General features: G+C 54.7%; 104 protein-coding genes (1 of these 104 running past the window's edge). 51 read left to right on the top strand and 53 right to left on the bottom strand.

Annotated elements, in window-relative coordinates:
- The 11 genes from AVO41_RS00530 to AVO41_RS00480 all read left to right on the top strand — a co-directional run.
- Positions 1-1,123: the 3' portion of a TolC family protein gene (locus tag AVO41_RS00530; RefSeq protein WP_068581022.1), read on the top strand. Its footprint begins 110 nt before the window's first position; 1,123 of the gene's 1,233 nt are visible here — the last part of the coding sequence; its start codon lies beyond the left edge, outside the window; its stop codon occupies positions 1,121-1,123.
- Positions 1,120-2,322 (top strand): efflux RND transporter periplasmic adaptor subunit, encoded by a 1,203-nt coding sequence (locus AVO41_RS00525; RefSeq protein WP_068581018.1) that lies wholly within the window; start codon positions 1,120-1,122, stop codon positions 2,320-2,322. Before AVO41_RS00530 ends, AVO41_RS00525 begins: the two co-directional genes overlap by 4 nt.
- A complete protein-coding gene (locus tag AVO41_RS00520) occupies positions 2,319-5,399 on the top strand; it encodes an efflux RND transporter permease subunit (protein WP_068581016.1) in 3,081 nt (1,026 codons plus the stop codon). Before AVO41_RS00525 ends, AVO41_RS00520 begins: the two co-directional genes overlap by 4 nt.
- Positions 5,400-5,428: 29 nt before the next feature.
- A complete protein-coding gene (locus tag AVO41_RS00515) occupies positions 5,429-5,764 on the top strand; it encodes a DUF3240 family protein (protein ID WP_068581012.1) in 336 nt (111 codons plus the stop codon).
- A 16-nt stretch (positions 5,765-5,780) separates the two neighbouring features.
- Positions 5,781-6,029 (top strand): hypothetical protein, encoded by a 249-nt coding sequence (locus AVO41_RS00510; protein WP_068581009.1) that lies wholly within the window; start codon positions 5,781-5,783, stop codon positions 6,027-6,029.
- 124 nt (positions 6,030-6,153) lie between these two features.
- Positions 6,154-6,813: a YSC84-related protein gene (locus tag AVO41_RS00505; RefSeq protein WP_068581006.1), complete on the top strand. Its 660-nt coding sequence runs from the start codon at positions 6,154-6,156 to the stop codon at positions 6,811-6,813.
- Positions 6,803-7,840, top strand: coding sequence for a ChaN family lipoprotein (locus tag AVO41_RS00500; protein WP_082676372.1), 1,038 nt, complete (start codon positions 6,803-6,805; stop codon positions 7,838-7,840). Before AVO41_RS00505 ends, AVO41_RS00500 begins: the two co-directional genes overlap by 11 nt.
- 188 nt (positions 7,841-8,028) lie before the next feature.
- Positions 8,029-10,485 carry a DNA topoisomerase (ATP-hydrolyzing) subunit B gene (gyrB, locus tag AVO41_RS00495; protein WP_153003439.1) on the top strand — a complete coding sequence of 819 codons (2,457 nt, stop codon included), beginning with the start codon at positions 8,029-8,031 and terminating at the stop codon, positions 10,483-10,485.
- Between the two features lie 212 nt (positions 10,486-10,697).
- Entirely contained in the window at positions 10,698-11,633 is a 936-nt protein-coding gene (locus tag AVO41_RS00490) for a phosphoribulokinase (RefSeq protein WP_068581003.1), read from the top strand.
- Positions 11,634-11,795: 162 nt separating this feature from the next.
- Complete coding sequence (locus tag AVO41_RS00485) at positions 11,796-12,053, top strand: type II toxin-antitoxin system Phd/YefM family antitoxin (protein WP_068581000.1); 258 nt, start codon at positions 11,796-11,798, stop codon at positions 12,051-12,053.
- Complete coding sequence (locus AVO41_RS00480; RefSeq protein WP_068580998.1) at positions 12,043-12,306, top strand: Txe/YoeB family addiction module toxin; 264 nt, start codon at positions 12,043-12,045, stop codon at positions 12,304-12,306. The genes AVO41_RS00485 and AVO41_RS00480 overlap by 11 nt, the downstream gene beginning before the upstream one ends.
- A 5-nt stretch (positions 12,307-12,311) precedes the next feature.
- Here AVO41_RS00480 and AVO41_RS00475 read toward each other — a convergent pair whose 3' ends face one another.
- From AVO41_RS00475 to hemF, 3 genes are all read right to left on the bottom strand, one after another.
- Positions 12,312-14,204 (bottom strand): TIGR00341 family protein, encoded by a 1,893-nt coding sequence (locus tag AVO41_RS00475; RefSeq protein WP_068580995.1) that lies wholly within the window; start codon positions 14,202-14,204, stop codon positions 12,312-12,314.
- 208 nt (positions 14,205-14,412) lie between these two features.
- The gene (locus AVO41_RS00470; RefSeq protein WP_068580990.1) at positions 14,413-14,784 is read right to left on the bottom strand and encodes an RNA-binding S4 domain-containing protein; all 372 of its coding nucleotides are present in this window, start codon (positions 14,782-14,784) and stop codon (positions 14,413-14,415) included.
- A complete protein-coding gene (gene hemF, locus AVO41_RS00465) occupies positions 14,781-15,725 on the bottom strand; it encodes an oxygen-dependent coproporphyrinogen oxidase (RefSeq protein WP_068580987.1) in 945 nt (314 codons plus the stop codon). The genes AVO41_RS00470 and hemF overlap by 4 nt, the downstream gene beginning before the upstream one ends.
- Before the next feature lie 335 nt (positions 15,726-16,060).
- On the opposite strand from hemF, the gene AVO41_RS00460 reads away from it, so the two are divergent.
- The gene (locus tag AVO41_RS00460; RefSeq protein ID WP_068580983.1) at positions 16,061-16,888 is read left to right on the top strand and encodes a M48 family metallopeptidase; all 828 of its coding nucleotides are present in this window, start codon (positions 16,061-16,063) and stop codon (positions 16,886-16,888) included.
- A 13-nt stretch (positions 16,889-16,901) separates the two neighbouring features.
- Here AVO41_RS00460 and AVO41_RS00455 read toward each other — a convergent pair whose 3' ends face one another.
- The gene (locus tag AVO41_RS00455; RefSeq protein ID WP_068580981.1) at positions 16,902-17,468 is read right to left on the bottom strand and encodes a Sua5/YciO/YrdC/YwlC family protein; all 567 of its coding nucleotides are present in this window, start codon (positions 17,466-17,468) and stop codon (positions 16,902-16,904) included.
- A complete protein-coding gene (locus AVO41_RS00450; RefSeq protein WP_068580978.1) occupies positions 17,465-18,373 on the bottom strand; it encodes a DNA-3-methyladenine glycosylase in 909 nt (302 codons plus the stop codon). The genes AVO41_RS00455 and AVO41_RS00450 overlap by 4 nt, the downstream gene beginning before the upstream one ends.
- Positions 18,374-18,531: 158 nt before the next feature.
- Between AVO41_RS00450 and AVO41_RS00445 the strand changes: the two genes are divergently transcribed.
- Genes AVO41_RS00445 through AVO41_RS10815 form a run of 3 tightly spaced genes read left to right on the top strand, consistent with a single transcriptional unit; the run spans position 18,532 to position 20,305 of the window.
- Complete coding sequence (locus tag AVO41_RS00445) at positions 18,532-19,692, top strand: polysaccharide deacetylase family protein (protein ID WP_068580975.1); 1,161 nt, start codon at positions 18,532-18,534, stop codon at positions 19,690-19,692.
- Between the two features lie 53 nt (positions 19,693-19,745).
- On the top strand, positions 19,746-19,988 hold the full coding sequence (locus AVO41_RS10820) for a hypothetical protein (RefSeq protein ID WP_068580970.1): 243 nt from the start codon (positions 19,746-19,748) through the stop codon (positions 19,986-19,988).
- Positions 19,985-20,305 (top strand): hypothetical protein, encoded by a 321-nt coding sequence (locus AVO41_RS10815; protein WP_068580967.1) that lies wholly within the window; start codon positions 19,985-19,987, stop codon positions 20,303-20,305. The genes AVO41_RS10820 and AVO41_RS10815 overlap by 4 nt, the downstream gene beginning before the upstream one ends.
- On the opposite strand, the gene AVO41_RS00430 is transcribed toward AVO41_RS10815, so the two are convergent.
- From AVO41_RS00430 to AVO41_RS10675, 3 genes are read right to left on the bottom strand one after another with little or no spacing between them, the layout of a single operon-like run.
- Entirely contained in the window at positions 20,292-20,807 is a 516-nt protein-coding gene (locus AVO41_RS00430) for a YaiI/YqxD family protein (RefSeq protein WP_068580964.1), read from the bottom strand. The two genes, AVO41_RS10815 and AVO41_RS00430, sit on opposite strands and share 14 nt — an antisense overlap.
- A gap of 1 nt (position 20,808) precedes the next feature.
- Positions 20,809-21,984 (bottom strand): DUF3095 family protein, encoded by a 1,176-nt coding sequence (locus AVO41_RS00425; protein ID WP_082676510.1) that lies wholly within the window; start codon positions 21,982-21,984, stop codon positions 20,809-20,811.
- Positions 21,968-22,531, bottom strand: coding sequence for a hypothetical protein (locus tag AVO41_RS10675; protein ID WP_068580961.1), 564 nt, complete (start codon positions 22,529-22,531; stop codon positions 21,968-21,970). Before AVO41_RS10675 ends, AVO41_RS00425 begins: the two co-directional genes overlap by 17 nt.
- A 148-nt stretch (positions 22,532-22,679) precedes the next feature.
- Between AVO41_RS10675 and gluQRS the strand changes: the two genes are divergently transcribed.
- Positions 22,680-23,600 carry a tRNA glutamyl-Q(34) synthetase GluQRS gene (gene gluQRS, locus AVO41_RS00415; protein ID WP_068580958.1) on the top strand — a complete coding sequence of 307 codons (921 nt, stop codon included), beginning with the start codon at positions 22,680-22,682 and terminating at the stop codon, positions 23,598-23,600.
- Between the two features lie 184 nt (positions 23,601-23,784).
- Here gluQRS and AVO41_RS00410 read toward each other — a convergent pair whose 3' ends face one another.
- The 3 genes from AVO41_RS00410 to AVO41_RS00400 all read right to left on the bottom strand — a co-directional run bounded on the left by AVO41_RS00410 (position 23,785) and on the right by AVO41_RS00400 (position 28,319).
- On the bottom strand, positions 23,785-24,543 hold the full coding sequence (locus tag AVO41_RS00410) for an EAL domain-containing protein (RefSeq protein WP_068580955.1): 759 nt from the start codon (positions 24,541-24,543) through the stop codon (positions 23,785-23,787).
- 81 nt (positions 24,544-24,624) lie between these two features.
- A complete protein-coding gene (locus tag AVO41_RS00405; protein ID WP_235584618.1) occupies positions 24,625-25,866 on the bottom strand; it encodes a diguanylate cyclase in 1,242 nt (413 codons plus the stop codon).
- Complete coding sequence (locus AVO41_RS00400) at positions 25,863-28,319, bottom strand: bifunctional diguanylate cyclase/phosphodiesterase (RefSeq protein WP_068580952.1); 2,457 nt, start codon at positions 28,317-28,319, stop codon at positions 25,863-25,865. The genes AVO41_RS00405 and AVO41_RS00400 overlap by 4 nt, the downstream gene beginning before the upstream one ends.
- A 199-nt stretch (positions 28,320-28,518) precedes the next feature.
- Between AVO41_RS00400 and AVO41_RS00395 the strand changes: the two genes are divergently transcribed.
- Together AVO41_RS00395 and AVO41_RS00390 are read left to right on the top strand one after the other, a co-directional pair.
- Positions 28,519-29,505 carry an SLAC1 anion channel family protein gene (locus tag AVO41_RS00395; protein ID WP_068580950.1) on the top strand — a complete coding sequence of 329 codons (987 nt, stop codon included), beginning with the start codon at positions 28,519-28,521 and terminating at the stop codon, positions 29,503-29,505.
- The gene (locus AVO41_RS00390; protein ID WP_068580947.1) at positions 29,498-30,868 is read left to right on the top strand and encodes an SLC13 family permease; all 1,371 of its coding nucleotides are present in this window, start codon (positions 29,498-29,500) and stop codon (positions 30,866-30,868) included. The genes AVO41_RS00395 and AVO41_RS00390 overlap by 8 nt, the downstream gene beginning before the upstream one ends.
- Positions 30,869-30,925: 57 nt before the next feature.
- On the opposite strand, the gene AVO41_RS10900 is transcribed toward AVO41_RS00390, so the two are convergent.
- Positions 30,926-31,048 (bottom strand): hypothetical protein, encoded by a 123-nt coding sequence (locus AVO41_RS10900; RefSeq protein ID WP_255357678.1) that lies wholly within the window; start codon positions 31,046-31,048, stop codon positions 30,926-30,928.
- Here AVO41_RS10900 and AVO41_RS00385 point away from each other — a divergent pair.
- The 4 genes from AVO41_RS00385 (at position 31,047) to AVO41_RS00370 (ending at position 35,479) form a co-directional block, all read left to right on the top strand.
- Positions 31,047-32,288: a hypothetical protein gene (locus AVO41_RS00385; RefSeq protein ID WP_068580944.1), complete on the top strand. Its 1,242-nt coding sequence runs from the start codon at positions 31,047-31,049 to the stop codon at positions 32,286-32,288. The genes AVO41_RS10900 and AVO41_RS00385 overlap by 2 nt on opposite strands.
- Positions 32,289-32,576: 288 nt before the next feature.
- Positions 32,577-33,371: an ABC transporter ATP-binding protein gene (locus AVO41_RS00380; protein WP_068580941.1), complete on the top strand. Its 795-nt coding sequence runs from the start codon at positions 32,577-32,579 to the stop codon at positions 33,369-33,371.
- 33 nt (positions 33,372-33,404) lie between these two features.
- Positions 33,405-34,649: an ABC transporter substrate-binding protein gene (locus AVO41_RS00375; RefSeq protein ID WP_068580938.1), complete on the top strand. Its 1,245-nt coding sequence runs from the start codon at positions 33,405-33,407 to the stop codon at positions 34,647-34,649.
- Positions 34,646-35,479 carry an ABC transporter permease gene (locus AVO41_RS00370; RefSeq protein WP_068580935.1) on the top strand — a complete coding sequence of 278 codons (834 nt, stop codon included), beginning with the start codon at positions 34,646-34,648 and terminating at the stop codon, positions 35,477-35,479. The genes AVO41_RS00375 and AVO41_RS00370 overlap by 4 nt, the downstream gene beginning before the upstream one ends.
- 33 nt (positions 35,480-35,512) lie before the next feature.
- Here the strand turns inward: AVO41_RS00370 and AVO41_RS00365 are convergent, their stop codons facing one another.
- Positions 35,513-35,752, bottom strand: coding sequence for a Rho-binding antiterminator (locus AVO41_RS00365; RefSeq protein WP_068580933.1), 240 nt, complete (start codon positions 35,750-35,752; stop codon positions 35,513-35,515).
- Between the two features lie 107 nt (positions 35,753-35,859).
- Here AVO41_RS00365 and AVO41_RS00360 point away from each other — a divergent pair, with 107 nt between their 5' ends.
- A complete protein-coding gene (locus tag AVO41_RS00360; RefSeq protein WP_068580930.1) occupies positions 35,860-37,518 on the top strand; it encodes a sigma-54-dependent Fis family transcriptional regulator in 1,659 nt (552 codons plus the stop codon).
- Between the two features lie 176 nt (positions 37,519-37,694).
- Here the strand turns inward: AVO41_RS00360 and AVO41_RS00355 are convergent, their stop codons facing one another.
- The 3 genes from AVO41_RS00355 to AVO41_RS00345 are packed head-to-tail and all read right to left on the bottom strand — an operon-like array spanning position 37,695 to position 40,774.
- Entirely contained in the window at positions 37,695-39,071 is a 1,377-nt protein-coding gene (locus AVO41_RS00355) for an FAD-dependent oxidoreductase (protein WP_068583134.1), read from the bottom strand.
- A 21-nt stretch (positions 39,072-39,092) separates the two neighbouring features.
- Positions 39,093-40,175: an acyl-CoA dehydrogenase family protein gene (locus tag AVO41_RS00350; protein ID WP_068580928.1), complete on the bottom strand. Its 1,083-nt coding sequence runs from the start codon at positions 40,173-40,175 to the stop codon at positions 39,093-39,095.
- Between the two features lie 56 nt (positions 40,176-40,231).
- Positions 40,232-40,774 (bottom strand): OsmC family protein, encoded by a 543-nt coding sequence (locus tag AVO41_RS00345; protein ID WP_068580925.1) that lies wholly within the window; start codon positions 40,772-40,774, stop codon positions 40,232-40,234.
- A gap of 373 nt (positions 40,775-41,147) precedes the next feature.
- On the opposite strand from AVO41_RS00345, the gene cynS reads away from it, so the two are divergent.
- Entirely contained in the window at positions 41,148-41,591 is a 444-nt protein-coding gene (cynS, locus tag AVO41_RS00340) for a cyanase (RefSeq protein WP_068580922.1), read from the top strand.
- A gap of 77 nt (positions 41,592-41,668) precedes the next feature.
- Here cynS and AVO41_RS00335 read toward each other — a convergent pair whose 3' ends face one another.
- A complete protein-coding gene (locus AVO41_RS00335) occupies positions 41,669-42,136 on the bottom strand; it encodes a Dps family protein (protein ID WP_068580920.1) in 468 nt (155 codons plus the stop codon).
- A gap of 208 nt (positions 42,137-42,344) precedes the next feature.
- On the opposite strand from AVO41_RS00335, the gene AVO41_RS00330 reads away from it, so the two are divergent.
- Both AVO41_RS00330 and AVO41_RS00325 read left to right on the top strand, forming a co-directional pair.
- Positions 42,345-43,052, top strand: a complete 708-nt coding sequence (locus tag AVO41_RS00330) for a 2OG-Fe(II) oxygenase (protein WP_068580916.1) — start codon at positions 42,345-42,347, stop codon at positions 43,050-43,052.
- 135 nt (positions 43,053-43,187) lie between these two features.
- Entirely contained in the window at positions 43,188-43,946 is a 759-nt protein-coding gene (locus AVO41_RS00325) for a DUF4395 domain-containing protein (RefSeq protein ID WP_068580912.1), read from the top strand.
- Here AVO41_RS00325 and AVO41_RS00320 read toward each other — a convergent pair.
- Positions 43,943-44,626 carry a hypothetical protein gene (locus AVO41_RS00320; protein ID WP_068583132.1) on the bottom strand — a complete coding sequence of 228 codons (684 nt, stop codon included), beginning with the start codon at positions 44,624-44,626 and terminating at the stop codon, positions 43,943-43,945. The genes AVO41_RS00325 and AVO41_RS00320 overlap by 4 nt on opposite strands.
- A gap of 64 nt (positions 44,627-44,690) precedes the next feature.
- The gene (locus AVO41_RS00315) at positions 44,691-45,611 is read right to left on the bottom strand and encodes a homoserine kinase (protein WP_068580910.1); all 921 of its coding nucleotides are present in this window, start codon (positions 45,609-45,611) and stop codon (positions 44,691-44,693) included.
- A gap of 161 nt (positions 45,612-45,772) precedes the next feature.
- Here AVO41_RS00315 and polA point away from each other — a divergent pair, with 161 nt between their 5' ends.
- A complete protein-coding gene (gene polA / locus AVO41_RS00310; protein ID WP_068580907.1) occupies positions 45,773-48,604 on the top strand; it encodes a DNA polymerase I in 2,832 nt (943 codons plus the stop codon).
- A gap of 115 nt (positions 48,605-48,719) precedes the next feature.
- Positions 48,720-49,994 (top strand): conjugal transfer protein TraF, encoded by a 1,275-nt coding sequence (gene traF, locus AVO41_RS00305; protein ID WP_068580903.1) that lies wholly within the window; start codon positions 48,720-48,722, stop codon positions 49,992-49,994.
- Between the two features lie 95 nt (positions 49,995-50,089).
- On the opposite strand, the gene AVO41_RS00300 is transcribed toward traF, so the two are convergent.
- From AVO41_RS00300 to yihA, 6 genes are all read right to left on the bottom strand, one after another.
- On the bottom strand, positions 50,090-50,836 hold the full coding sequence (locus tag AVO41_RS00300; RefSeq protein ID WP_068580901.1) for an alpha-ketoglutarate-dependent dioxygenase AlkB: 747 nt from the start codon (positions 50,834-50,836) through the stop codon (positions 50,090-50,092).
- A 21-nt stretch (positions 50,837-50,857) separates the two neighbouring features.
- Positions 50,858-51,103, bottom strand: coding sequence for a DUF6868 family protein (locus AVO41_RS00295; protein ID WP_082676364.1), 246 nt, complete (start codon positions 51,101-51,103; stop codon positions 50,858-50,860).
- A gap of 258 nt (positions 51,104-51,361) precedes the next feature.
- The gene (locus tag AVO41_RS00290) at positions 51,362-53,260 is read right to left on the bottom strand and encodes an AAA family ATPase (protein WP_068580896.1); all 1,899 of its coding nucleotides are present in this window, start codon (positions 53,258-53,260) and stop codon (positions 51,362-51,364) included.
- Between the two features lie 3 nt (positions 53,261-53,263).
- Positions 53,264-53,767, bottom strand: a complete 504-nt coding sequence (locus AVO41_RS00285; RefSeq protein ID WP_153003438.1) for an ABC-three component system middle component 5 — start codon at positions 53,765-53,767, stop codon at positions 53,264-53,266.
- Positions 53,767-54,957, bottom strand: coding sequence for an ABC-three component system protein (locus tag AVO41_RS00280; RefSeq protein ID WP_068580889.1), 1,191 nt, complete (start codon positions 54,955-54,957; stop codon positions 53,767-53,769). The genes AVO41_RS00285 and AVO41_RS00280 overlap by 1 nt, the downstream gene beginning before the upstream one ends.
- Before the next feature lie 341 nt (positions 54,958-55,298).
- Entirely contained in the window at positions 55,299-55,907 is a 609-nt protein-coding gene (gene yihA / locus AVO41_RS00275; RefSeq protein WP_068580886.1) for a ribosome biogenesis GTP-binding protein YihA/YsxC, read from the bottom strand.
- 85 nt (positions 55,908-55,992) lie between these two features.
- Between yihA and AVO41_RS00270 the strand changes: the two genes are divergently transcribed.
- The 9 genes from AVO41_RS00270 to AVO41_RS00230 all read left to right on the top strand — a co-directional run bounded on the left by AVO41_RS00270 (position 55,993) and on the right by AVO41_RS00230 (position 67,244).
- Positions 55,993-57,996, top strand: a complete 2,004-nt coding sequence (locus AVO41_RS00270; protein ID WP_068580883.1) for a cytochrome c biogenesis protein ResB — start codon at positions 55,993-55,995, stop codon at positions 57,994-57,996.
- A gap of 9 nt (positions 57,997-58,005) precedes the next feature.
- Positions 58,006-59,181, top strand: coding sequence for a c-type cytochrome biogenesis protein CcsB (ccsB, locus tag AVO41_RS00265; protein WP_068580881.1), 1,176 nt, complete (start codon positions 58,006-58,008; stop codon positions 59,179-59,181).
- A 13-nt stretch (positions 59,182-59,194) separates the two neighbouring features.
- Positions 59,195-59,812 (top strand): thiol:disulfide interchange protein DsbA/DsbL, encoded by a 618-nt coding sequence (locus AVO41_RS00260; protein ID WP_068580878.1) that lies wholly within the window; start codon positions 59,195-59,197, stop codon positions 59,810-59,812.
- Positions 59,813-60,141: 329 nt separating this feature from the next.
- Positions 60,142-61,785 carry an acetolactate synthase large subunit gene (locus AVO41_RS00255; RefSeq protein WP_068580876.1) on the top strand — a complete coding sequence of 548 codons (1,644 nt, stop codon included), beginning with the start codon at positions 60,142-60,144 and terminating at the stop codon, positions 61,783-61,785.
- 21 nt (positions 61,786-61,806) lie between these two features.
- The gene (locus tag AVO41_RS00250) at positions 61,807-62,145 is read left to right on the top strand and encodes a hypothetical protein (RefSeq protein WP_068580874.1); all 339 of its coding nucleotides are present in this window, start codon (positions 61,807-61,809) and stop codon (positions 62,143-62,145) included.
- Between the two features lie 16 nt (positions 62,146-62,161).
- Positions 62,162-63,109: a phosphate/phosphite/phosphonate ABC transporter substrate-binding protein gene (locus AVO41_RS00245; protein ID WP_068580871.1), complete on the top strand. Its 948-nt coding sequence runs from the start codon at positions 62,162-62,164 to the stop codon at positions 63,107-63,109.
- Positions 63,109-65,154, top strand: a complete 2,046-nt coding sequence (locus tag AVO41_RS00240) for a bifunctional diguanylate cyclase/phosphodiesterase (RefSeq protein ID WP_068580867.1) — start codon at positions 63,109-63,111, stop codon at positions 65,152-65,154. The genes AVO41_RS00245 and AVO41_RS00240 overlap by 1 nt, the downstream gene beginning before the upstream one ends.
- 348 nt (positions 65,155-65,502) lie before the next feature.
- Positions 65,503-66,423, top strand: a complete 921-nt coding sequence (locus AVO41_RS00235; RefSeq protein WP_068580864.1) for a hydrogen peroxide-inducible genes activator — start codon at positions 65,503-65,505, stop codon at positions 66,421-66,423.
- A 38-nt stretch (positions 66,424-66,461) separates the two neighbouring features.
- Entirely contained in the window at positions 66,462-67,244 is a 783-nt protein-coding gene (locus AVO41_RS00230) for a VacJ family lipoprotein (protein WP_068580861.1), read from the top strand.
- A gap of 46 nt (positions 67,245-67,290) precedes the next feature.
- Here AVO41_RS00230 and AVO41_RS00225 read toward each other — a convergent pair whose 3' ends face one another.
- From AVO41_RS00225 to AVO41_RS00200, 6 genes are read right to left on the bottom strand one after another with little or no spacing between them, the layout of a single operon-like run.
- The gene (locus AVO41_RS00225; RefSeq protein WP_068580858.1) at positions 67,291-67,620 is read right to left on the bottom strand and encodes a Na+/H+ antiporter subunit G; all 330 of its coding nucleotides are present in this window, start codon (positions 67,618-67,620) and stop codon (positions 67,291-67,293) included.
- A gap of 4 nt (positions 67,621-67,624) precedes the next feature.
- Positions 67,625-67,894: a K+/H+ antiporter subunit F gene (locus tag AVO41_RS00220; protein ID WP_068580856.1), complete on the bottom strand. Its 270-nt coding sequence runs from the start codon at positions 67,892-67,894 to the stop codon at positions 67,625-67,627.
- Positions 67,888-68,397 (bottom strand): Na+/H+ antiporter subunit E, encoded by a 510-nt coding sequence (locus AVO41_RS00215; protein ID WP_082676362.1) that lies wholly within the window; start codon positions 68,395-68,397, stop codon positions 67,888-67,890. Before AVO41_RS00215 ends, AVO41_RS00220 begins: the two co-directional genes overlap by 7 nt.
- Positions 68,398-69,942 (bottom strand): monovalent cation/H+ antiporter subunit D, encoded by a 1,545-nt coding sequence (locus tag AVO41_RS00210; RefSeq protein WP_068580854.1) that lies wholly within the window; start codon positions 69,940-69,942, stop codon positions 68,398-68,400.
- Positions 69,939-70,361, bottom strand: coding sequence for a Na+/H+ antiporter subunit C (locus AVO41_RS00205; RefSeq protein WP_068580853.1), 423 nt, complete (start codon positions 70,359-70,361; stop codon positions 69,939-69,941). Before AVO41_RS00205 ends, AVO41_RS00210 begins: the two co-directional genes overlap by 4 nt.
- A complete protein-coding gene (locus AVO41_RS00200) occupies positions 70,349-73,162 on the bottom strand; it encodes a monovalent cation/H+ antiporter subunit A (protein ID WP_068580850.1) in 2,814 nt (937 codons plus the stop codon). Before AVO41_RS00200 ends, AVO41_RS00205 begins: the two co-directional genes overlap by 13 nt.
- A 244-nt stretch (positions 73,163-73,406) precedes the next feature.
- Between AVO41_RS00200 and AVO41_RS00195 the strand changes: the two genes are divergently transcribed.
- Both AVO41_RS00195 and AVO41_RS00190 read left to right on the top strand, forming a co-directional pair.
- Positions 73,407-75,212, top strand: coding sequence for a Na/Pi cotransporter family protein (locus AVO41_RS00195; RefSeq protein WP_068583123.1), 1,806 nt, complete (start codon positions 73,407-73,409; stop codon positions 75,210-75,212).
- Between the two features lie 16 nt (positions 75,213-75,228).
- Complete coding sequence (locus AVO41_RS00190) at positions 75,229-75,507, top strand: hypothetical protein (protein ID WP_068580848.1); 279 nt, start codon at positions 75,229-75,231, stop codon at positions 75,505-75,507.
- 33 nt (positions 75,508-75,540) lie between these two features.
- Here the strand turns inward: AVO41_RS00190 and AVO41_RS00185 are convergent, their stop codons facing one another.
- The gene (locus tag AVO41_RS00185) at positions 75,541-75,963 is read right to left on the bottom strand and encodes a secondary thiamine-phosphate synthase enzyme YjbQ (protein WP_068580847.1); all 423 of its coding nucleotides are present in this window, start codon (positions 75,961-75,963) and stop codon (positions 75,541-75,543) included.
- Positions 75,964-76,115: 152 nt separating this feature from the next.
- Here AVO41_RS00185 and prlC point away from each other — a divergent pair, with 152 nt between their 5' ends.
- The 4 genes from prlC to AVO41_RS00165 all read left to right on the top strand — a co-directional run bounded on the left by prlC (position 76,116) and on the right by AVO41_RS00165 (position 83,242).
- Entirely contained in the window at positions 76,116-78,185 is a 2,070-nt protein-coding gene (prlC, locus tag AVO41_RS00180) for an oligopeptidase A (RefSeq protein WP_068580844.1), read from the top strand.
- Between the two features lie 183 nt (positions 78,186-78,368).
- Positions 78,369-79,679 carry an OmpP1/FadL family transporter gene (locus AVO41_RS00175; protein WP_068580841.1) on the top strand — a complete coding sequence of 437 codons (1,311 nt, stop codon included), beginning with the start codon at positions 78,369-78,371 and terminating at the stop codon, positions 79,677-79,679.
- Positions 79,680-80,984, top strand: coding sequence for an MFS transporter (locus AVO41_RS00170; RefSeq protein WP_068580838.1), 1,305 nt, complete (start codon positions 79,680-79,682; stop codon positions 80,982-80,984).
- A complete protein-coding gene (locus AVO41_RS00165) occupies positions 80,981-83,242 on the top strand; it encodes an AMP-binding protein (protein ID WP_235584617.1) in 2,262 nt (753 codons plus the stop codon). Before AVO41_RS00170 ends, AVO41_RS00165 begins: the two co-directional genes overlap by 4 nt.
- On the opposite strand, the gene AVO41_RS00160 is transcribed toward AVO41_RS00165, so the two are convergent.
- From AVO41_RS00160 to AVO41_RS00100, 13 genes are all read right to left on the bottom strand, one after another.
- The gene (locus tag AVO41_RS00160; protein WP_068580835.1) at positions 83,239-84,357 is read right to left on the bottom strand and encodes a GGDEF domain-containing protein; all 1,119 of its coding nucleotides are present in this window, start codon (positions 84,355-84,357) and stop codon (positions 83,239-83,241) included. The two genes, AVO41_RS00165 and AVO41_RS00160, sit on opposite strands and share 4 nt — an antisense overlap.
- 108 nt (positions 84,358-84,465) lie before the next feature.
- Positions 84,466-86,166, bottom strand: coding sequence for a BatD family protein (locus AVO41_RS00155; RefSeq protein WP_160326758.1), 1,701 nt, complete (start codon positions 86,164-86,166; stop codon positions 84,466-84,468).
- Between the two features lie 5 nt (positions 86,167-86,171).
- Positions 86,172-88,130, bottom strand: coding sequence for a tetratricopeptide repeat protein (locus tag AVO41_RS00150; protein ID WP_068580827.1), 1,959 nt, complete (start codon positions 88,128-88,130; stop codon positions 86,172-86,174).
- Positions 88,127-89,158: a VWA domain-containing protein gene (locus tag AVO41_RS00145; RefSeq protein ID WP_068580823.1), complete on the bottom strand. Its 1,032-nt coding sequence runs from the start codon at positions 89,156-89,158 to the stop codon at positions 88,127-88,129. Before AVO41_RS00145 ends, AVO41_RS00150 begins: the two co-directional genes overlap by 4 nt.
- Positions 89,155-89,658 (bottom strand): DUF4381 domain-containing protein, encoded by a 504-nt coding sequence (locus tag AVO41_RS00140; RefSeq protein ID WP_068580821.1) that lies wholly within the window; start codon positions 89,656-89,658, stop codon positions 89,155-89,157. Before AVO41_RS00140 ends, AVO41_RS00145 begins: the two co-directional genes overlap by 4 nt.
- Complete coding sequence (locus AVO41_RS00135; protein ID WP_068580818.1) at positions 89,658-90,563, bottom strand: DUF58 domain-containing protein; 906 nt, start codon at positions 90,561-90,563, stop codon at positions 89,658-89,660. Before AVO41_RS00135 ends, AVO41_RS00140 begins: the two co-directional genes overlap by 1 nt.
- Positions 90,564-90,567: 4 nt before the next feature.
- Positions 90,568-91,536 (bottom strand): MoxR family ATPase, encoded by a 969-nt coding sequence (locus AVO41_RS00130; RefSeq protein WP_068580813.1) that lies wholly within the window; start codon positions 91,534-91,536, stop codon positions 90,568-90,570.
- Positions 91,537-91,660: 124 nt separating this feature from the next.
- The gene (locus AVO41_RS00125) at positions 91,661-93,985 is read right to left on the bottom strand and encodes an ATP-binding protein (RefSeq protein ID WP_068580811.1); all 2,325 of its coding nucleotides are present in this window, start codon (positions 93,983-93,985) and stop codon (positions 91,661-91,663) included.
- On the bottom strand, positions 93,982-94,872 hold the full coding sequence (locus AVO41_RS00120) for a substrate-binding domain-containing protein (RefSeq protein ID WP_068580808.1): 891 nt from the start codon (positions 94,870-94,872) through the stop codon (positions 93,982-93,984). The genes AVO41_RS00125 and AVO41_RS00120 overlap by 4 nt, the downstream gene beginning before the upstream one ends.
- Before the next feature lie 66 nt (positions 94,873-94,938).
- Complete coding sequence (gene cmoB, locus AVO41_RS00115) at positions 94,939-95,934, bottom strand: tRNA 5-methoxyuridine(34)/uridine 5-oxyacetic acid(34) synthase CmoB (RefSeq protein WP_068580806.1); 996 nt, start codon at positions 95,932-95,934, stop codon at positions 94,939-94,941.
- A gap of 19 nt (positions 95,935-95,953) precedes the next feature.
- Entirely contained in the window at positions 95,954-96,679 is a 726-nt protein-coding gene (gene cmoA, locus AVO41_RS00110; RefSeq protein ID WP_068580804.1) for a carboxy-S-adenosyl-L-methionine synthase CmoA, read from the bottom strand.
- Between the two features lie 444 nt (positions 96,680-97,123).
- Positions 97,124-98,266 carry a murein transglycosylase domain-containing protein gene (locus AVO41_RS00105; RefSeq protein ID WP_068580801.1) on the bottom strand — a complete coding sequence of 381 codons (1,143 nt, stop codon included), beginning with the start codon at positions 98,264-98,266 and terminating at the stop codon, positions 97,124-97,126.
- A 3-nt stretch (positions 98,267-98,269) separates the two neighbouring features.
- Positions 98,270-99,166: a DNA/RNA non-specific endonuclease gene (locus AVO41_RS00100; RefSeq protein WP_235584616.1), complete on the bottom strand. Its 897-nt coding sequence runs from the start codon at positions 99,164-99,166 to the stop codon at positions 98,270-98,272.
- A gap of 134 nt (positions 99,167-99,300) precedes the next feature.
- Between AVO41_RS00100 and AVO41_RS00095 the strand changes: the two genes are divergently transcribed.
- Positions 99,301-100,563, top strand: coding sequence for a sensor domain-containing diguanylate cyclase (locus tag AVO41_RS00095; RefSeq protein WP_068580798.1), 1,263 nt, complete (start codon positions 99,301-99,303; stop codon positions 100,561-100,563).
- 3 nt (positions 100,564-100,566) lie between these two features.
- On the opposite strand, the gene AVO41_RS10915 is transcribed toward AVO41_RS00095, so the two are convergent.
- From AVO41_RS10915 to AVO41_RS00080, 3 genes are all read right to left on the bottom strand, one after another.
- Positions 100,567-101,712 (bottom strand): methyl-accepting chemotaxis protein, encoded by a 1,146-nt coding sequence (locus tag AVO41_RS10915; RefSeq protein ID WP_068580796.1) that lies wholly within the window; start codon positions 101,710-101,712, stop codon positions 100,567-100,569.
- Positions 101,713-101,803: 91 nt separating this feature from the next.
- On the bottom strand, positions 101,804-102,457 hold the full coding sequence (locus AVO41_RS00085) for a metalloregulator ArsR/SmtB family transcription factor (protein WP_068583114.1): 654 nt from the start codon (positions 102,455-102,457) through the stop codon (positions 101,804-101,806).
- A 110-nt stretch (positions 102,458-102,567) separates the two neighbouring features.
- Positions 102,568-103,281: a DUF3581 family protein gene (locus AVO41_RS00080; protein ID WP_068580793.1), complete on the bottom strand. Its 714-nt coding sequence runs from the start codon at positions 103,279-103,281 to the stop codon at positions 102,568-102,570.
- Positions 103,282-103,547: 266 nt separating this feature from the next.
- Between AVO41_RS00080 and AVO41_RS00070 the strand changes: the two genes are divergently transcribed.
- The 6 genes from AVO41_RS00070 to AVO41_RS00045 are packed head-to-tail and all read left to right on the top strand — an operon-like array spanning position 103,548 to position 110,690.
- The gene (locus AVO41_RS00070; protein WP_068580788.1) at positions 103,548-104,522 is read left to right on the top strand and encodes a MoxR family ATPase; all 975 of its coding nucleotides are present in this window, start codon (positions 103,548-103,550) and stop codon (positions 104,520-104,522) included.
- The gene (locus AVO41_RS00065) at positions 104,476-105,534 is read left to right on the top strand and encodes a DUF58 domain-containing protein (RefSeq protein WP_235584615.1); all 1,059 of its coding nucleotides are present in this window, start codon (positions 104,476-104,478) and stop codon (positions 105,532-105,534) included. Before AVO41_RS00070 ends, AVO41_RS00065 begins: the two co-directional genes overlap by 47 nt.
- Positions 105,531-106,040 (top strand): hypothetical protein, encoded by a 510-nt coding sequence (locus tag AVO41_RS00060; RefSeq protein ID WP_153003437.1) that lies wholly within the window; start codon positions 105,531-105,533, stop codon positions 106,038-106,040. Before AVO41_RS00065 ends, AVO41_RS00060 begins: the two co-directional genes overlap by 4 nt.
- The gene (locus AVO41_RS00055; RefSeq protein WP_068580781.1) at positions 106,037-107,173 is read left to right on the top strand and encodes a VWA domain-containing protein; all 1,137 of its coding nucleotides are present in this window, start codon (positions 106,037-106,039) and stop codon (positions 107,171-107,173) included. The genes AVO41_RS00060 and AVO41_RS00055 overlap by 4 nt, the downstream gene beginning before the upstream one ends.
- Before the next feature lie 2 nt (positions 107,174-107,175).
- Positions 107,176-109,146, top strand: a complete 1,971-nt coding sequence (locus AVO41_RS00050; RefSeq protein ID WP_068580777.1) for a VWA domain-containing protein — start codon at positions 107,176-107,178, stop codon at positions 109,144-109,146.
- Positions 109,147-109,160: 14 nt separating this feature from the next.
- Entirely contained in the window at positions 109,161-110,690 is a 1,530-nt protein-coding gene (locus AVO41_RS00045; protein WP_153003436.1) for a hypothetical protein, read from the top strand.
- 18 nt (positions 110,691-110,708) lie between these two features.
- On the opposite strand, the gene AVO41_RS00040 is transcribed toward AVO41_RS00045, so the two are convergent.
- The 5 genes from AVO41_RS00040 to AVO41_RS00020 all read right to left on the bottom strand — a co-directional run bounded on the left by AVO41_RS00040 (position 110,709) and on the right by AVO41_RS00020 (position 113,461).
- The gene (locus AVO41_RS00040) at positions 110,709-110,948 is read right to left on the bottom strand and encodes a hypothetical protein (protein WP_068580771.1); all 240 of its coding nucleotides are present in this window, start codon (positions 110,946-110,948) and stop codon (positions 110,709-110,711) included.
- A 17-nt stretch (positions 110,949-110,965) separates the two neighbouring features.
- The gene (locus AVO41_RS00035; protein WP_068580767.1) at positions 110,966-111,553 is read right to left on the bottom strand and encodes a tetratricopeptide repeat protein; all 588 of its coding nucleotides are present in this window, start codon (positions 111,551-111,553) and stop codon (positions 110,966-110,968) included.
- Positions 111,554-111,612: 59 nt separating this feature from the next.
- Positions 111,613-112,038: a thioredoxin TrxC gene (trxC, locus tag AVO41_RS00030; protein ID WP_068580763.1), complete on the bottom strand. Its 426-nt coding sequence runs from the start codon at positions 112,036-112,038 to the stop codon at positions 111,613-111,615.
- Positions 112,039-112,183: 145 nt separating this feature from the next.
- On the bottom strand, positions 112,184-112,633 hold the full coding sequence (locus AVO41_RS00025) for a hypothetical protein (RefSeq protein WP_068580759.1): 450 nt from the start codon (positions 112,631-112,633) through the stop codon (positions 112,184-112,186).
- A gap of 387 nt (positions 112,634-113,020) precedes the next feature.
- A complete protein-coding gene (locus tag AVO41_RS00020) occupies positions 113,021-113,461 on the bottom strand; it encodes a hypothetical protein (RefSeq protein WP_235584614.1) in 441 nt (146 codons plus the stop codon).
- A gap of 397 nt (positions 113,462-113,858) precedes the next feature.
- Between AVO41_RS00020 and AVO41_RS10670 the strand changes: the two genes are divergently transcribed.
- Positions 113,859-115,343: retention module-containing protein (locus tag AVO41_RS10670; RefSeq protein ID WP_153003435.1), on the top strand; the 1,485-nt coding region annotated here is incomplete at its 3' end.

The raw sequence follows: 115,343 nt of genomic DNA, 5'->3' as shown, positions 1-115,343 counted from the left end.
GGCAACTCAGGTGATGAACAAACTTCCCCAGACCGAGGGGCAGGCCAGTCTGCGAGCCTTGGCTCAGGGGCAGGTTGACGCCGCAGAGAGCTGGCGTGCCGGGGACATCATCATGCATGTGACCCACGAAAACGATCAGTGGACAGGGGATCAGGATTTGCGTACCTGGGAAGCCGGCGTTGAAACCGGCCTGGCCTTACCCCAACAACGCCAGGCTCAACAGGCTTTGGCACAAAGCACCAAAGCGCAAGCGCAAGCACTGCGCCCCTATCTGCAATGGCAAGCTGAAAAACGCGTGCGGAAACTGGTCTGGTCCCTGAAAAAAGCCAAGACGCAGCTTAAATTCCAGAAAAAAACCGTCAAGCAGGCACAGTCACTGCTGGACACCCTGTCCCAACGCTACCAATCCGGCGATGCGCCCAAAATTGACTTCCTGCTTGCGCGGACCGCTTGGCTCGAGCAAAAAAAACGACTGGCGCAGACGCAGGCGCAACATGACAAAGCGCTCACAACCTATCAGTACTGGACCGGTCTGACCCAGCTGCCACCTTCCTTGACAGAACCCCTTGCCGACAGTCCCTGGCAAGTGAACACGCAACACCCGGCCATGCAATACCTGAAGCACCAGTCCGACACCGCACTGGCCGAAAAAGGCGTGGTTGAAGCCAATCAGCGGGGCAACCCCAGTGTGATGATCGGCAGCAAGCACGAACGCAACCGCGACCAAAATGGCAACACCTTATTACTGGCCCAGATCTCGATTCCGTTTGGGGTTCAGGCCAATCGTACGCAACAACTGGCTCAGGTCAACCAAACTCTGACCGAGCGAAACATTGCCCTGAACCGGATGCAGCAAACCCTGACCGAACAACTGGCCCAGGCCCAAACCGACTTGCAGACGGCACGCGCTTTACAAGCCCAGGCGAAGGAAAAAAGCGAACTGTCCAAGCAAGCCATGACGCTGGCTATGAGCGCTTACCAGGCTGGCCAGACCAGCATTCAAGACCTTCTGCGTCTACGCGAAACGTATTTTCAAGACCAGTTGCAAGCGCGACTGGCTGAACTCAACGTTGGCCAGGCCATTGCTCATCTGAACCAAATACTGGGAGTACCTTTATCATGATTTCTGCCGGAATCCACACAGACCACCTGCCCCATTCGTCACCCTCGCTCTGGCGCCGTACACTGCGCTCTGCCGGTCTGATGCTGACCGCCCTGATGGCCTCCAATGCCTGGGCCCAACTGCCAGGTGTGTCCATTCAGGCGGACAAGCGCCAGACATTGGGTCTGCAGACTCAGACCGTTTCCCCGATCAAAACGTATCGATCCCTGGGCTATTATGGACATTTGATGACCCCGAGCACGCATCAATGGCAAGTGGCGACGCCTTTGGCAGGACGGGTTGTGCAAGTGCATCAGCTGCACGGCCCCGTCAAAGCAGGGGACCCCATTGTGACACTGGAAAGCGCACAATGGCTGGACCTGCAGAAGCAATATGTCAATCTGCTTGCTGACGCGGAGCCGTTGAATGCCGCCTATGAGCGCGCCCGACGTCTGAGCAAAACCGGCGCGGTTTCCGACAAACAATACCAGGAGGCACGCGCGGCGCTGAACAAAAATCGTCAGCAGCGGCAACAGCTCAGCCAGACCTTGAAACTGGCTGGCATGACCGAGGCGGCGCTTCAACAGCTGCGCCAGACCCAACGCATTGAGGACAGTAAAATGAACCTCCGCGCCCCGGTCGATGGCCTGCTGGAGACGCTGCACATTCATTCCGGGCAACGTCTGCCCGCTCAAGCGGCCATCTCTCGAATCCGCCAGGCGCAGACCCTCGCCCTGGAACTGTCACTGCCCAAAACGAAGGCGCAGGCGCTGAGCTTGAACCAACCGGTCGAGATTGAAGGCACAAATCAACCAGGCCTGGTAAATTACATTGCCAGCGAACTGGACCCGCTCACTCAGACGGTGACTGTACACGTGCGTCATCCCAATGCCGACAATCAGCTGATGGCCGGCGAAATGGTTCAGGCGCATCTTCTCTGGCAAGCCCCCTTCAACACACCCGCACCGGTTTATCGTGCCCCCTCCCGTGCCCTGAGTCAGTTTGACCATCAGACGGTCATCTATCAGCTGGATCAGGATCGGTTACAACCGATACGGGTTGAGGTGCTGAGTTATGAAGGGGACCAGGTCATCTTTACACTGGCTGACCCCTCAGTTGTCACCCGTACCTTCACGCTGATCAGCGGCGGCACCTCCACTGTGAAGTCCCTCTTACAGACCGTGGCGGAATCCAGCACCGAACAAGGAGGTCAGGAATGAGCCGCCTGATTGCGTTTTTTCTGACCCAGCGTACTCTGGTATTGCTGTTGATTTTCGCTCTGGTATCCGGTGGCTGGATGGCGTTCCAAAAAACCCCGATTGACGCCTTTCCCGATGTGTCCCCCGTACAAGTCAAGCTGATTTACAAAGCGCCGGGCATGACGCCCAGCGAAGTGGAACAACGGGTGATCGCCCCATTGGAGCAGGAACTGCTGGGCTTGCCCAAGCAAACCAGTTTGCGCTCCATGGGCAAATACGCCATCGCGGACATCACCCTGGATTTTGCCGAGGGCACTGACGTTTACTGGGCTCGTCAACAAGTCTCCGAACGCCTGAGCAGCATGGACCTGCCTGTTGGGGTCTATGGGGGCATGGCCCCTTTATCGACCCCGCTGAGTGATGTGTTCATGTTCACCATTGAAGGGGACACCTTAACCCGAATGGAGAAACGCAGCCTGCTGGACTGGGTGATCCGTCCCGCCTTGCGCTCGGTGGACGGCGTGGCCGATGTCAACGCACTGGGGGGCAAGGTGAAAGTATTTCAAGTCCAACCCGATCCGGCTCGTCTCCAGGCGCATGGACTGGGCTTGAAACAACTCCAAGACGCCCTGGAAAACAACAACCGAAATGACGGCGCCGGGCGGTTGCAACAGGGTGAGGATGCCCTTCTGGTCAGAACACAAGGTAACCTCACCTCCATCCGGGACATTGAACAAACCGTGGTCACGGTGCAAAAACAGGTGCCGATACGGGTCAAGGACGTCGCGGATGTGCGCATGGATGCCCTGTATCGCAATGGCGCGGTCACCCAGAACGGCCAATCCGAGGCCGTGCAAGGGTTGGTGATTGCATTGCGCGGGGCCAACGCCAAAAAAGTGGTCAGCGGCGTCGAAGCCAAGCTCGATGAATTACAGCCGGCACTGCCCCAAGGCATCAGCTTGAGCACCTTCTACAACCGGGCTGACCTGGTGGAAAAAGCGATCAATACCGTTTCCAAAGCCTTGGTTGAAGCCATTGTACTGGTGGTGCTGGTCTTATTGCTGTTTCTGGGTAATATTCGAGCCGCCGTCACGGTCGCCCTGATTCTGCCGCTGGCCGCGTTGATGACCTTCATTCTGATGAACGCGTATGGCATGTCGGCCAACCTGATGTCGTTGGGAGGGTTGGCCATTGCCGTGGGGATGTTGGTCGATGCCGCAGTGGTGGTGGTGGAAAACATTGTCACCACTCAGGAAAAAGACCGTGCCAATCTGCCACGCCTGCACTTGATTTATCGCGCCCTGCAGGAAGTCTCCGTGCCAGTGATTTCGGGCATCCTGATTATTATGACCGTGTTTTTGCCTCTCCTCACACTGGAAGGGCTGGAAGGCAAGCTGTTCATTCCGGTGGCCATTACCATCATTTTTGCCCTGGGTAGCTCGCTGCTGCTGTCCCTGACCGTGATTCCGACGTTGGCTTCTTTTATCCTGGGCAAACCATCACACCAGGAACCCTGGCTGGTGCGCAAACTGCATGGCGCTTACGAGCCTTTGCTGCGCTGGAGCCTCAACCACGATCGAATGATCATTGCCGCTGCCTTGTTCGGCTTTGCCACCGCCGTGGGCGTCTATACCCAGGTCGGCAAAACGTTTATGCCCACCATGGACGAAGGCAACATCATCCTGCAGATTGAAAAAGACCCGGCGATCAATCTTGACCAAACGGTGCGCATGGATTTGCGCATTCAGGAACGCCTGCTCGAACGCGTGCCCGAAATCAAACGTTTGGTGGCGCGTGTGGGCTCGGATGAACTGGGACTGGACCCGATGAGCCTTAATGACACCGACACTTTCATGGTGCTCAAACCCCAATCACAATGGCGCATGGATTCAAAAAACGCTTTGATTCAGGCGATACGCGATGTGATGGAAACCGACTTTCCGGGGATGAATTTTGCGTTTACCCAGCCCATTCAAATGCGGGTGGATGAAATGTTGACCGGCGCCCGCGGCGACATTGCGATCAAACTTTTTGGGGAAGACCCGGATCGCCTCAATACCCTGGCCAATCAATTGGTGAGCAAAGTGGAAACGTTACCGGGCGCGGTGGACGTCTACACGCCTAAAAACACGGGGTCACGTTATCTGCAGTTGCGCGTCAACGCCGAACAGGCGGCGAAACTCGGTTTGAGCGTCACCGAGGTCGAAGACCTGCTCCGCAGCCAGATCGATGGCTTGCCAGTGGGCACCATCTATGAAGGCATCCGTCGCATTCCCATCTTGCTGCGCGGCAGCGAACAAGCCAAAGCCTCCATTCTGCAGATGTTGCAACAGCCGATGACGGTGACCGGTGGCGACACCGTGTACCTCTCTCAACTGGTGCAGGCACAGGAAACCACCGGACCGGTGGCGATCAACCGCGAACAGGGCAAACGCTACGCCACCGTGATTGCGAACGTTCAGGGACGGGACCTAGTCGGCTTTGTGGACGATGCCAAAGCCGCGGCCAAGACCCTGTCGATCCCCACCGGTTATTACTTTGAATGGGGCGGACAGTTCGAAAACCAACAACGAGCCGCAAAGAAATTGAGCATTGTGGTGCCCATCGCGCTGGTGCTGATCTTTATCATTCTGTTCAGCACCTTCCGTTCGATCAGCCAGGCCATCATGGTTCTGGTCAACATTCCGTTTGCATTGATCGGCGGCATCTGGGCCTTATGGCTCACTGGCGAACATCTATCGGTGCCTGCCTCGGTCGGTTTCATTGCCCTGCTGGGCATCGCCGTCTTAAACGGGGTCGTCATGGTGTCGTATTTCAATCAATTGATGCACCAGGGCCTGTCGATGAGCGACGTCGTGATTCAAGGTGCCATGCGTCGTCTGAGACCGGTCTTAATGACGGCCTCCATTGCGGCACTGGGGCTGGTACCGCTGGTCTTTGCCAGCGGCGCCGGTTCAGAAATTCAACGCCCCTTGGCCATTGTGGTGATTGGCGGCTTGTTTACGTCCACTCTGTTGACGCTGTTGATTCTTCCCATCATCTATCGCCGTTTTGGCGCCTGGTCGCTGGGACGATCCCAGTCAGCGGGTACCGCTTGATTTCAACCCAACAAAGGATCTAAAACATCATGCCTCAAGAAACGCCCCCAGTTAGACTGACATTACGGGCCGATCAGACACTGGAACACCCATTGGTGGACGCCTTGCTGACCTACGCACCGCCCGTGGCGTTTCAGGTGCAGGCCGTCAAAAGCTTTCACGCTCACCAGAACTTAAAAAGCATACGCGATCAGGTGGCTGGCCATCAGCCGCAAATTCTGGTGAACGTCGAAACCACCGAATCGGATTGGTCTGCCTTGTTGCAACACCTAAAACATGCGGTTTCGCACGCCGACATTGCCTATGCGGTGACGCCCATCATCGCACAGGGCAGCCTGTCCACTCTCTCACCTCATGACCATTAACACTTAGGAGTCACAGATGAAAACACACACTTCTTCCTTTTTTTTACCAGGCCTGGTCGCTTTGACACTGACCGCCTGCAGTACTCAGGGCTTTCAACCCAAGCCCGGACAGACAGAGGCCGATTTTCAACAAGACCACCAACACTGCCAGCGCCTGTCGATGCAAAAATGGGAAAATAACAACCGAGTCAAGCCAGAAGCAGGCACGACCCAAAAATCGGTGCCCCCCAGTTATGAACGCTGCATGAAAACCCTCGGGTATTAAGTGCAGACAGACCATTCCATGCCAGCCTTGTCCTGAAATGTCAGACACCTGACGATTTACGATTCATTCCCGTTTTGCGGTAGAATGATGTTTATCAGGTTTCAATGCGAATAAAGGACACTGCATGACTTTCTGGAAAGGCTCGTTGGTTCAAAAATGGTTACTGGCTCTGGTGCTTCTGTCACCGCTGGCCACGCCCATGGCGCAAGCGGATGAGTATCGCGACACCATTAAGATGTTTCTCGATGCCAAAGCCGCCAAACCTTATTTTGAAACCGCCTATGGCTATGCGGTCTTTCCCACCATTGGCAAAGCCGGGGTGGTGTTTGTTGGCGGCGCTTACGGCGAGGGCCGCGTTTACAAAGATCACAAATACACCGGTGACGTTACGGTGGCGCAGACCTCTCTCGGCTTTCAGCTGGGGGGACAGGCCTACAGTCAGGTCATCTTCTTTGAAGACAAGGATGATTACGAGCGTTTCACTCAGGGTACGTTTGAATTTGGGGCCCAGGCCAGTGCCACCGTGATCACCGCTTCGGCTTCGGCCGAAGCCACTACCCGCGGCCCCAATGCCAGTGCCAGTGGTGGCTCCAACAATGCCATCAACAAAGGGGGCTATTACAAAGGCATGGCCACCTTTATCATCGCCAAAGGGGGCTTGATGTATGAAGTCGCCGTCAGCGGGCAGAAATTCAAATTCATCCCCAAAGAGGTGGTGGATCAACGCCCGCCTGCCTACCGAGAAGCCAACCCAACCGGTTCCGACTTCCCGGATGAAAATTAAAGCCAGCGCGCTGCTGCTTTCACTGACAACCCTTGTCGGCTGCGCGTCCATTACCAACAAACCGCAGCCCGGCGTGGCGTCGCTTACCCATGCCTATGATTATCGGCTGATCGACAGCCAAACCCACACGATCATTCAGTTACCCGAACTGGTCCGAAAACTGGCTCAAGCCGATGTCATTTTTGTGGGCGAATTTCATGGCAACCATGCCTCTCACCTGCTGCAGGCGAAGCTGCAAACGGCCCTGTTTGCACAGAATCCCAACCAGGTTCTAAGCATGGAGCAGTTCGAGCGTGACGATCAGACACCCGTCGAACGCTATCTGGAAAGTCAGATCGGTGAAAAAACCTTCATTGACCAGGCCGATGCCTGGCCCAACTATGCCGGAAGCTACCGCCCACTGATGGAGTTTGCCAAACGGCATTTTTTACCCGTCATCGCCGCCAATGCGCCCGGGGACATTGTTCGATGCGTCAGCCGCCATGGCCCCGATTATCTGGCACGCCTCCCTGACAATCAACGCCACTGGGTGGCGACCGATGCCTTTTACAATCCGCCGGCCTACCAACAGAAGTTCATCGACTTTATGCAGGCGCAACGCCACGGGAAGGCCGACAAAACGCCCCTGAACGAACGCCAGCAACGCAGCTACCAGGCCCAACTATTGCGTGACAACACCATGGCTGAAAGCATCCTCAACGCCAAGCGCGCCCACCCGGAGGCTCAGATCCTGCATCTGAACGGGGCGTTCCACAGCGACCAACATCTGGGTACAGTGGCGGCGCTGAAACACCGTGCGCCCTCCCTGTCCATCGCCGTGATCAGCCCGGTGCGCCTTGAGCCCGAGCGGACAACCGACTGGCTGGCCCAAGCAACAGTCGATGACTTCAAACAGGGTGATTTTCTTTATCTGATTCCGCCGCAACCGGCCGAATACGTTCAGGCACACAAACGCCGCGAAGCCATGCGCCGACAGTTTGAGCAGGCCGACCAAAAGCCCTGCTTGCCAGCCCAAAAGGCCTCTTAACCGCGCTTCAAACCACTTTCACGTATGCGAATCTCCCTACAAATTCACCCGGTTTATGGTAAAATCGCGCGATTGGAAGGTGGTTGCGTGAGGCCCATCGGTGGCAGCCGGTCGCCCAGATCGGTCTGAGACCCTAAAACCTGACGCACCCGTCTTAGCCTGACTTGTTCACTAACACAGAGACGCCCATGACAGATTCACAGCTTCCGGATTCCGAAAACGCCCTGAACGAAGAATACGGCTCGTCCTCCATCAAGGTGCTCAAAGGCCTGGACGCGGTTCGAAAACGTCCCGGCATGTACATCGGCGACACGGATGACGGCACCGGTCTGCACCACATGGTGTTCGAGGTGGTGGACAACGGCATCGATGAAGCCCTGGCCGGACACTGTGACAAAGTCGTGGTCACCATCCACACCGATGGCTCTGTCTCAATCAGTGATAACGGCCGTGGGATTCCGGTGGACCTGCACGAAGAAGAAGGCGTCTCGGCGGCCGAGGTCATCATGACCGTGCTCCATGCGGGGGGTAAGTTTGATGATAACTCCTACAAAGTCTCCGGCGGCCTGCACGGGGTCGGCGTGTCCGTGGTCAATGCCCTGTCCGAAGAGCTGCATCTGACCATCAAACGTCAGGGCAAGATCTGGAAGCAAACCTACCGTCACGGTGAACCCGACGCCCCGCTCGAAGCCGTGGCCGACACAACCGAGACCGGCACCGAAATCCGCTTTCTGCCGAGCAAGGAAACCTTTACCAATCAGACCGAATTCAGCTACGACTATTTGCTCAAGCGCTTGCGCGAACTGTCCTTCCTTAACTCCGGCGTGCACATTGAGCTGGTGGATAAGCGCGATGACCGCCATGAAACCTTCAAATTTGATGGCGGCATCCAGGCGTTTGTTGAGTACATCAATACCAACAAAACGCCGATCAACGAACAGATTTTTTATTTTTCCGCCGAACGCGATGACATCACCGTGGAAGTGGCGATGCAGTGGTCGGAAGCCTATCAGGAATCGATTTTCTGTTACACCAACAACATTCCCCAGCGCGACGGCGGCACCCATATGTCCGGTTTCCGCGCCTCCCTGACGCGGACCCTCAACCAGTATGCTGACAAGGAAGGGCTTAATAAAAAATACAAAATGACCGTCTCCGGTGACGACGCCCGGGAAGGCCTGGCAGCCGTGATCTCGGTCAAAGTACCCGACCCCAAATTCTCCTCCCAAACCAAAGACAAACTGGTGTCGTCCGAGGTCAAAACCGCCGTCGAGACGGCCATGAACGAAAAGCTCTCCGAATTTTTGCTGGAAAACCCCAAAGACGCCCAGGCGGTCTTTGCCAAAATCGTCGATGCGGCGCGTGCACGGGAAGCCGCACGCAAAGCCCGGGAAATGACCCGACGCAAGGGCGCGCTCGACATTGCCGGGCTGCCCGGCAAACTGGCCGATTGCCAGGAAAAAGACCCGGCCCTGTCTGAACTCTATCTGGTGGAGGGTGACTCCGCCGGCGGTTCCGCCAAACAGGGTCGAGACCGCAAAACGCAGGCGATTTTGCCCCTGAAAGGTAAGATCCTGAACGTGGAAAAGGCACGCTTTGACAAAATGCTGGCCTCGGTCGAAGTCGGCACCTTGATCACCGCGCTGGGCTGCGGCATCGGGGTGGAAGAATACAACCCCGACAAACTGCGCTATCACCGCATCATCATCATGACCGATGCCGACGTGGATGGCTCGCACATCCGCACCCTGCTGTTGACGTTTTTCTATCGTCAAATGCCCGAACTGATCGAACGTGGCTATGTGTACATCGCCCAGCCGCCTTTGTACAAAGTCAAAAAAGGCAAGCAGGAAGCCTATCTCAAAGACGACGCTGAGCTGGAAAACTACCTGCTGCAGACCGCATTGAACAAGGCCGCGCTTTACCCCGGTCCGGACACCCCGGCAATTCGGGAAATGGCGCTCGAAGGCCTGGCGAAAAAATACCTGCAGACCCAGCGCATCATCGATCGTCTGTCGCGTCGTTTCAGCCCGACGTTCCTGACCCTGATGACCGACCTGTCGCCGTTTTATGCGCGCGATCTCAATGATTACGATCGTTGTCAGGCCTGGATCAATGAAGCTCTGCCGCGTCTGAAAGCCATTGGCGAACGCCAGAAAGTGTCTTATCAATTGCAGGTCGAACCCGCTTTGGAAGGCGAACTACAACACCAGATCCGCCTGCAATACCGCGAACACGGCACCATGAGTTCACAGGTGTACGACGAAGACTTTTTTGCCAGCCCGGAATTCGAGCAGATCAGTCAGTTGGCCGCTCAGCTCAAAGACCTCTTAGGTGAAAAGGCCTGGGTCGAACGTGGCGAAAAAACCCAGCGCGTTGACAGCTTCAAAGACGCCATGGACTGGCTGATGGAAGAAGCCAAACGCGGTCAGAACATTCAGCGCTACAAAGGTCTGGGGGAAATGAACCCCGCACAGCTTTGGGAAACCACCATGAATGCCGAAACCCGGCGCCTGCTGCAAGTCTCGATCAAGGATGCGGTCAAAGCCGACCAGATCTTTACCACCCTCATGGGCGATGAAGTGGAACCGCGTCGTGACTTCATCGAAAGCAATGCGTTGCAGGCCGAAAACATTGATGTGTAAACAAGCCCGATAAGTCTTTGTCATAAAAATGAAAATTGCGATCTGAACAAAAATCCGATTAAATAGACGCCATTTTCACCAGGCCTGGTCAAAACATAAGGTGATCCGGCCCGAATGACCCGATTTTAAACCGAATTTTTAAAACTAAAGCAGGGTGACAACACCCCCAAGTATCTTCACTGATGCTTGTGATAATGAGAAGGAGACAGTCTATGTCAGTAGAACATCCAATTGTCACCGTCACCGGTTCATCCGGTGCCGGCACATCGTTCGTCAAACGCGCGGTTGAAAAAATCTTTGAGCGTGAACAGCTGAAAGTCGCGATTGTGGAAGGCGACAGCTATCACAAGTACCCGCGCATGGAAATGAAAAAGCGCGTGGCCGAATCCAAAGAAAACGGTGGACCGGTTCTGACCCACTTTTCCGAGCATGCCAACCTGTTCAATGAACTGGAAGCGCTGTTTAAGGAATACAAAGAAACCGCCACGGGCAAACGTCGTTACTACATTCACAGTGAAGACGAAGCCAAAGAGCACAACGCACGTCTGGGCACCGACCTGAACCCTGGTGAGTTCACACCCTGGGAACCGATCCCGGAAGGCACCGACGTGCTGTTTTATGAAGGCTTGCACGGCATGGTGAAACGCAAGGACCACGGCCCGGAAGAAGGCATGCACGATGTGGCTCAGTATGTCGATTTGGGCATTGGGGTCGCGCCGTCCATCAACATTGAATGGATGCAGAAAATCTACCGTGATACCTCCGAGCGTCCTTATTCGGTTGAACAGGTACGTGATGTGATCCTGGAGCGCATGCCCGACTACATCGAAACCATTGTGCCTCAGTTCCACCGCACGCACATCAACTTCCACCGTGTGCCGCTGATCGATACCTCCGATCCGTTCTCCACCATCTCCGAGGACGCACCTGAGGGTCCAAAACCGGAAGATTCCCTGATCATTTGTCATGTTCGCCATCAGGACATTGACCTGGAAGCCGTCAAAAACGAAATCCCAGGCGCTTTCCTGCAGAATGATGAAACATTGGTTTGTGGTGGTCAGCACATGATTCAGGCCATGGACCTGATGATGTCCCCCATCATTCACAACCTGGTCGAGCGCAAACGCGCCGCCATGGCACAACAATAAAGCCAATCAAAAAGCACCAGGCCTGGTGCTTTTGACAGCTTTCAAACCCGCGCAAGCGGGTTTTTTATTGTCTGGAAAGGGTCAAAACAGGCCAACATGGACAGCTAAATGTACATGTATTAAAATGATGGTTAATGGTTACTTTTACATTGGAGATGCAAAATGCAAGTGGTCAGTTACACCGACGCAAGAAACAGCTTGAAAGCCGTATTGGACGGCGTGGTTGACAATGCCGACTACACCCTGATTACCCGCCGTGATGCCGACAATGCCATCGTGATGTCGCAAGAGTACTTTGACAGCTTGATGGAAACGGTTCACTTATTAAGTTCGCCCGGGAATGCCGCACACCTGAAAACATCGATTGAACAATACCGCTCAGGCAAGACGGAACAAAAAGGCTTGATCGATGTCGATTGAGATACTGTCCTGGACAGAGCGTGCCTGGCGTGATTATGAATATTGGCAAAGTCAGGACAGGAAAACGTTAAAACGCATCAACAAACTCATTCGTGCCACCCTGCGCACACCATTTGAAGGCATTGGCAAACCCGAACCTCTCAAGGAGAGCTTAAGCGGTTTCTGGTCCAGACGCATCGACGCCAGCCACCGTCTGGTCTATGCGGTCGATGACCGTCAAATCACCATCATCGCCTGCCGCTATCATTATTAAAACTCTTAGCGGATCACTGCGGTGGTCGCCTCCAGCTGGACTGGTTGATGCAAGCGCTGCTCAATCGCGGCCTTGACCGCATCCACATCCTGCACAGTCATGGCCTGATCCGACAACAGGCGCGAGGAAATCACCAGAGGATTATTGCTGCGAATACGCACATCCCGCAGTTCAACGCCCTCGAGCCGGGCACCCTCCAGGGTGTACACCACCTTCTGCTCCTGAACCAGGGACCCGAAGGCAAACACCAATGGAATACTGATCACCGCCGCCACCGCCAAAGAGAGAATCAAGCCTTTTTTCGCCACGTGAAATGCGCTGAAACCCAAAAACAAAAACGTCGCCGAAGCGGCCAGAATGATCCCGACCAAGTTGGTCAAAAACAACAGAAACGCCCCCCAGAACACCTGCCAGTCCCACCAGCCAATGCCGATCGCTGCCACCGACAAAGGCGGCACCAACGCCACCGCGATCGCGACACCAGCCAGACTTTTCGCCACTTCATGCCGGGCACTGGCATAGGCACCGGCAATGCCCGAGAGAATTGCCACCCCCAGGTCCAGCAGGTTGGGACTCAAACGCGCGCCGATTTCGCTGTTAATGATCTGTAATGGAATCATTAACGTCAACAAGGTACCAAAGAGCAGACTCACGCCCACCCCAGCCATCAGCGTTTTGCCACTGGCCACAATCAATTCACTGCTTTGGCGCAGCACCCCCATGGAAAACGAAATGATCGGCGACATCAGCGGGGCCAGGATCATCGCACCAATAATCACCGGAGCGGAGTTGGCAAACAACCCCACCGTCGACAACAGTGCCGCCAGAATCATCAGCACCAGATAGGATTCACTGGTCTGGGCGTTCTCTTTCAGGGTGACGAAGGTTTCGCGCAACTCTTCCTGATCGGCGTGATGAATCCAGGGCAACCGTCGATTGATCAGTTCTTTCACCGCCTGCCCTTTTGGCAGCCGCTGGATTTTGACGGTTTCTTTGAGCTCCTTGCTGGTGTCTTTTTCCGGAAGTCTGGCGTTTCGTACCGCCAGCACATCGGCTTCCACTCGCACCGACACTTTATCAGCCTGCAAGGTTTCGCCATCCACACTGAATTGAAGGGCATCCCCACCATGAATGTCAATGTGTTCCGTTTTGACATAGCCCACATAGTCGGGCAGCGTCTTTCGGGCTCTCACATCGCGTGGCAGAACCTTGGTAAACAGAAAATGCAGCACCTGCACAATGCTGGTCGGGGCCAGAATCACCGCATGCAACATGGGCTCGTCTTTTTCAGTCTCGCCCACCACCCGCTTGGTGAATTCGCTGTTGCCGGGCCGATACACCAACGTCACCCCCAGCGCCGCGGTATGAATATCGGTTTCCTTGGCCGTTTGACACTCAAAAGGCAACAAACAGTTCTTGCTGATATTGGCCGTCATCAGCCACAGGTTCTTGAATTTGCACCAAACGCTTTCGTCCACCAGAGAGGCCGGTTTCATCAAGCTGGGGTGGCCCATCATCACCGATCCCAGTACCAACTGCTCGTTGCAATAAAGCAGATCCGCCGACTGAGCCGTTTCGGCCTCGGTCAAAGCTTCAAGGGCTGACGTCAATTGTTCTGGAATACGAAAGGCGCGCAAGGACCGAGCCATCTCCGGGTGCGGTAAAAATCCAACGGTCCAGCCTTCCTTAGCCGCCCAGGGCAACAATTCATATAATGCGTCATCGCCGAGCCACAACCAGACTTCTCCCTCAGGGGACCAGTCTGCGAGCGACTGCCCCTCGTAGGCAAGTGGCGTCAGCGCAAAGGATTCACCCAGAAACGCGGTCAACTTGGGCAAAATGTCGGTGTCGAACACGTTTTTTTGTGTGGCGTCGTAAATTAATGTGGTCGATGACACACCGAACCTCCTTCGATGAATGTGATCATATTATGCCATTTCCAGCCGGAGATGCGTAAAACACAGAAGGTTTCAACACAGTTTTCCAAATACAGAAAAGCCTAGACGTGTGCCACAAGAGACCTTAATTGATTCACCCAAGAATCAATCCACAAAGGCGGTTTTTAAAACAGAAAAGAGAATTGCTATGGCCTTAACGCCAGGATAACTATGCTTTGAAACGTTCCAGCTCCCGACGCTCTTTTTTGGTGGGGCGGCCTTTGCCTTTTTCACGGTGGCCGGCCAGTGCCATGCCCGGTGGCGGAGCTTTCTGGTTGAGCTGTTCATCTTTGAGAGAGTAAAGCGTCTGGGCCATCTCGGCATTGCCGCGTTTGTCGCTCAATGCCTGAACGCTCACCGTCACTTTGCGATGAGCCTGAGTGATGATCAGTTCATCGCCCTGTGCGACGGTTTTGCTGGGTTTGGGTTTACGTTGGCCGTTGAGCACGACCTTTCCGCCTTTGACCGCCGCCTGAGCCAGGCTTCGGGTTTTAAAAAAACGCGCGGCCCACAGCCATTTGTCCAGCCGAACCTCGTTCATGCCAGCTCGGCCAACCAGTCACGTGGCACCAGATAGTCATACACCTGCGCCTCTTCCGTATCGGGCTCAGGTTGATAATCATAACGCCAGGTCGCCATCGGTGGCATCGACATCAGAATCGACTCGGTGCGCCCCCCGCTTTGCAGTCCGAAAATCGTGCCCCGGTCAAAGGCCAGGTTGAATTCGGCGTAACGCCCGCGACGATACAGCTGAAAATCACGCTGACGCTGACCGTAATCCACATCCTTGCGCCGGCCGACAATGGGACGATAGGCTTTGATGTAATGGTTGCCCACCGACTGCATGAACGCAAAACAGGTTTCAAAATCCCAATCAAAAGGGGCCTGGTTCAAATCGTCATAGAACAGCCCCCCCACACCGCGGGTTTCATCGCGGTGTTTCAGATAAAAATATTCGTCACACCATTGCTTGTATTTGGGGTACACCGCTTCGCCAAACGGGTCACAGGCTTCTTTGGCCTGCAAGTGCCAATGCATCACATCCTGATCAAACGGATAATATGGTGTCAGGTCAAACCCGCCGCCAAACCACCACACGGGTTCTTCGCCCTCTTTTTCAGCCACAAACAACCGCACATTGGCATGACTGGTGGGCACGTAAGGGTTACGCGGATGAATCACCAGCGACACCCCAAGTGCCTGAAACGAGCGACCGGCCAGTTCCGGGCGGTGCGCCGTGGCCGAAGCCGGCAGGGCTTCGCCCTTGACGTGCGAAAAATTGACGCCGCCTTTTTCGATCACCGGCCCCTCTTCCAACACCCGGCTGCGCCCGCCGCCGGTCAGGCCTTTGCTGTTGGCCGGTTTTTCCCACTCATCCACAATGAATTCGGTGCCGTCTTCTTCGGTCAATTGCGCACAGATGTCATCCTGCAAACCGAGCAGATAGGCTTTGACGTCAGCGATGGGGAGGGTGTCAGACATAATCATTTCCTGTGTTAAAGCTCTCTGAACCCGAAAAATTCACAAATGATGCGCCATCTCGCTTGCCCCTTGATTCCACAAGAAATATTGCTCGACTTACCCCTTCGGGCGTCGAGTTCTTCGTTTCTTCAATCGGTCGTAATCGTTGATACGACACTTCTTCAGAAATTTCCTTGTGAAAACAAGTTCCTGCGCGATTTTGGCGAAAACTTATAAAATTTTCGGGTGAAAAACGCAACCGCTTTCAACGATCTTAATGGGCGTTCATTTTAATAGAAAACGCCCTAGTTCTGCCTTAAAATAAGGGAAATCTTAACGACTCTGCGGGAATTCTGATGCAACAGCCTTTTTCAATTCGAGTGTGGCTCGCGGCCCTGCTGACCGCCCTGATGCTGAGCGGTTGCTCCTCCACCACCCAAAAGGGTGCGGTGGGCATTGAGCGAGAGCAGATGCTGCTGGTGTCGCAAAACGAAATGACCGAAGGCGCCAAACAGGCCTACAGCGATGTGCTCAAAAAGGCGGAAAAGGAAGGCCAGCTCAACACCGACCCCAAACGGGTCAAGCAATTGCGTGCCATTGCCGATCGACTGATTCCTCATACCCGCATTTTTCGGGAGGACGCGCCCGAATGGAACTGGGAAGTCAACTACATCGATTCCGATCAGCTCAATGCCTGGTGCATGCCCGGGGGCAAAATTGCCTTTTACAGCGGCATCATTGACACGCTTGAACTCACGGAAGACGAAATCGCCGCCATCATGGGCCACGAAATGGCGCATGCCTTGCGCGAGCACGGTCGGGAACGCGCGTCACAAGCCATGCTCGGCCAGGTCGGTCTGGCCGCATTGCAGATTTTGGGAGGCGTCAGAGGCGCGGCACTGGATGCCTCCAACATGGTGGTGCAGACCACGTTTATTTTGCCCAACAGCCGCACTCATGAGACTGAGGCCGATCGCATGGGCGTGGAGCTGGCCGCACGGAGCGGTTTTGACCCTTATGGCGCGGTCCGGGTCTGGGAAAAAATGCTCAAGTTGTCCAAAGATGCTCCGCCGGAATTTCTCAGCACCCATCCGGCCCATGAAACCCGGATCAATGACCTGAAAAAATACGCCAAACGGGTCATGCCACTCTACCAAAAAGCCAAGCCAGCCCCGACCCCCTGAGGACGGAGCCCGATCAGCGCAATTGTTTTCCGGTCTGGGCGCACAAGATCTGCGACGGTTGCTCGGACTGACCCAACGCCCCTTCAACCACATCCACCTCTGGAAACGTCTGTGTCAGCTCGGACCGCTCACGAATCGGGGGCTGACCGCTAAGATTGGCACTGGTGGAAACCAATGCGCCACCATACGCCTCACACAGCGCTTTGACCACCGGGTGCTGGCTGACCCGAACCGCCAGTGTATCACGCCCACCCGTCACCCAATCCGGCACGCTGTCTCGGGCCGGTAAAATCCAGGTGGTGGCACTTTCACCCGGTTCCAACCGGCGTTCCCAGCTTTGCAACACCGTTTTTGACCAGGCCTGGTCAAAAAGGCAGGTCAAGCCTTCGACCTGATCAGCATTGGCGGCAATCAGAATCACCCCTTTTTCCAGCGGACGTTGTTTCAGCGCCAGCAAGCGATCAAAGGCGTTGCGGTCAAACGGGTCACAGCCCAGACCATAGACCGACTCCGTGGGACAGGCAACCACCTTGGACGCACGAAGCTGCGCCACCGCTTCAGAAATGGAAAGCATTGTCATTGCTGGGCCTCCGCTGCCAGCCACCATAAAAACGCCGCGGCCTGGGTTCGATAAGGTTGCATCGCCGCCAGCCATTGACGCGCCGAGGCAATGCTCGGCAACTCAGCCGGTTTCTGGGATTGCAAAGACTGCCATCGTTGCAGTCCCACACGCACGCCCTGATCACCGGACAGATCCGCATCGGCATAGCCAAAGCCTCTGACCAGTGCGTATTGCGCCGTCCAGGGCCCAATGCCCGGTAACCGAATTAAATTTTCCGTCAATGACTGCGCTTCGGCCGCATTCAATGCGTCAGGCAACCAGTCGCACGGTAGCAAATCACTCTCGGCCAGTGCCTGCATAGCACGGGCTTTTGTCGCCGACAGCCCACAGGCCCGGTAAGCCGATTCCGGCATCTGACGCAGCGTCTGCGGGTGCAGCACCTGGTAGCCATCACGTTGCGGCATCGCCGCCAGCAAACGCGCTCGAATCGCCCGGGCGGCTTTGATACTGATCTGCTGGCTCAAGATGGCACGCACCCCCGCTTCAAATGGCGTCAGTACCGGCCACAGACGCAGCGCTTCCAAATCGGGATCGGGCACATGGGTCAGACACCCCTGCTCTGCCAACTTTGCCCAGGCCGCTTCCACCGGCTGATCGACCCCGAGCAGACGCCTCACCCCCTGCGATGCCTGGGCCTGCAGGGCCGAGGGGGTCGTCCGGGCATGACAATGGCCTTCTTCCACCGCCAGCCGACACTCAGCGCTCACAATCCCCGACCCGTTGCCGGGGGCCTGCAAGTGCTGGGCCCAGATCAACTTTAACGGCCTCGAGTCGCTGGTCGAACCATGAAAGCGCCAGAAACGTTGCCAGGCCACCTTGCCGAGACAATCGATCGGTTCAAGAGGCTCAGCAAGCATGGGCATTGAGCGCTTTGACCTCGCCTGCAGGGTGGTGTGTCATGGTATCGTCCCCTTGCATAGGGTCTCCTCTACTGAAAAAAGGTCGCTAAAGGCGACGTTTATCGGTGATTTATGATACAAATATGCTATCAGACTGTCATGCTCAACACGGGGAATCGGTTATGCAATGTATTCGCCCATCGTTTAATGCACCCAAAATTTGGCGAACCAGCCGACCGCTGGCCGATGCCCGTCGTTGGGCTCAGTTGGGACTGGCCCTGCTGTTGGGATGCGTGCACGCTACCTCATTCGCCATGTCCGCCCCCAAAGCCGAAAGCCCGTCGCCGGCTGACACCCACCCGGCGGTGGTATTGGTGTATCATCATTTTTCTGACGACACACCGGCCAGCACCAGTATCCGCCCACAACAGTTTGAACGCCAGCTCGACTATCTGGCGCAAGAAGGGTTTGAACTGATGACCCTGGGCGACGTGCTTGAGGCCTTTGAGCAGGGCACCTCCCTGCCGGAAAAAACCCTGGTGATCACCGCGGATGACGCTTATCGCAGTGTTTACACCACCGCCTTCCCGGCACTGCAAGCACGCGGGTGGCCCATGACCGTCTTTGCCAACACTCAACCGATCGAACAGGGCTATCAGTCCCACATGACCTGGGCCCAACTGGTGGAAATGCAACAAGCCGGTTTTGAAATCGCCAATCACGGCCACACCCACGACACCATGGTGCAAACACCCAATGAATCTGACCAGGCCTGGTTAAAACGCATACGCCAGGACATCACCACCGCCCAGACCCTATTGCAACAACATCTGCCAAACCCTGTGCCCAAATTATTGGCCTATCCCTACGGCGAATACAGCCAGGCGGTCAAACAAACCATCCAAAAAATGGGGTATGTCGGTGTCAGCCAGCATTCCGGGGCCATTGATGCCCGGAGCGATCGCGGTGCTCTGCTGCGTTTTCCCGTCAACACCGAGTTTGGCGGCATGGAGCGCTTTGCCCTGATCACCCATACCCGCCCTTTGCCGGTGCAGTCCATTTCGCCGTCCGATACACGGGTCCAGCACAACCCGCCTCAATTGACGCTGACCTTTTCCCGGCCCATGAGCGAAGAAGAACAGGCGCGCCTGCAATGCTTCAATCAACAGGGCGACCCCCTGTCGCTGGCGTGGCACGATGCCCGCACCGTCACCCTGAGTTACGACCGGCCTCTGGCGCCTCCGCGCAATCGTTATGCCTGCACCCAACCGATCGGCAACGGCCAGTTTCGCTGGTACAGCCATTTGTGGATGCTGCCCGGCTTTCATTCCATCGCCAATTGACCGGCAGACCGCCACGGTTTTAGAATCCCAGTCATGAATCAAAAGGAATTCGCATGACCCACTTGGCCCAACCCTTTCCTGCTTTGCTCCGAGTCCTGGTCCTGTTCACGGGTCTTCTGGCCCTTCCCGGACTGGCTCTCGGCGCCGAGCCCTCCGAACCGGTTCAGTGGGAAGCCAGTATCAGTGATTACGGTTGGGACGGCAAAACGGTCCCGGAAGGCCAACAATGCCAACGATTCGGTGGCATCATGCCTGCCACGCCTGAAATCCGAATTCGCAATCTGCCGATGCCGTGAATCTGATCATTGCCGAATACAGTGATCGGGATTACGAACCGATGAATCATGGCGGTCATGGCCGCATGGCCTTTGCCATCACCCCGGACCAGCACCTGATCAAACTGCCGCGCGTGGACGGTCACAGTTTTCACATGCCCAAAGGCAGTTTCATCCTCGAACCCCATCGTAACCCCAAACGCGATAAAGCCGGGGCGTATATGCCGCCCTGCTCCGGTGCTATTACGTCACCCTCAAAGCGATTCACTTTGATGGCGAAAACGTCGAGTCCTTCGGCGAGCAGGTTTTGGAGCTGGGCACTTACTAGTGCCGAATAGATTGTCTGACCGGAACGCCCTGTTCTCGCAGAGCTTTCAGCAGAAACTGCTCCAGCACGCGGGCAAACGCCTGTTTGTCTTTCTGGCTGAGCGGCGGCGGGCCACCGGTCTGAATGCCGCTGGCGCGTAACTGCTCCAGTTCATTGCGCACCCGCAGACGCTGGGCGATGTTGTCTTCGGTGTAAAGCTGCCCGCGGGGGTTGAGCGCCAGCGCGCCTTTGGCAATCACTTCCGAGGCCAGTGGAATGTCTGCGGTAATCACCAGATCCGAAGCACGGACTTTCTGCACGATCACATGATCGGCCGCATCGATCCCCTGGGGCACCTGAATAAAATCAATGTAAGCGCTCCCCGGCACCGATAAAGGATGATTGGCCAGCAAACACACCGGAATCTGCGTGCGCTTGGCCGCCTTGAACAGAATTTGTTTCATGGGTGCCGGACAGGCGTCGGCGTCAACCCAGATGGTGGCCGAATGGTCGGTCGAGGTGGAAACAGTCATATTAGGTGTCTTTTTGATCCCGTTGAAGTTGTTGTTTGAGTTGGCGAGCCGCCACAGCATAGCCGCCATCGATGCTGTCCACAAAATGCAGGTGCTCGACCCCGGTTTTTTCCACCAGGCAGGTCACCATGGCCGCATCCGTCACATGCACCCCAAAGCACAAAGTTCCTTGCGCCTGCTGCGACTGCAGCCACCGATGCAACGCTTCCCAATCCTCATCATCCGCCGACACCACTGTGCGGTAGATATCATCGAGTTTGAAAAAATCCGTGTGGGTGATTAAGTCCGCTTTGTAACGCCCCCACTCCGCACCCAGCGCCTGCATTCCCCGCCGCATCCAGACATTGCCAACACGGTTCTGCAACCAGAGCACCGCCATCCGGTGCCATTGACTCAGGCGACGACGCCAAGAAGACAAACTGAACCCGGTTTTCAAGGTGGCTTCCCCTCGAAGTTTGTCAGGGTTGGCACTGAGCGACAAGCCTGACAGGTTGAGTGGATGGCGACCCGTCTCATCGCCCAGCCAATGCTCTATTTTGGTGTGCAAAGCCGAATAGGTGGCCAGACGCTCGGCCCGAGTCGCGCCCATGGCCTGGACCAACAAACTCAGGGTTCGTTGTTTTTTGGACGGAATTTCGTTCCAGCGACATTCAAACCCACTGAAATCGGCCTCAGCCCTCCCCGGCGGCAAAGCACAGGCCGGATCACGTTTAATGCGCGCCTCGGCTTCGCTCAAGCCATTGCCGATGAAAAAATACTGAATCAAATGGGGCGCTTTCTGAAAACGGGTCGCGCGAACCGGCTTGGAGAGCGCCGCCACCGAAATGCAACCGACCCGCAGCACCAGATCAAAGCCTTCACGCGCCATGTCCTGACAGCCCCGCAAGGCGTCGCTGACCGCCGCGACCTGATCAGCGGCCACACAAAACGTGGCGCCGTCCCCACCAAACACATAGGGCACACGGTGAGGACGGACCGCGTTCAGCACCGCAGCGATGGTGCCGCCTCCCAGGGTATTGATGTCGCGAAACCGCCCCGCTTCAATCGCTTGGGTCGAGTTCACAATGTCGGCGACAAACACCCAGGCATCGTCTGGCACTGGCTGATAACTGGCATCCGCCAGCGTCTGAGAAAAGTCGGTTAACAGCGGCAACTCGGTTTCAAACGCTGTCGTCATCATCCGGCCCGTATTTTTGTACATGACGCAGGCGCAAATAAAACGTCATGCCCCAGCCGAACACCAGTCCCATCAGCGTCACATTAAAAAACACACTGGCCCAGATCATCCCCGGCTGCAGCAGACTCAACGGTGCCAGCGACGCTTGCCAGAGCCAGAGCCATTTGAATCCCAGCAACAACAATGTCACCCCCAGACGAAACGCGCTGCCGGGGATTTCGATCAAGTGATGGGCCGGGTCCAGATGCAGCGACAGACGGGCCACCAGCAACATACCCGCCGCCGAGCCCAGCAGCCACGCCAGCGCCATCGCGATCAGCAGCCCGATCGACCCGGTCATGTCCGCCGGGACCGACGTCACCAGCTGATCGGCCGCCACCGCCATCAGCAGCAGTGGCCAGATCGGCAACTGCCAAAGCGCCACCACCCGGGTCTTAAGCCCGCGCACGCTCAGCCATAGCGCCACCGCCAGCAAGCCCCAAACCCACCAGGGGGTCAGAGCCAGAGCGGCCCACCAGGATTGTGTCTCTGCCATGTCCGCACCCATGCCAACCTCCTTCGTCCCATGCCTCTTATTGTGCCACAGGCGAGGACAGGAACAAACGTTGAACGGCCAACCGACTGGTTTACGTCATCCGGTTCGGCGCGTCGCAGCGGACTTTGATCTCTTACCCGGGACTCGCTAAGATAGCGCCATGGAAGCCATTGCCCGCACCCTGACCTTGACCGACGCGCCGCAACAGTGCGTGGGGCGCTTTGCGCCCACCCCCAGCGGCCCTTTGCATTTCGGCTCACTGATCGCCGCCACCGCCAGTTATCTAAGTGCCCGGCATCAACAGGGCCAATGGCGGGTTCGCCTGGATGACCTCGATGGCCCGCGCGTCGTCGATGGCGCCTGTGAGGCCATTCTCACGCAGTTGCAGGGCTACGGCTTTGAATGGGATGGCCCAGTGATCTATCAATCCCAGCGTTCGTCGGCTTATCAGGCGGCCTTGTCTCAGTTAAACCGGGCCGGACGCCTGTATGTGTGCACCTGCAGCCGTAAACAGATCAAAGCGCGCCAGGCCGATGGCGCCCATGTCTACGATGCTCATTGCCGACCCAACGGACGCCGGCCTGATCCGGCCACGCTCACCCCGGCAGACGCCGCCTGGCGTTTTCAACCGGATCAATCCATTTTGCACTTTGAAGATGGGTTTCAAGGCCTTCAAACCCTGAAAGTGACCGACGAATTGGGTGATTTTGTGGTCAAGCGCGCCGATGGCATCTTTGGCTACCATCTGGCCTGTGCCGTGGACGATCTGGCCATGGGCGTCACGGAAGTGGTGCGGGGCGAAGATTTATTAACCAGTAGCTTCGCCCAGCGCACGCTCATGCTGGCGTTGGGCCACACCCCACCGCACTATGCACACCATCGCCTGGCCGTTAATCACGAAGGGATCAAATTAAGCAAAAAGAGCCGCGCCCCGGCGATTGACGTGCATCAGGCGCGAGACACACTGACCGCGGCGTTGCGTTTTTTGCAGCACCCGCCGCCTCGGCTTCAAACACTGGTGGGACTGTGGGACTGGGCCGTGGAAAACTGGGAACCCGAGCGACTGATACCCTCAAATTGACCAGGCCTGGTGAAAAATGCCCTCAGGGGGCTGACCGAAATCATGTTGTCAACACCGAGGGCGTGCTTGAGCCATCAATGCAAGACGCGTTTCGCAGGTAATGGCAGAGTCCTTGCCAAGAAACGCAACACAGCAGTGATGGCCCAGGTGCGACCGAATGTAAAGATAATTTTGGCCAGCCCCCTTATAGCTGACTGAAATCCGGTTCGGGTAAGGTTTCAATGCCGGGTCGGGCAAAAAAGTACCCCTGCATCAGGGTCACACCCAATTCTTGATAAAACTGAACGTCTTCCCGTGTTTCCACGCCTTCGGCCAGCACCATGACATTCATTTCCTGACACATGGCCACCAGATGGCGCGCGATGATCATTTTGACCGGGTCACGGCTGACGTTTTGCACCAACTCCATGTCAATCTTCAAAACCCCGGGCTGAAAGTTGGCCAGCATATTGAGCCCGGCGTGCCCGGCGCCAAAGTCGTCCAACGCGGTGATAAACCCCTGTTTCTGGTAATACTGAAAGATATTGGTCAAATGTTGCTGATCCACCACCCGTTCGGATTCGGTGATTTCAAACATGATTTTTTCAATCGGAAAATTATGCTGCCTGGCCGCTCGAATGGTGCTTTGGATGCAATGCTCCGGTTCATACACAGCATTGGGCAGAAAATTGATGCTGAGAATTTTGTCCATCTTCAGCGCCGATGCCAGCCCGATGGCGGTCTGACGACAGGCCTGGTCAAACGCATAACGGTTGCTGTCATTGACCTTCTGGAGCACCGCCCAGGCATTCTTTTCCACCGGGTCGCGCACCAGCGCTTCATAACCGAAGACCCCTCCGGTGGCAACGTTCACAATGGGCTGAAATGCAAAGGTGAAATCAAACCCCAATGGGCGTTGGCATTGTTGGCAACCGGCTTTAACGGTTTCAATCGGAATAGACATAACGATTCAATCTCACACTGATTTTCATGGCGCGCGCCTGACTGGTTTCAACTGTAGTGGTTAAATCCACCGGGCGCAAGCCTAAAACACAGAGGTCACCCGGTTACGGCCCTGTGCTTTGGACTGATAGAGGGCGTCATCGGCTTTTTTGACCGCCTCATCCACCGAGGCCCCGGAAAACGTGAGGCCCTGACTCAAGGTGAAGGCCACGCCGGTCTGCGCCAAAGACGCGTCTTCAATGCGAGCACGCAGCGCTTCGGCATCCTGTTCGGCCTCCCGCGTGTCGGCCAGACGACCGATCACACAGAATTCCTCTCCGCCGAAACGTCCGACCAGCCCTGAGGCAAACTGCTCGCGCAGACAACGGGCCACAAACCCGATCGCTTCATCCCCTTTCTGATGGCCATGGGTGTCATTGACCTGTTTGAAATGATCAATGTCGGCCATGAGCACAAAAAAGTAGCCGCCTTCTGCCTCAGCCTGCTGCACCACAGCCTGCGCCTTGGAAAAAAACGTGCGCCGGTTATAGAGCCCGGTCAGGCTGTCACGCTGCGACAGACGCTCAATTTTGTGATAGACCTCGGCCTGTTCGATGTTCTGGTTGACGCGCACATAGAATTCTTCCGGGGTGAAACTGGTATTGTAAAAATCATTGACCCCGTACTTCATCAACTTGATGGCATTGGAAATCTGCTCACTGCTTTCGCAGGCAATGATCGGTAGCTGACTGGGCAGGTAATCCTGGCGCAGCACATTGATCAGATCAAAGGTGTGATTGCCCGGCTCGGTCTGAGTGCCATCGAGCACCAGCAGATTGGGACGGTCTTTTTTCAGGTCGGCCAGCAGGGTGCGGGTGCAGTCATAAGCCCGCACCTGATACCGGTGTGTGCGCAGCATGCCCAACAGCCTGGCACTGCTGCGCTGACCATGCCCCAGCAGCCAGACATGGCGCTGGGCATTGTGATAAAGCCGATGGGTGATCTGCACCGCATAACGAATGGACGCAATGCTCTCCTTGATCACATAATCCGCCACTTTGAGCTCGAACATGGCCTGGCGGGTGGACTCTTTGTAGCTGCCGGTCAGCACCACCGTGGGAATATGGTGGGCGCGCAGCAGATGAATGATTTCGTTTTCGTGCGAATCCGGCAACTGCAACCCGGTCAGACACACCGCAATTTCCCGCCCGGATTCAATCAGTGCCCGAGCCTCGGCCATGTCATGACATACCTCAATGGGCGCATCGGTCAGCCGCGCCAGTTCACTTTTAAGCAAGCCTGCCATGGAGACCTGATCTTCGATAATCAAAAAAGTGGCCGTCACGTCGACTCCTTGTTATTCTGTGCACGCAACAAGGCCTCAAAGTCATCCGCAGGCACCGCCTTGCTTTTCAGAAAGCCCTGAAAGGCGTCGGCACCGACTTTCTGCAAAAAGGCCAGTTGCGCTTCGGTTTCCACGCCTTCGCCCACGGTTTTCAGCTGGAATTTTTCCGCCAGCGCCAGCATGGCCTCAATGATGGCCATGTCGTTGGGATCATCGGGAATGTCTTTGACAAAGGCCCGGTCGATTTTCAGGGTGCTCAGCGGCATCTGCTTGAGGTAGGTCAGAGAAGAATATTCGGTCCCGAAATCATCGATCGACAGCGCAATGCCCAACTCATGAATTTCGTTGAGCAACCAGAGCGTCTGGCGGGGTTGCGACATAATAAAACGTTCGATGATCTCAAGCTCGATCCAGTCGGGTTCACACTGATAGGTCCCCAGCGCATTGAGCAGGGTCGATTTGAGGCGGTCTTTTGACAGTTGCTTGGGCGAAATATTGACCGACACCCGTCCGGGGTTCAGACCCATCCGATGCCAGCGGGCATTATGCTGACAGGCCTGGTGCAAAATCCATTCCCCCAGGTCCACAATCAGATCGGTTTTTTCGGCTTCATCAATGAACGCGCCCGGCAGCAAAAGACCTTTTTCCGGGTGCTGCCAGCGTACCAGGGCTTCCGAGCCCACAATGCGCCCGCTGTGACAATCGTATTTGGGTTGAAACCAGACCTCAAACTGATGGTGAATCATGGCCTGACGCAACTGGGTGTCCAGCTGCACATGATCCAGCGCCTGTTGCGTCAGGTCATGGGTATAGAAAGCATAGGTATTGCGGTCACTGTCTTTGGCGTGATACATGGCCGCATCGGCATTGCGCAGCAACAAATCGGGGGTGTCACCGTCTTCCGGGAACAGGCTGATGCCGATGCTGGCGCTGAGGTAATAGGTCTCCTCATCGATCACCAACCCGTCGCGCAAGTCATCCAGTATTTTTTCAGCCACCACCACGGCTCCGCTAGGCAGGTGCAGGCCACGCACCAGAAACGCAAATTCGTCGCCGCCGAGCCGGGCAATGGTGTCCGAATCCCGACTCAATTTTTCCAGACGTTTACCCACGAGCTTCAACACCTCATCGCCGCGTGCATGCCCCAGCGAATCATTGATTTCCTTGAAGTGGTCCAGATCAATGAACAACACCGCAAACGCGGTGTGGTTGCGCTGGTTTTCCGCAATCGCCTGACTGAGCAGATCGGTAAACAACGAACGGTTGGCCAGCCCGGTCAAGGCATCGTGATGCGCCAGATAATACAGCTCTTCTTCCGCGATCTTACGTTCGGTAATGTCCTGAACCGTGCCCACCAGACGCACCGCTTTGCCCGCCAGATCGTATTTGGCCACGCCACGCTGCAACAGCCAGCGCTTTTTGCCATCCTCGCGCACAATGGCATGCGTCAGTTCATGCTCCTCACCGCTGTCGATCGCTTTGGTGATCTCCGCCTGCATCTTCAGACGGTCGTTTTCCGGGACCTGCGCAAACACGTCTTCGAGCACCACCCGCGAACCGGGCTCAAACCCATGAATCAGATAGGCCCCTTCGGAATAGTGCAAACGGTGTGTGGCCAAATCAAGCTCCCAGGAGCCAATCTGCGCCAGACTCTCGGTTTCGGCCAGCAGTGACTGCATGTGGCTGATTTTTTTCTCGGTGAGATGAAAGTCGGTGACGTCCTGCAGGGTCCCAGTGGTCAAACGGGCTCGGCCGTCACGGTCAAACAGGGTTTCCGTCTCCCCGATCACATGGCGCAGGCGCCCGTCTTTCAGGCGCAGTCGATACGCAATTTCCACAGGATAAGACCCCTGATTCAAAGCGTCAAACAACCGGCGTACCTGGTAGCGATCCCCGGGTTCCACAAACGCCAGAAACCGTTCAATGCTCAATGGGGTGTCGGACTGAGTGACCTCGAGAATCGCGTGCAGTCCCGGTGAACAGTAAAAATCTTCCGTCAGATGATCGTATTCCCACAAACCGACTTTGGCCAGACGCTGGGCCCGTTCCAGCCGCTGGGTCAGGCGCGAGGACTCTTCAAGCAGGGTTTTGTACGGCGTAATATCGGTGGCAAAGCCTTCGGCTTCCGTGATCGGTTGCGCGTCCGTTACTTTGGGAAACAACTGAATCTGCAACCAGCGCAATTGTCCCGAGGCGTCGTACACTTCTACCGAAAATGCGGGGGTGGGCTGGCCTGACAGCGCCTGCGTTAGAAAGTGAGCCACCCGTTCGTTTTCCGGCCGCGGGGTCAGAAACCGCTGATAGGACACCAGAAACTCGTGCTCCTCATAGCCGAGAACGGCCTGGATGTTATCGCTGACATCGGTCAACTGGCCCTGCGCATCCAGGACAAAAAAGAAATTGGTATCACCCAGTGCGGCCTGCAGTTCGGGCGGTATCGGCACGGTGGTCATGGCTCACATCGGCTCAGGATTGAAAACCGTCATCTTAACGTAAAATTATGAGATTTTTTGGGGATTTTAGGCGGTATGTCATGCGTTGTTTTTCGAATCAATTCAGACAAAACAGACAGTCATTGCAAACCCGCTCGGAACTCGTACACTAATCTATAAACTGGCCCGGGACGGGCCGCTCACTGCAAAGGAGTCATCAATGTCGTTAATGCAAAGACTGGCGTATTTTCCCGCCGCTTTTTTTGGTATGACCATGGGGCTGGGTGGCCTGACCCTGTCAGTGATCACCCTCAAAAATCACCAGGCCTGGTTGTTTGATCAGAACTGGCTCGCCCCCGTAGCCGTGGGACTGGCGCTGATCACCCTGACCATCTTTGCGGGCTTGCTGACGCTGTACGGCATCAAGGCCCTGAAACATCCCCAGGCCTGGGTGGCGGAACTCAACCATCCGGTGGCCCTGTTTTTTGTGCCGACCCTCACCATCAGCGGCCTGCTGGTCAGCAAAATTTTGCTCGAATTCGACTGGATGCTCGCCTCTTTCTGGGTATGGCTGTTTGCCGCCGTCCTACACCTGTTGCTGACGCTCTGGGTGTTTTACCACTGGCTGCATCTGGAACACTTCAAAATCGAGCAGGCCAATCCCGCCTGGTTTATTCCGATTGTGGGCAATATTGTCGTCCCATTGGCCGGGGTCGCCCACGCCAGTGCCGAGGTTAACTGGTTTTTCTTCAGCGTGGGGCTGTTTTTCTGGCCGATTCTATTTAGCATTTTGCTTTATCGGATTATTTTTCATCCAAGCCTGATGCCCAAGCTGCTGCCGACCCTGTTTATTTTCATCGCCCCACCGGCCATCGGCTTTGTCAGCTATGTGACCCTAACGAATCACCTCCAGTTGAACCTGTTTGGGATGATGCTGTTTTCCATCGCCCTGTTCATGCTGCTGTTGATGGTGGCGTCTCTGCCCAAATTCCAGAAACTGCCCTTTGCTCTGTCCTGGTGGGCCTATACCTTTCCCATTGCCGCGTTTGCCATGGCGAGTCTTGCCATGCATCGCGCCACGCTGGACGAGGGCTATTTCTGGCTGGCAGCGATCACTGTGGCGTTGCTGGCCCTTTATTGCCTCAAACTGCTGGCTTTGACCTTTCGCGCCATGATAAAGCAGAAAATCTGTCAGCCCGATGCCTGAGACCCTGACCCGCCAGCCCGCTGAGTTTTCGCTTTGGGGACTCGGTTGGGCACTGGTAGCAGGCCTGGTGATTTTTGCCCTGAGCCAAGTATGGCTGAACAGCGACCAGGCGATTCTGCTGGGGCTGATTGCGCTGATGGTGACGCTCTGGTCCAACCAGGCCATGCCGCTGGGCTGGGTCTCGCTGCTACCGATTGTCCTGTTTCCCTTATTCGGGCTGACCGGGACCAACGAGGTCGCGCCCAATTACGCCCAGTCGATTATCTTTCTGTTTATCGGCGGGTTTCTGATCGCCCTGGCGGTGGAAAAAACCGAACTGCACCACCTGATTTCGCGCCAGATGCTCAACGTGTTTCCCAATACCCCGCGCGGGATGATTTTTGCTCTGGCCATCACATCGGGCGGGTTGAGTGCGTTTTTGTCCAACACCACCACCGCGCTGTTGCTGATGCCGCTGGCGATGTTTCTGAGCGATCAACGCGGCCTGCAGATGCGTTTTGCGCTGGCGATTGCGTTCGGCGCCAGTGTCGGCGGCATTCTCACGCCCATTGGCACCCCGCCCAATCTGATCTTGTTTGGGTTTTTTGACCAGCACAACATTGCCCCCATCGCGTTTGGGGAGTGGATCGCGCTGGTCCTGCCCTTGATCGGGCCCATGTTCGTGCTGCTGGGCTGGGTGTTGTCGCTGGGCACCGACCAAACGCCGCTGATGGCGGACTTTGACCCCAAACCCATGAGCACCGATCAGAAAAAGGTGGCGCGTCTGCTTTACCTGCTGGTGGCGGTGCTGGGGATCAACACTCTGCTTTCGGTGGGCTGGAGTCTGCCGGGACTCAATGAAAAAGGTCTGCTGCTCGGGTTTGGGCTGATGCTGTTTCTGCCGCCTTTCGGCATCCTGACCTGGGCCGACACCCGTCGCCTGCCCTGGGACATTCTGTTTCTGTTCGGGGCCGGGTTCGCCATCGCCCAGGCGTTTGACAGCACCGGATTGGCGGATCGGCTCGCCTGGGCCTTACAGACACTGGCCGTGCATCCTCTCTGGCTGGTACTGGGACTGCTCTCGGCCATGGTCACCTTCAGCACCGTGATTACCAGCAACACCGCCCTGATTGCGATGGTGCTGCCGGTGGTGTTTGCGGTGTGCGAACAAAGCGGGCTCGATCCCCGCCTGCTGATGATGGTGGCGACCGTCAGCGCCAGTTATGCCTTCATGCTGCCCATTTCCACGCCGCCCAATGCCATTGCCCTGAGCAGCGGTGCCGTCAGCGTCAAGCAGATGGCCCAGTACGGTGTGCTCTTCAATCTGGCCGGAATCAGTCTGGTCACACTTACGGGCCTGCTTTACTGGCAATGGGTGCTGTGATGCGAGCCGACAAACCCGAACATTAAAGTGAAGCTTTGTCTGGGTTTGTTAACACTCTCAATACTCAAAAACGATTGTTTTCATTGAATTTTTTGATAACGCCATGAAAACATGAGTCTTTTGCATTTCTGGCACACGCGGTGCAAAGCCCTTGGGGAAACCAAGGAGATCATTCATCATGCAAAACCCCATTCAGTCGCGCTTTGTGCGCCCTTTATCTTTCAGTCTGTTATTGCCGGCGATGTTTCCCGTCATGGCTCAAGAACAAACGCCCAAAAAAACCGAAGCCAGCACGCTGACCGAAGCCTTTACTCAAGGCACCCCCAACCTCGACATTCGAGTGCGTTACGAGGGCGTCAGCCAGGACAACAAAGACGATGCATCGGCTTTCACCGAGCGCACCCGCGTCGGTTATCAGACGTTGCCCTTCCATGGCTTCAGCGCATTTGTGGAAATGTCCGACACCGCCTCACTGGGCAGCCGTAACGACTTTTATGTGCCAGCCGGACCGGCCTCCGGCGGCGATGCCGACAAGGCGGTGGTGCTCGACCCTTCCTATACCTCGCTCAACCAGGCCTGGTTAAAATACCAGTTCGCCGGCAACAGCGTGACGTTGGGCAAACAACGCATTATTTTTGACAACCGTTACCTGGGCAACGTGGGCTGGCGCCAGAATGAACAGGTCTACACTGGCGCGCATTTGGCGGTGACCTCCGTGCCCAAACTCAAGCTTAACTACGCCTTCATCGGTGAGGTGCAAAACCCCGTGGGCGTGGACATTGAAATGAGTTCCCACGCTTTGCAAGCCAAGTACGCCTTGGCCGACTGGGCCAAACTAACCGGTTACGGTTACTGGCTGGATTATGATCTGGCCGCGCAAACCGACAGCCGCACACTCGGCGCTCGCCTGACCGGTCAACTGCCCTTAGCTGAAAAAATGGGCTTGAGCTATCACCTGGAATACGGCGATCAGAGCGAGTACGCGGATTCGGACAATGCGGGGGGCGATTACACTCGGTTTGATCTGGGTCTCAAAGCCGGGGGGGTGAAATTTGTCGTGGGTCAGGAAACGCTGGGCGGCAATGGCGACTACGCCTACCAGACCCCGCTGGGCACCGTGCACTTGTTTAACGGTTGGGCCGATCAGTTCATCGGACCGGTCGGCGGCACCCCCGCCAATGGCCTGGAAGATCGCTATGCCAAGGTCTCCGGCAAACTGGCGGGCTTTAAACTGGCCGCACATTACCATGACTTCAACAGCGACACCGCCAGCGATCATTACGGCAGCGAATGGAACCTATTGGCAGCACGCAAGATCCAGAAAAACTATCTGGTGGGCTTGAAATACGCCAGCTACTCAGCCGACGATTACAAAGTCGACACACAGAAACTGTGGGTCTGGGGTCAGGCTAAATTCTAACCCGCCGCGTTTGCTCCGCAGTCAAGTTTTGCCCGCTTTTCAGCGGGCTTTTTTATGTCCCGACGCCGGACATTCGGCGCCCTCAATGCACCAATACAAGACATTGTGGACATTCTTTTTTCTGATTTGTTCCACTTTGTAAACATTCAAACCCAGACCTTTAACATAAGTTATTAACTTAATTGATTAACTATCTGTTTTATATAAGTAAAAAATGAATGGCACCATCTAAGCTAGGGTATCCCCACATTGCATTGCCTCGTAGGGGCCATAAGGATTGATTTGTCTATGACACAACAGGAACACAAAGCGTCCAGCATCTGGATTGCCAATTTGTCTCACACGTTTCGCAAACAAACGTCACCGGCGATCAAGGACATCGAACTGACCATTCCCAAAGGTCAGCTGACCGCACTGATCGGACGAAGCGGTTGCGGGAAATCCACCCTGCTGAAAATGATGGCCGGGCTGATGATTCCTTCCGACGGCGCGGTTCGCATCGGTGGGCATACCGTCACCAAGCCCAGCGCCAAATGGAACATGATGTTCCAGAAGCCTTCCCTCTACCCCTGGATGAGTGTTCGTGAGAATGCCGCGCTGGGGCTGGTGTTTGCCGGCACCTACGAACAGAAAAAGGACAGTGTTGAGTCGCTGCTCGACATGGTGGGCCTGAGCGAACACAAGGACAAAAACGTCCAGCAGCTTTCCGGTGGCCAGCAACAGCGTGTCGCTCTGGCGCGTTCTCTGGCAACCGAGCCCGACATTCTACTGTTGGACGAACCGTTTTCAGCGCTGGATGCCTTTACCCGCACCCAGTTGCAGGACGAAGTCGCGGAAATCTGCCACGACCAGGGCATCACCATGGTGATGGTGACCCACGATATCGAAGAAGCCATCGCCATGGCCGACAAGGTGATCATCATGAGCCAGAACCCGGGGGAAATCGTGGGCGACCTCGACGTGCCACTGGGCTACCCGCGTGAACGCAGCCAACCCCAATTCATCAACCTCAAAGAAACCCTGTTTGCCGAATTCGAAAAAATCGATCAGGCAAAACAACAAGCCATGGCCAACGCCGGCTAAGCGCCCCAACCACAGCCATAACGGAGAAAGATCATGTGTCAATTTTGTGATTGCGAAAACCACGCCTCAGGCGATTACGTCTTCAACCCGAAAAAAGGACGCCGGGAGTTCATTCTGGACAGTCTGGCGACCGCCGGGGGCCTTGCCGCGTCCATGGGACTGTCGTCTCAGGCGTTTGCAAACATGACCCCGCCCGAAGACGAGGTGGTGCGCATCGGCTACCTGCCAATCACCGATGCCAGCGCCTTGCTGGTTGCCCACGCCAAAGGCTTTTTTGAAGAAGAAGGCCTGAAAGCGGAAAAACCCACCCTGATTCGTGGCTGGTCGCCGTTGATCGAAGGCTTTGCCGCGGGTAAATTCAACCTGGTGCACTTTTTGAAGCCGATTCCGGTGTGGATGCGCTATAACAACAACTTCCCGGTTACCATCACCGGTTGGGCCCACACCAACGGCTCCGGGCTGGTAGTCGGACGCCATACCGGAATTGAAGACTTCTCCGAACTGGGCGGCACCCAAATCGCTGTGCCTTACTGGTATTCCATGCACAACATCGTGCTGCAGATGGCGTTGAAAAACGCCGGGCTGGAACCGGTGATTCAGGATCAGACCGATCCGCTCAAGCCCAATCAGGTCAACCTGCAGATCATGCCACCGCCGGATATGCCACCGGCGCTGGCCGCCAAGAAAATCGATGCCTTCATCGTGGCCGAGCCGTTTAACGCCGCAGGCGAAGTGCTGGCAGGCGCGAAAATGCTGCGCTTTACCGGTGACATCTGGCAGAACCACCCTTGTTGTGTGACCTGTATGCACGACCAGGACGTCAATGAGCGCCCCGAATGGTCGCAGAAAGTGATGAATGCCGTGGTCAAAGGCGCTTTGTATGCACAGGAAAACAAGGAAGAAGTCGCCAAGCTGCTGTCGCGCGAAGGCGAACGCTATCTGCCGATGAAAGCCAAGGTGGTGCTCAAAGCCATGACCGACTACAGCCCGGACCATTACCCGGATGCGATCCAGCACAAAGACTGGGACATCGGGCGCATTGACTTCAACCCCTACCCTTATCCGACGGCGACCAAATTCATTGTCGAGCAGCTCAAAGAGACGCTGGTCGGGGGCGACATTACCTTCCTGCAGGACCTGGACACTGATTTTGTGACCAAAGACCTGGTCAATTACGACTTTGTCAAAAACGCCATGGACAGTCAGAACGCCTGGGGCCGTGTCAAAGGCGTCAATCCAGATGATCCAACCAACCGTAAAGAGGTGTTCAAACTATGAGTGATGTCACCGCCACACGGCCCACAATGTCTATAGGCGGTTTGTGGGCCGGCTACCAACGCTGGCCCGGTTGGCTTCAGAACCTGACCAATGCCACCCTGGGCATGGGCATACTGCTGTTTGTCTGGTGGATCGGCGGTTTGTTGATTGCCAGCAACCCGGACACTCAGGCGTTTGCCAATTTTGCGCCCGGGCCGACCTTTCAGGCACTGTGGTATCTGATCGAAACCGGCAGCATCTGGGAGACGATTTATTCGAGTCTCTACCGGATCATGATCGGGCTTTTCTGGGGCATCGTCATCGGCGTGCCCACCGGGATTCTGGTGGGTTATTTCCTGATGGTGCGCCAGATTGCCAACATGCCGTTTCAGTTTCTGCGCATGATCAGTCCACTGGCCTGGATGCCAATTGCGGTCCTGGCGTTTGAAACCTGGGATGCGGCGATTATTTTCCTGCTGGTGATGGCAACCGTCTGGCCCATCGTGTTTGGCACCGCTCATGGGGTGCAACGGATTGACCCCAACTGGTTTCAGGTCGCCAAAAACCTGGGCGCCGATGGCTATCAAATGCTGCGTCGGGTCATCCTGCCCGCGATTGCCCAGGATGTCTTTGCCGGCATTCGTCTGGCCATCGGGGTGGCGTGGGTGGTTCTGGTACCTGCGGAATACCTCGGGGTCACCTCCGGACTGGGGTACGCCATCAATGATGCGCGCGACACGCTGGATTATGACACGCTCGCCGCGATTGTGGTGGTGATCGGGCTCATCGGCTATTTGCTGGATGCGACAGCGGTGGCGCTGATCAAACGCTACTCATGGCGGGTGGAATGAGATGACGGCATGAACTCATTCACGCTGTTTTGCTCAACCCAACCCTTTGTCAGGTTCGCTTGGCAAGGGGTTTATGCGTTCTATCGCCGACAGCGATTGCAGCGAAAGGGTATCACCGGCTTGAGTGATCACAAATTCCTGACCGTTTTGAGCGAACACATCACGCAAACGGCCACAATAATCAGGCTGATCCGCGTCAAACCGCAACCGAACCAAGGTTTGTCGCATGATCGCAATTTCAATTTGATCATAAAGGGAACAGGCAATCGGCATCGGAACACTCCTTGAAACGGGCCGTCCTTTCGACCCGAGTTTGACAGCATAACAGGGATTGTAAAACAAAATACCCGCCGCCGAATACGCCAACTGAGGCCATCATTATGCAAAATCAAGAATCATTGGACATCGCCAATCAATCCGAATACCTGGTCATCCAAAGCGCCGCCGAACAGATTGAAAAATCGTTTGATCCCGACCAGGCCATTCACACCATTCTCAGCCTCATCTCGCGTCAGATGGGCCTCAATCGCGGGCGGGTGCTTCTGCAGGAAAGCGCCACCGGCTTTCTTTATACCGCTTACAGTTACGGCCTGACCCCAGATGAGGTTACCCAGGGCCGGTTCGGGATCAGCGAAGGCATCAGTGGACGGGTGATGCACACCGGCGCGCCCGTGATCATTCCTGACATTGACCAGGAGGACGACTATCTGTTCCGGACCGTCGACCGAGCCACCCTGCCGCAGGAACCCGTGGCGTTTCTGGCCACGCCGATTATCCGTAACAAAGCCGTGGTGGGCGTACTCGCGGTCAATCGCCTGGCCAACCGACCACGCGCCTTTGACAAGGATCTGGGCATACTCAAATTAATGTCTCTGTTTATCAGTGAAATCCTGGCGGTGCACGCCATGATCAAAGCCCAAACCCAGGTCCTGCAGGAAGAAAACGAACAACTGCGCGCTCAGGCCATTTCACAGGGCAGCCAATACGGCATCATCGGTCGCAGCCCGGCCTTGCGCTCGGCCCTCAACAAAGCGGAAAAAGCGATTCACACGCCTGTGACCGTCTTGCTCAAAGGCGAATCCGGCACCGGTAAAGAGCGCTTTTCGCGCATGCTGCACCTGGCCTCGGATCGTCAGGATGCGCCTTTTATTGCGATCAACTGTGCCGCCATTCCACAGGAGCTGTTGGAATCGGAACTGTTCGGCCATGAAAAAGGGGCTTTCACCGGCGCGACGCAAATGAAACAGGGCAAAATCGAACTGGCCAACCACGGCACCCTGTTTCTGGATGAAATCGGGGACCTCGATTTTGGTCTTCAGGCCAAACTCTTGCGCGTGCTCGAAGAGCGCAGTGTGACGCGTGTGGGCAGCACCCGCCCGATCAAAGTGGATACCCGCATCATTGTGGCGTCTCACAAAGACTTGCACCAGGCGGTCAACCGCGGGGACTTTCGACTCGATCTGTTCTACCGTTTGAACGTCTTTCCGATTGAGTTGCCGCCTTTGCGGCAACGAGACGGCGACATCCGATTGCTGGCGCGGCATTTTCTTAACCAGGCCAACCAGGAATACCAGGCCAGCGCCATCTTTGACCCCACCGCCGTCCACTTTCTGGAAAGCTACAGCTGGCCGGGCAATATCCGTCAGCTGGAAAACGTGATCAAACGGGCCGTGCTCCTGGCCGAGAACGGGCGTCTGATTTCGGCCAACCTGATTGAACAGATCATTCAGGAAGAAAGCGGCATTGAATTAATGCAGGCGCCGCCATCACGCCGTGCGGAACCCGAGATCGGATCGCCGTCGTCCACCGAAGGGCTGTCCTTTCAGACAGACAGTGATGCAACCCAGGCGTACGGGCCTCATACACTGGCCGATGACCCGCAGCAGAAACGGCCTTACTGGCGAGTCAGTGACGCCGAAGTTGACCAGCTCAAACAGGCCCTGGCCCTGTCTCATGGTAATAAAACCCGCGCCGCCCTGCGCCTGAACATGACCCCGCGTCAATTCAACTACCGACTCAAAAAACTGGGCATTGCCTGAACACACCTGTCTCGACCCTGCCTTTTTGACCAGGCCTGGTCAAAAAGGCATTCAAAACACCCTTGGCCGGACGCCAGACATAAAAAAACCCCAGTCACTCAGTTCAAGACTGAGTCAACTGGGGTGACTGAGGCATCGTTTATCAGCTTAAAGAGGCGGATCAACCTCTCTGTCGGTCAGGCCGCTTCATGCACAAGGGTTTTGTACAATTCGGAGGCTTTATTGACAAACTCCCCACTCAGAGCAAACCCGGTGACCGTTTCCTGATCCCGGTAGTAGAGCTGTTGGTTGTCGCCCACCAGCGCACTCTGCTCCCAGTGCCCATGCGTCGCCTTCAACGGCGGACTCAACATTATCGACAGACTTGGGGTTTTGGTTTTGATCAGGGTCGGATGCACCTCAAAGGTCGCCCCGGTCTGTGCCTGACTGATGTGATCGGCCAGTGCTTTGGCCTGACGGCGAATCGGTTCCAGAAAGGCCTGAATCACTCCGTCGGCCTCGGCGCAATCACCCAGCGCATACACATCCGGGTCCGAAGTCTGACAGTGGGCGTTGATGGTAATGCCCTGCCCGGTGTCCAGTTTGGCTTTTTTCGCCAAACCCAGATTGGGCTTGAGGCCCACGGCCGCCAGCACCAGATCGGCGTCAAAATGCTCACCCTGATCGGACGTGATGCGATAACCCTGATCAATTGGGTCAACCCGTTCCGCTTGAGAATGAAACGCAATCTCCACGCCTTTGGCGGTCAGCTTATTGGCCAGCGTATGCGCAATGGCTTCGGGCAAAATTTGGCTCATCAGGTTGGCACCGCGCACCAGCATTTGCACGCCATACCCCTGACTGATCAGGTCTTCGGCCATTTCGGTCGCAATCAAGCCACCCCCGATTACGGTCACACGCTGGGCATCGGCTAATGCCTCGCGGAATTTTCGATAACCCGCCAGGTCGTTCAGTGTCATCACCGCATCCGCCGCCTCGCCTTCCAAAGAGGGCTTCATGGCTTGCGCACCCGTGGCCAGAATCAATTTCTGATAACGAAAACTCCCGGTGGTGGTGGTCACTTTCTTGCGTTTGGCGTTGATCGACATCACGCGGGTGCGGGTTTTGACCGCCATGTCCAGTTCCGCGGCTTTTTCCTGCGCCGTGGCTTCCACCAATGAGGACGGATCGCGTCCCTGACTCAGCGCCATCGACAAAGCCGGTTTGGGATAAACCGCCCCGTCACAGGCGGTCAGCATCGTGATCGACGCCTCTGGCTGTGCTTCGCGGATGGCCTCTGCGGCCTGCCAGCCGGCATAACCGGCGCCAATGATCAAGACATCGGCGTCACTGCGCACCTTCTTCTGTTCACCCGTGGCACGTTTCTGACGGGCCTGCGCCTCTTCCAACGGAATGAAATCCGACTTGGTCACCAGACACAATGGACATTGCCAATCGTCCGGAATGTCTTCAAAACGCGTGCCCGGCGCCAGACCGGAATCCGGATCGCCCTCGGCCTCGTCATAAATCAGGCCGCAGGTTTTACAAATATACTTCTGATAGGGTTGAGTCATGGTCACCTCCATTGATGCCGCTTAGGCGGCTTCCAGACGTGAAAGTTCTTTACGCAGATGCTTGATCGATGGGGTCACAATGATCACAAAGTAGGCTTCACGCATTTTTCGTTGCGCGGCCGCATCCACCAGATACCCTTTGGCACCGGCATGCTGCATCACCGAGTCCGCAGCGCGTTTGCAGATCTCAGCCCCCAACAGACGGGCTTCCAGCACCGAACGCAGAAATTCTTCGTCCGCATTGAACGGGTCCTCACACAGGCCTTCAATCATTTCCAACGCGTCATCCAGATCTTCCTGCAAATCTTCCGGTGGCTCATCCAGGTATTCATTGATCTCCGAAAGGGTCAGATTCGACTTGTTCATATCGTTGATCGCCCCTTGAATCACACCCGCAGCCATCCCGGTCTGAAGCAGAATAAAGCCGGCTTTGATGCGCTTCAAATACGGCAGCAGTGGGTCCGCCATCAGATACTTTTTGGGCAGGAATGCATTATCAAACACCAGCGAATAGGTCCCGGTGCCTTCCATGCCCACAAATTCGGCCATTTGCTTGAGCGCCAGGCCTTCCAGATCACAGGGGATCAGCGCCATGACATCACGGTCACGCTCACCGTCTTTGTGGTGTACGGAAAAAATTGACCCGAAAAAGTGTTTACTGGAACCGGCTTCCAGGTTTGAAACCCAAGGCAAGGTGCCATTGATGATGAAGCCTTCCTCCGTCTCGGTCGCCGAGAGTTTCAACTCCTCAATGCCTGCCAGGTATTTCATCGGGTTGGACAAAGCGGTGGCACCGAAACAGTCGCCGTCCACCATTTTTGGCAGAATCTCCGACTTGAGCCAATCATTGTCCGAGTTTTCGATGTACCAGGTACAAACCGCCTGTGTCCACATCATAAAGCCCGTGGACATGCATTCTTCGGATACCGTGGCCATGTCTTTGATGGTGCCGAACAGATCAATGTCGCCATTATTCTGTGAGGCGATGTGATGACGAAACCCACCGGCTTTGCCGATTTTGCTCATCACCTCGGTGGTGTAAAGCCCATGGTCAATCTTGACGGTTAAAGCCTTTAAATCCTGTTCTACAATTTGACGAATCATCTTCTCCCTCCGATTCAGTCAGTCGGGGCAATGACTGCCCCGTTTCAGCCGACTGTTTAAACCAGCGACGGCTCCACATCCACTTTATTCATATAGGTGTTGGCCACAGGTGACCATTTGGTGGCGTGCTTGATCAAATCGTCCAGGTCTTCGCGAGACGTGTCCGGAGATTCGATGTCGTAATAAGCACGAACCACTTGCACACCCAGGTGTTTGTCCGGGTCGAGATCGCCCGTTCCCCAGACCGCTGTGATGTTGATGTCCGCTTCCAGACTGATTTCCAGTTTGGTCAGCGTGATACCGCGAGCGGTGGCATTGGCCTGCACCCCAACCGACAGACAGGAACCCAGAGACAGCAAGGCCATCTCGGACGGGTTTGGGGCTGTGTCTTCGCCCAATAATCCCGGCGGCTCATCCACCACCACTGGTTCCAGGTCACGCACATAGTTCACATTCTTGAACTGACCGTCGAGCACGGTCTTGCTTTTCAGGGTCTTGATCGTATTGGGATTGGCTTTGCCGTTTTCAGACAGTTTGTTCAAACCGTCTTCATCAATCGGTCTCAAACAAGATGGCACATACACATCTGGTTGACTCATGTTCGTTCTCCTGCGTCAGCATTAAAAAAATTGGCATCCGTTTTCGAAACAGACTGAAGGCCTTGTAGCGCAGAAGGTGCCAGAAATATTTGTTATTTAAAAAACATAAACTTAAATAAAACTATTAACAAAGTAGATGAAATATAAGGACGGGGATGTTCGTCTTTGTCTAACAATGTCATACAAACCCCAAGCAATGTTGACAAAGACAAACAAAAACGGGCCGGTTTTCGAATGAAAAAATGAATAATTCCTTTTATTTCAACGGCTTAATTTTTTGGCACAACCATTGCAATCACAGTCGTGTCAATGCAGACAAATTCATTTAGCGCCCTCGGTCCTCAAACCAGGCGCTCATAAAGGAGAGATTCCAATGTTAGACAAAGTTGCGATGACCGAAGCGATTATCCTGGCCAAAGCTCAAAAAGACACCAGCTGGGAAGCGATTGCCAGCGCGGCGGGGTTAAGTGACGTGTATACGACCTCGGCCTGTCTGGGCATGAATCATCTGGACGAAGCCGCAGCACAAAAGGTCGCGAGCTTTCTGGGGCTGGGACCCGATGTCGCCGAGGCCCTGCAGACTTTCCCCCATAAAAGTTGGGATAAGCTGGTGCCGACCGACCCATTGATTTACCGTTTGTACGAAATCGTTGGCGTTTATGGCCCGACCATGAAAGAGCTGATCCATGAAAAATTCGGTGATGGCATCATGAGTGCGATCGACTTCACCATGGACATTGATAAAGAACCGAATCCGGCCGGCGATCGCGTGGTGGTCACCATGAACGGAAAATTCCTGCCTTACAAAGCCTGGTAAACCCAAGCCTTAAAACCAAAAAACCCGGCAGGAGCGCCGGGTTTTTTGTAGCCAATCAAGAAGCCATCAATGCATTCTTAATTCACCAAGCTGCGCAGCATCCAGGCATTCTTTTCGTGCAGCTGCATGCGTTGCGTCAGTAAATCCACGGTGGGTTCGTCGTTGGCGTTGTCCGCCACATCCAGAATTTCACGCGCGGTTTTGGTCACCGCTTCCTGACCCGCGACCAGATCCTTGATCATGTCTTCGGCCGTACAGGGCGCCGCGTTTTCTTTGATGGTGGTCAGTTTGGAAAACTCTTCAAACGTACCAGGCGACACCTCACCCAGCGCACGAATGCGCTCGGCAATCTCATCCACCGCGGTAAACAATTCCGTGTACTGCTCTTCAAACATCAAATGCAGGGAGTTAAACATCGGCCCGGTGACGTTCCAATGATAATTATGCGTTTTGAGAAACAGCATATACGAATCAGCCAGAAGTCGAGACAACCCCTGTGCAATGGCTTTACGATCTTTCTGCTCAATACCGATATTGATATCCATACAAACCTCCTAACTGGTTGTATTGTGAATTCATTTTTCACCCTAACAAAGTTATACAGATTGTACAAACCCAATCGCGTCCGATTTTGCTAGGGAAAACCCGAATTTTCGGGGATAATAATCTCAGCCCTTCCTTTATTGCGACACGTTTGGCCAACGTCACTTTTTATAATGCGGATGATTGCCCAACCTTTCAAGAGACCTCACCATGACCACCGAGCGGATTCCCCACCTTCCTCCTCAAACCGGCAATCTGGACGCCATGCTGGATGCCCTTGCCAGCCAGGGTTGGTACGAATGGCCCCAGGCCCTGTCAGCCAAACTTTGTCAGCAACTGCTGGCCGAATCGCAAAGCTACGCCCAAACCGATCAGCTGACACCGGCGGGAATCGGACGCGGCACGGTGCACCAGCGCAATGCCGACATCCGACGCGACAAAATTCGTTGGCTGGACGGACAAAGCCTGGCACAGACGCAGTTTCTGGCACAGATGGCGCAGATTCAAACGCAATTGAATCAGGCGTTTTATCTGGGCTTGTTTGAATACGAAGCGCATTTTGCCCGCTATGAACAAGGCGATTTTTACAAAAAACACCTCGACAGCTTCAAAGGCCGAGCCAATCGCATGGTGACGACCGTAATCTACCTCAACCCTGATTGGCAGGCCGAATGGGGCGGCGAACTGGTGATCTGGCCGCGCGTGAGCGATCTGACCGATGCGGCCAACGAGCCGCCTGCCAGCGCCAGACTGGATCAACCCCTGGCCCGTATCCTGCCGGAAATGGGCAAAATGGTGGTGTTTTTGAGTGAAGATTTTCCGCACGAAGTGCTGCCCACCCAGCAGCCCCGTGTCAGCATTGCCGGTTGGTTTCGCTGCAACACCAGCCTCGGCGGCGTGGTGGACCCGGCGCACTGAAACTCACCAGGCCTGGTGAAAATTCCGTAAGAACAATTTAATCTGACAATCAAAAAGTTTGATGTTTCAAACACTTATTTTTTTATAAGCAAACCGTTATATTAACAGGCACTGAATTGATCAGAGGAGATCACCATGCTGTCTGTGCTCAAAGACGTGTTTAAAAATCAGTGGTTTCGAGACCCCAAAGAATCCCCCACCTACATCAATGACAACGCGGTCAAAATCCGCGCCGGGATGTTGCTCGCGATTCCGCTCTATATGGCCTACACGCTGGCCGATGTGATCTTCGGCCCCAGCTGGAGCGTGCTGGAAAACACCACCGCCGTGGACACACTGGAAACCACTTGGGAGTGGCACACCATCTACGAAGTCCAGGCCACGCAACGCGTCTACGACTACACAGTGCAGACCTGGGTTCTGTTTTATGGGTTGTTTGAAATGCTCGCCGGTCTGTTTGTGACCACATCGCGTCTGTCGCCGACCATTTACCTGGCCAGTCTGCTCGCCAAAAAAGACGCCCCCAACTGGAAACCGCTGGTACCCAAACGGTTTGCCTGGAGCATCGGTGCGACCTTCATCATCGTCTGTCTGATTTTCTTCAACCCGGACACCTTCGCCAACTGGGTCAACACCCTCTCTGCCAGCAAACTCTTGCCCACCACGGAAAACTACATGCCGGATTGGATTCCACTGACGCTGGTCTGGGTCTGTCTTGGGTTTATGTGGCTGGAAGCGATCCTGGGCTTTTGTGTCGGCTGCAAAGTGCATGCCCTGATGGTCAAACTGGGGATCTTTAAAGAAGAATGCTTGGAATGCAACAACATTGACTGGGACGCCATCGCCCGCCGCAAAGCGGAGCGCGATGCGCAAGCCGCCAAGAGTGAAGGCTAGGTTTCGCCCGAACGGCTTTGAGCGGTGGCCGAGGTTTGGTGTGCCTGATCAGACTGGTCGGTGAGAAACCGACCCTTTTCCCTGGGCTTGAGGCTTTGCTCTAACCATTTTCGCACGATGTGACGGTCCTTACGCCGGATCAACTGTTCGGTATGAATGTTCTGCGGAAAGACGCTGACCGAGTCATCGGGGTTGGACTTCAACACAAACCGACGACGCACCCCGATCGGATAGGGCGTCGGGCCATGGATGGCGGTGGTGCGCACCTCGATTTCGCACACCTCCTGCAATGAAAAACGCGCGTCCTCTTCCCGGCTTTTTCGACCCAGAATCAAATTACGGAACGACCCCAGCACCAGATAACCGCCAGCCTGCAAAGGCCCCTGACGCAGAATGCGCTGCAAATTGCGATCGTCCGGGTTCACACGGGCGTATTCGGTGATGGTGAACGTCTGGCGGCGCTGTCCGGTCAGGTAGATCTCCACCTGCACATCTTGAATGTGCACCGCTTCTTCGCTCATGTTGACCAACAGACACAAGGCATCAATCTGCTCGTTCTGGGCATGATGAATCACCAGATAAGGACGACGGCGGCGCTGATACTGTTTGAAAAACAGCTGAAAATAAATCACCCAGACCAGTGCCATCACCGCACTGCTAATGGCTGTGACAAGCTCCATGCTTTCCTCCATGTTCAATCAGGCACGCTGTCAGCGCCCATTCAAACACAGATGGTAAATCAAATCAGGCGCGCAAGGATTGCAACAGTTCCCCAAATACCTGCGGGTCTTTGATCTGAGTCATTTCGCCTTCACGCGGCTGATATTGGTCCTGGAGGCGGGAAAGATAAAAGCGCAAAGCGCCCATGCGCTGCGCCGCAGCCCAGGCGGTTTTTTCTGCGTCGGTCAGAGAGCGCACGGTTTGGTACGCGGCCAGCGTCGCGGCCACTTTGTCGGCATCCAGTGTGTGATCGTCCAGGCGACACCAGTCATTGACCATCACCGCCAGATCATAGAGCATCGGCCCATTGCAGGCGTAATAGAGATCAATGATGCCGGCCAGCTCATCGCCTTGAAACAGCGCATTATCGCAAAACAGATCGGCATGGATCACACTGCCGGGCAGATGCGACCAGTCGGTCTCGCCCTGAAACGCAATTTCATCCGCGATCAGGCGGCGTTCCGCTTCCGGCAGTTGGTCAGTCAGGCGTGCAAACGTGGTTTGCGCCCAGTTCAGATCGCGGTCATTGGCCCGAAAATCATCAAAGTCCTGACCCGCCAGATGAAATTTGGCCAGCCATTGGCCCATGACTTCGCACTGACGCACACTCGGCGTGTCCAGGTCACTGCCCTGCAACCGTTCGACCAGTGCCGCCGGCTTGTCTTTCAGCGTTTTCAGGTAGCGCCCCTCCCGATCTGCCATCGGATGCGCGGTGGGAATCGCATGTTCGGCCATAAAGGCCATGATGTTGAGAAAATACGGCAGTTCGTCCAAGGTGTGCTGTTCAAAAATGGTCAGCACAAAGCGGCCTTCCGTGGTGTCAACAAAGTAATTGGTGTTTTCAATGCCAGCACTGATGCCCTGAAAATGCGTGAGCTCGCCCAAATCGTATTGAGTCAGAAACGTCTGCAGATCGGTGTGACTCACCTGAGTGTAAACGGACATGCCAAATATTCCCGGAAAGGTTAGAATACGGCCAATGACTTGCGCCCTTTTTCACGGGCACCCTTCACCGGCCAGGGTCAGAATTTGGCGCTATTTTAGCATAGGGCCTCTTCGCGCCAAAATGCGCGCCTGAATTGGCCCCAAACGCACAGACTTGGTTTATGACTGACGCTTCACTTTCGTTCAATCCTGACAGCCCCTTTATCCTCGTGGACGGGTCCTCGTATCTGTTTCGCGCCTTTCACGCCATGCCGCCTTTGACCAACTCCGAAGGCCATCCGACCGGCGCCATTTACGGCGTGATCAACATGATAGGCAAGCTGATTGAACAGTACCAACCCGAGCGCATTGCCGTGGTGTTTGACGCCAAAGGCAAAAATTTTCGTCACGAAATGTTTGCTGACTACAAGGCGCATCGCCCACCCATGCCCGAAGACCTGGCCGTACAGATCGACCCCATTCATCAACTGATCAAGGCGCTGGGCATTCCCCTGTTGATGGTCGAGGGCGTGGAGGCCGATGATGTGATGGGCACACTGGCGCATCAGGCCACCGAAGTCAAAATGGACGCACTGCTGTCCACCGGCGACAAAGACATGGCGCAACTGGTGAACGATCACATCACCCTGATCAACACCATGAACGACACCTTGATGACGCCCGAGACCGTGCCGGAAAAGTTCCACGTGAAACCGTCACAGATCATTGACTATCTGGCGCTGGTGGGCGACACCAGCGACAACATCCCCGGCATTCCCAAATGCGGTCCCAAAACCGCGGCCAAATGGCTGGCGAAATACGACACTGTGGACAACCTGATTGAACATGCCGACGAAATCGGCGGCAAAATCGGCGAAACCCTGCGCGCCAACATTGATCAGCTCAAGCTGTCGCAAAAACTGACCACCATTCGCACCGACTGTGACCTGCCGATCGCACTGGCCGACATCAAACGCCAGACCCCGGACATGGAGCAGTTGCAACATCTTCTTCAGCAATTTGAGCTCAGAAGCTGGCTCAACAAAGTGCTCAAAGGTGAGCTGCCGTTCAGTGGACAAAAGATCGGTGGGCAAAAGATTGATGGCAAGAAAACCAGCGAACAGACCCCCCGCACAGCGCCAGCCAGCAACAATGAAACCGACGACATTGCCTTTGAGTCCGCGCCTTATGAAACCATTCTGGATAATAAAACTTACCAGGCCTGGTTAAAACGCTTAAAAGACGCCGGACGTTTTGCGATTGATACCGAAACCACCAGTTTGCGTGCCATGCAGGCTGAGATTGTGGGACTGAGTTTTGCCTGGGCGGAGCAAACCGACAGCGGTCCGTATCAAATCCATGCGGCGTATCTGCCTTTGGCGCATGACTACGATGGCGCGCCCGAACAATTGGATCGCGCGCAAGCACTGGCCGAGATCCAGCCCTTGCTCGAAGACCCTACTTTGCCCAAAATCGGCCAGAATCTGAAATACGACTGGCATGTGTTCAAAAACGCCGGCATCACGCTCGCGGGCATCGATTTTGACACCATGCTCGAATCCTATTGCTACAACAGTACCGCCACCCGCCACAACATGGACGATCTGGCGCAACACTACCTGCAAAAAGCCACCGTGCATTTTGAAGACATTGCAGGCAAAGGCAAAAAACAGAAAACGTTTAATCAGATCGAAATCGAACCGGCCGCTGCTTACGCTGCCGAAGACGCCGACATCACCCTGCAGCTGCACCTGACCCTGTGGGAAAAACTCCAGGCCGACCCAGCGCTCAAAGCCGTCTTCACCGACATCGAAATGCCCCTGTTGCCGGTGCTGGCCAATATGGAACACACCGGCGTGCTGATTGATCGTCAAATGCTGGCCGATCACTCCTACGAACTGGACCAGAAACTGACCCGCCTGAAACAGGCGGCGCATGACTGCGCCGGGGTCGAGTTCAACCTGAATTCATCCAAGCAACTGCAGGAAGTGTTGTTTGAACGCATGGGCATTCCGGTGGTCAAAAAAACCCCCAAAGGCCAGCCTTCCACCGCCGAGCCGGTGCTGGTGCAACTGGCCGAAGACGGTTATGAACTGCCGGACATGATTTTGCAGTATCGCTCCATGGCCAAACTCAAATCCACCTACACCGATGCGCTGCCCAAACAGATTCACCCCAAAACCGGACGCGTGCATACTTCTTATCAGCAGGCGGTGGCGTCCACCGGACGACTGTCCTCCACCGAGCCCAATTTGCAGAACATCCCGATTCGCAACGCCGAAGGCCGACGCATTCGTCAGGCGTTTATCGCCCGCGATGGCTACCAGCTGATCGCCGCGGATTATTCACAGATCGAACTGCGCATCATGGCGCATCTGTCCGGTGACCAGGGATTGCTCAAAGCCTTTTCCGAAGGCAAGGACATTCACCAGGCCACGGCGGCGGAAATCTTTAACACACCGCTGGATCAGGTCACCGCCGAGCAACGCCGCAGCGCCAAAGCGGTCAATTTCGGTCTCATCTATGGCATGAGCGCCTTTGGTCTGGCTAAACAATTGCAGGTACCGCGCAATGTGGCACAGGACTACATCAATCTGTATTTTGCCCGCTACCCCGGCGTGGCCGACTACATGGAACGCACCAAACAGCTCGCCAAGGAAAAAGGCTACGTCGAAACCCTGAAAGGCCGTCGTCTGTACCTGCCCGAGATCAATGCGCGCAACGGCCAACTGCGCCAATACGCCGAACGCACCGCCATCAATGCGCCCATGCAGGGCACGGCCGCCGACATCATTAAAACCGCCATGATCCAACTCCAACCCTGGCTGGATCAGACCGACCACGACATCACCATGCTGATGCAGGTGCACGATGAACTGATCTTTGAAGTGGCGGAAAAAGACCTCGAAGCGGTTCAACCCAAAATCCGCGACACCATGGAATCGGCCCTCAAACTCGACGTGCCATTGATCGTCGACATCGGCCAGGGCAAAAACTGGGACGAGGCGCACTGAGCGGGTCTTCACCAGAGAGCGGTCAAGATTGACGTTGCCCGATTGGGCATAAAAATACGACAAAAAGCGGTTGCACACTGAAAACGGCTTCCGTCATCAACAAAAAGGATGCTTTATGCGACACACACCCTTACTCAAATCCCTCACCGTGATCATGGCTGGCTTGGGCGCTTCCGCCACGATGGCCGCCCCTTCCAGCTATACGCCCATCGGCACCAACATCGGCTACGGCGACAGCTCTAACCCCAACTCGCTCTACAGTGCTCTCGCCAACCCGGCCAATAACGACTTAAATGTCGCCGACACCGAAGGGGCTCGCTATGGGCTGGGCGCAACCCTGCAAATGCAGGCCGAAACCGATGGCCTCGAAGGCGCGGTGGATTTTCTGGATGATCGGATCAAACCTCTGCTCAACAGTAACACCGCGGGCGATGCGGCCAATCTGCAAACTGAGACCAATGCGTTTCTGACCGAATACAATCGGGGCAATTTCTCTGCGATTGGCGGCGTGACCGTGCCTCTGGTGATCAAACATGACGCACTCGGCGGTGGCCTGTCCTTTGACTACACCCGACAAATGGCAGCCAAGGGCGAAATCATTAAAAAAGGTGACGTCACGGCCAATTACGGGACCGATCTGACCATTGATTCCGGCGATGCCGCACTGGCCGTGCATTACAAAGAATTGAATGAATTCGCACTCGGCTATGGTCGCACCGTCTTGCGCGATGGCAAAAGCCACCTGTCCGTCGGCGTGACCGCTCGCTACATTGACATCCTGTCCAACGCCAAAGCGGTCGATTTCAGCGAAATCGCCAACGACAACCTGGGCAATGCCGACAAAGACACCAATGACTACATCGACGACATCGATTCCGGCTCCTCCGACAGCAACATCACTGCCGACATCGGGGTGAACTGGACCGCCGAAAACTACATGGTCGGTCTGGTGGGGATGAACCTGACCTCGCCCAAATTTGATGTCAACGACCAGTCCACCGGCAACGCCAACGCCACCTTCGGAGTGGACGACGAATTTGAACTGGAACCGCAATTTCGCGTCAACGCCCAGTGGTTCAGCCCCAACCGTGAATGGACACTGGCCGGTTCCGTCGATCTGAAAGAAGCCAATGACCTGAATGATGAAGCCACCCAATGGTGGAGCACCACCGCCAGCTACGCCACCAACCAGGCCTGGTACATTCCCGATGTGCGTCTGGGTCTGCGCGGTAACATGGCTGGCTCCAGCTATACCTACGGCACTTTTGGCCTGACGCTTGGGTTCTGGACATTGGACGTGGCTTCCACCACCACCGACTTCAGCGGCATCGCCGACGATCAGGAAGATGGCGGGGTCATGTTCTCAACCGGCGTGGAATTCGACTTCTAAACCAATTCATTCCCGTTGAACGCAAAAAAGGGCCTCCGGCCCTTTTTTTATGCCCACATCCCTGCCTTTTTGACCAGGCCTGGTCAAAATTTCGTTTACACAATCCGACGAAAGGTCAGATTAAACCGAGACCCGATGACCCGTTTGCGTTTGGGCACCGAATGCTGCCAATGGTGCTGCAAGGCCCCGCGCATCACCAGTAAGCTGCCATGATGCAACGGAATCTTGATTTTCTGGCGGGGCTCGTCCGTTCGGCGCAACACAAAATCCCGCGACGCGCCGAAATTCACCGACGCAATCACCGGATTGCAACCCAACTCTGGTTCATCGTCCGCATGCCAACTCATGTGGTCCTCGCCATTGCGATACCAGTTGAGCAGGACGCTGTTAAACCTTTCCCCTGCCGTCGGTTCGACCGCCTGTTTGATCGTGCGGAGTCCGTCATTCCAGGGATGAGGATGCAGAGTCAGACCGGAATAAGTATACGATTTGCCCGGATCGCCATACCAGGCGCTCAGGCGAGGCAAGGGAACGGTTTTGCCATAGAGCCTGATCCGGTCGTGCTGCCAGTGAATGTTTCTGAAGTGGACTTTGGCCAGTTGTGCGTCACTGAGCCCGCGCCAATCGGTGGTTTGCCAATCGTAAGTATCGTTTTCCAGAAAATAAGCCAGACAGCGGTCACTGAACGTCGGGCTGAAAAACCCATCGGCAAACAGGAGCTCGCCATCCGGCAGGTCAATTCGAAAAACCTTTAAGGCTTCGTCCCAGCGCACGGTGGCATTGAAGTCGCTGGGGATGGAAAACGGCAAGGCGGGCGGTTCGGTTTGTGAAAACAAATCCATTCAACAAACACCGGCTCGCGATTACGCCATCAGTTTTAAGGCAAAATAAGGCGCAATGTTCAGCACAATGATCGCAATTTTATACTGCGCCAGATACTGAAAATAAGCCCGGCCCAGATCGGTTTCGTCCAGTCCAAACAACCGGGCATGCAACCCCGTGATCGCGCCGCGAAAGGCGATCACGGAGAGCGTCGACAACAAAAGAATCGCCACATTGATCACAGAGGCCCAGCCAAAAAATTCCGTCAGTGTTTCCATTGTCAGCATATACCCACCTCCTGATTTCGGGTCTGCCAAGCTTTTTAAAAGTCTAATCTTGACCAGGCTTGGTTAAAACTTCGTTAATTGAACAACGCGCATCAATGCCAATCTTGCCACTTGAACAAATCCAACAAAATGATCTCACCATCCAGGGCCTTTAATCAAAAGGGTCTGATCCCATTGATTCTTGTTATGTGTCTATTTCGCACTTAAACATAAAGACAAGAATACCTTTTATAAACGATATGGTCTGTGCCCTAATCATTAACTTTTGAGACTGAGCGTTCGTTTATCGTGCGTATAGTGTGGCCCAATGACATAGTCATCGAGTTCTAGGTCGGGGTTCATCATTGATGTGGTATAGATGACCTGGTGGCGTTTACGTAGTTCGGTCGAATGTTCGACGATCAGGCGCTGGAACAAGTGACTTCTCTCAACCTCCATCCCCTTGTCCTCGACGTTGTCGAGCAAAATGAATCGTGGATGGTTGAATAGCTCATCGTTACCAGCAGCCATGAACAGGCTGAAAATTGCTGTGTTCTTAAGGAAGACGTTGCTGCTTTCTGCAAAATTCATTTGCCCATCGACGAACATTGCATCATCCCGGAAATTGAGCTCAACGAGCTCTGGGTTCTCGAACTCGGGCTGTCGATCGAGGTCGCTTCTAAGCAACAATCGCCCCCATTCAGAAACAGCATTAAGCGCCTTACTCCGTCTTTTTTGCGCTCGACGTTCTAGCACTTTTCGGCGATCCGAAAGGTCCGTGATTTGTCCTTGCAGTTCCTGCTTACGATTAGATAGCGATTGAACTTCTTCCGCAACAGACAACATACCTGTCAGGTGGGTGAGTTCTTGATCAATCTGTCCGATACGCTGATAGCGCTCTGCCAGGAAGGCGTCTCGCGGCGAAGAGCTCAGGTCAAATTTGGTCGAGTACTCGGATAGGCTTTTCGAATAGCTCCCTTTAACCCTGCGAAGTTCGACGCGATCCTTGGAGAGTCTTGCCTCATGTTCTGAGAAAAGTTGTTTTGACTCGCGCAATTGAATTTCAAGATCAAGCCGAATCTGGTTGTACTTCGATTTTTCTTTCTCAGGATCAGTATGTTGCCCGCAGACATTGCAGACATTTGGGTCGGATACTGGCTGAAGATGCGACAAGCACGCGGGACAACGGGTAAATTCAATTGCACCGATTGCCTGAAAGGTGCTCTCGGCGACTTTAACTTGCTCAACCTGTTCTGCGAGAAATTTTTGATACTTTGTGAGCTCTGTTAACTCCAGCTCATGTTTCGTAATGGAGTCCTCTAAGGAGGCCATCACTCTCTTCTTCTTAACCAAGCTTTGCTGTGCCGATTGCCGTTCCTTCAGAAAGTCTTTGGAGTAACCTTGGTCCACCAAAGAGTCAACATTTTCAATCTCTTGATATGCCACCGACTTTTTTTCATCTAATTGACGGCATTGGCTATGGATTTTGTCCGGCTGATTAAGATCAACGTTATGAGGTAACGCCTGAATTAGTGACGTCAGCCTCTGGCTCACCTTTGCGAACTCGGCATCCAAGTCCCGGAGCTTTAGGCTGATTTCATAGACCTCATAGCCGCTAATTCCGCAGATCAGATCACCAACCGCTTCGCGAATATCTAGCCTGTCAAAAGACTCAAACCGGAACAGCCGAGTCGAGGGAGTCCTTTGATCTGAGTACAACAGGCGCATGACTTGATGCATTGTAATATTCGAGGCACCGACACTTTGAGCCTCAGGAATATTAAGTGAGCGAAACAGAACTTGAGAAAAGCTCTCGCGTTTCTCGGATCTTCGAATAGGGAAAGTTTCCCAGCCAGCCAACGCATGGTTTTCCGCTTGTTCAAATGCGCCAAAAAATACTTTGATGGGCGTGGTCTTGTTTCCGATTTCCCTTATGAGAGTTAGCTTTCCATGGTTTGTAACCACCTCTGCCTGCACCTCGTCGCAGCGTGCGGCAGCCTCCTTCCAAGAATCAAACTCACCCCCGAGTGCGTAGAAGATGAAGTCAGCGATCGTCGATTTTCCCGATCCATTCTCGCCACGGATAATGTTGACGCCTTCATGAAACTCTTGGTCATAGGCAACATGGCCATGACGCAATACGCGTAGTCTGTTGAGTGTGAATCGCGGGCAATTCATGTATTAAACCATCCTTCTCAATCCGGTTCTTTTTCGCAGATCTACCGAATCTCCTTCGGCGACTTGACTGAAGCTTCTTGCCAAGAACTCGATCAACTTGGCGTCTTTCTCAGAAAGCCTACCCACAACGCGAGATTCTACGAACTCTTCACCGAGACTGGATAGCGAAGCCTTCCCTTTATGGAGTGCCTCCGAGCTCAAGAGGTTTTTGGCCACCATGGCTTGAACGGCTTTCTTTTGAATTGACTCCATTTTGTGAAAGAGAATGGATGGCGTCGGGTACGTTAAGAACGTTTTTTCGGGCTTCTGAATCACCAGCTCTTTAAATGTTTCTCGAACATCGGCAGGCATGTGTACGTTATGCAGAAGCGGTGGATTGGCGAAGTAGAAATCGAAGATGTACAGACGCTCCAAAGGGGCCGTCTTCTTCTCCCAAAAATACAGCAACGCCGCAATCCGCCGAATCGCGTGGTAAATATCAAGCTGCGGATACCAGATCCTAGTCATCATTGTTCCGGGTCCCAACGGATGTAGCACTGCTCCGTCAAAAAGTACAAGGCAGCGAGGACCGTTTTGTGAGAAAAATTGCGGACATGCTGGTGCCGAGACCAGATCGGGTTAATGACTTTTTCTTGCAAGGCATCTTGCACACTGCCATCGGGCGCACCCTTGCAAATTAGAGGGTGGTAGATGTGGGTCATGAAATGCTGTTCTACTTCGGAAAGCAGGCCGTCGTTCCGATCGCGTTCTTCTGTATAAAGACCCAGTTTCGCGTAGTTACGAGCGAAACTGTTTTGGTAGCGGTTAGCGTTTGAGTATTCATGCTGCCTCCCCGCGTCAATTAGCTTTTGTAACAAGTCCCGTCGGTCATCTTCGGATTGTTCGCCGTAGTCGTCTGCAGGAAACCCTCCATTGCCGCTGCCGGTCGCTTTGGGGAGCATCTTGGAAATGCGACGCTCCAAACTCATATAGACGACATCCTCTTTGTTCTTGGGCTTGCTGATATTGATATGATCCTTATCGACAGGAATAGGCTGAGTTCCTTGAACCCCTGGGTCGGCAGAATCTTTCGGAACGACTATCGCTGCTTTCTGAGTCTTGAATGTCTCGACAAAGGCCACCGTTTTTAACTCGCTATGTCCACTGGCGAAGTTCCGATAATACTGATTCAATTCAGTCAATGCTCCAGAATCATCGGTAAGTAGACTAACATGACGCGAGGAAAAATGCGGCATGAAAGCATGAAGAACTGACGCCAATGACGAGCCTTTATGAGGCGTAGCCAAGAACACAACCATTCGGAGAGAATAGGCAATTTGCTTCCAGTCTTCGTCATCAGAATCAGATGCCGTCCGGATAATCTGCTTGGCGAGAATCCCTCCAAGACTATGGCATACGAAAACCAGCGGACTTTCTCCAATTCCTCGGCCAACCATGGCCTCGAGCACATTGGCCGCTCGCTCGTAGAGGTTCATCTCCTTTTTTGCCCACTTGCCAAAAAAACTGACTGGATAGCCCAGGGAATGGACGGCCACGTTAGGAATATCGTCGCAAAGCCACTCAGGCCAGAACTCACCGGTTTCTTCAGATTGCCAAGTCTCTTCAGGATCTCCCGTTAGGCCATGGATGAAAACGATATCAGCGTCAGAATGGTCTGATCCGCAGACTCTGCTGTGGAAAGCAAGCTCTTCAGGCATACTTCACGGTTCTCAAAAAAATATAAGAGGACATTAACACGGTGCCTTGGATGACAAGATTTCGATAACATTCATAGCGTATACACATAACATTTTTGTATAGAAATATTACCTAATTATTGGGTATTGGCGCTCTTATCATTATTATTTGCCAGCTTATTGATTAAACCTGATGATTTAACGGGTTATAGAGTATTACCTATTTTTTCTGGAAAAGGAGATGCTACCAATTTTTCAACCTTACTGCTGGCATGTAACTTAAGCCTCAGTTTTTATAGATACTAAGATATACGCACAAACAGTAAATATCAAGCTGGCGTCAAATAATGCTATTCACTGATTTAATCCCGCCCAAACTGAAACCACTGGTCCAGTTTTGACCAGGCCTGGTCAAGGCCTTCGCGTTTGAGCGCTGAGAACAGTTGCACGCTGGCGTGGGGAAATTCGTTTTGGGTCAATTGCTGCATGCGCATCAATGATTGTTTGGCCGCACCGCGTTTGAGTTTGTCGGCTTTGGTCAGTAGCACATGCACCGGCAGGTTCATTTCCAGCGTCCATTCCAGCAACAACAAATCGATCTCGGTTGGCGGTCGGCGACTGTCGACCAGTTGCACCAGTCCCTGCAGGGCCTGACGCTGTTCGATGTAATCGGTCAGATGCGCCTGCCAGGCCAGTTTGGTCTGGACATCCACTTTGGCGTAGCCATAACCGGGCAAATCCACCAGTCGCCGTTGCTCGTCGCATTCAAAAAAGTTGATCAGCTGGGTGCGACCCGGGGTTTTACTGGTCCGGCACAGACTTTTCTGTGAGGTGAGCACATTGATCGCGCTGGATTTACCGGCATTGGAGCGACCGGCAAACGCCACTTCCAGCCCTGTATCCGGCGGGCAGGCGGCCAACGTGGGGGCCGAGGTCAGAAAGTGCGCTTTCTGATACAGTGGGTGCGGCATGGGGGTTCCTTTCATTGTTTATCAATGGTTTCAAAGTCGGTATACTTTACAATCTTTTGAATCCTTCTGACCAGAATAAGTTGCCATGAGCCAGCCAGACAACCAAAACGCCAAGCCTGACACGGCCCCAAAAAAACAGCATCGCATTCAATGGGGCGCTTTCCTCGGTTCGATGAACCTGGCCGTGACCCTTTTGATGATGCTGGCGATTGCTTCGGTCATCGGCACGGTTTTGCAGCAAAACCAGCCGTTTCAGGATTACATCATCAAATTCGGGCCTTTCTGGACTCAGGTGTTCAATTCACTGGGGCTGTTTCACGTCTATGGCGCGGCCTGGTTCATTCTGGTGTTGCTGTTTCTGTTGATTTCCACGGGTGTGTGCCTGACTCGAAACACCCCCGGTTTTCTGAAAGACATGAAGCAGTTCAGCGAAGGGTTGTCGCTGAATGCCTACAAACACCAACCACAGTCGATCACGTATACCCCGGATCATTTTGACGCCGATCAGGCCACCCAGTTGCTGGAACAACAGGGTTACAAGGTCAAACAGCATGAGCGCGATGACGGGCGTACGATCGCCGGGATGAAAGGGCGCTGGAACCGTTGGGGTTACATCCTGACGCATGTGTCGATCATCGTGATCTGTGTGGGCGGCCTCATGGACAGTAATCTGTTGCTCAAAGCGCGCGAACTCAGCGGCAACCTGGCCCCGGAAACCCGTTCGGTGCCATTGAGCCAGATTCCGCAGAAATCCTGGGTGGGCGACGAAAACTTCTCCTTCCGCGGGACCGTTAATGTGGCCGAAGGTCAGAAAACCGATGTGTTGTTTTTGCCCTATGATCGCGGTTTTCTGGTGCAGAAACTGCCGTTTACCATCGATGTCGAAGATTTCCGCATTCAGTATTACGACACCGGCATGCCCAAAAACTATGCCTCGGATCTGGTTTTGACTTCCCCGGAGCTGGATGAACCCATCCGCAAAACCATTGAGGTCAATAAACCGCTTTATTATAAAAACTACGCGATTTATCAATCATCGTTCGGGGATGGCGGATCCAAATTAGATTTGCAAGTCCACCCGTTGCTGGCGCGTGAATTCAAACCGCTTGAACTCAACACCTCTGTGGATCAGATCGAAACCATCAACACCCCGGTGGGCAAATTCCGCATTGAATTCAACGATTTCAAACTGCATAACATTGTGCCCAACAGCGAAGAAGAACAGGCCAAAACCGGCAAAAAAATGCACAACAATGGCCCCTCCATCATCTTCAAAGTACGCAACGAGGAAGGCAAGGCCTGGGAATACGAAAACTTTATGGTGCCCAGCCAGCAGGAAGGCCGCTGGTTTTACATGACCGGCATGCGCACCGCCACTGCGGAACCTTTCCGCTACCTGTTCCTGCCCGCGGACGAGAACCGAAAGCTGGATCGCTTTTTTGAATTCCTGACGCTGATCAATGACCCGGATCGGACTCAGGCCACCTTGAAGGATGCCTTACCGGCCGAAGGCGTGGACGAACGCACCCATGAAATGCAGCTGAAACTGATGAATCAGTTGCTGATGCTGTTCCGCCGTCAGGGCTTTACCGGTATTACCCGCTTTGTGGAAGAAAACGTGCCGGCCGAAGACCAGAAACGCGTGCGTGATTATTACATCAACCAGACGTCTCTGGCTTTGCAGACGCTGTATCTGAGCGTGCTGGAAAAAGAAGAAACACAGGACCTGGAAACCATCTCCGACTTCAACAAACAATGGTTCGAGGACGCCATGGTGGTGCTCAACAGCCTGTCCAATTACGGCCCGCCATTGTTTTTTGAGCTCAAGGACTTTACCCACATTCAGTCGACAGGTCTGCAGATCACAAAATCCCCCGGGAAAGATGTCGTTTATTTTGGCAGTACTTTACTTATAATCGGGGTATTCTTCCTGTTTTATATGCGCCAGAAGCGCGTCTGGCTGGCCTTTGACAACCATCATCAGACGCTGACCGTCGCCGGTAAGGACACCAAACCGCTGCCGGAGACGGAAAAGGAATTCAATCGATTGGTCGACGCCCTGCAGGCACAGACCGGAATTAAACAATAGGTGACCACTATGAGCACAGCCAATGCCTCTCTGGAGATGAAAACCGAACGCCAACCCTGGGGCTTGCGTGATACCATCTGGACCGCACTGATCCTGCTGGGCAGTTACTTTGCCTGGGACGTGTTCGGGTCGCTGATGGATGTCTATGAAATAGGCATTCTGATCGGGTTTGCCGCGTTCTGGATCTGGTTCGGCCGCTTCTGGCCCAGCATTCAACCCTACTCTTACGCCACCGCTGTGCTCTCATTGCTGGCGATCTGGATCTACATCCAAAACGGCAATGTTTACGAAGCCAATGAAACCGCCTTTTTCCTCAAGTACCTGATTTCAAGCCAATCGGCGATTATGTGGATGAGCGCCTTGTTTGTGATCGCCACCGCCGCTTACTTTGGCGGGCTGTTTGCCAAATCGGAATCCATCAATCAATTTGCCAGTTTCCTGGCTTGGGCCGGCGCGGTCATGGGCACCGTTGGCATGATGGTGCGTTGGCATGAATCTTATCTGATCAACCCCGATTACGGTCACATTCCGGTGAGCAGCCTGTATGAAGTGTTTATCCTGTTTGCGGTGATGACGACCCTGATTTACCTGTTCTACGAACAGAAAATGCGCACCCGCGCCATGGGCGGGTTTGTGATGCTGATCGTCAGTGCCTCGGTGGCGTTTTTGCTCTGGTATACGTTTGATCGCGGTGCCCACGAAATTCAACCGCTGGTGCCTGCTTTGAAAAGCTACTGGATGAAAATCCACGTGCCCGCCAATTTTGTCGGCTATGGCGCCTTTTCCATTGCGGCCATGGTGGGGATTGCCTACCTGATTGTGGCCAAACTCAAGGAATCCAACTCGCAAGCCAGTTTTGTACAGCGCATGCCCAGCCTTGAAAGCATGGATGACCTGATGTACAAAACCATCGCCCTTGGTTTTGCCTGGTTTACCATTGCGACCGTTCTCGGCGCCATGTGGGCGGCCGAAGCCTGGGGTGGCTACTGGTCATGGGACCCCAAAGAAACCTGGGCGTTGATTGTCTGGTTGAACTACGCCGCCTGGTTGCACATTCGCATGTCCAAAGGCTGGCGCGGTAAGCCTATGGCCTGGTGGGCCGTGATCGGTCTGTTTATCACCACCTTTGCCTTTTTGGGTGTGAACATGTTCCTGTCCGGCCTGCATTCCTATGGCGAACTCTAAAGGACACTGTTTTATGTTGAATCGACGTCGATTTCTGGCCACTGTCGGTGCGTCAGCCTGCGCTTTGACCCTGTCGGGGGCGCAGGCCGCCGACTTTGAACTGGGACAGCACTACAAAAAAGTGCCCAATCCCAAATCCGGCCAATCAAACAAAGTGACCGAGCTCTTCTACTATGGCTGCTCCCACTGCTACGATCTGGAAGACAGCGTGCATGACTGGCTGGCAGCCAAGCCCGATTCCGTCACCTTTGAACGCATTCCCGCTGTGCTCGACAACCCCAACTGGGTGTTTATGGCGCATGTGTTTTACACCGCCAAATTCCTTGGCATTGAAGACGACTTTCATCGGGCCTATTTTGATGCGGTGCATCGAGATCGCAAACAGGTGTTCAGCATTGATGCCCTGGCAGATTTTGTCGAGCCTATGGGGGTTTCGGCCAAAGACTACAAAGCCATGTTTGACAGCTTTCAGGTCAAAAGTGCAGTCAGTCAGGCCCGCCAGCTTACCAACGATTACGGCATCAACGGGGTGCCAGCCATGGTGGTGAACGGCCAATGGCTCACCGATGTGCCGATGGCCGGTTCCCATGACAATCTGTGGGAAGTGGTCAACACCCTCCTCAAAAAATAACCTATCTTCCCCAAGCGATCCGTCGTGGTCGCTTTTTGCCCTGCTTTGGGTTTATAATCGGATAATTACTTAATAAGAGCTCTGTGCGCGAGGTCAAATCACGGCTAAAAATGGCTAAAATTCCGCTGTTCTGCGTTGGAAAATTTGACCATGGCCCTGCCATGGCCTGCATTTCCCGCCTTGAACAACAAAATTTTCTCTCATTTTTAGCTCGTCCCTGACTCACGCAAAGCGCTCTAAAAAACCTCAACCAGCATCCAGCCAGTGCCATTTTGACCAGGCCTGGTGGTTTTTGCTTTGATTCGACCGCCAAACAGCAAGGAAGTTTGATGAAAGCCGCCAAGCGCTTTGTTCAATGTCTGGAAAACGAAGGCGTGGAATTTGTCTTCGGGGTGCCGGGCGAAGAGAATATGGACATTCTCGATGCCCTGCTGGATGCCGACATTCGTTTTATCACCTGTCGACACGAACAAGGCGCCGCGTTTATGGCAGACGTTTACGGTCGCATTACCGGTCAGGCAGGCGTTTGTTTGTCTACCCTAGGGCCAGGGGCCACCAATCTGGTGACCGGTGTCGCGGACGCCAATATGGACCGCTCCCCCATTGTCGCCATTGCCGGCCAGGCCGCGACCACGCGATTGCATAAAGAATCCCATCAGGTGGTCGACCTGGTCAGTCTGTTCAAACCCATTTCCAAATACGCCACCCAGGTGCTCGAACCGGAAACCCTGCCCGAAGTGGTGCGCAAAGCCTTCAAGCTGGCGCAAACTGAAAAACCTGGGGCCGCGTTTATAGATTTTCCGGAAAACATTCAGGAAATGCCCACACCGGAAACGCCCTTGCCGGTGATCCCCAGCCGTCTGTCGCTGGCGGACCACAAACTGATCCAGCAGGCTGCCGACATCATTCAACGCGCCCAAAGCCCGATGATTCTGGTAGGCAATGGCGTGGCCCGAGCCAATGCCAGTGCGCAATTGCAGGCGTTTGCCGAGCACTGCCAGATTCCGCTGGTCAATACCTTCATGGCCAAAGGCTCGGTACCCCATTACAAAAACCCACTGTCGATGGGCACCACCGGGCTGCAGAAAGGTGACTACGAAAACGGCGGCTTTGCCAACAGTGATCTGGTGATTTGTGTCGGCTTTGACATGGTCGAATACCACCCCCACTTGTGGAACCCCAATCGTGAACACACCATCGTTCACATTGACACCTGTGCGGCGGAAGTGGATTACAGCTACATGCCGGACGTGGAGCTGGTGGGCAACATCGGACGCAACCTCAAAGCGCTGACCAAGCATCTGCCTGCCAGCGATACGCCTCCGCGACCTTTCCCGCTGCGCCAGGCCATGATTGCGGAAATGGATCAGTTCGAAAACAACCAGGCCTGGCCGTTAAAGCCACAGAAAATCATCTGGGATCTGCGCACCGCATTGGACAAGGATGCGATTACCATCTGTGATGTCGGCGCACACAAAATGTGGATGGCGCGTTTTTTCCGGGCCGAGCAACCCAACACCTGCATTATTTCCAATGGTTTTGCCAGCATGGGCATCGCCTTACCCGGCGCCATCGGTGCCAAGCTGGCACATCCCGACAAAGCCGTGGTCGCCGTCACCGGTGACGCCGGTCTGATGATGAACATTCAGGAGCTGGAAACCGCCCTGCGTGAAAAAACGCCCATCGTGATACTGATCTGGAACGACAGCCAATATGGTTTGATTGAATGGAAACAGAAACGACGCTATGAGCGCAGTGCTTACATTGATTTTCAAAACCCCGACTTTGTTCAGTTTGCGCAGTCTTTCGGCGCCAGAGGGGTTCGCATTCAATCCGCCGATGAACTGCTGCCGGCCCTGAAAACCGCGATCGAAACGCCCACGGTGACTTTGATCGATTGCCCGGTTGATTATTCCGAAAACGACCGCCTGACCGATCTGTTGGGCAATGTGATTTCGGAAATGACCAATTAATGCCCAAAAGCGAGGCACGTGATGATTTACGTCAAACGCAACGACGCTCAAAACATTGAAGACCTGCAATTTTCTCCCTCACCCGGCTATGAGGAAGCGAGTCTGTTTTCCCCTGAAATCAAAGCGTTTGTCGAAAACAGTCAGAACGAAACCATGATGCGGGAACTGCTGGCCAAGCTGGACATGGATATGGTCCGGGTGATTGAAGACGTCATCGATGTGATGATCGACAAGGAATTAATCCGTTTTACCGATTTGCCCGAACCCGTGCAGAACAAATTAATTTTCAAACGCTCTTTGCGTAACGCCATGAATCCCCACATCAGTTTGATTGAAGAAGACGACGCCTTACACTTTTAAAGCAAAAGGAACGCCCATGCACAGATTCAGTTGGTTGCTGTTGTTGACATTCGTTTTTGGTTTAAGCGGATGCGATCAATCGCACGAAGAAAACGCTGTGCTCCCTCAATACGGCGATCAGGCCCCTGAATCCAATAAAACCGTTTATACCCTGGGCGTGCATCCTTTGCATAACCCCAAAAAACTCTACTCGGTCTTCAACCCGCTGGCCAAATACCTGAGCGAACATTTGGATGGGGTCACCATCCGCGTTCAGGCCTCCAAAGATTACCCCAGTTATGATGAAAAGCTGGCGCAAAAAGCGTTTGATCTGACCTTGCCCAACCCATACCAGACCATTACCCATTACCAGTATGGCTATCAGACCCTGGCTCAAATGGGCACCAATGATAATTTTCGCGGCCTGATTCTGGTTCGAAAAGACAGTGATGTGAAAACCATTGACGACCTGCGCGGCCAAAAGATCTCCTACCCGGCGCCCACGGCGCTCGCGGCCACCATGATGCCGCAATACTTTCTGCATCAGCAGGGGCTGGATCTGAAAAACGACACAACGACCTTGTATGTAGGGTCACAGGAATCCAGTATCATGAACGTTTATCTGAAACTGACCGCGGCCGGGGCCACCTGGCCCATCCCCTGGTATGACCTGCAAAAAAACCGACCAGACATCGCCAAAGCCCTGAAAATCGGCTGGCAGACCGAACCGCTGCCCAACAACAGCTTTTCTTACCGCACCGAAACCGTCAGTGCGCGCCATGCGGAAAAAATTCAGCAACTGCTCACGCAATTGCACACACATGAACGTGGACGTGAATTACTGAATCTGATGAACATAAAACAGGTGTTCCCCGCCGACAACGGCACCTATGAACCGATCCAACGTTTTATGAAGACGTTTCGGGCGGAAATTGGCGACAATGCGCTGCTTGCACACCCCAGAGATAACGAGGATAACGATTAGTGTTCACCAGACTCTGGCCAAAACGGATTAAACACCAGCTGATCATGGGGGTGACGATTGTGCACGCCCTGATGATGAGTGTGTTTATTTTTGACCTGGTCTACAAAGAACGCGATTTCCTGGTCCAACAGCTGACCACACAAACCCATTCCCTGGCTCAGACCATCGCCACCAACACCACCGAATGGATGCTCTCCAATAATGTGGTCGGTCTGCAGGAAGTCATCCAGTCCCAATCCAGTTATGAAAATCTGCGTTATGCCATGATTTTCAATCCGGAAGGCCTGATCGTGGCGCATACCAACCAAAACACCGTGGGCAAATACCTGCAGAATCTGCAACGCATTGACCCGACTCATCCGGTTAAAATTCGCTATCTCGAGGCCAGTCAACTCATCGATGCCACCGCCCCCATTCAAATTGGCGAAGACACCATTGGGTATGTCAAAGTGGGCATGAGCACCCGCCATCTGCAAAAAAACCTGATCAATCTGACTCAGGAAGGTCTGATTTATACTTTTGTGGCGATTTTGATCGGCGCCATCATTGCCTGGATTCTGGGCAATAACCTCACACGTCGGATCAAAACACTGATTGAAGCCACCCAGCAAGTCGATCCGGAAAAATCAGTCAATCCGTTTGCGAACACCGAAAACGATGAAATTGGCAGTCTGATGCGTAATTTCAATCGGATGGAAGAAAAAATTTACCAGCAGTTTCAGGAAAACAAGGCCAACTTGAGAGAAATTGAAAAACTGGCTTACAACGACACGCTGACTGGGCTGAGCAGTCGAGCGCTTTTGGAAGAGGAACTCAACAGCGCCATCCACCGGGCTCGAAAAGGCCGCTATTTTTCCGCTCTGTTATTCCTGGACGTGGACAAATTCAAACAACTCAATGATTCCTACGGTCATGAACTGGGGGATCTGCTTTTACAGAAAATCGCCAACCGCATCACCCAGATTCTGGAAAAGAACGGACAGGCTTTTCGGTTTGGCGGGGATGAATTTGTCATCATTTATGAAAACATCGGGGACACTTTATATGAAGCCAGTCTGCATTCGCAAAAACTGGCCAAAACCCTGCACGAAGCCCTAGGGAAACCCTATCAGCTGGATGATCTCTATCATAAAACCTCGGTCTCAATCGGCATTGACCTGTTTGACGGTCAGCGTGATTTCAACATCAATGAAGTGATTCGCCGTGCCGACATTGCCTTGTATGCTTCCAAAGAAAGCGGTCGCAACCAGGTCACCTTGTTTGAAACCGAAATGGAAAACAAGGTCAAAGACGACCTGTTGCTGGAAGAAGGTCTGGAAAATGCCGTTGCCAAAAACGAATTCTACTGGTTGCTGCAACCTCAAATCGAAGCCAAAACCGGTAAAATCGTGGGGGCCGAAGTCCTGTTACGCTGGATTTTCCGGGGCGAGCTGATTTCTCCGGCGCGTTTCATCCCTCTGGCGGAAGACAATCTGACCATCATCCCCATTTCCAACTGGCTGTTTGAATCGGTGTTTGCCTTTATTGAACAGCACCAACTGGATCAAACGCTGACGGTTTCCCTTAACCTGAGTCCCAAACACTTCTTTGACCCCAAACTGGTTCAGACCATGGAAACGCTGTTGGAAACCCATGCCGTGCGTCCGGAATCGATCAAACTGGAAATCACCGAAGGGGTGTTCCTGGAAAATCTGACTCACAGTATCTATGTCCTCAAACAATTGAAAGAACTTGGGTTCCACATTTCACTGGATGATTTCGGCACTGGTTTTTCTTCTTTGAGCTATTTGAAAAACCTGCCCATCGATCAGCTTAAGATTGATAAATCCTTTGTGGATGAGCTGCCCAATCAAGTCAAAGCCGTGGCCATTGCCAAAACCATCATTAACCTGACCGATCACTTAAACATCAATGTGATCGCTGAAGGCGTGGAAACCCAGGAACAGGTCGAGTTCCTCCTGGAAAACGCCTGTGAGCTCTGTCAGGGCTACTTCTTCCATAAACCCCTCAAGCAATCCGACTTTCTTCGTTTGATTGAAATCTGACCCTTTCTGCGATGGCATGACCCATCAACCGGTTCAATGAATCGTGTCTGGTCACGTGTGGATAAAAACGGGATAATCCTATGGACCGAATGCTTAAGCCCTGTGCATAATCGCAAAATTTTGTGGAGAACTTTGAAGGTTTGAGCTCATGTTTGCGTTTCATCCGACTTATTCACAAAAGGCCCACAGCGCATACAAAAACGTTACATCGTTTTCCCCGCATGGGTGTACACAAGCCAAGCGTATGATACATTTAGCAAAACCCGACTTATGCACGGAATACGGTGTGCATAACAGTAATAACAACAAGCTTTATCTTTTCCTTAACCACAGACGAACACGCTGATCATGACACTGAATGAACTCAAATACTTTTGTGAATTAGCCAAACAAAAACACTTTCGAAAAGCATCGGAACAATGTTTTGTGTCTCAACCCACTCTCAGTGTCGCGATCAAAAAACTGGAAACCGAACTCGACGTTACGCTATTCGAACGACGTAAACAGAATGTCTTATTAACGCCGATCGGTGAAAAAATTCTGCCCATTGCTCAAAAAATGCTTCAGGAAGCCAAATCCATCAAAGAACTGGCACAAGCCGAGCAATCTCAAACCGCCGAATTAAAGATCGGGGCCATTTATACCATTGGGCCTTATTTATTGCCGCATGTGATTTCAGCGTTTCATGCAGTTAAGCAATCGGTCCGCCTGACCATTGAAGAAAATTACACCTATGAATTGGCCAAAAAACTGCAATCCGGTGAGTTGGATGCGGTATTGGTGTCCCTGCCCTTTGATGAACCCAACATTGAGTGCCTGCCTTTGTATGAAGAACCTTTTTACGCTTCCCTGCCCAAACAGCACCCTTTGGCCGAAAAAGCCTCCATTGATTTAAGTGATTTGGAAAATGAAACCCTGTTGCTTTTGGGCGCCGGGCACTGTTTTCGCGATCAGATTTTTGATGCCTACCCATTATTGTCTCAGGCCCGTGCCAATGATCAGTCTTTGCAAAAGACATTGGAAGGCGGTTCGCTGGAAACCATTCGTTATATGGTGGCCTCAGGTGCTGGTGTGACGATTTTGCCTTGCAGTGCTTGTCAGAACAGCGATGAATTACTCACTTATCTCCCCCTGGCTGAAAAAGATGCCAAACGCACCGTGGTTCTGGCCTGGCGTAAAAGTTTTCCCAATCTGGATGCATTGAACGCCTTTAAAAAAACGTTACAATCCAGTCACATTCCCTGTACAGATCGCTGTCAAAGCGATTAAAATATTTTTATCGCTACGTAAATTTTTGGAAACCACGCATGCAACCACGTCTTCTAATGGTCGCTTCACTTTGGCTGAACGCCCTGTTTTTCAGTTCCGCTCAGGCGGAGTACGATGTTTTGTATTATGCCGACGAGATCAAAGCGCAACAGAGCGAATCCAAAGCGTTTAATGACCGTGACCCTTATGAAGCGTTTAATCGACCTGTCTATGCCTTTAATATGGCGTTTAATGACGCGATCTTCCATCCTTTGGGCACCGCTTACAAACGATACGTTCCCTCTCCGGCACAAACCGGTGTCAGCAATTTTTTCCAGAACCTGGGCGAACCCCTGAACATGGTCAACGGGTTTTTGCAGGGGAACATCGAAAGTGGCCTCACCAGCCTGATGCGGTTTGCGCTCAATACGACATTGGGGTTGGGCGGGTTACTGGACATCGGCACCGAAGCCGGATTGGCGCACCAGGACGAGGATTTTGGACAAACCCTGTATGTCTGGGGGGTTTGGAATGAGGCCAATTATCTGATGCTGCCGTTTCTGGGGCCGAGCAGCACACGCGGACTGGCCGGGTTGAGCGTGGACGCCACCTATGATCCGGCCTACCCTTATCTGTTGGATTTTAATACGCGTGATCGCATTGCCATGAGCGTGGGCAATGGGTTTGTTCAATACGTTAAGCTGATGCCGCTGATCGAACAGGTCAAACAACAGCCGGATCCGTATGTGTTCATGCGCGAAAGTTATTTCCAGAACCGCGTCAATAAACTTTATAACGGGCAACCGCCCTTGGCGCCGCTGGATGATTTTAACTTTGAATAAAGGCGCTTTTTACCAGGCCTGGTAAAAACGTTGTTTAACTGGCGACCTATCGATGCTCCGAATCAAATTCGGGCTTGTTCTGGGTGCGCTGAATGGATCGGGTTCGGATGTGAATGGCGGCTTTGGCCATCAGGTGGGCGCTGACCGGAGCCGTGATAAACAGAAACAGGGTAATCAGCAATTCATGCAGGCTCAGACTCTGATGAAGACTGAAATAAACGGCGGAAGCGATTAAGATCGCCCCCACGCCCAGAGTGGTGGCTTTGGTCGGGCCGTGCAGACGGGTATAAAAATCCGGCAGTTTGGCCAGACCAATGGACCCCACCAGGGTAAATCCGGCGCCAATCAGAATCAGTGCACTCAGTAGCCATTCCATCGCATTACTCCATGATATCGCCTCTGAGCAGGTATTTGCTCAGAGCCACGGTTCCCACAAAACCCATGACCGCAATCAGCAGGGCGGCTTCAAAATACAAAGCACTGTCCAACCATAACCCAAGCAGAATCAGCAGGGCGATGGTATTAATGTAGAGGGTGTCCAGCGCCAGAATCCGATCCGGTTTGGACGGACCGGCAATCAGACGCCAGGCACTGAGCAACATCGCCAGTGCCACCGCCGCCAGAGCGATTTGCAAGACCGTATCTAACATGGGGGCAATACCTTGTTGAGGGGAGCTTCGTAACGGGTTTTGATATCAGCAATGGTGCCGGCTTCGTCTTCAAGATGCAGCGCGTGCACCAACAGTTGTTTTCGATCTTTGGACAGATCACAGGACACGGTGCCCGGGGTCAATGAAATGGTGTTGGCCAGCAGGCTGATCGCCAGCGGGTGCCGGGCGTCCAGATCAATCACAAAAAAGCCGGGTTGCAGGGTTCGATTGGGGCTGAGGATCAATTTGGCCACCACTACATTGGCCACCAGGATGTCCCACAACACCACCAGCAGGTATTTCAGCAACGTCATGGGCGCTCTGACACAAACCCGTTCCTGCCAGAAACCAGCGGTCAGTATGGGAATCACAATCGCCAATACCGCACCCAGAACCATGTGTCCGGCGGAAAAGGTGTTGTTCAGCAACAGCCAGATCAGCCATAACGCCACACTTAAAAACGGATGCGGTAACCAGCGGGATTTTTTCATGTTCGCACTCATTTAATGGCCTCCCTTCAGCCATTGGGCATCCTGCGTCGGCGTATTGAGGACCTGATCCACATAAGGTCCCACGTCATAAGCGCGTTCGGCGATCGCCTCCGTCATACCCAGAATCGGTCCGGCAAACACCACCATGCCAACGCTGATCAGAAACAACCCCAGCACTGAAACCAGCCCCGGTCGATTCAATGCTTCCCCGTTACTGGCGCCATCCAATGTATTGTAAAACAACAGGGAACCGCTGCGGGCCATGGCCACAATCATCAGCAGGCTGCTGACCAGAATCATGCCCAGTACCCAGGCCGACCAGTCATGCGCCAGCGCCGCATCCAGAATAAAGACTTTACCCATAAACCCGGACAAAGGCGGCATGCCGGTCATGGCAATGGCGCCGAACAGGAAAAAACCACCCAGCAAGACCGCTTGAGGCATGGCCGGAGCCGATTCAAACCGATCGGCATAGCTGCCACGCCCTTTGGCAATCAGGTCTGCCAGCAGGAAGAGCGCCGCGGCGACCAGCGTGGAATGGATCAGGTAATAAAGCGTGGCACCCAGTGCCTGAGGTGTGTTTAAGCCGACACCAATCAACAGGGTGGCCACCGAGGCCAGGACCAGATAGGCCACTTGATTTCTCAATCCTTTGGCCGCCATGACACCCAAGGCCGCCATGCCCAGCCCGATCAGGCCGGCTGTGAGCACAAAGGGTTGATGATAAAAGGCCAATTCGCCCGCTTCCGGCCCGAAAACGGTGCCATGCACGCGGATGATGGCATACAGGCCCACTTTGGTCATAATGGCAAACAAAGCGGCCACAGGCGCCGAGGTTTCGGCGTAAGCCCCGGGCAGCCACAGATAAAGTGGAAAGAAAGCCGCCTTGATTGCAAACACCACCAGCAACAACAGACCGGCTGCGGCCACGGGTGCCAGATCCGAGGTGGGCAGGTCAGCCACCGCCTGTGCCATGTCGGCCATGTTCAAGGTCCCAAGCAACCCGTAGAGCGCCCCGACCGCAAACAGGAACAGGGTTGAGCCGATCAGGTTGATCACCACATAATGCAGGCCACCTCGCGTACGCAGACGCCCGCCGCCGTGAAGCAACAGACCGTAAGAGGCCAGCAAAAGCACTTCAAAGAAGACAAACAGGTTGAAGACATCCCCGGTCAGAAACGCGCCGTTCAAGCCGAACAACTGAATCTGAAAGAGCACATGAAAGTGCGCGCCCTGACGATCGATGCCGCTGGCAATGGCGTACCAGAGCGCGGCCAGTGCCAGCACCGTGGTGAGACTGACCATCATGGCTGATAAAGCATCCAGCACTAAGACGATGCCATAAGGTGCGGCCCAGTTACCAAGCGTGTACACACGATGGCCCTGTTCAAACGCGACTTCCAGCAAATCCACGCTCACAAACAGCAGACCCAGCGTCAGCAAAAGCCCAAGGATGCGTTGTAGGCGCAAGCCAAATGGTTTCGCCAGCAGAATGAGGGTGCCGCCGAGCAAGGGCACCAGCAGCGCCAGAAACGGCAAACTTGGCCAATCGGTCATTGTCCGGCCTCCTGTTGATCAGCGTGTCGTGCCTTGCGACTGGCTCTTTGTGATCTGGGCGGCAGGGTGTTTTTCAGAGACGCTTCGTCTTCGGACAGATGCAGGCCATCCACATGGTCATTGCCCATTTCAGCCCGGGCTTTTAACGCCAAGACAATCAGAAACGCCGTCATGCCGAACGCGATGACAATGGCCGTCAGGACCAACGCTTGAGGCAGGGGATCGGCATAACCACCCTGAGTTGGGTCAATCACCGCTGGAAGCCCCACAGTCAAACGGCCCATGGCAAACAAAAATACATTGACCGCATAGGCCAGTAGGGTCAGGCCCAGCACCACCGGAAAGGTTCGGCCCCGCAGGGTCAGAAACACACCGCTGGCGGTCATGGCGCCAATGACAAACGCAATCAGGATTTCCATGTCGACCCCGCATGAGAAGAATGACTCAATCGACCCAGTTGCACCAGACTGAGCACTGTGGCCCCGACCACGACCAGGAACACGCCCAGATCAAAGGCAATGGCACTGGCCAGTTCAAATTCACCAACCACTGGCCAGTGCATGTGGCGGAACGCCGAGGTCAGGAACGGATAACCCATGGCCATCATCACCAGACCGGTGGCAATCGCAATCAACAGTCCCAGTCCGATGGCCCAATGCATATCGATCTGCAAACGGGTTCGGGTCCAGTCAATGCCGTTGGCCAGATATTGCACTATCAAAGCCACCGAGGCGATCAGTCCGGCAATAAAGCCACCGCCTGGCAGGTTGTGGCCGCGCAGGAACACAAATACCGCCACCATCAGCATTAATGGCAACAGCAATCGGGTCAGGGTCTGTAAAATTAATGGGTGTTTGTCCGGGTTCCACAGGCGACCGCGCAGATCATTTTTGGGCGCCGGCAGGGTCATGCCCTGTAACAGGCTGTAAATCCCGAGCCCAGCCAGTGCCAGCACCACAATTTCGCCCAAGGTATCAAAGCCACGGAAATCCACCAGAATCACATTGACCACATTGGTGCCGCCGCCGCCGGGGACGCTGTTTTCCAGGAAATAAGTGGAAATGGAATCAAAATCACGCGTCAGTACCGACAGGGTCAGCAGGGTGGCGCCAATGCCGGAAACACCGGCCAGCAGAGCGTCCCGCCACAAACGGACCCGGTTGATTTCTTTGGGGGAGGCTTGCGGTAAAAAGTAGAGCGCCAGCAACAGCAATACGATGGTCACCACTTCCACCGAAAGCTGGGTCAGTGCCAGATCCGGCGCGGAAAATTTCACAAATCCGATGGCAATTACCAGCCCCACGACCCCGATCACAACCAGACTGACAAAGCGTTTTCGATGCCAGATGGCCGTCATCAAAGCGGCCAGAGCGCCCAGCAGCCCCACGATGACGGTGAGGGTGTCCACAGACTGCACCGGCGTTTCACCCAGCAGAGAGCCGTTGAAACCGGCAAACCCAACGATGCCGGCGGCCAGGCTGACCGCAATCACCCAGGCACTGGCGTGTTGGAGTGAGCCTTTATCAAAACGCTGTGTGACGGTTTGAGCCAGGTTCAGGATGCCCTGCAGACTGGCCTGAAAATAACGTTTGGCATCCACGTGCTCATGTCGCTGGTACAACTGAAAGAGTGTATCCCGTTTGAGAAACAGCGCCACGCCCCCGATCAGGGCCGCGATGCTCATCATCAGAGGTGCGTTAAACCCATGCCAGATGGCCAGACTGAAATCCGGTACCTCGGCCTGAAGCGTACCCGCCACTGCGGTTTCCAGAATCGGCGAGACCGTCAAGGCCGGCAGGATGCCCACGGCCAGACAGACCACCACCAGAATGTCCACCGGAATTTTCATAAAGCGGGGTGGCTCATGCGGGGTGTGAAGCAGATCGCTTTTGGGCTGACCAAAAAACGTGTCCATGATGAAACGCACCGAATAGGCCACCGAGAGCAAGCCCGCAATCGTCACCAGTACCGGCAGCAACAAAGCCCAATGCGAAATGGACGAAGCGATCACCGCCTGATCAAACAGCATTTCCTTACTCAGGAAACCATTCAGAAGGGGAACACCCGCCATGGCTGCGGCCGCGACCATCGCCAGGGTCGCGGTATGGGGCATATAATGAATCAATCCGCCCAGTCGGCGCATGTCGCGGGTGCCGGTTTCGTGGTCCACAATGCCGGCCACCATAAACAGAGACGCCTTGAAGGTCGCGTGGTTAATGATATGGAAAATCGCGGCCACCGCGGCCAGTTGGGTGCCAAACCCAAACAGCAGTGTGATCAGTCCCAGATGGCTGATGGTGGAATAAGCCAGCAAGCCTTTGAGGTCATGCTTGAACAAAGCGGTGTACGCGCCGATCAACAGGGTGATCAGCCCGGCACCGCCCACCAGAAGTGTCCATTCAATCGTGCCGGACAAGGCCGGGAAGAAACGGGCCAGAATGAAAATCCCGGCTTTGACCATGGTCGCCGAATGCAGATAAGCCGATACAGGCGTGGGTGCGGCCATGGCATGAGGCAGCCAGAAATGAAACGGAAATTGCGCGGATTTGGTGAACACACCGAGAAGAATCAGAATCAGTGCGGGCAGATACCAGTCATGCGCCCGGATCAGATCGCCCGCTGCCAGAATGTGCGTCAATTGGTAGCTGCCCACCATTTCGCCCAGCAGAATCATGCCCCCCAGCAGAGCCAAACCACCGGCCCCGGTGATCGCCAGTGCCATGCGAGCGCCCTGACGGGCCTCCTTGCGATGCTGCCAGTAACTGATCAGCAAAAAGGAGGTGATGGAGGTCAGTTCCCAGAAAATCACCAGTTGGATCACGTTTTCCGAAAGCACAATCCCCAGCATCGAGCCCATGAACATGAGCAGGTAGGCAAAGAACCGCCCCATGCAATCTTTGGCAGACAGGTAATAACGGGCATAAAAAATGACCAGGAGCCCGATGACCAGAATCAGCAGAGCAAACAGCAGCGCCAGCCCATCCAGTCGGAAAGAAAAATACAGACCCAGATCAGGCACCCAGTCCCAGGTCTGGATCAGAGTTTGATCATGAAACGGCAAGGGCACCGATGGCATCAGCAATGCCAACGACAAAAGGGTGACCAGACCACTGGTGTAGGCCGCGCCCAGGCGATTGAGACGGGAAGCCCAGGCGGCGAAGGCGGCGCCCACAAAGGGGAGCAAAACCACCAGCGGAAGATTGAAAGCCAATAGATTCATGAACGTTGCTGATTCATTTTATTTATAGACTGAAAAGGTTACCACAACCGGGTCGGCTGTCAATCCTAAAGCATCGGCCAAAAACGCTTTCAACCGGTGAAACCCGGGTGGATGAAATTAGATGACAATCATGTGACAGCGGCCTGACACAGTGACATAATGGCGTAGTCTTTTTTGAATAAAACCGGAGCACGCTTTGCAACATTATTGGTTTTCATGGTTTCGATGGTATGGGCCGACGGAAATGAGCGCTCAACGGATTGTCTGGACATTATTCAGTGTGGTCTCGTTGATGGCGGCCTGGTGGTTATGGGCATCGCCGTCCTGGGCGGCGCAAGCTGGCCCGCTCCCGCAGAATGCGACCACCGAGCTCGATTGGCTGCCCATGTCGATGGAATTGCTCGGGGGGCTGGCGCTGTTTCTGTTCGGTCTGGATTTGTTGATCAAAGGCCTGCTGGCCGTCGCCGGGGAAAAAATGAAAACCCTGCTGGAAAAACTGACGGTCAATCGCGTGACCGGGGCCATTTCCGGGGCGATTGTGACCGCCGTGATTCAATCATCGTCCGTCACCACTGTGTTGGTGGTGGGCTTTGTCTCCGCCGGTCTGATTACTGTGGCCCAGGCGGCGAGTATCATCATGGGGGCCAATCTGGGGACCACCATCACCGCGCAGATTGTGGCCTTTAAAATCACCAATCTGGCGCTGGCGATGATCGCGGTCGGGTTTGTAACCAAATTTGTGGCCAAACTCAGCAAAACCCGCAGCATCGGTGAACTGGTTCTGGGCTTGGGCCTGATCTTTTTCGGTATGAACGTGATGAGCGAAGGCATGGCGCCGTTGCGCGATTACGAGCCGTTTCTGGAAGTGATGCGCGAACTGCAGAACCCGTTTTACGGGATTCTGGTGGGCATGTTGTTCACCGCGCTGGTCCAGTCGTCGTCGGCCACCATCGGCATTGTGATTGTGATGGCGGGCAATGGGTTTCTGACCTTGCCAGCCGGGATTGCGTTGGTGATGGGGGCCGACATCGGCACCTGTTTCACCGCCATGCTAGCCTCCATCGGAAAGTCGCGCGATGCGGTGCGCACGGCGCTGGTGCATGTGGGCTTTAATGTGCTCGGGGTCTTGATCTGGTTACCCTTCATTGGGGTGTTGGCGTATCTGGCCAGCAGCGTCTCGCCCACCGCGACTGGGCTGGATGAAATGGCCACGCTGGCGGCCAATACCCCGCGCGAAATTGCCAACGCCAACACCATTTTCAAAGCCACCGCTCTGTTGTTGTTCTTGCCTTTGATTCCTTTGTTTATCTGGGTGGTGTATAAACTGGTGCCCATCGGGGAAAGCGACAAGGCACAGCGGAATTTTTCGCCCCAGTTTCTGGACGAGACCCTGCTGAAATCACCCGACATGGCCATGGACGCGGCGGTGTCCGAGCTGGGTGTGTTTCGTGAAAAGTTTGAAAAATTCTTCAAACACACCATTGATGCCAAAGAATTCACCAACCTGAATCGCATTGCCTATGAGGACAATTACACCGACAAGCTGCTGACTTACCAGCGCAAGATTCTGTATTATCTGGGGCGTATTTCCCAGGCGGATCTGGACGACAAGCAACAGAATCGCTACATGCGCCTGATCAGTGTCACCAATATCCTGGAGTCCATGATTGAAACGGTGGACAACGGCATCATTCAGGCCAAACACCAGGCGTTTGAAAACCGGATTCAGCCCAGTGAAACCATGTTGAATCTGTTGGGTGACCTGGCGCGTGAAGTCGGCCACGGCATTGATCATGCATTGAAATCCCAGGTGGAAGCCAGTGATGAGGCCGCGCATGAAGTGCTGGCGGTCAAATCCAAAATCGACCATCTGATCCAGAACGCATTGGAGCATCAGACTCGACGCTTTAAAGCCGATGATCAGCGGGTGATGATTTTCCGACTGGAAATGCAAATTGTGGATGCATTCAAGCGTTTGCACACCCTGGCCAAACGGGTGGCGCGTTATCAGTTGAATACCTCGGCCACCTCGAATGGGGCGAACCAATAAAAGGAAGCAGTCTGTTTTGAAGAAATCTCTTTTTTTACCAGGCCTAGTTATTTTTGCCCTGGCCGGCCTGTCCGCCTGCAGTGGCCCGCAGAAATTTGCCAAAAAACCCGGTCAGAGCATGGATCAGTTTCGGGCCGATCAGCTCTATTGCAAACAGGAAGCCCTGGGTCAATGGGAAAACGAGCAGGGTGTGTCCAGTGTTCAGGTGCGCAGCCAGAAGGCGGTGCCACTCACCTACACCGATTGCATGATCCAATTGGGGTATGAGCGAATCGAACGCGGCGGCTCGTTTTAACGCATTGCACGATCACACATCGGGTGAAGCGTTTTATGCTTCGCCCTGCACGGTGACCACCACATGGCGGCTGAACACACCGGTTCGATGTTCGTACAGAAAGATTCCCTGCCAGGTACCCAGATTTAAATGGCCGTTGGTCACCGGCAGGGTCTGGCTGGTCTGTGTCAGCAGGGTCCGAAGATGCGCCGACATGTCATCCGGGCCTTCGTAATCGTGTTTGTAGGCCGGGTCCCCATCTTTTACATGCGTCTGCATCCAGGTTTCAATGTCTTCCCGCACCAGAGGATCGGCGTTTTCAGTGATCATCAGCGAGGCCGAGGTGTGCTGAATAAACGCCTGACACAACCCGGTTTTGATCCCGCTTTGTTTGACCACTTCGTTGATGTTGGTGGTGATGTTGTAGGTCCCGCGAGAGGACTGATGAAAATTTAAGGTTCGCTGATAGGTTTTCATAGAGTTTACTGTGCTATGCCGTGCTGAAAGAGGATTAAAACCCTATCACAGATCGGTGACGCCGCCCAGCGTTTGCCTGCATCGAATTTGGATACCAACCCGATTCACGCTATCATCGTCTCTGTTTAATCCTAAGATTCAATGGACGGTTTATGACAGCACAGGTATTGCACACAACGGATGCCAACCCACTCTTGGATGTGAGCGGTTTGCCCAAATTCGAGTCGTTTCACGTGGAACACATCGCCCCTGCGGTGGAAACGGTGATTTCAGAAAATCTGGCAGCGATTGACGCGTTAGTGGCGGATGCCGCCGATCCGACCTGGGAGACGTTTGTGGTGCCGTTAGAACGCTTGCACAATCGGTTTGAACGTGTCTGGGGGCCGGTCAGTCATCTGGATGGCGTGAAAAATTCCGATCTCTGGCATGAGGCTTACACCGGCTGCCTGGAAATGGTCAGCGACTACAGCACGCAGATCGGACAGAATAAAGGCTTGTTTGATAAATTCACCCAGCTGGCGAATTCGCAAGAATACATCCATTATTCGCTGGCGCAGAAAAAGGTGATCGAAGACGCCTTGCGTGATTTCAAACTGTCGGGGATTGATTTGCCCGAGGCGCAACAGGGCGAATACAAACGGATTTCCCAGCGTTTGTCGCAATTGAGCAGTGAGTTCGGCAACAACGTCCTCAAAGGCACTCAGGCCTGGTCAAAACTGATCACCGATGAAAGCGAACTCAGTGGCTTGCCCGAGGCGTCGATGGGACTGTTGGCACAACTGGCCACACAAAAAGACCAGCAGGGCTGGTTGGTGACACTGGACATTCCGTCCTATCTGGCGGTGATGACCTATGCCGACAACCGTGCATTGCGAGAAGAAGTCTATCGGGCGTTTGCCACGCGTGCCTCGGATCAGGCGGACAACACTGAATTCGATAACAGCGCTGTGATGCCGGAAATCCTGCAATTGCGTCACCAGAAAGCGCAACTGCTCGGATTTGAGTCTTATGCCGAATTGTCGTTGGCCACCAAAATGGCCGGTTCGACCGATGCGGTGTTTCAATTTTTGCAGGATTTGGGCGCGCGTTCCAAACCTCAGGCAGAAAAAGAGTTGGCCGATTTGACCGTTTTTGCCAAAACCGAACTGGGCATCGATGAATTTCAGCCCTGGGATGTGGCCTATGCATCGGAAAAATACAAACAAGCCACCCTGAATCTGTCCAAAGAAGCGCTCAAACCTTATTTTCCGGTGATCAAAGTGATCGAAGGCCTGTTTGCGGTGACCGAACGCTTGTTTGGCGTGCGGGTGCGTGAAAAGAGCGGGGTCTCTGTCTGGCATGAGGACGTGCGCTATTTTGAGCTGGTGGACGAAGCCGATCAATTAAAAGCCGGGTTTTATCTGGATCTGTATGCACGCGAACACAAACGCGGCGGGGCCTGGATGGATTCGGCCATCAGTCGCTGGCAGGATCCGGAAATGGGGTTACAGGTACCGGTGGCGTATCTGGTGTGTAATTTTACGCCTCCGGTAGGGGATGCACCCTCTTGCCTGACCCATGATGAGGTCACCACCCTGTTCCACGAATTCGGTCACGGTTTGCATCACATGCTGACCGAAATGGAACATTTTGATGTCTCCGGCATCAATGGCGTGCCCTGGGATGCGGTGGAGCTGCCGTCTCAGTTTATGGAAAATTTCTGTTGGGAACGGGAAGGCATTGACCTGATGACGGCGCATGTGGACACGGGGGAAACCTTGCCTGATGAACTGCTGACGCGTCTGCGTGATAGTCGCGGGTTTCAGTCGGCCATGATGATGGTGCGCCAGCTCGAATTTTCACTGTTTGATTTTGGGTTGCATGCCGCCGAGCCGGTCGAAGACAGTCAGGCCATTCTGGCGCATCTGAACAAGGTGCGCGAGCAGGTCGCTGTGGTCAAGCCACCGGCGTATCATCGCTTTCCCCACAGCTTTGCACACATTTTTGCCGGGGGGTACGCCGCGGGCTATTACAGCTACAAATGGGCCGAAGTGCTCTCAAGCGATGCCTTCAGCCTGTTTGAAGAAACCGGGATTTTGAATCCGGACACGGGCGCGCGTTTTAAAAACACCATTCTGGCCGCCGGAGGTTCGGTGGATCCGATGGCATTGTTTAAGCAGTTCCGCGGGCGTGAACCTCAAATTGATGCCTTGCTGCGTCACAGCGGGATCAAAGCCGCGTGATTGATCAGGTCGAGCGGTGTGTTTTTCACCAGGCCTGGTGAAAAATGCATGACTCGGTCATGCCCGAGGCTAGCCAAAGGCTGAGTAAGCGCTCAAATTTAATACCCCATAATCAGATTCAATTCCCCCACGCCGATCAGTTGCTAAAATGCGACTGAATTTTTGTTGAAAAGGGTTTTTACCATGACGTCATTGCCGCGCCGGGTCTTTTGTTCCTGTGTTTGTTTGTTGCCATTGTGTTTGGGGGCTCAAAATGCGCTGGCTTCCGGCTTTCAATTGATCGAACAGTCGGCCAGTGGTCAGGGGCTGTCGTATGCCGGGGCGGCGGCGGAACGTCAGGACGTGAGTTCGATGTGGTTTAACCCGGCGGTGCTGGCCAACCTGTCTTCTAATCAGATGGCGGTCGCCGGGCATGTGATTGCGCCCTCGGCGCGTTTTCGTGATGACGGCTCCACTTATTATGGTACCGCTGATGCAGGTTCGGGAGGCGATGATGGGGCCACGGTGGGCGTGGTGCCCAATCTTTACTGGGCGCATCGTTTGGGCGAGCATACCTTCGGCTTGGGCGTCAATGTGCCGTTTGGCCAGCATATTTCTTATGACGAAGATTGGGCCGGGCGTTATCACGCCACCGAAACCGACCTTAAAACCGTCAATATCAATCCGGCCTGGAGCACGGCGATCAACGATCAGTGGCAAATCGGGCTGGGGTTGAACGCACAGTATGTGGATGTGGTGCTGGAGCAGAAAATCAATCAGAGCAATTTAGGCGACGGCGATGCCAATGCCAAAGTCACGGGCGACAGTTGGGCGTTTGGCTGGAATGCGGGGGTCATGTTTCAACCGATGGCGCAGTTGAACATCGGGCTAAGTTACCGCTCAAGAATGAATCATGAGGTGTCTGGCAAGGTGGATTACGACGACATCAACGACACCGTCGGCATTCCAGCTTTGGGCGGGGCAACGCTGAATCAAATTTTTTATGATGCCGGTGCCAGTGCATCAGTGACCTTGCCTGCCTCCGCCACTTTGGCTATGGATTATCGGGTTAATGCCAACTGGCAAGTTTTAGCCGGGACGACCTGGACGCAGTGGTCGGGGTATGACGAACTGGTGGTAGAGTTTAACAACCAGTCTCCCGATTCCGAATCCAATCAGGATTTCAACGACAGCTGGCGCTACAGTTTGGGCACGGTCTATCATGCCAGTGAGGCGTTACGTTTGCGCACGGGACTGGCCTACGACAATACGCCCGTTCCGGGCAAGGAACAGCGTTCGCCTCGCACGCCGGATGTGGATCGGCGCTGGGTTTCCGTCGGGCTGGGGTATGATCTGGCTCGGGACTGGACCCTGGACTTGGGTTACAGCCATCTGTGGGCCAACAAAGCTAAGGTCGATTATGCTCAGACCAATCGACTTGGTACCAATACGCTCAAAGGCGATTACACCTCGACGGTGAATATTTTCAGTGCACAACTAGTGTGGCGTTATTAAATGTCTTTGCGCACGCCTGCCTTCTTTTCTCTGTTTTGGGTCCAGTTTGCCGGGGCTTTTAACGACAATCTGTATAAAAATGCATTGGTGATGCTGATCACCTTTTCGCTGGTGGAATCGGGCGAAGACGCCGGGTTTCTGGTGGCGATGGCGGCGGGCATCTTTATTCTGCCGTTTTTCCTGTTTTCGGCGTTTGCCGGGCAACTGGCCGATCGTTATGCCAAAAGCGAGCTGATCAAACGAATCAAGCTGGCCGAGGTTCTGATCATGTTGTTTGGGGCCATGGCCTTGATTGCGCAATCCACGCCTTTGTTGCTGGGCACGCTGTTTTTTATGGGCGTTCAGTCGACGTTTTTTGGGCCGATCAAATACGCGATTCTGCCGGAATACCTGGGTTCGGCGCGCCTGATGCATGCCAATGGCTGGTTTAATGCCTCGACCTTTGTTGCGATTTTGCTGGGCACGCTTATGGGCGGCTGGGTGGTGATGGTGGATCAGGGCCCTTACTGGATGGCACTGGCAGTGGTTTCGCTGGCCATTGTGGGTTGGTTAACGGCTTTGACCCTGCCACAAACCCGGGCCCAATCGCCTGAGATGCCATTGGAGCGCCACTTATGGCGGCTCACCTGGCAGGAAGTGGTTCAAACCCGGACATTTGACCAGGCCTGGTTTGCGATTTTGTCGATTGCCTGTTTTTGGTTTGTGGGCGCGACCTTTTTGAGCCAGATCCCGGTATTGGTCAAAGACGGGTTGGGCGGTGATGAGTCAGTGGCGGTGGCCCTGCTGGTCAGTTTTGCTCTGGGCATTGGCCTGGGGGCGCTCTGGATTGTCTGGCGTCATCCGCGTATCGAAAGCCTCCGCGACGTTGGGGGACTGGGACGAAGCTGGTTGCTGCTGGCTCTGCTGGTGGCGTTGACAGCCTGGCAGTTGGTGTCGTTTCCTGTGGCTCCCATGGGTGATCAAGTTTCACATGAAACCCTGCTGACGTTGACGGCTTTTTTATCCTTGCCGCAGGGCATTATGTTTGCCTTGTCATTGATGGCCATTTCTGCGGTGGGCGGACGCCTGATTGTGCCGCTTTATACCTTGCTTCTTCAGCGTTCTCCCAGAGCTCAACGCGCCAGGGTGCTGGCGGTCAATAACATCGTCAATGCCTTGTTTATGGTGTTGTCCGCACTCTGGATCATGGCGGTTTATGCCCTGGGTGCCGGTTTGTTAACCTTGTTATGGATGCTGAGTGTCATGGTGTTTGCTGTCAGTCTTTGGTCCCACCGACGGCGTCGCGTTTTGCAGGAGACAGTATGAGTCAATCAGTGCACAATCCATCCGCATCCGGTGTGTCCGACTCGGGGCTGAAACATTATCAGCCTGGTTTACGGCATCGTCTGATGCGTTGGGCGTTTAAAGGGCTACTGAAATTATTATATCGGGTCCAGGTGGAAGGTCTGAACCATTACCGCCGTGCAAAAGAGTCAGAAGCCCCTTTGTTGTTGGTCGCCAATCATGTATCGCTCATTGATGGCGTTCTGATCAGTGTGTTTGTGCCCGGGCAGACGGCTTTTATGATTGATGAGGGTCATACCCGCAAGTGGCATGAGCGCTTTTTGTTGAGCTTTGTTGAACATTTCAAAGTCAACTTCTATAACCCTTATGCGGTCAAACGCGTGATCAAAGCATTGAAAGCAGGGCGTCAATGCATGATCTTTCCGGAAGGGCGTATTACCACCACTGGCAGTCTGATGAAAATTTATGAGGGCACGGGTCTGGTGGCGCACAAAGCCGGCGCCCAGATTCTGCCTTTGCACATTAACGGCGCACAATTTTCACGCTTTTCTTATCTGGATGGTACCCGCCAGGCCTACACACCGCTGCGCTGGTTTCCTCGCATTCGAATGACACTGCTCGCGCCCCGGTTTCTGTCTGTGCCGGAGCGTGTCAAGCAAGGTAAAAATCGTCACAAAGCTTATAAAAATGCGTTGTTTCTGTTGATGCGCGATGCCGGGTTTGAAGCGCATCACCATCCGATGAATCTTTGGCAGGCGTTGCTCGCATCCGAACAGGCCGATCAGACCGGTGAGGTCTGTGTCGAAGACATTAATGAGGTTGCCTTGACGCGTAAAAAGCTGCGGCTGGGGGCGATGATTCTGGGCAAAAAACTCAATGCGTCATTGTCGCACCCGGCCTCGGAATCGACTCGTGTGGGTGTGTTGTTGCCCAATGTGGCCGGGTTGGCGGTCACCTTTTTTGGTTTGCAGGCGTATGGTCGGGTGCCGGCTTTGCTGAATTTTACAGCGGGCTTGGGCCCGATGCGTTCGGCCTGTCAAACCGCCCAGCTGGACACAGTGATCACATCGCGTAAGTTTGTGGACGCGTTTGATCTGGGCGAGACTCTGGACGCTTTGTCCGATCTGGTATCGGTGGTGTATTTGGAAGATGTGCGTGAAACCGTGACCTGGCGTGATAAGGTCGCCGCTTTGCTGACACGCCCGAAAACCCTACTAGGACAAGCCAGACAACCAGAGGATGAGGCGGTGGTGCTGTTCACCTCTGGATCGGAAGGCGTGCCCAAAGGCGTGGTGTTGTCTCATGATAATCTGGTCGCCAACATCAATCAGGTTTCGGCGATGTTAACGCTGCTGCCGAATGAACAATTGTTGAATGCTTTGCCCTGTTTCCACAGTTTCGGTCTGACCGCCGGGTTGTTGTGGCCAGTGCTCAAAGGGGCAAAAGTGTATTTGTATCCGTCGCCGTTGCATTATGCGGTGATCCCGGAAAAAGTGTATCACCTTAATGTGAAGCTGCTTTTTGGCACGGACACCTTTTTCAATGGCTATGCCAAAAAAGCCGATCCCTATGATTTTTACAGCGTGCGTTATCTGGTGGCCGGGGCGGAAAAACTGCGTCCCGAAACGCGACGCTTGTATGCCGATCGTTTTCTGACCCCCATTTTTGAAGGCTATGGTGTCACCGAAACCTCGCCGGTGCTGGCCGTCAACATTCCGCAAAGTTTTAAGCATGGTACCGTCGGCCAGCTGGTGCCCGGGGTCAGGGCCCGATTGCGCCCGATCGAAGGCATTTCCGAGGGCGGGAGTCTGGAGGTGGCCGGGCCCAATATCATGCTGGGGTACTTGCTCCACACCGCGCCGGGTGAATTGCAGCCGCCCAAAGACGGCTGGCATGACACCGGCGATGTGGTGACCATGGATGATGACGGCTTTGTACAGATCCGGGGACGGGCCAAACGATTTGCCAAAATCGCCGGTGAAATGATTTCACTGACGGCGGTGGAAAGCTATATCAACGCGGCCCATCCGGAAGGCCACCATGTGGTGGTGGCGGTGGCGGATGCACGCAAAGGGGAGCAACTGATTCTGGTGACCAATGATGAATCCCTGAGTCGCCAGGGCATTCGCCAAGCGGCACAAAATGCGAATGTTTCCGACCTGATGGTGCCGCGGACAGTGATTCTGGTGGAAAGCATTCCCGTGCTGGGCACCGGCAAAACGGATTACCCGGCCGTGCAGAAGATTGCCGAAGGGCATTTTGAATCAAGCAAGTCTTAACCCGCTTCCCCATTTGAGGGTTTGGGAAAGGGTTCGTGTGACACGCTTCTTGCCCTCGGTTCAGCCATTGCCACACGATTGCGGCCCCTGGCTTTGGCCTGGTATAGCTGTTTATCCGCTGCGGCAATCCAGTCATCGATGCTGCGAAACGATGCCTGCCAGCGGGCAATGCCGATACTGATGGTCAGATCACGCTTTTCTCCCAACGCCGGTGAGAGGGTTTCAACTTCTCGGCGGATGGCTTCCGCGAGATCACTGACTTGCTTGGCTGGCCGATTCATCGCAAGCAAAAATTCTTCACCGCCCCAACGACCCAGTGCCATGGCTTGCGCTTGATATCGGTTGAGCACCCCTGCGACCTTTTTTAAGGCGTCGTCGCCAGCCAGATGTCCCAGCCGATCATTCAGGCGTTTGAAGTGATCGAGATCCAGAATGAGCAGATGCCAGTCCGACTGAGGTGTTTTCTCCGTGAACAAGCGCTGGAACTGTTGATCCAAACTGGTACGGTTGGGCAATCGGGTCAGGGCATCGGTGATGGAACTTCGGTATATCTGTCGGCTGCGGAGATTGAGTTTTTGGTAAGCGTTTTCACGGCTGATTTCATAAAAATACATCGCGATAAAAATGCTCACAAGCGCCAGGGTGCTGTTGATTTTGCCGGTCACTGTTAAGGACTGAAGAAAGGGGGACCACAGATAGCCCAGAAACAGTATCAGAAAAAACAGATTGATGCGTAAACCATGTTTGGAACCCAGCAGAAAAAAGTTGCTGAATATAAACAAGGGCATCCAGACAAACGGATCATTGGTTTTAATCGAAGCAACCGCGTAAAACAGGGCAAAAAAGGTCATTAACCCCACAAAAATCCAGACCACCTGCTGCATGGTTTCACGGTTCTGAAAACGGTATACCAGCCCCATCAGACCGACAAACAATAGGATTTCCGCCAGTGCCACGGGGTAATTGAGCGTTTTGGTCAGGTTGAAGACGCTGAAAAACGCAAAGAGCGATGCCATGGTCCAGAGGTAATACCATAAAAAAATGGCTCGATGGTAGTCGGGCGAACTCTGATCAAGGTTAAGGCGATGGTGAAACGGGGTTAGAAACGTTTTCATGGCTCTGATTTTCGAGTGTGTTATTCCATTTTATCCCAACTCAAGGCGTGAATCGGTGCATTCTTGCCCGTCATTTGGCATCCAATGGTTGGGTGACCCCGACTCTGTCTATGGTTGATTCGATTTGTTGGGATAAAGCGGTTGCAGTTGTGACGCGGCCCGAGCGGGTTGTTTGTTGTCTGGCACCTCGGCCTCGCAGACTTGGGTTTTTAAAGTGATCAACGCCTCCTGGGGTAAAGGTTTGTCGGCAAACAGATGGGCTTGAAGCGCCTGGTTCAAGTCTTGTACCGCTGCCAGTTGGTTCATGTTCGGATTCGCTTGCAGTTGCTGCTGCAATTGTCGATACACGTCGGTTGGTTCAAGGGTGTCGGGGTCGCAAAGTCGATTTGCCTGTTTGATCTTATGCGCCAACACCGTGTGCTTGGAAGGAAGCTTGTCAGAGGGCTCAGTTTGGGTTTGACGACCTGGCTGGCGGTATCGCATCATCACAAAAAGCGCTGCCAGCAACAGAGGGACCAGTCCCCACAACCACCATTTCGGTGGCGTCCAAGTCGTGTCCGAGTCAGTACGGCTGGTTTCCGAATAAGAGGGCGTCGCTTCGGGTAAAAAAACCTGGCCGGTTTGACCGACGGCAGCACTCACCTCGATGCGTCGTTCCGGCAAAGTCAGGGTTTCCAGTTGATCGGTGTTGGTGTTCCACCAGTGCAGGGTAATGGGGGCAAAGCGCTGGGCTCCCGAGGCATTGGCCACTGCTTCAATGGTTTGTTGGCGTTCGCTGATGACGGTTTGCTGGTGAGCCTGATTATCAAGCGCGGGTTTTTTCGGGTAGAGCGACAGGCCCTCCGAGGCCTGACTGATCACTTCGGGCAACTGAGAGGCCAACAGACCTTTGGCCCGCAGAGTGAGTGTGCGTTGGACGGTTTCACCCACACTGGGTTGGCGCGGACCGTCAAACTGCTGTGTCAGCTGAACGGACTGGGCCGGCAGCCAGGGTTCGGAGGCAGGAAAGGCATCGGGAATGGGTTTGACTTCAATCTGGATGGGCTGAGTACGGTCCTGCACCAGCCGCAACTGGCCGCGATATTGAATGCGCCCATCAAATCCCTGGGGTGGCAGGGTGTAGGTGCCGCTTTTCTGTGGGTAAAACACCCAGGTCCATTCATAGACCTCGTAGCGATGGGCGCCGATCTGTTTTTGATATTGAAACTGGTTGCGCAGAGAAAAGGACAAAGCCTCGTCAAAACGCGGCGGTCGGATGTTGCCGTTGATGAACTGGCCCAGGTGATAGAACCGCAGTGTATAGTGTACCTGTTGTTGTACATAGACCGATTTGGCCTCGACAAAAGATTCAACAAAGCTGGCTCCGCGCCGGACGTCGTTTTGTTGGCTCGGAGGGCGGACCTCAATGGTTAAAGGTGCACTGATGGCGTCATCGACCTCAAACGGCGGAATCACCAGCTCGCCCTGTTGTCGGGGACTCAGGTGCAGATCCCAGCGGGAAAAAGCTTTGTAGCGGCCATTGCTGATTTCAATGCGACTGCTGCGCTGGCGTCCCAATATTTCAAACTGATCCTGTAGCTGACTGAAATCCGGGGTGCCGGTGGTTTCAAAATTGGTCTGCACTTTGAGTTTGAGCACATCGCCCATTTCAATCCGGGTGCGATCCACGTCGGCCGTTAATTGTTTGTCGCTGGCGTGTAGCTGGGGGATCAGGAGCAGCAGCATGACCGCGACCAGGATCACCAGAATGATGCGGTTGAGTATCCGGCGGCGTTCAGGCGTATGGTGGCTAGGTTTGCGCGGTTTCATGCGGATCACCATATTTTCTTATCTTGCGATGCCGTTTCGTCCTCATGGGAGGACTGACGTTGCTGGTACTGATAGTCGAATTTACGTTTCAGAAACAGGGCCGGTTCATCGGGGATTTGATTGAGCCAGGTCTGTCGGGCCTGTTCCGCCTCGCGCGCTTGAGCATTTTGCGCCTGGGCTTTCTCGTTTTGGTCTTGCTCGGCCGTTTTCATCGTCTCACGGGGGACATTATCCGCTTTTGAATCCGGCTTGGTCTGAGTTTCTGCCGCGCTTCCCTGCGCTTTGGCCTGAGTTGAATCGCGATGGTCCGTATTCGTTTCTGGCTTTGCAGGATCGGTCTGAGGCGCCTGTTGACGTTGATCCAGATCGTTTTGCGCGGATTGACCGGGCGCAGAGCCCTCACCGCTCTGATTCTGGCTTTCGGCCTGATCACTTTGCTGCCCCTGTTGACCAGTGTCGGCCTGTTTGGGTGGGGTCTGATCCGGTGCGCCCTGGTTATCGCCGGGGTTTTGTCCGGCGGGTTGCTCATCGGGTTTGGGTGGTGGTACGTTTTTAAGCGTTTGCACCAGTTCGCGGTTGTGTTGTGCGCCCGCGTGATCGGGCTGTCTGGTCAGGGCCTGATCGTAGGCTTTGATGGCCTCGTCATAACGGCCCAGCTGGGTCAGAGCATTCCCCCGGTTGTAGTGCGCCTCGGCGCCGCTGGCCTGATTGAAGGCTTTCAGTGCGCCCTGGTAATCGCCCTGTCGATACAGACTGGCCCCGCGCCACATCGGGTCTTCAAAGCGATCGGCGGCGGCGGCAAAATCCTTTTGCTGAAATTTTTCATAGCCTTGCTGATCGCCTGATTTAAGCACTTCCAGCAGGCTCAGTTCCTGCTGTGATGACGTCGGGTCGGCATAAACCGGTGCTGGCATCAGCAGGCTCAGGTAAACACTGGCCGTGGCCATCAAAGCGACGGGCGACCAGGATAAAAGCACCCCTTTTCGAAAGCCGATCAACAACCCCGGGACCAACAACCACAACAGCCAAAGTCCCTGATCCAGCCATTGATCGCGTGTCTGAGTTCGCTCGCTTTCGCCAACGGTCTGCGCCATCAGCGGTGAGGGAAACAGTGGCGTCGGATCAATCGGTGTCTGGGTTAACTGCATCATTGGGCTTTGGGTCTGACGGGCCAGGGTTTCAAACCGATCGAGCGGCACGCCCGGGCGAACCGCTGTGCCCTGTTTGTCTTTGATCAGACCGTATTCCGGCACCTGGATCACACCACCGTTTTGTGTGCCCACCACCAGGATGCGCAAATCGATTTGATGCGTGGTCACAAAGTCGGTCAGTGGGTCGATTTCATCAGCTTCCACATCATCGGTGATCCAGAGCAGATGTTTGCGGTCGATCTGGGCGCCCTCAAGCAATCGATTGGCCAGCTGAAAGCCTTCGACTGCATCGGCTCCGTATTCGGGCATGATGACCGGGTCCAGTACCGGCAACATCGTGAGCAGGGTTTCATTGTCTTCGCTGATCGGCGTAATCGCGTGGGCACTGCCCGCATAGCCTACCAGCCCCGTGTGCAGCCAGGGCCGTTGAGCCAGTTGATCGGTCAGCAGATAACGGGCCCGGGTCAGTCGGTTGGGCGTGAGGTCGTCCGCGTGCTGACTCAAGGATAAATCCTGTAGGACCACCATGCCCTGGCGGGTTTTTTCCGCCGGCGTATCGACCTTGCTCCAAGTTGGTCCGGCCAGCGCCACAATGGCGACAAACCAGAGCAGGCCCAGACCGACCAGCCAGAGATAGGAACGCTGTGCCTGAGAGGTTTCGCCCAGCAATACACGATGGAACGCCGGATCAATCAACGATTGCCAGCGATTGCTGGCTCGGCGGCTCCGCCAAAGCGCCCAGAGCAGCCACAATAGCGGGAGCAGAGCCCACAGCCAGTGCGGACGAAGAAAATGGAACAGGGCGTCGTTCATTCGGGCCTCCGTACACTGGGCCAGAGACGTTGTAAGGCAAACAGCCAGCTGAAAATCAGCGCCGCGCCAAGAGGCCAGTAATAGAGTTCCTGACGCAGACGGTAACTGTTGAGATCATGCTCGGTGGCTTCCAGCTCATCAATGGTCTGATAGATGCTTTCCAGTTGCTCGGTCTCGTTGGCGATGAAAAACTCTCCGCCGGTGTTTTCGGCAATGGTTTTCAGAGTCTGAAGGTCAATGTTGCTCTGGCGGCTGAACAAAAATTCCTCGATGCTGCCGCGTGTATTGGGGTCGGCGTCACCAAAGGCGATGGTGTGGATTTTGAGTCCGGCGGCTTCGGCCTGCTGGGCGGCATCAATCGGCGTGACCTGTCCGGCGGTGTTGGAGCCATCGGTGAGCAGAATCAGGACCGCATTGGTCTGATCGGTCGCTTGCAGGTGTTTGAGGCTGATGCCGATGGCATCGCCGATGGCGGTGTTGTTGCCGGCCATGCCGATGGCGGTTTCGGCCAGCAGGGTGCGCACGGTGGCCAGATCATGCGTCAGAGGGCTTTGCAAAAAGGCCTGTGTGCCGAAGACCACCAGTCCCATGCGATCCCCCTGGCGTTGTTCGATGAAATCCTTGACTACGTGTTTGACCGCCGTAAGACGGTCCACATAATCCACGCCGATGCGCATGTCCTGTTTTTCCATGCTGCCGGACAGATCCACGGCAAGCATCATATCGCGGCCGCTGGCCTGAAATGGTTGATTGTCCAGAAACCAGACCGGGCGCATGGCTGCAAGCAGCAGACACAGCCAGACCAGGGCCAGAAGCGGGGGGATGCGATTGGCCTGACGAGGCGTTTGCCATCCGGCTTTGGGTGCCTGCTGCCACTGATTGAGCAGGTGCGGCGCATGCAGGGGCAATGTCTGGTTTTTTTTGGGTGGCAACAGACGCTTGAGCAGCCACGGCAAGGCGGCGAGTGCAATCAACCAGGGCGTGAGCCAGTCCAGATGTTGCCAGAATTGAATCAGGGTCTCGATCATTTGTGATGCCCCTTGATCCAGCGTCGTGCGTAAGCACGAACGGCTTGGATGCGCTCTGGTGCGGTGTCGGGCAACGAGGCATCTTGTTGGTATTGATAGGCCCAGTTGAAGGTATCGACCAGATGCTCGGGTTGAGGCAGGTAAAGCGCCGTCTGGTGCAGAAAATCGGCCCAGTTTCGATCCGTGAGTGCGGCCACTCGTGTGCGGCCGTACTGCGTGATCGCCACCTGTTTGAGCAGCGCCTGAATGGCTTGCAACCGGTCAATCTCTGATTCGGATTCGGATTCGATCCGGTCCAGTCGGGCTAAGGCTTCGCGTCGATAGCGGTTGTGACGTCGCTGGGTGAGATAGTACCAGAGTAGGCCGATCAGAATACCACCCAGGCCCACCAGCAAACCAATCAGCGTTTGCGAGGGTGGCCACCAACCGACCGGCTCCGGCAGGTGGATATCTTGGAGTTGCGCCAGCAGGGCCTGTTGTTGAGGTGTCAGCGCCGGCATCAGCGAATCATCCCTGCTTGCTGTAAGGCGGTGACCGGGTCCTGTTGACCGTTGATGGCCATCAGGGGAAAATGCAGTTGACGGCAGCGGGCTTCCAATTTTGACCAGGCCTGGTCAAAACCGCTTCGCCAGGCTTGGTGAACACGGTCACTCTGGCTGTTGAGCTGGGTTTGGGTTTGCCCGTCGGTGACGCTGAGCATGCCATTGAACGGTAAGTCACACTCCAACGGATCAAAAACGTGAATCAGGTCAAGCTGTTGATGTTTCTGTAATTGACGCAAGCGGGCAAAAAACGCATCGGGTTGATCCAGCAGATGGCCAATCAGAATCAGACGCGAGCCAGGGCGAAGGCTGGGGCTGAGCGCTTCCAGCTGACGGGTCCAGGCCAGCGGATCGGGTAGACCGGGCGCTTTCAGGGCGGTCTGAAGGTGTTGCGTCTGTTGAATGAAGCGCATCAGGCTGCGGTGCTGGTGTTTGGGGGGGGTGAAGGCGTGGGTTTGCGCATTAAAACCCCAGCCACCAAAACGGTCGCCCTGGTGCAGAGTGATCCAGCCGAGCGCGGTGGCCAGATTCAGCGCTTGAACCGACTTGAATCGGACCTGACTGCCAAAAAACATGACCGGTGTCTGTTCACACAGGGCAATGACGGGCTTTTCTAGCTCTTCGGTAAAGACTTTGGTATGGGCTTTCTGCTGGCGGGCGGTCACTTTCCAGTCGATGTGACGCACGTCATCGCCCGGCTGGTATTCGCGCACTTCACTGAAGGTCATGCCGCGGCCTTTGCGCACGGCCTGATGCGCCCCGCCTTTTTGCGATACCAGTTTCTGTTGACGCACCAGTCGTCGATGTTTCACATGAAACCTCAGGGCGGTCAATTCATTGAGATCGTTATAAAGGCGAGCCATGGCGTCAGACCACCGGGACGCGTTCCAGCAGGGCATCCACCACTGAATCAGGCGTCTGATCCGCGGCTTCCGCTTCAAAACTCAAGAGCAAACGGTGGCGGAAAATGTCGTGCACCACAGCCTGAACGTCATCCGGGGTGACATAGTCCCGCCCATTGAGCCAGGCGTGGGCGCGAGCCGTTCGTGCCAGTGCCAGGGTAGCGCGGGGGCTGACGCCATAATCAATGTAGCGCGCCAGATTCGCGTCATAGTGATCGGGTTCACGGCTGGCCATGACCAGTTCAATGATGTAGGTTTGAAGACTTTCGTTCAAATGCACGTCAAGGATGGCCTGTCGGGCGGCAAACAGATCGGCCTGAGTCAAGCGGGGCAAGTCAGTGGTCTGGCCCTCTTGGCGGGCTTCGTTTTCGGTCAGCGTGAGAATGGCCTTTTCCGCATCCCGGTCAGGGTAATCAATGCGCACATGCATCAGAAACCGGTCCAGCTGGGCTTCGGGCAAGGGGTAGGTGCCTTCCTGTTCGATCGGGTTCTGGGTGGCCATAACCATAAACAGTTTTTCCAGTTTCAGGGTGTGTTTGCCTACGGTGACCTGTTCTTCGGCCATGGCCTCCAATAAAGCGGATTGGACTTTGGCCGGCGCGCGGTTGATTTCGTCGGCCAGAACCAGATTCTGAAAAATCGGCCCTTTCTGCAGTTCAAACTGGCCGGTTTCCTGGCGATAGATTTCGGTGCCGGTGATGTCGGAGGGCAGCAGATCCGGGGTGAACTGAATGCGATGGTAATCGCCTTCGATCATGGCCGCCAGGGTTTTGATGGCACGGGTTTTGGCCAGGCCCGGCGGACCTTCGACCAGTAGGTGCCCATCGCAGAGCAGCGTCATCAGCATTCGTTCGGTCAAATGCCCCTGACCGATGATCTGGGTGTTGAGCTGTTGTAAAAGGGTTTGGCATAGCGTTTGCAAGGCATGCGTCATGAGTACCTCATCTTTTCTCGTGTGCCTGACCGACAGGCGAGTGCGTGATCCGACGTGCCCGGACCGGGAATCTATCAATTATAATGAGGTCGGGGGCAGACGCAATGACCCATGCCCACTTCCTTCATTCCTTGCGGGCTTGCGGTGCGGACAGAAAAGGCTGCACTACCTCGATCAGTTTGGACAGGTTAACGGGTTTGGAGAGGTATTCGTCCATGCCGGCGGCCAGAAAGCGTTCGCGGTCGCCAGTCATCGCATTGGCGGTCAGGGCAATGATGGGCAAGGTTTCATAGCGGGTGCCCAATTGACGGATTTCCCGAGTCGCTTCAATGCCATTTAGGTTGGGCATGTTTTCGTCCATGAGAACCAGGTCGTAATCGTGCTTTTGCACGCACTCAATGGCTTCGAACCCATCCGAAGCAATGTCCAAGGTGAGGCCGATTTTTTTGAGAATGGCCGACATCAGTAATTGGTTGGTTTGGTTGTCCTCCACCAGTAACACATGCCCACGCAAAGATGGGGCCTGTGAGTCGTCTTTGGACGTTTCAATGGGGCGAGCGACTTTTTCCACCGGAATGGCAAAATAAAAACAGCTTCCTCGACCGGGCGTTGAGGTGGCTTTGAGTTGGCCCCCGAGCATTTCCACCAGCCTGGCGCTGATGGTCAGGCCCAGGCCGGTGCCTCCGTACTGACGCATGGTATGGGATTCGGCCTGAGTGAAGGCTTCGAAGACTTTTTCCAGTTGTTCCGGCGTCATGCCGATGCCCTCGTCCGTTACGTTGAAATGCAACCAGGCCTGGTGATTTTTGGGGTCGTTTTCCTGATAGTCGATCTGCAGTTGGATTCGGTGATTGGGTTCGGTGAACTTGACTGCATTGGACAGGAGATTGTTGAGCACTTGCTTGAGCCGCAGCACATCGGTTTTCAGACCCGGTGGCAGTTGCTTGGGCAAGGTCAGTTCAAAATAGATGTTCTTTTCGCTGCTACGGGCTTTGAACAGATCGGCGGTGACATTGAATTCTTTGTGCGGATCAAATTCCGATGGGTCAATGCGCAGATGCCCGCTCTCAATTTTGCTCAAGTCCAAAATGTCATTGATGATGCCTAGCAAAGACTGACTGGCGTTGTCGATGGTTTGGAGGTATTCCCGTGCTTCGGCATCGAGTGGTTTTTCCTTGAGCAGACTGATAAAGCCCAGAATTGCATTCATGGGGGTGCGTATTTCGTGGCTCATATTGGCCAGAAACTGCCCTTTGGCTTCGGTTGCGGCCAGGGCTTTGTCTTTCTGTTCGGCCAGTGCCTGATTGATGCGTTCGTTTTCGGTGATGTCGAACATGGAGATGATGTAGCGCTGGTCGTGGCGTGATTTGGCCACAGACACTTGAAACACCGTCTGTCTGTCCTGATAGCAGACTTTGGCTTTATGGATGGTGTTGGGGTGTTGCAATACATAGTCCAACCAGTCCTGATCGTCAAATTTGTATAAATAACCAGGTTCGCGTGCAAACAAATCGCAGACGCAGTCGTAATCCCGACGGAAAGCTTCAATGGTGTCATAGCCCTGAAAGAATTTGAAAAACCCGCCACTGGCATCCACCAGTTTTTTGCCGTCATTGACAATGATCAGGGTGTCCTGCGATGCCAGGATGTCGTGGGTGTAGTCGTGGCTGGCTTCGATCTGTTCGGTGGTTTTGCGGATGTTGCGGCTCAGTGACCAGAAAAACGCCAGCCCCAGTAATAACGTGGTCAGGGTTAAAATCATCTGGATTTGGCGGTAGGCGTTTTTTTGTCTGGTCACATCCGCCTGCAGTGCTTGGAAATTTTGCTTGGCGTTATAGCTGATGCGATTGGCGTCTTCTTTGAGTCGGTGAAAGAGCGGCTTGAAAAATTTGACCTCCAGTTTCAGGTGGTCGATGGCTTGGGTCAACGCCTGAGGGGTTTCGGCAATCTGTCGATCAATGTCGGCCAGTTGATCGGCCAATTCGCGGGCTTTGTGGTTGATGAGCGGAAATTTGGGCAGAATGTCGGCGCGCGCGAAAGAAAAATGTTCCTTGCTCGGGGGTTCATAGGTCAGGATTTCGTATTCGGTGTCGGTGTTGGGCAGGTTGAGATCGATCTGATGGCGATAGGTGCCGCCCTGGTTCAGCGTATTTAACGCCTTGGCAATGTCGGCTTGCTGGGCACGGATGTCTTCCAGAATAATCCGGCGCAAGTGCTGGTTGGGAAAGGTGGCCAGCTGGTAAAAATCGGATTCGATTTTATAAATATCCAGTTTGATTTGTTGCCCGATGAGGGTTTCCACTTCGGCATTGGCTACCTTCTGATCTAATGCTGAAATAAAACGGTCGATACTGTGGTTGAGAATGGCTTGCAGTCCAAATCCCACCACAAACACCATCAGAAGCAGGAAGAGATTGCGCGGGGTCCGTCGGATCAACGTGGATTTCATGGCGTGCCCTTTTGCGATGATAAGGCTGACAAATGAGCCTGGCGTTCGTCATCGGTCAGAAAGCCAAACCGATGGAAGGTCTCAATGCCCTCGCGGGACGTCGCCAGTTGCATGAATGCGTTGGCCAGCGCCGGTTCCTGAGCAAATGACAGGCGGATCAGCTCCAGACGTTTTTTTGCGGCAACTTCCTCGGGCAACAGCATGCCTTCGATGTCGCTCTGGTTTTCAGGCCAGAGTGTGGTGGCGTACCAGTTTAATGCCAGGTCAGCATGGCCCCGTTTGATGGCGCTGCTTAATCGATGCGAATCGGTGGTGAAGTAAGTGACGTTGCGATACACCTGTTCGGTTAGCCCGACCCGGTCCAGGACGGATTTGACATTCCGGCCGATGGCACCGGATTCGGGCGAAGACAGCACCACCGATAAATCAGGATCGGTGAGGTGGGTCAGGTCATTGCTGAGCTGTTTGGGATTGCCTATGGCGACGACCATAGCGACCCGGTTGTACCCGACCAGTGCGTGGTTTTCAAAAAAACCTTCCTGGGCAAATGCCAGGCGATAACTATGGCTGCCCGGAAAATAAAGGTCGCCTTTTTGTTCGATCTTGAGTGTGTTGTAGAGGTATTCGCTGGCGCCTTGCTTAATGCGAACGCTGACCCCGGGATGGCGGGATTCAAAGGTGTCTGCCAGAGCTTGAATGGGTTTGACCATGGTGATGCCGGAATAAATCACCAGCGTTTTTTCAGGAACAGTGTCTGGGTCGCTTTGTTCGCACCCCTGGGTGAGAGACAGCCCAGTCAAAAACCCCAGCAACAACAGCAGGTGTGAGAGGGCGTATCGACCCCGATGAGAAGGGGATAGGGGAGGCTGGGTCATCATGGCGGGCATGCTCGTTTTCTCGTTTTTCTATGCATTTTAGCATGCCCCCTGTGGATGCATACGTTCCACACCTTTCTATCGCGGCGTGTTGGCCAGCATGACCGCGCGTCTGGGAGCCGGATAACCTTCCACGGTTTGATTGGGGTCTTGCGGGTGCAGAAAATCGGGCAAGGATTTCCATTGCATCCAGTCGGTGCTACGTTGTTCTTGCGGTGTGGTTTGGTTGACGTCCACACAGCGAACGTTCCGATACCCGCATTTTTCCAGCCAGCGTTGCAATTCGGGCACCGAGGGCAGGAACCAGACATTGTTCATCTGGGCATAACGGTCTTTGGGGACCAGCAGCTGACCGTACTCATCCGGAACCACCAGGGTTTCCAGCACCAGTTCACCGCCCGGGCGCAGGTGGCGTTTGAGGTCGATCAGATGATCGATGGGCGAGCGCCGGTGGTAAAGGACCCCCATGGAAAACACCGTATCAAACTGCTGACACCGCTGCGTCATGGGCAATTGTTCCAGCGTGAGAGGCAGGAACCAGGCGGGTAACGCCTGTCCCAGGAAATGTTTGATGGTGAGAAACTGAGCCATAAATTGCAGGCCGGGGTCCACACCCACGACAAAGCGTGCCCCGGCACCGAGCATGCGCCAGAGGTGATACCCGCTGCCACAACCGATGTCGAGCACGCGACGATGGGTCAAGTCGCTCAGGTGCAGCGCCACCCGATCCCATTTGTAGTCAGAGCGCCATTCGGTGTCAATGTAAACGCCCTCGATTTCAAACGGTCCTTTTCGCCAAGGCATCAATGCTTTTAAGGCATCAATCAATTCATCGCGTGGGACAACCGGCGACCGGGATTCTGCCCGAACAACGGATTGATCGAGAACGGCATGCTCTGAGGGCGGCCAGTGATCCAGCCTTTCCAACGCAGGCAGCCATCTGGGCAGGTTGCCGTTGGCATTGGGGTCCAGGGCGGCCTCAAGCTGTGGCATCAGGGCATCGGCCCAGTGCTCAAGTTGGACGTCTACCAAGGCTGGCCAAAAGGTGTCGTAATCTTGCCAGAAATGTTTCACATGAAACCTTTACGATGGGTTAAGCGGTTTTGATTGCCAGAAACGAGGCAAAATTATAGGCCTGAAACCAGGTGTCGGCCTGTTCAAACCCGGCCTCTTGCAAACGAGCCAGATGAGCCGCACGGCTGTCACTGATCAGAACATCTTCCAATGCGTTGCGCTTTTGCCCGATTTCCAATTCCGAATAGCCGTTGGCGCGTTTGAACTGAAGATGCAGGTGCTCAATGGCGGTTTGTACCGGTGTCTGGTCAAAGTGTATTTTTTCCGACAGAATCAGTATGCCGCCTGGTTTGAGTCCGGCATGAATGCGTTTGAGTAATGCCAAACGATCCTGCGGATCAATGAATTGCAGCGTGAAGTTGATCACGACCACACTGGCGTTTTCAATGCTTTGATCCTGCACATCACCACAGACCAGCTCCACGGGTGTTTGTGAGTGATAGCCTTCCAGATAGGTGCGCGCGCGTTCGATCATGGCCGGTGCGTTATCAATGGCGACCAGGCGACAGGTTTGCGGGCACTGTCGGCGCATGGTCAGGGTGGCCGCCCCCAGCGAGCACCCGAGATCGTAAAGCTGGGTGTCAGGCTGGGCATACAGCGCCGTCAGCTCCCCGATGCCGGTGAGAATGGTCTGATAACCGGGCACCGAACGCTGAATCATATCGGGGAACACCGCCGCGACGGATTCGTTGAACTGGAAACTGCCCAGGGCTTCATGGGGCTGAGCAAAAAGGGTATCTTTCATTGGCGTTATTATAGTCTGTCCTGCGGGCAAGTGCCATGTTCCCGGCGGACAATGGATTTGGCCAATCTTGGTATGCTGCTCTGTTCTGTTGCCTTCGCGAGGCTGATGCTGTTCATTTTTTCTCGGCTTACCCCTGCGGGCGCCGAGTCCTTCGTTTGCTTGTGCAAAAAACGAACCAAAAAAGCACCCCCGGCACACGTTTTCTGTACGTTCTAAGCTTTGCCACAGGGCCCTTGCGAACTCGCTTCGCTCGGACCGCGCAAGGGCTCATCCTCTGTCAAAACTAAGAAGCACGACGAAAGCTTTGTGATGGGACAGGGAAACCCCAAGCGGAGGGATCTTTGTGAGTTGGCGGGGTGGTTGGCCAGGTATTTCGGCGGTTTTCCCGAGGTTCTTTGGCTTCGTTCTGGATGTTATGGAGATGTTTTCAACCGATCGACTTGATCAGGCCTGATAGCGTTTACGCGCCTGGGTGACTTTTTTGAGGTAGTTCCGGGCCTCGGCGTACTCAAGGTGTTGGCGCAGGTGCTGATACACCTGGTTGGGGGTCAGGGCATTGATTTTGGCGAAGGCCCGGTCGCGGTTGCGGGCAAAGGCCTTGAGCACATTCCCGCTGCCGGTGTTGTAACCGGCAATGACGCAGTATTGGCGTGCCTTCGGATCGGTCACGCGGGCCAGATAGCGTGTGTTGAGAATATGCAGGTAGGCGGTGCCCATCTCAATGTTTTTGTTGGGTTGAAACAGGTAGTTTTTTGAGGGTGTGCCCGGTTTTTTGTGCAACAGCTCATAGGCATCGCGCCCGGCGGTGGTGGGCACGATCTGCATCAACCCGTAAGCGGGAATGTGGCTCATGGCATAGGGGTTAAAGCTGCTTTCGGTTTCGATGATGGCGTAGGTCAAATCCGTCGGCACCCCAAAACGGCGACTCTGGCGCAGGACCGCATCGGCGTAATGATTGGCCTGTTGCGCCCGATGCTGCTTAACCATGTGAAAGATCACAAAATGCCGGTCTTTGTCGTGATAACGGTCCTGTTGGTAGGTGGTTTGCAGCAAGTGATCGGCATAACGGCCCGCCCGCCACTGAGTCCAGATGGCTTTGCCCTCTGTGTCCACCACCAGCCCTTTCAAAAACGGCGTTTGCCCGGTTTCCACCGACTGGTCCGACAGCAGGTCCACTTTGGCCGGGTTTTCCGGGGTGAGTAAGGTCGAAATAATGCCGTCGCGTAATTTCTGGCGGGACTGCTCCGGATCAATGGTTTCCACCCGGATTGAGCCGCTGTCAAAGTTGATGATCGCTCGGGTCAGGTAATGGTCAGTGTACTTGACGTATTCTTTGGGGGTGGCCACTTTTTCATCGCCCCATTTGGCCACCAGCTCGTCAATCAATCCTGCCAGCTGTCGGCGCACCAGTTGATCCACCGGCGCCACGCCACTGCCGGGGATTTGTGAGGCCACCGCCGAGCCGACATCGCCGTTTTCCAGTTTTTGGGCAAGGGTGATGCCTCGACGAATTTCATGAGGCTGACACCCAGCCAGTCCAAGACCGGAAGCGATAAAAAACTGTTGTAAAAAGTGACGACGTTGCATGGATCAGTACCTGGGGGGCAATTGCGCGTAACGGTTCAGATGCCAGTCTTCGGGCGATGACTGCGCTTCAACTTGGTCTTCGACGTCATCGGGCAAGGCATGGAAAAAATCGATTTGGGTGCGCGCCTCAATCGCATCAATGCTGGTGACGTATTGGCTTAAAGGTGCGTTTGGCGGGGCGTTCTGGGGCATCAGAAACGCCAGAGCCGACGGGGTGCCCTCGGTGGTTTCGGTGATGAAAATTTTGTAAAACGCGCTGGGAATCGCGATGCCGGTGTCGCCGTTCCGATTGCGCAGGGTTTGGGGTGAGGCATCGAACACAGGACCGGTCACCACATAAAATCGCGCGAAGTGCTGCGTGAATTTGTCGGCACTGACTTCTTCCAGTCGTTGCCATATTTTCTGATTGAATTGGGGTTTTTGCGGGGTGATGTTGCTCATCAGAAAGGTTTGTTTCTGAGCATTGCGACCGTACCGGGAGCCAATGAGGTAGTTGGGCGCCATATGCCCCCTGTTGTATCCACTGCCCGAAAAGTCATGGTAGTGGACATAAGAAAGTGTGCGCCAGTCGGCTTCAAAGCGTGGGCGCTTGCCGAATGATTGCGTTTGATCGGTGACCCAGTATCCTACCCAAAGGGGGTTTTTCAGGGTTTCACTGTAGCCGACAAGGTAGGCGTCGTTGCGCAGCACATGGGCCATTTTTGACCAGGCCTGGTCAATTTTGGGCACACCGGCGTAAGCCAGAGCCGGGCGGGCAGCCTTGACCTCATACAAATAAACCAGCAACAGTCCGACCACCAGCAGGCCACTGAACGAAGGCAGCCAGAAAAAGCCCCAGCGCAGCCATGCGGGTTGGCGCTTCAGGTGTTGCCAGAATTGAGACCATGCAAATCGTTTCATAGCCGATATTTTAAAGCATCCGGCGATCCACTGCTGACGTGGATTGTGTTTGAATAAACCGGGCTTATATGCAATCAGAAAGATTTGGGGAAATGCCTTATTTCTGTGGGGTAATTGCTTTAACATACGTATTTATGTGGCAACCTACCCATAACGCCCAATTGCCGGCGAAAATCCTGACTCTCCTCAATCACAGCGATACGGTGATCTTCTATTGCCGATATCAGAACGGCTGGCCGGTGGAATATTTATCCGACAATTTCGAGGTGTTTGGTTATACCCCGGCGGCGTTTTATGAAAACCGCCTCAGTTATCGTGACTTGGTGCATCCCGATGATTTGCGTCTGTTGGAATCCTCCGTGGCGGAGGCGGTGACCGGGGGAGAGGCCTATGTGACTCGCCAGATCCGACTTAAAAAAGCCGATCAGCATTATGCCTGGGTGGACATGCGCATCACCTTTGAGCGTAACGAGGCTGGCATCGTGACCCACCTTCTGGGCAAAATGGTCGACGTGACCGAGCAGGTCCAGGATCGTGAGCGCCTTGACATTTTTGCCCGGGTGGTGGAACAGACGGGCGACCTGGTCAAAATCACCGACCGTGAAGGGCGGATGGTGTTCGTCAATCAGGCTCTGCAGGACAAAACCGGTTACAGCGAGCACGAAATGCTGGGCAAAAAACCCAGCATGCTGAAATCCGAGCTTCAGGATCCCAAGAAAGCCAAAGAACTCTGGGACACCATTCTGGCGGGCCATGTGTATCACAACCGCATCATCAACCGCTGTAAAGACGGCTCTACTTACCATGAAGAAACCACGATCAGTCCCATCTTTCATGCAGAAGGGACGATTGAGTATTTTGTTTCCACCGGCAAGGATGTCTCTCAGCAGGTCAAGATGCAGCAGCAGTTGAATGAACTGGCGATGAAGGATCCACTGACGCATTTGTTTAACCGACGGCATTTGTCGATGGTGTTGGACGCCGAAATCAAACGGGCGGATCGCTATGACAATCAGTTTGGGTTGATTATGTTTGATGTGGATCACTTCAAGGAGATCAACGACACGTTTGGGCATGATGTCGGGGACGAGGTGTTGCGCCGCATGGCCGAAGCCGTTCAGGAAGAGGTCCGGGAATCTGACCAACTGGGTCGTTGGGGCGGTGAGGAATTTTTATTGATCGCGCTGGAACTCAACAAAACCCGTACGGAGCTTTTGGCGGAAAAAATCCGAAAACTGATTGCCGGGATTGAGTTTCCCGGGGCCGGTCGGGTCACGGTCAGTATCGGGGCCACCGGTTATCACAGCGGAGAGGGGGAAATGATGTTGCTCAAACGGGCCGATCAGGCCCTGTACCTGGCCAAGAAAAAGGGCCGCAACCGGGTGGAAAGCCTTTAGGCATTATTGTGCGGTACAGAGGATGGCGGCGTTGGCATCTCCGCTGTCGGCAATGCGGTTCAAAGCTGTGGCGACCTGATTCGAGGCCGACTCCAAATCTTTGACCCGGGCCCATGCCTGATCCAGATCGCCGATGGCTTTGAGTTCAAGGATTTCCTGCGCCAACTTGTGGACCTGTTGGTGAGGGGCTTCCAGATCAGCGTATCCATCCAGCTTGCGGTAGCATTCCGCACCTTCGCCCTGATAATACCACTGCCCCAGCCGGCAGTTGCGTGAGTCTTTGAGATCGTCCACGCTCAGGTCTTTGACGTCGAGCAAGGCCTGATAAATGTCGTTTTTGAAAATCAGGTGGTCCGCCATGGCCGCCATGGTAAACCCGCGCAACGCACTGGCGGCCAGGCTGTTGCTCAACGAGCCCTGCATGGCGATCAAATCCGAAATCACCTCTGAAGCCTGATCGGTTTCCGATTTGAGTGCCATGGCATTGTCTGAGACACTGCGCATGCGCTCTTCGCTGTCGGTCATCTGCTTCTGGTTGGTCTGAACCAAACCGGCAATGTCGGCCGTGGCTTTGGCCGTGCGTTGGGACAACCCGCGCACCTCGTCGGCGACCACGGCAAACCCTCGGCCGGCTTCGCCAGCCCGAGCAGCTTCAATGGCGGCGTTCAGTGCCAGCAGGTTGGTCTGTTCGGAAATGTCTTCGATCATGCTGATAATGGTGCCGATTTCATCGGCGCGGTTTTTCAGCTCTGTCACCGAGCCGGAGGTCTCGCTGGCTTCGGCCGACAGCCGGGCAATCCCGTCCGACACCTGGTTCATGTTCTGGGACGCTTCGTGTGACACGTGACCGTCTTTGACGATGGCCAGGCGTTTGTCTCTCAGCTGGCCACTGAACCCGGCAATTTGATCCCGAAAGCGATCAAAGCTCTGGTGGTTGATGACGGTCAGCTCTTGCAGATGGTTCAGGGTTTCCCCGGCCGAGTCTGGGTTTGAGGTGTCGTTCAACTGCTGTTTCAAAGCGGCATTTTCTGCTTTCAGTTGTTCCAGTGCCTCGCGTTGATCCGATTCTGACTGGTCAAGTGCGTGTCTGAGCCGCTTGTTTTCTTTTTCCAGCCGCCTCAACGCTGCTTTATTGCCAAAAATGCCCATTGTCACCTCCTTGTCACATGGAGGGGAAATTTAGCAAAGCCTATGCCAAAAATGCGTAAAGATTGAGGATTCAGAGCGTGCCGATCTGGGTTCAATGTGGTTTCGAGTCCTGTTGCGATTGCCACTCCAGATAGCCTTCGGCCAGACGATGGGCTTTCCAGCCCTGAGCCTGTAGGGTTTGCACCGCCTCTTGCGACCAGAGGCAATAGGGCCCGCGACAGTACACCACCAGCGTTGTATTCGGTGTGATGGACGGTAGGGTCTGTGCCAATGATTCAACTGGGACGTTGATGGCCGAGGGGATGTGCCCGGCGGCAAATTCATCAGGCGGCCGCACATCCAGCAGGGTATAGGGCTGAGGCAGTTGCGCCAGTTCGTTCAGAGAGATGGGAGCCAGAGGGGTATTTAATTTCAGGTGATCTTCAAGCAAACGCTGCATGCTCTCAAGTTGAGATTCGGCCACGTCCCTTAAGCTGGCCACCAGGGTGTAGACGCGTGGATCACTCAGGGAGTAGATCATACGTTGCCCCTGGCGCTGGGTTTTCACCAGACCGGCTTGTTTGAGACTTTGCAAATGTTTGGACACATTGGCCAAGTTGAGGCCGACTTTGTTCTGCAGTGTTTCCACATCGCAATCGGTCTGCATCAACACGTCGAGGATCATCAACCGGTTCGCATGGCCCAATGCCTTGCTGACCTGGGCAAGCTGTTCAAATAAATGGGTTTTCAAAGAGGTCTGTGGCATAAAAAAATTATATACCACTTGGTTGAATAAACTCGAACGCTTTTTGTCGAGACCCCAGGCAATCAAGCGATGAAAGAAGAAGCGAGGCAGAACCTGGTTGCTGGGAAATATTAAGCGGTGTAGCCGTTTTTGGCCGCTTCGTAACGCTCGATCAAGGTGTCCACGCCACTTTGTTCATAGGGGCGCAGACCGCTGAGGACCATGGTTTTGTAGCCGGAGCCGATGCGGCGTTCGCCATCGACGATATCAAAGTTGATGCGCACCAGCCCACGCTTGCCCTTCATTTCCAGTGTGCTTTCCCCCAGCTTCAGGTCGAGATGGTTCGCATCCAGTCGCTCAAAATCAAACGCCATGTTTTCGTAGATCACCATGGGTTTGTCGGGGTGAATCATGACGTCATGGGCTTTCATCAGCGGGACCAGAATGTGAGGAAAACTCTGCCCGGAGAAGGCAACGTAGGCGCGGGTGAAGGATTCGATCAAATCCATGTCCTGGGTCATGTCGCCTTCGCGTGAAATACTCAGATACGGTTTTCCCTGTCGATCGCAGATATCAAACGCTTCTTCGGCGGGGCCGGAAGGGGGAAAAATCAGCTCCACCCCTTTTCCGACCATGCCGGTGTAGTCAAAGGTCATGCGCTGTGACAGGCCATACCATGCCAGATTCAGTGCAAACAGCAGGTCGCCGGGGACACAGAAACGTCGTGAATCGGCGTCGTGGAGCGGATTGAAATCATTGGCCACTTCCTTGGCAAACGCGCTGCCTTGTTCGGGTGTGATGGTGATGATGTCGTGATCGGCTTGGAAAAATGGCGCTAGATACATGAGGGGTTCGCAATCAATCAGGTGTAAAACCCGAGATTTTACTGAAAAATGGGGCCAAACTCACCTGAAATTTGGGTTTTGCGCCCAGAAAGTCCCAAAAGTCAGTGAGGATAAACTCAGATATGACCGGATAAAAATTTTCTGGGATGACCCCAGTGCTCTGGATTGCATCCTTTGGGGCCAGGCCTTAAAATCAACCGTTTAGTTGAATATAGAGGGCCAAGGCGCGCACGATGCGTGTATTTGAGCGCCCAGGGAGCAAAGCAATGTCGACGCAACAGGCCTTTAAGGCACTCAAACAGCATCTGCAAAACGTCATTGTGGGCCAGGAAGCCTTGCTGGATAAAATGATGATCGGTCTGTTGACCGGTGGTCATATCCTGCTCGAAGGCCCACCAGGCCTGGCAAAAACCACGGCGGTGAAAACGCTGTCCACGGCAGTGAAGGCACGCTTTCAGCGCATTCAGTTCACGCCCGATTTGATGCCGGGCGATGTGGTGGGCTCTGAAATTCTGGACACGGATACCCACACGCTGCGCTTTGTGCCGGGGCCGATTTTTCATGAAATTGTCCTGGCCGATGAGATCAATCGGGCGCCCCCCAAAGTGCAATCCGCGCTGCTCGAAGCCATGGCCGAAAAGCAGGTGACAGCGGGCGGTCAAACCCGTGCCCTGCCGGATCTGTTTATAGTGATGGCCACGCAGAACCCGCTGGAACAAAGCGGCACCTACCCCTTGCCCGAAGCACAGTTGGATCGGTTTATGTTGCATGTGGCGCTGGATTACCCCAGTGAAGACGAAGAACTGGAAATTTTGCGTCGTGACCGCTCGCATCACTTTGGCGAAGACAAGGAAAAATTCGAAGCGTTTCTGACCCCAGACAAGGTGCTGGCTGCGCGCCATGAAATTGCCGAGCAATATGTGTCGGAGCCGGTGGAGCAATACATGGTCGCCCTGACCGGTGCCACCCGTCGTTTGGGGGATTACAATCCCGAGTGGGCCGACCTGTTGGAAATCGGGGCGTCTCCTCGAGCCAGTCTGTCGCTGTTGCACGCGGCCAGCGCGCATGCCTGGTTGGCCGATCGCGATTATGTGACGCCGGATGATGCCATTGCCGTGGTGGGGGATGTGTTGCGCCATCGCATTCGGGTCAGTTTTGCGGGGCGTGCCCAAAACTGGACCTCTCAGGCGGTGATTGACGCCATCGTCGACGCCGTGCCCGTCCCGGTCCGTGTTGATTGATCCGATGCGGCGTGCTTTGGCAGCCTTGTTTTCGCTGAGCTGGTTCAAGCGGCAGGATTGGGCGTCTCGAACGAGTCAAGCGGTAGAGCAGCCTTTGCTGAGTGCCGAAGACATCACGCGGCTTGGGCAGAGGCTCGGGGGCCTGATGCAGCCGCAGTCAACCAACCCCAAAGACAGCGCGGCGCTCAAACAAGGCGAGCAGGCCAGTCGCTATCTGGGGGCGGGCATGGAATATGAAGAAAGCCGTCTCTATCAGCCGGGGGATGAGGTACGACGCTTGAACTGGCGTTTAATGGCCCGTACCGGCGAGGCCTATACCCAGTTGTATCAGGAGTCGCGTCAGGAAAGCTGGACCCTATTGGTGGATTTGCGCCAATCCATGCGCTTTGGCACCCGTTGTCACCTGAAAGCCACTCAGGCCATGCGGGCGGCGGGCTATTTCGCTTGGCAGGCTCAGGCTCAAGGCCTGCCAGTGCGGGCCGTGGTGCTGTCGCATAAGGTGCGCATCTCACCCACTTGGGAAGGCAGTGCCAGTTTTGAACCGTTTATGCAGTTTGTCAGTCAGCCCTGCCCGCCCCTCAATGCCTCCCAGGTGCAGCAGAGCCCGCGTCTTTATGATGAATTGATTGATTTACAGGCCCGGTCTCAGCCGGGGGATCGTCTGGTGGTGATCAGTGATTTTTCCGATCTGGATGCGACCACGCAAACCCTGATGATGACGTTGCAACAAACTTTGCTGGTCCAGGCAGTCTGGGTGCAGGATGCCAGTGAGCGTCAGCTGCCATCGATGCCCGGCTTGCGCTTGCATGGCCAGGATGGCCGTGCCCACGCTTTGACGCCCGTGTTGCGTGCTCAATACCAGGCCTGGTCAAATCATTACTTTTCAGACCTGGAAGATCGTCTGCGCCAATCCGGCGTGGCCTGGATGACGCTTGATATGTGCGATCGACTGCCAGCAATGGCCCGGTCGGTTGCCGGGATGCAGGCCAAAATGATGGAGCGTGCACGATGAGAGACAGCCAAACACCGATGTCGGCCCCATTCGATTCCGCTCCGGTCGGCCCGGCCGATCCGATTGAACCGCTTATCTGGCCCATGGACCCGGGGGTGGATTGGGCGCAGCTGATCGTCTGGCTGGGTTGGGGATTATTGGGACTGGTGTTCATACTGGCCTGGTGGTTGTGGCGGCGGCGTTTTGCCCCTCTGGCCCGTTGGCAGCGTCAGGCGGCTCGATTGCAAGCACAATGGCAAGCGACCGCCTTGCCCGGTGAACGACTCGCCGATAACCAGCGCTGGCAGCTTTATGCCCTGTTCCAATCTGCGCCGTATTTGGATGCGACCAGTGAGAGCCATCAACGACTGCAATCACTTTGTTTTTCCCGGGAGCCGGTTTCACGTGAAACACTGGAACAGGCCCTTGAAGCATTGCAGCAGGCGGTGATGCATCAGGCCCGATCCCATCGATCGAACGGCTGGACAAGATGGCGCCCACGTGTGGTGAAGAGGCGAACGCGATGATCGATTGGCCACTCTGGATGGACATTTTGAGCGGTGAGCGCTCGATCTGGTTTGAATGGCCCTGGGCGTTTGCGCTTTTGGGGGTGTGGGGCCTCGCTTGGGGCTGGCGCGCCTGGCATGCGTCTGTCAGTTCGGACGATTATGCCTGGCTGCAACAGCAGCGCCAGAGTGATTTTCGCCATTCGCTGATGGATCGGTTTGGGCCGGCCGCTTCACGTTCGATGAAATCAAGGCAGTGGGATCTGCATGCGCTACGCGCGTTGTTATTGTGTTTGGGGGTGGTCACGCTGGCGCAGCCTTATTATCGCGAAGCCAATCCCCCGGCGCCCCAGACCAAGACGGTGCGCGACGTGGTGTTTGTGGTGGAAAGCTCGGTGTCCATGGTGCTCAAAGATTATCAGGTTGGCGGGCAGCCGGCTCAGCGGATTGAGGTTATTCGCCAAGTGCTGGATCAGTTTGTCGCCGGTTTGCGAGGCAATCGCTTCGCGACGATTTTGTATGCCGATCAGGCCTATACCCTGATGCCTCTGACCTCCGACGCCACGGCCGCCCGCATGATGCTCAAGCGTCTTAAGCCTTATCTGGCCGGGCGCAATGACGAAGCAGCCGGGGCGGCATTGGGGTTGGCACTGCAACAGACGCACACCACAGAGGACGATGCACAGACGCTCGCGGACCCGGATCGAACGCAAGTGGTGGTGTGGTTGTCAGATGGGCAGCAAATGGGCACACGCGTGTCCTTTGAGGATGTAGCAGGCTACGCCCAGGCGCTTGGGTTGCCGGTTTACACCGTTGGGGTGGGAGCGGGCAGTTTGAAAGCCGATTTGCGTGACCATGGTGGCCTGCTCTATCAGCCACTGGACCCGCAGCCCCTCAAAGCCATGGCAAACGCTACGGGCGGCGATTATTACCAGATCGGCAGTGGCGATGATTTGCAGGCTGTATTGCGTCAGATTGACCAGGCCGAAGGCGTGTCGGTCGCACAGACGAGGGCAGGTTATCAAAAACACTGGCTCACCCCGGACTTGGTCGCCTTGTGGTTGATGGGTCTGGTCGGGTACCTTGGCTGGCTGGTCCTGCGGGAACGGTTCACCGCGCAGGCCACTCTGAAAGATCATAAGGGAGAGAGGTAACCATGACACAAGCCTGGTGGCACTGGTTGGATTGGCAATGGCGCTCACCCGAAACCCTGTGGTTTTTGTTGGTGCCAGGGTTGGCCGCTTTGTTTCTGGTCTGGCAAAAACGTCGCCATTGGCAAGGGTATGCAGATGCCGACCTATTGCCCTGGTTGCAGGTATCTGCCGACGAAAGCCTATCGCGTGAGCGGTCGCACGGTTGGCTGCGACGGTTTGGCGGGCGGGTGAAGCAACCCGGATGGTTGATGGCGATTGTCTGGTTGGCATTGGTGGTGGCGCTGGCCGGACCCCGGACACTGGTGCAGTCAGCGCAATCCACAGATCGAGCGGGGGTGGATTTGCTGGTGGCACTGGATGTGTCGCGCTCGATGCAAGCACAGGATGTGCGCCCTGATCGCTTTCATGCCGCGCGAAATTTGGTGGAGTCGGTGTTGCCGCATCTGAAACCGGACGATCGGGTGGGATTGATGGTGTATGCCGCTGAGCCGCATCTGGTCAGTCCCTTGAGTTTTGACCGAGACTGGTTGCGTCATTTTCTGGCATTGACCCATTCGGGCATGCTGCCGACTCAGGGCTCACGCCTGGATCGGGCGATTGTGTTCGGGGCGCAGCACCTGCAACAGGTGGCGGGCAACGCGCGTGTGCTTTGGGTCCTGACCGACGGGCCTGCGACACCACCGCCCCGAGCCAGTGATGCCGATCAACTGCCGGCCTTTGAATGGCCCTCACCTTTGCCGGGCGAACCGACGGTCCTGATGACGGGCATGGGAACGCCTTCGGACACCTTCATCCCGGATGATTCGGCTCAGGATGGCTTTGGGGGCCGGCTTCAGCATTTGGGTCAGCCAGTGCAGACGCGACTCCAGGAAGGCGCTTTGCAGTCATTGGCCGGTCGATTGGGCGCCACCTACGTGCGCGGTGATGGCCAGGCCGATACCTTGGACACGATTCTCTCGACGCTGGTGCAACCGGCGGCCAGTCGTCCTCTGCCGACAACCGACCCGCAATGGATCGATCATTCGGCGCCGTTTTTGTGGGTGGCATTTCTGGCCATGCTGGGGGCGATGTATCCGGTGTTCCGCTCTCGCCGTTCGCTGAGAGAAATGAGTGGTGTCGTCGGCGTTTTCACCGCTGGCGCTTTGTGGCTGATGCTGGCCAGTGCGGCTGTGCCTGTCCAGGCGGCAGAAGCGCATCCATCTGAACGTCACCAGGCTTTTGCGGCCTTGAAAGCAAAAGACTTTGAGCGCGCCCTGCGCCTGTATCAGGGGCAGAGCGGGTTTTCCGCGCAAATGGGCGCCGGGGTGGCCGCCTATCATGTGCCGAATTTATCCATGGCCGTGGCAGCGTTTCGGGAAGCCATTCTTTTGGCGCAAACGCACTCCCAGCGTGCCAGTGCGTTGTTTAATCTGGGGAATGCCTACCTGCAGGCAGGGCTGTTAGTCGAAGCGATTGAAGCCTATGAACACAGTTTGCGCTATGAGCCGTTATCGCAGGCCCGTCATAACCTGGCGGTGGCCCGGGCACGACTGACGTTGGAGACCGATCCAAATCGCCCTGACGAGGAAAGTGAGCGCGGCGAGCCACGGGATCAGGACCCGAATCGATCCCAGGATGAAAATGCCTTCTATGGCGGAATGAGTGCCGGCGGGGGCGGTCCCAGTGGCATGGACGATGAGATGGAAGAGGGCATGCGGGATGACCCCTCGGAAGACCAATGGACGCTGCAAGGGGACCCAACCGATTATCAATTATCATCGACCCCTTCGCAGTGGCTGACTGGCGAGGCGGGTCAGGCGGAGGCGGTGAAAGCCCATCAGGCCAAACGTCGCCGAATCGCGGTGATGCATCAGGCTTTGGCGTCGGTGAAAGATGATCAGGCCGGTTTGCTCAAGCGGTTGTTTGAACGCGAAGAAGGCTTTCAAGCCGAACAGGAAAAGGGCCATGCGCTGCCGGGGGTGATGCCATGGTAAAACGAGAATGGCGCATGCTTTGGCTTGGGAGCGGTTTGGCGTTATTGAGTGCGCTGGTGTCGCCGTCGGCCTGGGCACTGTTGGTGCACAGCAACTTTTCTGAGCGCGAAATCCTGATGGGCGAGGCAGTGGAATGGCGACTGACCGGGCCGGACGTGCAAAGCGAAGCCTTTAACCAGGCCTGGTCAAAACTGGACTGGGCCCCGATCCGCGAACATTTTTATGTGGCCAGCATCCGCCAGCGCGGTACCGGATTGGCCGTGCGTCTGTTGCCTTATCGCACCGGAGAAGTGATTTTGCCGGATCAAGCCGCGGCGGCCATTCCCTTGCCCTCGCAACCTTTGTGGGTGGCCGAAAACCCAGCCATGGGTGTGGACTGGCAGATCTGCCCGGAATGTGACGGCGGCGCGGACGGACCCTGGTATGCCCGACAGGTGCTGCGCTGGCAGGCACGGATTGACGCCGCTGAGGATGGTTGGACCGTGCAGATTCATCCGCCGGATGGCGCGCTGATGGATGAGACGCCCAAGGCATTGGGCTGGCAATGGCCATCCAGCCCGCAAGGTCTGCCCACTGTGATGACGGATGCCGGACAAGGAGGGCAGTTATCGTTGGGCCGCTCGTTACCCAATCAGACCGATTCCCCGCGTCGAATGCGATTTCAGGGGCCTTTGCTGATGGTGCGTAATGAGCGGGCTCAAAACTGGACGTTTGCCGCACCGCCTGCGACGGGTCAGGTTCGGCCGTTGCCGGGTTTTTTGCCTTGGTCCATTCCGGTGGGGCGCATTGCTTTGCAGACATCGGGTTTGCCATGGTTGTTGAGTGCCGGCGATCAGTATCATTGGCAATTCACGCTCACCGGGCATCAGTTGCCAGCGGATGCGCTGCCATCGTTGGCGCAGCAGATGCAGGGCGATGAGGCGATTGAATGGTTGTCGGCGCAAGTCGACCGTCAGCAAACCTGGGATGAGAATGGCTTGAGCAGCCGGGCGCTGATCACGCAACCGCTGCGCATTCATGCCTGGGGTCCGGTGACCTTGCCCACGATCCGGGCGCAGGCATTTGATCCGATCACGGGCCGGTTGCAAAGCACGCAACAGCTGGGGGAGACGGTTTGGGTTTTGCCGGGCTGGCTGGTGTGGACGCTTTATGGGCTGTCAGGGTTGCTGAGTCTGGCAATCCTGGGGTGGATCGGTTATGTGTTTGTGGGGCTTTGGGCCTATCTGCGACTGCGCTGGCAATTGAAGCGGGCGGTTCGAGCCCAGCGACCTGATGAAACGATCTGGACCGCGGTGCAGGCCTGGTCAAAATACGGGTTACGGGATTGGGAAGAAGGTCAGTCCGCAAGCCCCCTACAATGGTTGACGGCGTTTGAAGAAAAACGGGGGCATTCGCCTGAAGCACGTGCCTGGATCAGTTGTTTGAATCAGTGTCGTTATGCCCGATCGGACCAGCGTTCGGTTGCCTGTGAGGCATTGGTCAAAACCTGCCAGGCCTGGTCAAAAACACTGCCATGGATGGGCGTGATTCGTCTCAGGCGTTAACGCGTGATCATGGGTGGTTCACAGCTTGGACAAGGTCTGGCGGTATTTTTTGATGGCAATGCCCAGGGCATACAGCGCGCTGGCGCCAATCAAGACCCATCCCAACCACCAAAGACCGCGGGAAAAATCGTTGTCGCGAACCAGATTGGGCAGCATCAGCATTAGGCCCGGGATCAGCCCCAGCGCAAAGGTTTTGATGCCAGTGCGAGTGATGCCGCGTTTTAGAAGGCGGCGATGCTCGTTTGAGCCAATTTCCATGCCATGCGTCCTTGAGGTCAGTTCAAAAGATTATTGAGTTTTTGGCGGTATTTCTGCGCCAGTTTGGGGTTGTTGGGCGACAGGAAATTAATGACAGTCAGGATCAGCTCCCGAGGCGCGCCCTGTTCAAAGTCCGGGTCATCGGCCTGAAGCACAAACAAATGCGACATGGCTTCGTCATAGGCGTGGGCGGCAATCAAACACACGGACAAGTCAAAACGGGCCTTGGCATCTTCCGGGTTTTCTTCCAGTTTTTGACTCAGCACATCCATGCCTTCGGTCCGACTGGCCAGACGCGCAAAAGTCAGCTGCCCGTTGAGGCATTCCCCCATCTCACTTTGGGTCGCGGCGCTGGGCAGTTTTTCAAACAGTTCCAGCGCTGATTGCGCCTGACCGATGTCAAGCAGCACTTGAATCATGTCCATGGCAACCCGCGGGTTGCCGGGGTCTTCCTGAATCGCCTGGGTCAGTGTTTGAATCGCAGCGGCGGCATCCCCCGCCAGATGTTGGTCACGGGCCTGCTGGCGTAATTGATCCGATGCTTTATCGGGATCAAAGCCGTCGGTGTCGGTTTGGAAAATGTGTGCGTTGGCGGTCTCAGACATAAGGCACCCAAAAGTTGCGCGAAAACCTCATTATACCGAGGCAGGGTCGTTTTTTGCGCTTAACTGATGTGTTGGTTGACCCAGCTTGTGAATCCGCCCAGGTCCATGGCGCCCGCCTGGCGTGTGATTTCCTGACCCTTTTTGAAGATGGCCAGGGTCGGAATCGAGCGAATCCCCAGCTCGCCCGCCAGGCTTTGGGCCTGTTCGGTATTGATTTTGATAAAGCGGGCTTTGGGTTCTAACTGTGCCGCCGCCTGCGCAAAAGTGGGGGCAAACATTTTGCAGGGGCCGCACCAACCGGCCCAGAAATCGACCACCAGGGGCAGATCGGTTTTCTGTAAGGCGCGCCGAAATTGTGCCTCGTTCATTTCAATCGGGGTGCCTGTGAACAGGCCTTGATGACATTTTCCACAACTCGGAGACTGCGTCAGACGTTCGTCGGCCACGCGATTCAGGCCGCCGCAATGAGGACACATAATAATCATGGTTCGCATTTCCTTTGAAACGTTCTTAGAGTCCTGTGCACGCTACGAAGCACCCAGAGAAGGCCCTAAGGGATCGTGTGCCTAGGACGGCTCTTACAATTAGGATAAGGACGACGGGGAAAAATTTAAGCAGAGGGATTGAGTCTTAATCCAGCCAGTCAGGTTTAGGGCTTTCATGCCGGCTGGCATCGCCACCGCGTTCCACAAATTGGTGGAGGGTTTGATCATGGCAGTGAATCAGTTCCAGCAGTTTGGGATCATCGGTGGTCAACAGGGCTTCCACGCCATCTTTACGGTGGAAATATTCCATGCTGATTTGGTCGCGGTATTCAAACAAAGCCGCAAACAACGGGTCCCAGGAACGAATCGCCCGGCCTTTACCAAAGCGTTTTTCCATCCCATCGACATGGGCTTGAAGCACTTTGACCAATTCCGGGTTGGTTGAGGTGGTCCGTGCCAGAATCCCGTTTTCAACCACGTGGGTTTCCCGCTCCAACTCATGATGCTGGTCCAGAAGCTGAGCAAAAAGCGCCTGATCCTGTAAATGTTCGGCGTCGGAACCGTGTCCGTGACGGTAATGTCGGCTGTCACTCATTGGATTGCGTCCCTTTTGTTTTTCTTGAATTTTGCGTATTGTAATGGAATCCGTCAGTCAAAACAGGCCAGGTTGGCAGGAAAAGGGCATAAAAAAACGGCGCCGTCGCGCCGTTGTAATCTGAGGAGTTTGACTCAAAAGCTGAGGAAACTTTTTGAATCGGGGTCGGTATGCCTCGTCACCAAGTGGTGAAAGCAAGTACCTGAGCTTCAAACGGATTGATTCAAAGCTTGAATAAAAGTTTACGACTTAGAGGGGAGTGCGACAAGACGCAAGTCTTGAAACAATATGAACAGGGTACTGAAAGTGTGACGAAAGGCTAAAGGAAAGACTGAAAGTTACCAGGCCTGGTCAAAACCAAGCCTGGTAAGAGCGCGCTCAGCTACATTAGACCAGCGTCTGGTCTGAGGCCTGCTGACCACTGGCTTCGGCCATGTTGACCGTTTGCGCATCGGCCTGAGCATTATTGCTCTCAGGCGCTGATTGGGCAGACTGTGCTTGCTGCGCATTGTAGTTAGCCTGAGCCGCCAGGTTTGACGCGTAAGTGGTACCTGACGTCGTCTGGTTGGCGTTGACATTGGTGTCTTCCACCGGTGTATTGGCATTCACGGTTTGACTGGCGGCCAAGTCACGATAGTCCACCTGCTGAACCGCATTCGCCTGTGATTGATCCGAGAGCGTGACGGTGGTATTGCCGGCCGACGAATTTGCTGTTCCCTGACGATCCGTCACTTTGGGGTCGGTGTTGAGCACATCGGTCATGCCGGTCGCTTGCTGTGCCATGGCTTGGTTGGCCGAAGCCAGCGCTGGGTTCACACTGTTAATCATTGTCACCCTCCTTACTGTCTTAAAGACTGATCACCGGGCAGATGGCCTGTTTGTTTTGATCAGAATTTCAATGGGTTATTTCCATTCTAATGAAAACAAACGTAAAAGCAAACCCTGAATGGCAAGGGGGGTCCGTTAGCGTTTTAAGCTGAAAACCAATCCATTCTGTATTCGTCTCAGAGTGCCCAGCTGAAGGAGTGACCAAAGGTGAGGCGCCAAAAAACCTGAAAAAAATTGGTGACACTGTACTTTGGGACAGTATTTTTTCAAAAAAAAGGGCGTATTATTGGAATTAATAAAAAACCAACGCGTATTTTCGCGCAGACAAAAATAAGCCTTGCCACTCCCTTAAGGACGGTTGAAAGGCACCCAAAGCACTCGAAACCAGGAATTGATCATGGCTGAGCAAAACAACACTACCCCATCTGTCCCCGTCTCTGAAATGAGCCAGCAATCCAACACGGCTCAAATTGTAGGCAAAATAATCTCAATGGATGGCACCGTTTATTTGCAAGATAAAGACGGTGCCCTCTTTCTGGCAGAGGTAGGCATGGAGGTCTTTTCCGACCAGGTCGTGCAAACATCGGCCAACGGCTCCGTGATGATCGAACTGCTCAATGGTGAAATTCTGACGCTGGGTCGAGATACCATCGCCAAATTGGACGAAGAAGTCACCAACGACGTCAACCCGCAGGATGCACAAACCGCTGAAGCCGAAGCCGAAGAGGCGATCGAACAGATCCTGGCCGGTAACATTGATGAGCTGGAAGAACCTGCGGCGGCAGGTCAGTTTGAAAATGTAAGTTCATCGAATGATGAAGGGTTTGCGATTGAAAGAAATGCGCTTACCGGTGAAGTGGATTCAGGTTTTGATACAGAAGTTCAAGATCCAACAATCACTAATGAAGAGGGTCGAATCCTCGGAACAGAAGCAGTAGGTCCAGAGTCAGTACCAGGACCAGGACCAGGACCAGAACCAGAACCAGAACCAGAACCAGAACCAGAACCAGAACCAGAACCAGAACCAGAACCAGAACCAGAACCAGAACCAGAACCAGAACCAGAACCAGGACCAGAACCAGGACCAGGACCAGGACCAGGACCAGGACCAGGGCCAGGACCAGGGCCAGGGCCAGGACCAGGGCCAGGACCAGGGCCAGGATCAGACCCAACCAATGACGTACCGGTAGCGGTCGAAGACAACTTCAATGTAGATGAAGACGCGACCCTGAGCGACACCCTGGTCACAAACGACACCGCCAGTGCGGACGGTGGCAACGTGTGGAGCAAAGTCAGCGACCCAAGTCACGGCACCGTGAGCGTGAATGCAGACGGCACCTTCGAATACACGCCAGAGGCGGACTACAACGGAACCGACAGCTTCACCTACACGATTACCGATGCCGATGGCGACACCTCAACGGCGACCGTCAACCTAACCGTAGACCCCATGACAGATGAGCTGGATGATGCAAATGAAAGCGTCAGCACCAACGAAGACACCGCCATCAGTGGCAATGTGCTGGACAACGTCACCGACGCCGACAGCGACAGCCACAGCGTGACCAGCTTCACCGTGAGCGGAACCACCTACAATGCCGGAGAGACCGCGACCCTGAGCGAAGGCAGCTTGACGATCGCAGCGGACGGCGGTTACACCTTCACGCCAGCGGACAACTTCAATGGAGACGTTCCGCAAGTGAGCTACGGCATCGTTGACAACAACGACGCCAATGACACCGATACCTCGACGCTGGACATCAGCGTCGATGCGGTGAACGATGCGCCGGTTGCGGTGGATGACAGCGCCAGCACCACAGAAGACACCGCCGTCACGATCAGTGCGGCGGACCTGCTGAGCAACGACAGCGATATCGATGGC

The organism is Thiomicrospira sp. WB1 (assembly GCF_001507535.1).
GTDB lineage: Bacteria > Pseudomonadota > Gammaproteobacteria > Thiomicrospirales > Thiomicrospiraceae > Hydrogenovibrio.
Note: the sequence above shows the minus strand (reverse complement) of the source record. Positions and strands in the feature narration are given on the sequence as shown.

Bases quoted from the DNA above. Each gene is read 5' to 3' on its own strand.
- AVO41_RS00070 (WP_068580788.1), top strand. From the start codon at position 103,548: ATGTCGACGCAACAGGCCTTTAAGGCACTCAAACAGCATCTGCAAAAC.
- AVO41_RS00130 (WP_068580813.1), bottom strand. From the start codon at position 91,536: ATGACGCATGCCTTGCAAACGCTATGCCAAACCCTTTTACAACAGCTC.
- AVO41_RS00470 (WP_068580990.1), bottom strand. From the start codon at position 14,784: ATGAACGAGGTTCGGCTGGACAAATGGCTGTGGGCCGCGCGTTTTTTT.
- AVO41_RS00290 (WP_068580896.1), bottom strand. From the start codon at position 53,260: ATGAATTGCCCGCGATTCACACTCAACAGACTACGCGTATTGCGTCAT.
- AVO41_RS10820 (WP_068580970.1), top strand. From the start codon at position 19,746: ATGACCCACTTGGCCCAACCCTTTCCTGCTTTGCTCCGAGTCCTGGTC.
- AVO41_RS00055 (WP_068580781.1), top strand. From the start codon at position 106,037: ATGATCGATTGGCCACTCTGGATGGACATTTTGAGCGGTGAGCGCTCG.
- AVO41_RS00205 (WP_068580853.1), bottom strand. From the start codon at position 70,361: ATGGAAATCCTGATTGCGTTTGTCATTGGCGCCATGACCGCCAGCGGT.
- AVO41_RS00350 (WP_068580928.1), bottom strand. From the start codon at position 40,175: ATGATTCGTCAAATTGTAGAACAGGATTTAAAGGCTTTAACCGTCAAG.
- AVO41_RS00245 (WP_068580871.1), top strand. From the start codon at position 62,162: ATGCACAGATTCAGTTGGTTGCTGTTGTTGACATTCGTTTTTGGTTTA.
- AVO41_RS00365 (WP_068580933.1), bottom strand. From the start codon at position 35,752: ATGCCGATTGCCTGTTCCCTTTATGATCAAATTGAAATTGCGATCATG.
- AVO41_RS00485 (WP_068581000.1), top strand. From the start codon at position 11,796: ATGCAAGTGGTCAGTTACACCGACGCAAGAAACAGCTTGAAAGCCGTA.
- AVO41_RS00280 (WP_068580889.1), bottom strand. From the start codon at position 54,957: ATGCCTGAAGAGCTTGCTTTCCACAGCAGAGTCTGCGGATCAGACCAT.
- AVO41_RS00100 (WP_235584616.1), bottom strand. From the start codon at position 99,166: ATGAAACGATTTGCATGGTCTCAATTCTGGCAACACCTGAAGCGCCAA.
- trxC (WP_068580763.1), bottom strand. From the start codon at position 112,038: ATGATTATTATGTGTCCTCATTGCGGCGGCCTGAATCGCGTGGCCGAC.
- AVO41_RS00230 (WP_068580861.1), top strand. From the start codon at position 66,462: ATGCAACCACGTCTTCTAATGGTCGCTTCACTTTGGCTGAACGCCCTG.
- AVO41_RS00105 (WP_068580801.1), bottom strand. From the start codon at position 98,266: ATGCAACGTCGTCACTTTTTACAACAGTTTTTTATCGCTTCCGGTCTT.
- AVO41_RS00235 (WP_068580864.1), top strand. From the start codon at position 65,503: ATGACACTGAATGAACTCAAATACTTTTGTGAATTAGCCAAACAAAAA.
- AVO41_RS00025 (WP_068580759.1), bottom strand. From the start codon at position 112,633: ATGAGTGACAGCCGACATTACCGTCACGGACACGGTTCCGACGCCGAA.
- AVO41_RS00500 (WP_082676372.1), top strand. From the start codon at position 6,803: ATGAAAATTAAAGCCAGCGCGCTGCTGCTTTCACTGACAACCCTTGTC.
- yihA (WP_068580886.1), bottom strand. From the start codon at position 55,907: ATGCCGCACCCACTGTATCAGAAAGCGCACTTTCTGACCTCGGCCCCC.
- AVO41_RS00410 (WP_068580955.1), bottom strand. From the start codon at position 24,543: ATGTCTATTCCGATTGAAACCGTTAAAGCCGGTTGCCAACAATGCCAA.
- AVO41_RS00270 (WP_068580883.1), top strand. From the start codon at position 55,993: ATGAGCCAGCCAGACAACCAAAACGCCAAGCCTGACACGGCCCCAAAA.
- AVO41_RS00150 (WP_068580827.1), bottom strand. From the start codon at position 88,130: ATGAACGACGCCCTGTTCCATTTTCTTCGTCCGCACTGGCTGTGGGCT.
- AVO41_RS00210 (WP_068580854.1), bottom strand. From the start codon at position 69,942: ATGACCGATTGGCCAAGTTTGCCGTTTCTGGCGCTGCTGGTGCCCTTG.
- AVO41_RS00225 (WP_068580858.1), bottom strand. From the start codon at position 67,620: ATGGAATGGCTACTGAGTGCACTGATTCTGATTGGCGCCGGATTTACC.
- AVO41_RS00285 (WP_153003438.1), bottom strand. From the start codon at position 53,767: ATGACTAGGATCTGGTATCCGCAGCTTGATATTTACCACGCGATTCGG.
- AVO41_RS00355 (WP_068583134.1), bottom strand. From the start codon at position 39,071: ATGACTCAACCCTATCAGAAGTATATTTGTAAAACCTGCGGCCTGATT.
- AVO41_RS00050 (WP_068580777.1), top strand. From the start codon at position 107,176: ATGACACAAGCCTGGTGGCACTGGTTGGATTGGCAATGGCGCTCACCC.
- AVO41_RS00515 (WP_068581012.1), top strand. From the start codon at position 5,429: ATGCCTCAAGAAACGCCCCCAGTTAGACTGACATTACGGGCCGATCAG.
- AVO41_RS00525 (WP_068581018.1), top strand. From the start codon at position 1,120: ATGATTTCTGCCGGAATCCACACAGACCACCTGCCCCATTCGTCACCC.
- AVO41_RS00390 (WP_068580947.1), top strand. From the start codon at position 29,498: ATGCCTGAGACCCTGACCCGCCAGCCCGCTGAGTTTTCGCTTTGGGGA.
- AVO41_RS00020 (WP_235584614.1), bottom strand. From the start codon at position 113,461: ATGATTAACAGTGTGAACCCAGCGCTGGCTTCGGCCAACCAAGCCATG.
- AVO41_RS00370 (WP_068580935.1), top strand. From the start codon at position 34,646: ATGAGTGATGTCACCGCCACACGGCCCACAATGTCTATAGGCGGTTTG.
- AVO41_RS00375 (WP_068580938.1), top strand. From the start codon at position 33,405: ATGTGTCAATTTTGTGATTGCGAAAACCACGCCTCAGGCGATTACGTC.
- AVO41_RS00200 (WP_068580850.1), bottom strand. From the start codon at position 73,162: ATGAATCTATTGGCTTTCAATCTTCCGCTGGTGGTTTTGCTCCCCTTT.
- AVO41_RS00480 (WP_068580998.1), top strand. From the start codon at position 12,043: ATGTCGATTGAGATACTGTCCTGGACAGAGCGTGCCTGGCGTGATTAT.
- AVO41_RS00360 (WP_068580930.1), top strand. From the start codon at position 35,860: ATGCAAAATCAAGAATCATTGGACATCGCCAATCAATCCGAATACCTG.
- AVO41_RS00395 (WP_068580950.1), top strand. From the start codon at position 28,519: ATGTCGTTAATGCAAAGACTGGCGTATTTTCCCGCCGCTTTTTTTGGT.
- AVO41_RS00385 (WP_068580944.1), top strand. From the start codon at position 31,047: ATGCAAAACCCCATTCAGTCGCGCTTTGTGCGCCCTTTATCTTTCAGT.
- AVO41_RS00460 (WP_068580983.1), top strand. From the start codon at position 16,061: ATGCAACAGCCTTTTTCAATTCGAGTGTGGCTCGCGGCCCTGCTGACC.
- AVO41_RS00455 (WP_068580981.1), bottom strand. From the start codon at position 17,468: ATGACAATGCTTTCCATTTCTGAAGCGGTGGCGCAGCTTCGTGCGTCC.
- prlC (WP_068580844.1), top strand. From the start codon at position 76,116: ATGACAGCACAGGTATTGCACACAACGGATGCCAACCCACTCTTGGAT.
- AVO41_RS00145 (WP_068580823.1), bottom strand. From the start codon at position 89,158: ATGATCGAGACCCTGATTCAATTCTGGCAACATCTGGACTGGCTCACG.
- cynS (WP_068580922.1), top strand. From the start codon at position 41,148: ATGTTAGACAAAGTTGCGATGACCGAAGCGATTATCCTGGCCAAAGCT.
- AVO41_RS00325 (WP_068580912.1), top strand. From the start codon at position 43,188: ATGCTGTCTGTGCTCAAAGACGTGTTTAAAAATCAGTGGTTTCGAGAC.
- AVO41_RS00380 (WP_068580941.1), top strand. From the start codon at position 32,577: ATGACACAACAGGAACACAAAGCGTCCAGCATCTGGATTGCCAATTTG.
- polA (WP_068580907.1), top strand. From the start codon at position 45,773: ATGACTGACGCTTCACTTTCGTTCAATCCTGACAGCCCCTTTATCCTC.
- AVO41_RS00330 (WP_068580916.1), top strand. From the start codon at position 42,345: ATGACCACCGAGCGGATTCCCCACCTTCCTCCTCAAACCGGCAATCTG.
- AVO41_RS00430 (WP_068580964.1), bottom strand. From the start codon at position 20,807: ATGACTGTTTCCACCTCGACCGACCATTCGGCCACCATCTGGGTTGAC.
- AVO41_RS00170 (WP_068580838.1), top strand. From the start codon at position 79,680: ATGTCTTTGCGCACGCCTGCCTTCTTTTCTCTGTTTTGGGTCCAGTTT.
- AVO41_RS00295 (WP_082676364.1), bottom strand. From the start codon at position 51,103: ATGCTGACAATGGAAACACTGACGGAATTTTTTGGCTGGGCCTCTGTG.
- AVO41_RS00490 (WP_068581003.1), top strand. From the start codon at position 10,698: ATGTCAGTAGAACATCCAATTGTCACCGTCACCGGTTCATCCGGTGCC.
- AVO41_RS10675 (WP_068580961.1), bottom strand. From the start codon at position 22,531: ATGGGTGCGGACATGGCAGAGACACAATCCTGGTGGGCCGCTCTGGCT.
- AVO41_RS00345 (WP_068580925.1), bottom strand. From the start codon at position 40,774: ATGAGTCAACCAGATGTGTATGTGCCATCTTGTTTGAGACCGATTGAT.
- AVO41_RS00335 (WP_068580920.1), bottom strand. From the start codon at position 42,136: ATGGATATCAATATCGGTATTGAGCAGAAAGATCGTAAAGCCATTGCA.
- AVO41_RS00135 (WP_068580818.1), bottom strand. From the start codon at position 90,563: ATGGCTCGCCTTTATAACGATCTCAATGAATTGACCGCCCTGAGGTTT.
- AVO41_RS00125 (WP_068580811.1), bottom strand. From the start codon at position 93,985: ATGAAATCCACGTTGATCCGACGGACCCCGCGCAATCTCTTCCTGCTT.
- cmoA (WP_068580804.1), bottom strand. From the start codon at position 96,679: ATGAAAGATACCCTTTTTGCTCAGCCCCATGAAGCCCTGGGCAGTTTC.
- traF (WP_068580903.1), top strand. From the start codon at position 48,720: ATGCGACACACACCCTTACTCAAATCCCTCACCGTGATCATGGCTGGC.
- AVO41_RS00085 (WP_068583114.1), bottom strand. From the start codon at position 102,457: ATGCCACAGACCTCTTTGAAAACCCATTTATTTGAACAGCTTGCCCAG.
- AVO41_RS00195 (WP_068583123.1), top strand. From the start codon at position 73,407: ATGAGCGCTCAACGGATTGTCTGGACATTATTCAGTGTGGTCTCGTTG.
- gluQRS (WP_068580958.1), top strand. From the start codon at position 22,680: ATGGAAGCCATTGCCCGCACCCTGACCTTGACCGACGCGCCGCAACAG.
- AVO41_RS00255 (WP_068580876.1), top strand. From the start codon at position 60,142: ATGAAAGCCGCCAAGCGCTTTGTTCAATGTCTGGAAAACGAAGGCGTG.
- AVO41_RS00060 (WP_153003437.1), top strand. From the start codon at position 105,531: ATGAGAGACAGCCAAACACCGATGTCGGCCCCATTCGATTCCGCTCCG.
- AVO41_RS00080 (WP_068580793.1), bottom strand. From the start codon at position 103,281: ATGTATCTAGCGCCATTTTTCCAAGCCGATCACGACATCATCACCATC.
- AVO41_RS00120 (WP_068580808.1), bottom strand. From the start codon at position 94,872: ATGCCCGCCATGATGACCCAGCCTCCCCTATCCCCTTCTCATCGGGGT.
- AVO41_RS00175 (WP_068580841.1), top strand. From the start codon at position 78,369: ATGACGTCATTGCCGCGCCGGGTCTTTTGTTCCTGTGTTTGTTTGTTG.
- AVO41_RS10915 (WP_068580796.1), bottom strand. From the start codon at position 101,712: ATGGGCATTTTTGGCAATAAAGCAGCGTTGAGGCGGCTGGAAAAAGAA.
- AVO41_RS00445 (WP_068580975.1), top strand. From the start codon at position 18,532: ATGCAATGTATTCGCCCATCGTTTAATGCACCCAAAATTTGGCGAACC.
- AVO41_RS00315 (WP_068580910.1), bottom strand. From the start codon at position 45,611: ATGTCCGTTTACACTCAGGTGAGTCACACCGATCTGCAGACGTTTCTG.
- AVO41_RS00425 (WP_082676510.1), bottom strand. From the start codon at position 21,984: ATGACGACAGCGTTTGAAACCGAGTTGCCGCTGTTAACCGACTTTTCT.
- AVO41_RS00520 (WP_068581016.1), top strand. From the start codon at position 2,319: ATGAGCCGCCTGATTGCGTTTTTTCTGACCCAGCGTACTCTGGTATTG.
- AVO41_RS00220 (WP_068580856.1), bottom strand. From the start codon at position 67,894: ATGTTAGATACGGTCTTGCAAATCGCTCTGGCGGCGGTGGCACTGGCG.
- AVO41_RS00450 (WP_068580978.1), bottom strand. From the start codon at position 18,373: ATGCCCATGCTTGCTGAGCCTCTTGAACCGATCGATTGTCTCGGCAAG.
- AVO41_RS00185 (WP_068580847.1), bottom strand. From the start codon at position 75,963: ATGAAAACCTATCAGCGAACCTTAAATTTTCATCAGTCCTCTCGCGGG.
- AVO41_RS00260 (WP_068580878.1), top strand. From the start codon at position 59,195: ATGTTGAATCGACGTCGATTTCTGGCCACTGTCGGTGCGTCAGCCTGC.
- AVO41_RS00040 (WP_068580771.1), bottom strand. From the start codon at position 110,948: ATGGAAATTGGCTCAAACGAGCATCGCCGCCTTCTAAAACGCGGCATC.
- AVO41_RS00250 (WP_068580874.1), top strand. From the start codon at position 61,807: ATGATTTACGTCAAACGCAACGACGCTCAAAACATTGAAGACCTGCAA.
- AVO41_RS00510 (WP_068581009.1), top strand. From the start codon at position 5,781: ATGAAAACACACACTTCTTCCTTTTTTTTACCAGGCCTGGTCGCTTTG.
- ccsB (WP_068580881.1), top strand. From the start codon at position 58,006: ATGAGCACAGCCAATGCCTCTCTGGAGATGAAAACCGAACGCCAACCC.
- AVO41_RS00320 (WP_068583132.1), bottom strand. From the start codon at position 44,626: ATGGAGCTTGTCACAGCCATTAGCAGTGCGGTGATGGCACTGGTCTGG.
- AVO41_RS00165 (WP_235584617.1), top strand. From the start codon at position 80,981: ATGAGTCAATCAGTGCACAATCCATCCGCATCCGGTGTGTCCGACTCG.
- AVO41_RS00140 (WP_068580821.1), bottom strand. From the start codon at position 89,658: ATGCCGGCGCTGACACCTCAACAACAGGCCCTGCTGGCGCAACTCCAA.
- AVO41_RS00400 (WP_068580952.1), bottom strand. From the start codon at position 28,319: ATGACCACCGTGCCGATACCGCCCGAACTGCAGGCCGCACTGGGTGAT.
- AVO41_RS00505 (WP_068581006.1), top strand. From the start codon at position 6,154: ATGACTTTCTGGAAAGGCTCGTTGGTTCAAAAATGGTTACTGGCTCTG.
- AVO41_RS00160 (WP_068580835.1), bottom strand. From the start codon at position 84,357: ATGAAAACGTTTCTAACCCCGTTTCACCATCGCCTTAACCTTGATCAG.
- gyrB (WP_153003439.1), top strand. From the start codon at position 8,029: ATGACAGATTCACAGCTTCCGGATTCCGAAAACGCCCTGAACGAAGAA.
- AVO41_RS00155 (WP_160326758.1), bottom strand. From the start codon at position 86,166: ATGAAACCGCGCAAACCTAGCCACCATACGCCTGAACGCCGCCGGATA.
- AVO41_RS10900 (WP_255357678.1), bottom strand. From the start codon at position 31,048: ATGATGAATGATCTCCTTGGTTTCCCCAAGGGCTTTGCACCGCGTGTG.
- AVO41_RS00035 (WP_068580767.1), bottom strand. From the start codon at position 111,553: ATGTCTGAGACCGCCAACGCACACATTTTCCAAACCGACACCGACGGC.
- AVO41_RS00300 (WP_068580901.1), bottom strand. From the start codon at position 50,836: ATGGATTTGTTTTCACAAACCGAACCGCCCGCCTTGCCGTTTTCCATC.
- AVO41_RS00095 (WP_068580798.1), top strand. From the start codon at position 99,301: ATGTGGCAACCTACCCATAACGCCCAATTGCCGGCGAAAATCCTGACT.
- AVO41_RS00045 (WP_153003436.1), top strand. From the start codon at position 109,161: ATGCTTTGGCTTGGGAGCGGTTTGGCGTTATTGAGTGCGCTGGTGTCG.
- hemF (WP_068580987.1), bottom strand. From the start codon at position 15,725: ATGTCTGACACCCTCCCCATCGCTGACGTCAAAGCCTATCTGCTCGGT.
- AVO41_RS00215 (WP_082676362.1), bottom strand. From the start codon at position 68,397: ATGAGTGCGAACATGAAAAAATCCCGCTGGTTACCGCATCCGTTTTTA.